The following is a 93,983-nucleotide window of genomic DNA, read 5'->3' as shown; positions in this document are numbered from 1 at the left end:
GCCGGAGCGAAAAAGCTCCGGCGGGCCCGGCAACAGCACTACCTGAGTGGAGTCCTGTCGGTCAGAGCCGGCCGCCACTGAGACGCGAGAGCGGTCCGCGCTGCCGCAGTCCGGCGCGGCGGCCGAGGGTGTAGGAGCAGAGGACCACGGTCGCGGTACCCGCGCCCGCGGCGGCCGCCACGACCTTCCTGGCCTTCAGGAGGGTCAGGGCCAGCCCGGCCTTGCCGACCGTCTGCTGAGCGGCCGACGTGACGGTGCCCTGCACCGTCTTGGCCGCCACCCGGGCCTTCTCCGAAGCCGCACCGCCGATGCCCGCCAGGACTTCCTTGCTGCCGCGGCCCGCGGCGCCGGCTGCCTCGCCGGCACTCTTCGCCGCTTCGGTGGCGGACTGCTGTGCCTCCTTCGCCGGTGCCGAGGCGTTGTCGGTCACGGCCTTCTTCGCCGCTCGCGCGTTCGCCGTCGGCGACTGTCCGTTCGTCGTCTTGTTGCTTGTTCCAGCCATACCGCTCGGTTATCCGGCCCTTCCCTCGGCAAACCGGTAACGCCCAACCCGCTGTCGGCGGCAGCCGCGTTGACCGCATCCGCCTTCCTCCCGCCGCACGTCGCAGCGACACCGGCAGGTGCCACCACGGGCCGAGAGCGGAGACGGCGGCGGACCCGCATCCTCCGTCGGCGGGCCTACATGCGGTGAGCATTTGCCTAAAGGTGTTAGGCAAATGCATAATCGTCTTCGACACGTAAGGGGACCGCATGGTGCGCGCAGGGGTGACGACCGAACGCCTGACCCGGGCCGGGGCCGAACTGGCCGACGAGGTCGGCTTCGACCAGGTGACCGTCTCCGAACTCGCCAGGCGGTTCGACGTGAAGGTCGCGAGTCTGTACTCGCATGTGAGGAACTCTCAGGACCTCAAGACCAGGATCGCCCTGCTGGCCCTGGAGGAACTCGCCGACAGGGGCGCCGCCGCGCTGGCCGGCCGTGCGGGCAGGGACGCCCTGAGCGCCTTCGCCAACGTCTACCGCGACTACGCCCGTGAGCACCCCGGCCGCTACGCGGCGGCGCAGCTGAGGCTCGACCCCGAGACGGCCGCCGCGAGCGCCGGAGTCAGGCACGCCCAGATGATGCGGGCGATCCTGCGCGGTTACGACCTCACGGAAGCCGACCAGACCCACGCCGTCCGGCTGCTCGGCAGTGTCTTCCACGGGTTCGTCACGCTGGAGGCGGGCGGCGGGTTCAGCCACAGCGCTCCGGACTCGCAGGAGTCGTGGTCGCGCATCCTCGACTCCCTCGACACCCTGCTACGGAACTGGACCGCCCCCTGACTCGCCCTTGCCGGCTCGCCCTTGCGCGCCGGCCGCACCCCAACGCGCCACCGCCCTGCCGGACCGGACCGGCGCACCGCCCTCAGCACCAGGTTGAAGCCATGAGCTCCGAGCACGACCGGACCACCACGACCGTCACCACAGCTGTCACCGAGGACCTGCTGCGCGGCGCCCTCGACCTGGAGCGCACCGAACACGGCGCCCTGCCGCACCGGTTGCCCGCCCGGGCCCGCGCCCAGTGCGCCGACGGGCAGTTGGCCCTCGCGGAGGCCCAGCCGTCCGGTGTGCGGCTGGTGTTCCGCACCCGCGCCACCGTCGTGGAACTGGACACCCTGCGCACCAAGATGGCCTACCGGGGTGCCCCGCCGCGCCCGGACGGCCTGTACGACCTGCTCGTGGACGGCCGGTTCGCGGGGCAGGCCAGTGTGACGGGCGGCAACGTCCGGCTGGTGGACATGGCCACCGGGACAGTCGAGACCCGGCCCGGTCCGGTGGGTACCGTCCGGTTCTCCGGTCTGCCCGACCGGATGAAGGACGTGGAGATCTGGCTGCCGTACAACGAGATCACTGAGCTGGTCGCCCTGCGCACCGACGCTCCGGTCGAGGCGGTGCCGGGGAACGGGCGCCCCGTGTGGCTGCACCACGGCAGCTCCATCAGCCACGGCTCCGACGCGGCCGGCCCGACCTCGACCTGGCCCGCGCTCGCCGCCTCACTCGGTGGCGTGGAGCTGATCAACCTCGGCCTCGGTGGCAGTGCCCTGCTCGATCCGTTCACGGCCCGTGCGCTGCGGGACACCCCGGCGGACGTCATCAGCGTCAAGATCGGCATCAACCTCGTGAACACCGATGTGATGCGGCTGCGGGCCTTCACCCCGGCCGTGCACGGATTCCTCGACACCGTCCGCGAGGGGCACCCCACCACTCCGCTGCTCGTCGTCTCGCCCGTCCTGTGCCCGATCCACGAGGACACCCCCGGACCCAGCGGCCCCGACTTCACCGACCTCGACCAGGGCCGACTGCGGTTCCGGGCCCTGGGCGACCCGGCGGAACGGGCGGCCGGGAAGCTGACCCTCACCGTCATCCGGGACGAACTGGCGCGCATCGTCGAGCAGCGGTCGGCCGAGGACCCGCACCTGCACTACCTGGACGGCCGCGAACTCTACGGAGCGGAGGACTTCGCCGAGCTGCCGCTGCCCGACGAGCTCCACCCCGACGCCGCCACCCATCGCCGCATGGGTGAGCGCTTCGCCGCCCTGGCCTTCGGTGCCGGGGGAGTTCTCGCGGCGGACGGTCACTGACCGCGCGGCCGATGAACTCCGGTCGACGCGTGAGCAGTTCGGAGTCCGACCTCGGGGCCGCCGCGCCTCGCGTGTCTAGGCGTGGAAGCCGTTGCACAGTACCGAGGTGTACTTCGTGGGCCCGCCTTCGACGTGGTACAGCACCACGGTCCAGTCGCCCCTGTCGTCCCCGACCGGGATGGCGTCCAGGGTGCGCTTGCCGAAGTGGGCCTGAAAGTCCCCGGGATAGTCGAGTTCGATGGTGCCGCCCGAGGACCAGCGCGAGTAGATGTCGACGGGCTTGCTGGTGAACCCGATGCCCTCGGCATCCGACCGCAGGGGCCGGCCGGTGACCCGGTCCGTCTCGTGCGGGGGCCGCACGCCCACCGACACGTAGTACGGCGCCGGCCGCTTTCCCTTTCCGGCGGACGTGGGGCGCAGTGACACCGAGGCGGTGTCGGAGCCCGTCGTATGGGACACGGAGGACCGCAGGTCCATCGGCGGCGAGGAGTCGGCGAGTCGGCCGAGGTCGCAGCTCCCGATGCCCTGAGCGGCCTGGGCAGGATCGTCCGAGAGAGCCCAACGGTCCCGCGAGACACGGTCGTTGAGGATGTGGTCCGGTGGTCGAGCCGCCGCCGGGCTGCCGGACGTCGTCGGCGTGGAGGCGGTGACGTCGCGCGCAGGTGTCGCCGAGGCCCCGTCGCGGTCGTCCCGGTCGCCCCGGTCGGGGAGCAGCAGCCACGTCGTCACCGGGACCGCCAGCGCCACCGCGCACACCGCCAGCCAGGGCGTACGCCTGGTACGGCGTGCCCTGCGCGCGTGATGACGTTCGGGACCGGGGTCGCCGTGGGGTTCCGTGCCGGACGGCTCCGAACGTCCGCTCGCCGACGTCGGTCCGGTGGCGTCCCGCACCGTGGGACCGGCTGCCGACGCGTCCGTCATGTCCGCAGGCGCTGGTGACGTCGGTCCGCCCGGCACCCGGTCGGCCTTCGCACGCGGTGCGTCATGGTGTCCGGAGACCATGCCGGCCGTCGTGCGCGGTGAGTCCGGTGCCGCGGATTCCGGCCGGGGCGCCGGCCGCCTCGGGGACGAGACGTGTCCGCCGGTCCGTGGCTCCGGCCGGGTGGACGGTGACGTCGTCCGCTCGCCGGACCGCTGCGGCGGTGGGAGCACGTGCCCGGGCAGGGAGGTGTCGTCGCGGGCCACCGCGCGGTAGTGGGCGTCCGCGGCCAGCGGGGAGTCCACGTCGCATGCGGCGATGACGGTGGGCAGGTCCGGCCGGTCCCTCGGGTCCTTGGCCACGCACCGCCGGATCAGAGCGGCCAGGCCGGGCCGGACCCCGGTCACATCGATGTCCTCGTGCACCGTCCGGTAGCTCACCGCCGCCGCGTCGCCCGCGCCGTACGGGGGCCGGCCGGTGGCCGTGAAGGCGATCGTCGCCCCGAGCGCGAACACGTCCGCCGCCGGCCCGACCTCGTTGCGGAGCAGGACCTCGGGCGCCGCGTAACCCGGTGTCCCCGGCGCCATCCCGTCGCGGGTGAGCACCGTCTGTTCGAACCCGCGGGCGATACCGAAGTCGATCAGCTGCGGACCCTGCGGCGCCAGGATGACGTTCTGCGGCTTCAGGTCCCGGTGGGTGACGCCGTGGACGTGGACCGCTGCCAGCCCCTCCGCGAGGGCGGCGAGCAGGCGCGAGGCGCTCTCCGCCGGGAACGGGCCGCCCGCGCGCACGGCGTCGCGCAGCGTGGGCCCCGGCACGTACTCGGTGGCCAGCCAGTACGGGGGCTCGTCGAGGGACGCCTCGATCAGCTGGGCCGTGTAAGCGCTGCGCACCGTCTCCACGGTCGCCGCCTCCCGGCGGAACCGGGCGAGTGTCTCGGGGTGATCGCTGATCTCGTCGCGAATCACCTTGACGGCCACCAGACGCCCGCCGGGCGACCGCCCCAGATACACCTGCCCCATGCCGCCCGCCCCGAGCCGGGCGAGTATCCGCCAGGCGCCTATGCGTGCGGGGTCCTGCGGTCGCAGCTCATCCACGCGCCCGACTCTGCCACACCTGATCACGGAAGAAGGGCTGTCCGGCCACGAAGCCCGCCCACCAAGGCGCACCCCCGCACCGACGGTGCGTCCACGGGCGCAGAGGCCCGCCTCGCACCCCGCCCACGCCCCGGCCTGCGGCGCGTCCGAACCCGCAGGTGGGCGATACTCGACGTATGAAGCCCAGCACGACGTCCAGGAACGGCGCGACCGCGATCCGGCGGGCCGTCGCCCGGGACGCCAAGCGGCTCACCAAACTCGTACGCGGGTCGCGCGCCTACCAGGGGCAGTACGCGGCGATGGTCGCGGACTACCGCGTCGGACCCGACTACATCGAGGCGCACCGCGTCTTCGTGGCCGTCGCCACCGACGACCCCGCCGGTCCCGTCCTCGGGTTCTACTCGCTCGTCCTCGTCCCGCCGGAGCTGGACCTGCTGTTCGTCGCGGACGGCACGCAGGGGCGCGGCATCGGCAGGTTGCTCGTCGAGCACATGAAGGCCGAGGCGCGCGCCGCCGGACTCGACCGCGTGCATGTGGTGTCACACCCCCCGGCCGAGGGGTTCTACCGCACCGTGGGCGCGCTGCACACCGGGACCGCGTCCGCGAACCCGCCCGCCGTCGCCTGGGACCGGCCCGAGCTGGAGTTCCGCATCACGTGACCGGAACCGGGGCGCCCACCCGTCCCGCGGAGAACACCCACCTCACAGGACGGGCGAACGGGCCCTCAACGCCCCCGCCGTGACGCGCGGTTGCACCGGACCGCCCCCGGCCCGCCGGTGAGGGACGATCCCGGGGGTAACCGCTCGGCATGACTGTTTACGGATTGCACGCCTCGCACGAACAGATACCGCCCGCGGATCTGCTCGACGCCGTGGTCCACGCGGAGCGCGCCGGCTTCACCGCCGCCATGTGCTCCGACCACTTCTCGCCGTGGAGCGTCCGCCAGGGGGAGTCCGGCTTCGCCTGGTCCTGGCTCGGAGCCGCCCTCCAGGCCACCGGCCAGATCCCCTTCGGCGTGGTCAACGCACCCGGCCAGCGCTACCACCCGGCGATCATCGCCCAGGCCGTCGGCAGTCTCGCGTCCATGTACCCGGGCCGGTTCTGGGTGGCGCTCGGCAGCGGTGAGGCGTCCAACGAGCACATCACCGGCGCGGGTTGGCCCCGCAAGGACGTCCGCAACGCCCGGCTGCGCGAGTGCGTCGACGTCATCCGGGCGATGCTGCACGGCGAGGAGGTGAGCCACGACGGACTGGTGACCGTGGACAGGGCCCGGCTGTGGACCCTGCCGCCCGCCGTGCCGCCGCTGATCGGGGCCGCGTGCAGCACGGCCACCGCCGCCTGGTGCGCCGAGTGGGCCGACGGCCTCATCACGGTCAACGCCCCGCCCGAGCGGCTGCGCGAGATCGCCGGCGCCTACCGGGACGCCGGAGGCCGCGGACCCCTGCATCTCCAGGTGCACCTGAGCTGGGCCCCCGACGAGGAGGAGGCCCTCGCGCTGGCACACGACCAGTGGCGCACCAACGTCCACGCGCCTCCGGCCAGTTGGGACCTCGACTCCCCGGAACTCTTCGACATCGTCAGCGAGCACGTCACGCCCGAGCAGGTCGCCGGCACCGTCAACGTGTCCTCGGACCTCGGCCGGCACACCGCCTGGCTCCAGGAGTACGCCGAACTCGGCTTCGACGCGGTGATGCTGCACCACGTGGGCCGCGAACAGGCCCGGTTCATCGACGCGTTCGCCGCCGAGGTGCTGCCGCGGCTCGACGTCACCCGTCCGCTGCCCGCCACCGCCAAGGAGTACCGATGCGTCTGACCCGCACCTCCGACCTGTGGTGGAAGAACGCGGTCGTGTACTGCCTGGACGTCGAGACCTACCAGGACGGCAACGGCGACGGGATCGGCGACTTCGCGGGACTCACCCAGCGCATCGACCACCTCGTGCGGCTCGGCGTGACGTGCGTCTGGCTGATGCCCTTCTACCCGACGCGGGAACGCGACGACGGGTACGACATCACCGACTTCTACGGCGTCGACCCCCGGCTCGGCACCCTCGGTGACTTCACGGAGTTCGTCCGCACCGCCAAGGACCGCGGCATCCGCGTGATCGCGGACCTCGTCGTCAACCACACCTCCGAGGACCACCCCTGGTTCAAGGACGCCCGCTCCAGCCGGGACGCGGCCCACCGCGACTGGTACGTGTGGCAGGACGAGCCCCCCGAGGACGGACCCGAGGGCGTGGTCTTCCCCGACGCGGAGGACAGCCTGTGGGAGTACGACGAGGGCAGCGGCCAGTACTACCTGCACCGCTTCTACAAGCAGCAGCCCGACCTCAACGTCGCCAACCCCGCGGTGCGCGACGAGATAGCCCGCGTCATGGGGTTCTGGACGGAGCTGGGGCTCTCCGGGTTCCGGGTCGACGCGGTGCCGTTCCTGCTGGAGACGGACGGGCAGGACGACGCCGGTGAGCTGCCCGACCCGCACGAGTACCTCGCCGACCTGCGTGCCTTCCTGGGGCGCCGCAACGGCGAGTCGGTGCTGCTCGGCGAGGTCAACCTGCCCTACGACGGTCTCGCCCGCTTCTTCGGCGACCCCGCCTCCGACCGCGGCGACGAGCTCACCATGTGCTTCGACTTCGTCGGCATGCAGCAGATGTACCTGTCGATGGCCCGCCAGGACGCCGGTCCGCTGGCCGCCGCGCTGCGGGACCGGCCGGCCGCCCCGCGCGACGCCCACTGGGCCACGTTCGTGCGCAACCACGACGAACTCACCCTCGACAAGCTGAGCGACGACGAGCGCGCCGAGGTCTTCGCGTGCTTCGGCCCGGACAAGGACATGCAGCTGTACGACCGGGGCCTGCGCCGCAGGCTGCCGCCGATGGTCGACGGCGACCGGCGCCGCGTCGAACTCGCCTACAGCCTGCTGTTCACCCTGCCGGGCACCCCGGTGCTCTTCTACGGCGAGGAGATCGGCATGGGGGAGAACCTGGCCGTCGAGGGCCGCCAGGCCGTACGGACACCCATGCAGTGGACGCCGGAGGCCGGCGCCGGCTTCTCCACCGCCGAACCGGAGCACTTCCCCAACCCGCTGGCCGAGGGCGAGTTCGGACCGCGGAAGGTCAACGTCTACGAGCAGAGCCGCGACCCCGGCTCCCTGCTGAGCCGCATCCGGCTGTTCACCGAACGCTACCGGGAGGCCCCCGAGCTGGCCTGGGGCGACTACCACCTCGTGGAGACCGGGGAGCCCGCCGTCCTGGCCCACGTCGGCTGCACCACCGACGGCAGGGTCCTGGCCCTGCACAACTTCGCGGGCCGCCCGGTCACCGTACGGTTCGAGCTGCCCGAGGCCGGACCCGGAGGACGGCTGACGGACCTCCTCGACGGGGAACACGCCGGCCTCACCGTGCCCGACGACGGGCTCCTCCGTGTCGAGCTGCCCGCCTACGGGTACCGGTGGCTGCGCGTCGGTACTCCGGCCGACGACCCCGAAAGGGTCGCTTCCGACTGACACCGCGCCCGCCGGGAAAGTCTCCTCAAGTGATCGGGGACCCCGGCGGCCGGCAGGCCGGCGCGCGGTCGGTCCGAGAGCACGGCACGACCCGGCCCATACGCTCAGCTCATCGCAAGGAGAACCCGGTGGACTCAGCCCGTACCCGCACCTCCTGGTGGCGTGACGCCGTCATCTACCAGGTGTACCTGCGCAGCTTCGCCGACGGGAACGGCGACGGGACAGGTGACATCGCCGGGCTGCGCCGGCGCCTGCCCCACCTCGCCGGGCTGGGCGTCGACGCGCTGTGGATCACCCCCTGGTACCCGTCGCCGATGGCCGACGGCGGGTACGACGTGGCCGACTACCGGGACATCGACCCGGTGTTCGGCACGCTCGACGAGGCGCAGGCCCTGCTGGACGAGGTCCACGGGCACGGCCTGCGCCTGATCATCGACATCGTGCCCAACCACACCTCGACCGCCCACGCCTGGTTCCGCCGGGCACTGGCCGAGGGGCCGGGGTCCGCCGCCCGGGAGCGCTACATCTTCCGTCCGGGACGCGGCCCCCGGGGCGCGGAGCCGCCGAACGACTGGCGCAGTGTGTTCGGCGGCTCCGCCTGGACGCGGATCACGGAACCCGACGGCTCGCCCGGCCCCTGGTACCTGCATCTGTTCGCCCCCGAGCAGCCCGACCTGAACTGGGACGACCCGGAGGTGCGCGCCGAGTTCGAGTCGGTCCTGCGCTTCTGGTTCGACCGCGGTGTGGACGGGGTCCGCATCGACGTCGCGCACGGGCTGGTCAAGGCGCCCGGGCTGCCCGACCTCGGCTCGCTGGACGGCAAGCTGCTGGAGGGCGCCCACCGCGAGGACCACCCGCACTGGGACCGCGAGGAGGTCCACGAGATCTTCCAGGGCTGGCGGGCCGTGGCCGACACCTACGACGAGCCCCGGGTCTTCGTCGCCGAGGCGTGGACGGGCGCCCCGGAGCGGCTGGCGCGCTACGTCCGCCCCGACGAACTCCACACCGCCTTCAACTTCGACTCCCTCATGACACCGTGGCGCCCCGACCGGCTGCGGCGGGTGATCGACTCGTCCCTGGGCGCCCTGGGCCAGGTCGCCGCCCCCGCCACCTGGGTGCTCTCCAACCACGACGTGGCCCGGCACGTCTCCCGTTACGCGCGCCCCCAGCCGGACGGCCCGCTGCGCTCCCTGTCCGACCTCAGGGGTCCGGCGGACCTTGACCTGGGCACCAGGCGGGCCCGTGCCGCCGCGCTGCTCACCCTCGCCCTGCCCGGCAGCGCGTACCTGTACCAGGGTGAGGAACTGGGCCTGTGGGAGGTGGAGGACCTGCCCGAGGACCTGCTCCAGGACCCGACGTGGCTCCGCTCCGGGCGCACCGACCGCGGGCGCGACGGCTGCCGGGTCCCGCTGCCGTGGCAGGGGGACACCCCGCCTTTCGGCTTCGGCCCCGAAGGGAGCAGGGCGCGGACGTGGCTGCCGCAGCCGGAGGCGTGGAAGTCGCTGACGGTGGCGGCCGAGGAGGGGGACCCGTCCTCGATGCTGGAGCTCTACCGCGAGGCGCTGCGCGTCCGCCGCGCCGAGCCGGCCCTCGGCGACGGCACGCTGTCCTGGGAGAGCGCGCCCGACAGCACGCTGCTGGACTTCCGCCGCGCCCCCGGCTTCCGCTGCGTCGTCAACTTCTCCGAGGAGCCGGCCGCGCTCCCGGACCACGGCACCGTCCTGCTGGCCAGCGGGCCTCTCCACGACGGGCGCCTTCCGTCCGACACGGCGGTGTGGCTGAAGGACTGACACAAGGTGGCCCTCGGGGCGGGCATGGCCCGCCCCGAGGGCCAGAGCGCGATGTGGGCGTGGCGCCCGAGGATCAGGGCGCACACGAGACGCCGTCGGACGCGCCGCCCGGCGGACGTCCAGGCCCGTTCCCCAGCGCGCTCAGGCCGACCGAGGGGCCCGGCAGTGCCCCAGGGCCGGACATCAAGTCCCCCCAGTGACGCGGGCGTTCGGTCAGGCCGCCGCCGCGTACGCCGCCGCGACGGCCGTGTCCACGCGCGCGTGGACGACCAGCCGGGCGCCCTCGGGGTCGGCTCCGGCCTCCAGGCGGCGGCGGGCGGGCGCGTTGTCGGCGGTGACGGACACCAGGACGCCGAGGTGGGCACAAGCCTGGTGCGCCTCCACGACGGCGTCGACGGTGGCACCGGCGGCCGCCGGCCCCTCCAGCACTATCACCACGGGGAACGGCTGGTAGGTGTGCACGAGGTCGCTGATGTGCGCGGCGAGCGCCGCCTTCTCCTCGGTGTCCGTCGCGGCGCCCGGCGTGATCAAGAGAACGCCGCGCTCGATGGTGTGGGAAAGCAACACGACCTCCCGGTTCAGCCCGTCCACTGGTCCGTCCTCGGCGTTGCGGGTGCCCGTTCCGGGACTCGCCATGCCCACCGGCTTCCGCGGGAGATCCGTCAAGAACCGATTGGCCGTCGTCGGGGAGGCGTCAAGGGCGGTTACGAGAAGCAGCACGAGCCCCCGGCTCGCCTGCGTGCTTCAACACAAGGCGCCCTGTCCGTCGCCCGGGTCCGGCGGCTCACCGACGAGCACACCGAGGGCCGCACCCTCGGCTGCATGGGTGAGCCGCCGCACGCCGGCGTCCTCGAACTCCCGGCGTTTGAAGGGGCGTTGACGGCTGACGACCAGTCAGCTCGCCGCCGCGGTCTCGGCGAGCTTCTGGAACTCCCCGAGGTCGTAGTTCGCCAGCGCCGAGTCCAGGTTCGTCAGCGCGCCGACGTGCTCCACGAAACCCTTCGGGTCGAACTCGATCTGCAGCGTCACCCTGCTCGACGTCTCGCTGAGCCGGTGGAAGGTGACGACACCGGCGTGGTGGACGCCCTCGGTGGTCCGCCAGGCGATCCGCTCCTCGGGGATCACCTCGGTCAGTTCCGCGACGAAGTTCTTGTCGGCGCCCGGAAGGGACAGCTGCCAGGCGAAACGCCGTTCGTCGAGCGGTTCCACGATGCGGACGTGGCTGAGGAACGACGGCCACCTGGTCACATCGCTCCACAGCGCCCAGGTGACGGCCACCGGGGCTTCGATGTCGACGGCTTCCACCAGGGAGGCGGACATGCGGCACCTCTTTCTCGACCGGCCCGCCTGCGGTCCGACGGGACCCGTAAGCCCCCGGCTACCCGTAGCCGGGGTGCTCACACGGCCCCGCCGCGTCATCCGGCGGGCGCCGCGGTCGCCTCCGGCGGAGGGTCGCTGAGGAGCTGCGTGAGCCAGTACGCGCTCTCCTCCGAGCCGTCGGTGTCGGCGGCGCCCTCGGCCACGCCGGCCGGGGTGGGGAACAGGCGGATCCAGGACGCGGCCCGGCCGAGGGCGCTCAGCCGCCATGCCGGCTCCACGGCGCGCCGGAGGTCGGCCGTGGTCCGGCCCGGCCCCGTCCACGGTTCGAGGTAGGCGTCCCGGAGCCGCGGCAGCACCTGCGGCCCGTACCGTTCGGCGGCGCTGCGGGCGGCGACCGGCAGGCTGCAGAAGGGGTGCGAGACGGCCGCGTCACCCCAGTCGAAGAAGACGAACCGCCCGGGCTGCGGACGGAACAACTGGCCGTCGTGCAGGTCCGAGTGGTCGAGGGAGTCGGCGATCCCGAGGGCCGCGAGCTCCGCGCACCACTCCTCCAGACGCGGGCGGAGCCTCTCGAGCCTCGCCCGCTCGTCCGGCGCCGCCGGGGAGGCGGCGGCGAGGAGCCGGTCGAAGACGTCGGGCAGGGCGGAGGTGCGGGCGCTCGGGACACCCAGCGCCTCCATCTCCCGGGTGTGCCCGGTCAGGGTGCGCTGCATGGCCGCGTACTGACCGAGGAACTCCTCCCACGCCCGCGGGCCGGCCGCCTCCCGGTCGAGTACGTCCCTGAACGGTTCGCCCCCGTCGGGCAGCAGCGACCAGCCCCGCTCGGCGTCGACCGCCAGCGGCTCCAGCACCTGCCCCGGCACCCAGCGGGCCAGCGACACCGTCAGAGCGCCCTCGAAGGCACCGGCCGGAGGACTCGCCTTGAACCACACGGCGCCGTCCCCGCCGACGGGGAGGCGGACCAGAACGGACCACGGCCGCAGCCGAACCGTCAACTGCCCGTCCACCGGCAGGCCATGGGCGTCCAGGCGGTCCCGCACCCAGTCCAGGGCCCCCTGCCGCCAGGCTTCCCGCTCCCAGGGAGTCACCGCGTCCTGGTACCGCCCCCGGTCCACGACCGCCACCTCGTACGCCATCGCGCCATCACAGCAGCGCGCCGGACGAGGTGCCACCGCATTTCCGGTGGCCGCCCCGGCCGGCCGGTCCCTCAGGTCAGCCGGCCGCCGACGACCGCCACGCGGACTCGCGCAGCAGCCGCAGCCCGTTGAGCCCCACGAGCACGGTGGAACCCTCGTGACCGGCGACACCCAGGGGCAGGGGGAGATGCCAGGCCAGGTCCCACACCACCAGGGCGCCGATGCACACGGAGGCGATGGCGAGGTTCTGCACGACCAGCCGCCGGGCCCGGCGCGAGAGGGCGACGACGGCGGGCACGGTGGCGAGTTCGTCCCGCACGACGACGGCGTCCGCGCTCTCCAGTGCCAGGTCCGACCCCGCCCGGCCCATGGCGACACCGCTGTGCGCGGCGGCCAGCGCGGGAGCGTCGTTCACCCCGTCGCCGACGACCAGGACCCGCTCGCCGGCCCGCTCCCATTCCCGTACGGCGGCCACCTTGTCCTGGGGCAGCAGCGCGGACCGTACGTCGGTGATCCCGGTGTCCCGCGCCAGACGGCTCGCGGCCCGGGCGTTGTCCCCGGTGAGCAGCGCCGGAGCCGAGCCGGTGAGACGGCCGAGCGCGGCGACGGCGTCGGCGGCGCCCGGGCGCAGCCGGTCGCTCACGCCGAGGACCGCGGCCGGGGTGCCGTCGACGAGGACGACGACGGCCGTACGCCCCTCGGACTCGGCCTCGGCCACGGCCGCCCGGGCCGTGGCGTCGTCGCCGAGCAGGTGGGCCGGGCTGCCGACCCGCACCTGGTGTCCCGCGACCACGGCCCGGACGCCCCGGCCGGGCAGGGCCGAGAAGTCCTCGGCGGGCGCCGGGCGCACACCGCGCTCGTGGGCTGCGGCCACCACCGCGCGGGCGAGCGGGTGCTCGCTGGGGTGTTCGGCGCCGGCGGCGAGGGCGAGTGCCCGCCGCTCGTCGATGCCCGCGCCGGGCAGTGTCCGCACTTCGATGACCTCGGGGGCGCCCTCGGTGAGCGTGCCCGTCTTGTCCAGCGCGACCCGGGTCACCGTCCCCAGCCGCTCCATCACCACGGCCGACTTGACGAGGACGCCGTGCCGTCCGGCGTTGGCGATCGCGGACAGCAGCGGGGGCATGGTGGCCAGCACCACCGCGCAGGGCGAGGCCACGATCATGAACGTCATCGCCCGCAGCAGGGTGTCCGTGACGGCGGCGCCGAAGGCGGTCGGGACGGCGAACAGGGCGAGCGTGGCCACCACGACGCCGACCGAGTACCGCTGCTCGATCCTCTCGATGAACAGCTGGGTCGGCGCCTTGGTGGCGCTCGCCTCCTCGACCATGGCGACGATCCGCGCGATGACCGACCGGGAGGGGTCCTCGTCGACGCGCACGCGCAGTGCCCCGGTGCCGTTGAGCGTCCCGGCGAACACCTGGTCCCCTACCGTCCTGGACACCGGGAGGGGCTCACCCGTGATGGTGGCCTGGTCCACGTCACCGGTCCCCTCCAGCACGCTGCCGTCCGCGGGCAGCCGCTCACCGGGCCGTACGAGCACGGTGTCGCCGATCCGCAGGGCGGCCGCCTCGACGCTCTCCTCGCCGCCCGCGGTCAGCCGCACCGCCGTGGCGGGGGCCAGATCGAGCAGGCCGCGTACGGAGTCCTCGGTGCGCCGGGTCGCCAGGGCCTCGAGGGCGCCGGACACCGCGAAGATCACGATCAGCAGTCCGCCGTCGAGGAACTGCCCGATGGCCGCGGCGCCCGCAGCGGCCACCACCATCAGCAGGTCCACGTCGAGACTGCGCTCGCGCAACGCCCGGACGCCGGCCAGGCCGGGTTCCCAGCCGCCCGCCGCGTAACAGAGCGCGTAGAGAGGGCCCCAGGTCCAGGCCGGCGCACCGGCGAGGTCCAGCGGGAACGCGGACAGGAAGGCCGCCAGGGACACCGCCGCCCAGCGGACCTCGGGCAGCGCCGACAGGCGGGTGCGGCGGGGCCGAGGGGGTGCCGGACGGCCGGGCACCGGGGACGGCCGGTCGTCGACCAGCGCAGAAGCCATGGGAAGGACACCTCGTGCGTGCGAACGTGCGGGGACAGGAGAGGAAGCCTCCACCATAACGGAACACATGAAGACGTCTTCAAGTGTTCCCCTGAGGCGGCCCTTCTCGACCCCGGTCCCCGCGCCGAGTCCCCGAGCCCCGTTCCCGCGTCCCGTCCACGTGTCCGGGCGCGCCCCGTCCCCGTCCTCCGGGTGACCTCCGTGGCGGCGGGCCGGCGCTCCGGTATCCGTTGTGGGCCCGCCGCCGCGGGTGCGAGGATGCACGACGCCGGCACGCATGACGATCGGGGGGCGAAGGGTGAGCGACGCGCAGCGGGAACCGGAGGCGGCCGCGGTGTTCGACGCGCTGGGGGCCGACTACGAGAAGGCGTTCGCCGGATCGGAGCCGCACGGGAGGTCGTTGGAGGGGCTGCTGGCCCGGCTGCGCCCCGGCAGCAGAGTGCTCGACGTGGGGAGCGGCACCGGCCGGCCCGCCGCCTGGACGCTGGCCGCGGCCGGCCACGACGTGCTCGGTGTCGACGTCTCGCCGGTCATGGTCGAACTCGCCGCCCGCCAGGTGCCCCGGGCCGCCTTCCGCTGCGCGGACATCCGCGAAGTCCCGCTGGAGGAAGCCTCGTTCGACGCGGTCTGCGTGTACTTCTCGTTGCTCCAGCTGTCCCGCCGGGAGCAGTCGGCGCTCGTGGCGCGGCTGGCGCGGGCGGTGAGGCCCGGCGGGGACGTCGTGCTCGCCACCGTGCCCGTGGACGTGGAGGGCGTCGATGCCGTCTTCATGGGCCAACCCGTGCGGGTGACCAGCTACGCGGCGGCGGACTTCACCGCGATGGTGAAGGCGGCCGGCCTGGAGGTGCTGACGGAGGAGAGCGTGCTGTTCACCCCCGCTCACCCGGACGCCGGCCCCGAACCGCATCTCTTCGTGCACTGCCTGCGCCCGGCCGCCTGACCTGACACGCCGGACGGCCGGGCCGATGAGTGTCCGTCGGGGGAGTGCTCCGGAGCGGGCCGCGGATCCGAGGCCGTCGCCCGCGGAGCCGTCGACCGCTGCCCGCCGGACCGGGTCCTACGACGGGACCGTGACGCCGTCGCGCGAGTCGTCCGGCTCCGGGTCCTGCGGCGCGTCGCTGAGCTGTTCGCGTACGTAGTTCCAGACGACGGCGATCAGCGCGGCGGCCGGGACCGCCAGCAGGCTGCCCACGACGCCGGCCAGGCTGCCGCCCAGCGTGACCGCGAGCAGGACCACCGCCGCGTGCAGGCCGAGTCCGCGGCTCTGGATGATCGGCTGGAACACGTTCCCTTCGAGCTGCTGCACCACGACGATGATCACCAGCACGATCAGGGCGTCCGTCAGGCCGTTGGACACCAGGGCGATGAGCACGGCCACGAAGCCCGCGAACAGCGCGCCGACGATCGGCACGAACGCGGACACGAAGGTCAGCACGGCCAGCGGCAGCACCAGCGGTACTCCCAGCACCCACAGGCCGATGCCGATGAAGACGGCGTCGAGCAGGCCGACGAGTGCCTGGGAGCGCACGAACGCGCCGAGCGTGTCCCAGCCGCGCTCGGCCACGGTGGGGATGTCGGTGGCGAGGCGGCCGGGCAGCTGGCGGGTCAGCCAGGGCAGGAACCGCGGGCCGTCCTTGAGGAAGAAGAACATGAGGAAGACGGCCAGCACGGCGGTCACGACACCGTTGATCACCGTGTTCACTCCGGTGAAGACGGCGGTGACCCAGCTGCCCGCACTGTTCCTGATCTTCTCCACGGCGGCGTCGGATGCCCCGGTGATCTGGTCGTCGCCGATGTTCAGCGGCGGCCCGGCCGCCCACTCGCGCAGCTTCTGGATGCCGTCCACGACGCCGTCGGTGAGTTCACCGGACTGGGACGCCACCGGCACCGCGATGAGTGCCACGATCCCGGCGGTGACGAGCAGGAACAGTACGGTCACGACCGACGCCGCCAGGGCGGGGTGCCAGCCGCGCCCGCGCAGGAAGCGGGCCAATGGCCAGGTGAGGGTCGTGATGAAGAGGCCCACTATGAGGGGCCAGACGACCGGCCACATGCGGCCCAGGAGCCAGAGGGCCACCGCGGCCAGCACGAGGACCAGCAGCAGATCGACGGAGACCCGTGCCGATGTGCGCAGCGCGGCGCGCGATTTCGTGGAACTCAGCGTGGCAGACATGGGGGTCACCTTATGGGTACCGCCGGGACGCCCTCCGCGGTGCCGCCGGGCAGGAGGGACGCCGTGAGCTGACTGATCGTCAACTATGGTGCGGCCGTGGCCCGGACAGCCCGCGGACACCCGTGACGCAGCGCGCCCCCTGCCGGTCGCGACGACGGGCAGGGGGCGGCTTGCGCGGACTGCGCGAGCTCCTGGAGGAGCCCGGTCGGTCCCCTCTGGGAAGAAGGGGACCGGAGGAAGACTCAGACGGTCCCGGACTTGACGATCTTGATCGTCGTGTCGGGGGTGCCGCTGGAGGAGCCGTGGCTCTCGATCTTTTTGACGAGGTCGAGGCCCTCGACGACCTCGCCGAACACGACGTGCTTGCCGTCGAGCCAGTCGGTGACGATGGTGGTGATGAAGAACTGCGAGCCGTTGGTGTTGCGGCCCGCGTTGGCCATGCTGAGCAGGCCGGGCTTGGTGTGCTTGAGCTGGAAGTTCTCGTCGGCGAACTTCTCGCCGTAGATGCTCTTGCCGCCGGTGCCGTCACCCCGGGTGAAGTCGCCGCCCTGGAGCATGAACTGCGGGATGACGCGGTGGAAGCCCGAGCCCTCGTAGCCGAAGCCGTGCTCGCCGGTGGCGAGCTCACGGAAGTTGCGCGCGGTCTTGGGCACGACGTCGTCGTACAGCTTGAAGACGATGCGGCCGGCCGGCTCGTTGCCGATCTCGATGTCGAAGAACACGTTGTCAGTGGTCATACCCACCATGATCACACCATCGCGGAGTGGAACCGACCGATTCCCGGCAGCTGTCACTCTCCTCTCACCGATTACGGCATGATGTGCGCCCCCCATGTGTGGCGGACAGTGACGACGGCGGCACGTGAGGTCGCCGCGGCCTCCGCGGCGGTGGCGGGCCACCGGGAGAGGTGCGAGAGTCGAATCGACCGTCCGCCAACCTCGTGAGCACAGGCAGGTGCCCCATGCCGCGACCACAGGCGCCGCTGTTCGTCATGGACGGGCACGCGAAGGTGCTGGGCTGGAGCGAGTGGGCCCGCAATCTCCTCGGTCGGCCGGCCGAGGACGTGGTGGGCGCGCCCGCCCTGGAAGTGCTGTCCGCCGAGCCCGGGGACGCTGCGCCGTCCTCCGGAGCCGACGGGGGCGCCGCGCCGTCCTCCGGAGCGCCGGGCGACGCCTGGTACCTCCGCCGCGTACCCGGAGACTCCACGGGTCCGGAATGGGGGGTGTGGCCCGCCGGAACGGCCGAACCGAGCGGCCTGGACGAAGCCGTGCTCGACGCGGTCTTCACGCAGTCGGAGGTGGGCCTGCACGTGCTCGACACCGACCTGCGGGTCGTCCGGGTCAACACGGTGGCCGTCGGCATGCGGGGAGTGCCGGAGGACAGCATCGTGGGACTGCCGGCGGCCGAGGCGTACGCGGGACTGAGCGACGGCGTCGTGGAGAGCATCGTGCGGGACGTGCTGGAGACGGGGCGCCCGAGCCGCGACGTGCTGGTCCGCTTGTACCCGCGCGCGGACCCGGGGCGTGAGCACGTCTTATCGACCTCGGCCTTCCGCCTCCAGGACCGGACGGGCCGTCCGCTCGGCGTGGTGGCCACCGCCGTGGACGTCACCGAGCGCGAGCGCGCCCAGGCACGCCTGCGCCTGCTGCACACCGCCCACGAGACGATCGGCCGCAGTCTGGACGTGCTGCACACCGCCCAGGAACTGGTCGACGTGACCGTGCCCGCGTTCGCCGACGGCATCCTGGTGGCACTCACCGACTCCGTACTGCGGGGCAAGGCGCCGGACACGCTGCCGAGGGAGGTTCCCCCGCTGCTGCGCTGCGCGGCCGTCGCGGGCGGGGGCGCCCACTGGCAGGCGCCCGAGCCCGGCGCGATCCTGCTTCCCGGCCTGTTCGGCGGCGAGCTGTCCGCCGAGCCGGCCCTGGTGACGTCGCCGTCACCGGACGGGGGCGGCGACGACTTGTCCGGACAGGCGTCGCTGGTCGTACCGCTCACGGCGCGCGGCCAGATCTTCGGTGTCGTGGCCTTCCGCCGGGCAGCCGCCAGGGAGCCGTTCGAGCCGGACGACCTGGCACTCGCCGACGGCATCGCCGCCCGCACGGCGACCTGCCTGGAGAACGCGCTGCGCTTCACCCGCGAGCACATCGTCATGACGGCGTTGCAGGGACGGCCGCAGCGAGAGGAGGCGGCGACCCACCGCGCCGTCGAGATCGCCCAGGGACACCGCGCCGACGGCGGCGGAGCGGGGGCCTGGTGCGACGTGATCCCGCTGTCCGGCGCGCGGGTCGCCCTGGTCGTCGGACAGGTCCTCCAGCCCGGCATCAGCGGTGTGGCGACGATGAGCCAGCTCCGGACCGCCGTGCACAGCCTCGCCGACCTCGACCTCGAACCCCACGAGCTGCTCGCCCGCCTGCACGCCACGACCCTCCGGCTGGCCGAGGAGCAGGGCGGGCTCACAGGTGCCGACGCGCCGACCGCGAGCTGCACCTTCGTCGTCCACGACCCGGTGACCGGGCGGCTCGACATGGCACGCGCGGGGATGTCGCTGCTGTGCGTCGTCCGTCCGGACGGTTCGGTGGATCCCGAACCGGTGCCGGCCGGACCGCTCCTCGGTGCCGAGGGACCGCCTTTCCCCTGCGCGGCGGAGGTCCTCCCCGGGGGCAGCACCCTGTGCGTGGCCTCCCAGCCGCTTCCGCCGGGCGGGATCGTGTCCACCGAGCGGCTGGTCGAGGCTCTCGCGCACCCCGGTCAGAGCCCCCGGTCGATGGCGGACGAGATGCAGAAGATCGTCGCGGACGACGCGGTGGTCCTGGTCGCGCGGACACGTCGGCTGCCCGAGGACGAACTCGCGGAATGGCACGTGCCGGCGGAGCCGTCGGCGGTGCGGCAGACGCGCCGGGACGTCGAAGCCCGGCTGGCCGAGTGGGGTGTGGACGTCGACCCGTTCTCCGTGCAGCTGGTCGTCAGCGAACTCGTCACCAACGCCGTCCGCTACGGCGCGGCGCCGATCACCCTGCGCCTGCTCAAGGGCGAGGACAGTCTGATCTGCGAGGTGAGCGACGCCGCGCTGACCGCCCCGTACCTGCGTCACGCCAAGGCGAACGAGGAGGGCGGGCGGGGACTGCACATCTGCGCGACCGTCACGGAGAGCTGGGGCGTGCGGTACACGGACACGGACAAGACGGTCTGGACGGAGCTCCCCGTGGGCGGGACCGGCCCGACGCCATGACTGCGCGTTCCACCCGCCGCGTCCGCCCGCACCCTCCCGCGCCCGGCCCGGCCGTCCCGGCGGGGCAGCTCGCGGGCGAAGGGGCGGCGGGTGGCCGGCAGAGGTCCGCACGCCGAGTCGCCGGAGACCGTCGCCGCCCCGCGCCCGCTCATGTCGCCCCGTCCTGACGCCGTCGCCGGCCGACGACTCGCCCGCCGTCCCTCGCCGCCCCGCTACGGCCGACCGCCCCCGCCGGGCGTCACGGGACCGTCCGGGTGAGCGCCGGGCGAGCGGGAAGACGGAGTGCGGCCGGCACGCCGGGCGCGGGCCGCCCCGGTGCGGGCGACGACATCGGCAGGTCGCATACTCGATGATCGTCTGCCCGTGCCGGCCACCGCGACGGTGCGCCGGACGGCAGCAATCGGAAGGATCGATCGGGGACATGAAGGCAGCGAACGAGCCGGCCATGCCGGAAGAGGTGGAGAGCCCCGCCCTGCGGGAGCAGCCCACCGGCGGACTGGCGAGGTGGCTGCTCCGCCACCGCGTGCAGCCCGTGGGGCCCGCGGCGGGGGAGGGACACACCGAGCCGCAGTCCTGGTGGAAGGTGATGTGCCTGACCGGCGTCGACTACTTCTCCAGCCTGGCCTACGTCCCGGCGATCGCCGCGCTCGCGGCGGGAGCGGTGTCCCCGCTGGCGACCCTGCTCATCGTCGCCCTGACTCTGGTCGGCATGCTGCCGATGTACCGGCGCGTGGCCAAGGAGAGCCCGCACGGAGCCGGCTCGGTGGCGATGCTGGAGGACCTGCTGCCGTTCTGGTGGGGCAAGCTCTTCGTGCTCGTCCTGCTCGGGTTCGTCGCCACCTCGTGGATCATCACGATCACCCTGTCCACGGCGGACGCCTCCGTGCACGTCGTGGAGAACCCGTTCTTCCCCCACGCCCTGCACGGCCACGAGGTCGGCCTCACCGTCGCCCTGCTGCTGCTCCTGGGCGGGGTGTTCCTCCTCGGGTTCAGCGAGGCGGTCAAGGTGGCCATCCCGCTGGTCGCCGTCTTCCTGGCGCTCAACGCGGTCGTGGTCGGCGTCGGCCTGCTGGACATCTTCACCACGCCCGGCGCCTTCTCGGCCTGGACGGACGCCCTCAGCGAGACGGGAGGCGGCTTCGGCGACCTGGCCGAGCCCGCCCTGCTCGCGTTCCCGCTGCTGGTACTGGGCCTGTCGGGATTCGAGACCGGCGTCAGCATGATGCCCCTGGTCGCCGCGAAGGGCGACGACCCCGAGCAGCGGCTGCGGTCCCGCATCCGCAACACGCGCCGCCTGCTGACCACGGCCGCGCTCATCATGAGCGTGTACCTGCTGGCCGCGAGCTTCGTGACCACCGTCCTCATCCCCCACAAGGAGTTCGAGTCCGGCGGCGAGGCCAACGGCCGGGCCCTGGCCTGGCTCGCGCACGAGAAGGTGGGCGAGGCCTTCGGCACCGTCTACGACATCAGTACCATCCTGATCCTGTGGTTCGCCGGGGCCTCCGCGATGGCCGGACTCATCAACATCGTGCCCCGCTACCTCCCGGACTACGGGATGGCCCCGGAGTGGGGACGCGCGGTACGCCCGGTCGTCATCGTCTACACGGTCCTGTGCGTCGCCATCACCATCGCCTTCGACGCCGACGTCGACGCGCAGGCCGGGGCCTACGCCACCGGCATCCTGGCCATGATGGTCTCCGGCGCGTTCGCCGTCACGGTCTCGGTCGTCCGCGGCGGCCGGCGCGGGCCGGGCATCGGCTTCGGCCTGCTCACCGCGGTCCTGCTCTACGCCCTGGTCGCCAACATCATCGACAAGCCCGACGGCATCGCCATCTCGGGCGTGTTCATCGCCGGCATCATCATCGTGTCCCTCGTGTCCCGGGTCTCGCGAACCACCGAACTGCGGGCCGACCGGATCGTGTTCGACGCCGAGGCGCGCCGCTTCATCGACGAGACGCTCGCCCACGACGAGTCGATCAACATCATCGCCAACCGGCGTGAGACCGGCGACAGCGCCGAGTACGCCTACAAGGAACGCGAGCAGCGGGGCAACAACCCGGTGCCCGGCCCGGCCGACGTGCTGTTCCTGGAGATCGACGTGGTGGACCCGTCCGACTTCAGCGACACCCTGTCCGTACGCGGTGTGGAGGTCGACGGCTACCGGGTGCTGCGCGCCGAGGCCCCCGCGGCACCCAACGCCATCGCGGCGATCCTGCTGGCGCTGCGCAACGCCACCGGCGTCCTGCCGCACTGCTACTTCGCGTGGGCGGAGGGAAGCCCGCTGATGCACATGTTCCGGTACTTCCTGCTCGGCCGCGGCGACACCGCTCCCGTCACTCGCGAGATCATCCGCAGCAATGAACGGGAACCCGACCGCCGCCCCGGAATCCACGTCGGCGGCTGACGACCCCGCAGTTGGTGGGGGCGGGACCGACTCCCGCCCCCACCATCAAGTCCCCTCATCACCTGGGAAACGACACCGCCGCCCGGCCCCCTTCGGACGGGACGGCACGGGCGGCGGCGACGGGGGAACGGGAGCCCGGTCAGACGTTGACGCCGAAGTCGGAGGCGATGCCGGACAGACCGGAGGCGTAACCCTGCCCGACCGCGCGGAACTTCCAGTCGGAGCCGTGCCGGTACAGCTCCCCGAAGACCATCGCGGTCTCGGTGGAGGCGTCCTCGGACAGGTCGTAGCGCGCGAGTTCCTGACCGCCCGCCTGGTTCACGACGCGTATGAACGCGTTGCGGATCTGGCCGAAGCTCTGGCCGCGGCTGTCCGCGTCGTGGATCGAGACGGGGAACACGATCTTGTCGACCTCGGCGGGTACGGCGGCGAGGTTCACCTTGACGGACTCGTCGTCGCCCTCGCCCTCACCGGTGAGGTTGTCGCCGGTGTGCTCGACCGAACCGTCCGGGCTCTTCAGGTTGTTGTAGAAGACGAAGTGCTGGTCGGAGAGGACCTTGCCCGAGGCGTCCACCAGCAGCGCGGAGGCGTCGAGGTCAAAGTCTGCTCCCGTGGTGGTCCGCACGTCCCAGCCCAGGCCCACGAGGACCGCGGTCAGACCGGGCGCCTCCTTGCTGAGCGAGACATTGCCACCTTTGGACAGGGAAACTCCCACGCTGTTCTCCTCCGCGCTACGGCCGTCTCGGGCACCCGCACCGGATGGGCGGACCCGCACGAAACCTACAACACCGCGGAAAAACCGGCACGGTTCGGGCCCGGTCACCTCAAGGGACGGAGCCGGTCGATCAGATGCGCGCCGGCAGCCCGAACCGCCGTACGTGCGCGGGGTCGTGGAAGGCGGTGACGGCGGCGACCGCGGGGCCACGCAGAGTCAGCACCTGGACGGAGAAGGCGTCGCCGGCGTGGTAGACGGCGAATGCGGGCTGCCCGTTGGCCCGCACCGGCACCAACCGGGCGTCCTTGCCGCGCAGTTTGGCGGTGAGCAGCGCGGCCACGCTGTCACGGCCCGAGAACCAGGACGGGTTCGGCGGCATCTGCCAGACCGCGTCCTCGGTCAGCAGCCGGGTCAGCGCCGCGACGTCGGCCCGCTCGAAGGCGTCGACCCAGCGGTCGAGGAGTTCGCGCCGGTCCCGCTCGGCGGGCTCGGTGATCTCGTCGATGACCGGCTCCAGCCGGTCGAGGCGGCTCCGGGCACGCTGGAGGGCGCTGTGCACCGCGGCCGGGGTGAGCGCGAGCACCTCGGCGGTCTCCTCCGCGGACCAGGAGAGCACGTCCCGCAGGATCAGCACCGTCCGCTGCCGTACGGGCAGGTGCTGGAGGGCGGCGATCAGGGCCAGCCGCAGTCCGGTGCGCCCGGCCACGACGGCCGCCGGATCGGCCTGCTCGTCGGGAAGGGGCTCCAGCCACGGGATCTCCGGTCTGCGCGGGTCCAGCGCCGTCGGGTCGGTGGCCGGGCCGCCGAGGCCGGCGGGCAGCACCCGGCGGCTGCCGTGCCGCAGCGCGTTGAGGCAGGCGTTGGTGGCGATCCGGTAGAGCCAGGTACGCAGCGAGGCGCGCCCCTGGAAGTCCTCGTACGACTTCCAGGCGCGCAGATATGTCTCCTGCACGAGGTCCTCCGCGTCCTGCGCCGAGCCGAGCATGCGGTAGCAGTGGGTCAGCAGCTCCCGCCGGAACGGCTCGGTCAGACGGACGAACTCCTCGTGCGGCTGGTCTGTCGGCGTCACCCTGCACTCCTCCCTTTCTTGTACAGACACCCGGGGCCGACCGAATTCATCGGCTGGGGCCCGGCCGATCCCGGCGGCGCCGCGGGTCGGTACGGGCATGAACAGACAATGGGTTCTGGGGCTCACTTCCGCGGCCTCGGTGATGGTGGCGCTCGACGCCACCGTGGTGACCACGGCACTGAGCCGGATCCGGCTGGATCTCGGCACGTCGATCGAACAACTCGAATGGACGGTGAACGCCTACAGCCTGAGCTTCGCGGTCCTGCTGATGACCGGCGCCGTGCTCGGCGACCGCTTCGGGCGGCGGCTGGTCTTCACGACCGGACTGGCACTCTTCACGGTGGCCTCGGTCGCCTGCGCGCTCGCACCGGGCGTGGGCTGGCTCATCGCGGCACGCGCGGTGCAGGGGGCGGGCGCCGCCCTGGTCATGCCGCTGGCGATGGCGCTGCTCAGCGCCGTCTACCCGCCGCCGGAGCGGCCGAGGGCACTGGGCCTCTTCGCCGGGCTGACCGGGCTCGCCGTGGTCGCGGGCCCGGTCGTGGGCGGTGCGGTGACCCAGGGACTCGCCTGGCAGTGGATCTTCTGGCTCAACCTGCCCATCGGCCTGGCCGTCGTCCCGCTCGTGCTGCGGCGGGTCCCGGAGAGCCGCGGCGGGGCGGCGTCGGTGGACACGGGCGGTCTGGTGCTGGTCACCGGTGCCGCGCTCGGGCTGGTGTGGGGACTCGTCCGCTCGCACGGCGCCGGCTGGGGGAGCGCCGAGGTGACGGGCGCGCTGGCCGTGGGTGGGCTCTGCACGGTCGCCTTCGTGGCCTGGCAGCGGGCCGCCCGGCACCCGATGGTGCCCCTCGCGCTGTTCCGGCTCCCCGGCTTCGCCGCGGGCAACGCCGCCGGGGTGTTCCTCTACGCCTCGCTGTACGGGTCCCTGTTCTTCACGGCGCAGTACTTCCAGACCGGCCGCGGGGACACGCCGTTGGGCGCCGGACTGCATCTGCTGGCGTGGACCGGGGCGGTCACGGTCGTGGCGCCGCTGGCCGGCAGGCTGACGCAGCGGATCGGCGCGCGCCCGCCGGCCGCGCTCGGGCTGGCCCTCCAGGCGGCCGGGATGGGGTGGTTCGCGCTCGTCTGCACCCCGTCCGTGCCGTACGGGCAGTTGATCGCTCCGATGCTCGTCGCCGGGACGGGCGTGAGCATGGCGATGCCGGCCGCGCAGACCGCCGTGCTGAACGCCGTCCCGCCCGAGCAGCTCGGCAAGGCCTCCGGGGTGTTCAACACGGGCCGTCAACTGGGCGGGGTCTTCGGAGTGGCCGTCCTGGCACTGGTGTTCAGCAGGACCGGCGGCTATGCGGACACGGACGCCTTCACCGACGGGTTCACGGCGGCGATCGCCGTCAGCGGCGCGTTGTCCCTCGCCGGGGCGCTGGCCGCGCTGGCCGTTCCGGGCCGCCGCCCCGCACCGGCACCCGCCGACACCCCGCGGGCGGTGGTCACGCAGCGGCGCTGACCGTGTTCCGGCCCGGTCGGCGGCCCTTGCTCCGCCGGCCGGCCGCGTCGAGTGGTTGCGGCGGGCGCGGGCCGCGTGGAAGCGTTGATCATTGCTGGGTGCGGGCGGCGCGGAGCGAGGGTATCCGGGGAGGATGAGGGCGGTGAGTTTCTCGGAGGGTGGCCCTGGGCGGGCCGGCGCTGGGAGCGCGGCGGGGCCGGACGGCGCCCGGATCGCGCAGGGTTGGCGGGAACAGAGGAGTGCCGGTGAGTGAACAGCGTCAGGACCGCGACTGGACGGCTATGACGCCGGGAGACTTCGACCGGGACGCCCCGCTGCGTCTGTGTGTCGGTACGGGGCCCACCGCCGTCCCGGCCGAGCCCGACGAGTACGGCACCGAACCGCTGTTCGGCAACGAGACCCCGGCCCGGCGCTCCGGCCCCCGTACGCGGCGCCGGCCAGCGACCGCCGAGCAGGAACACCTTTTCTGACCGGAGCGCACCGGGCCCGTAGTTGCCGTGCTGCGCCGTCACTCGTCGACAGCGAGGCGGAGCGCGGGATAGCAGGGGATGACGGAGTCGAGGCCGACGATGCGTATGACGCGCAGCACCGGTTCCTGCGGGGCGGCCAGCCGGATCCAGCCCCCGGCCTCCACGGCCCCGCGATGGGCGGCGATCAGTACGTTCACGCCGCTCGAGTCCATGAACGTCACCCCGCTGAGGTCGACCACGATGCGCGGGGGCGCGACGGAGTCGTGGGTGAGCAGGGCCCGGCGGAGGTGGTCACGGATGCTGTGGTCGATCTCGCCGCGCAGGGCGACGACCCGGACGTCGTCGAAGGCGGTCATGCCGATCGACAACCGGCCGGGCCGCGCTCCTTCGTGAGCGTCTGTCACCGGTCCCTCGATTGCGCTTGCTGGTGGGCCCCTTGAGTGACGACGGGTGGAAAGAGGCTGCCCCGCCGTTGCCCGGAAATGCCTCCCGGCACGAGCGACCGGAAGCTCGGGACGCATGGGTGGGCGAGCGCGGGGTAGGCGCGCGCGTGAACGGGGGAACAAAGGTGGAATTGGTGCAGTCAGTTTCCGGCGGTGAGGAAGGCGGCGACGGGGTGCCGGCTTCCGATCCGATGAAGACCGTCGTCGCGCTGGAGGGCGGCGGTGCCTGCATCGCCGAGGCCCGGCATCTGGCGGCGGGTTTCCTGACCAGGGTCCAGGCCGAGCACGGCCTGCTGGTGTCGGCACGGGCGATGGACCTGACGCAGCTGGTGGTCAGCGAGCTGGTCACCAACGCCCGCAAGTACGCGCCGGGACCCGTGCTGCTCGAACTGCGCGTCAGCGGGGACGCGGTGGAGGTGACCGTGTGGGACAGCGACCCGCTTCTGCCCGTCGCCAAGGACACCGACCCGGCGCGGATCGGACAGCACGGCCTGGAGATCGTCATGGCCGTCGCCCTGCACTTCGAGGTCGAGCAGGAACCGGTGGGCAAGCGCGTCACGGCCCGGCTGGCTCTGTCCGACGAGGGGCGCGCCTGACGCCGGCTCTCGGCGGAGACGGGCGAGGCGACGCCTGACCGGTGAGCACTGCGCCTGTCCCGCGTGGGGAGGGGTGTCGCGGCCGTGGCGCGGACATGCGTCGGCCCTCCCGTGGGGAGGGCGCGGGAGGGACGGCGCTGCCTGTCCGTACGACTGCGCACGGACAGGACCGGGCGGTTTCCGCCTCGGAGTGCGAGGATCACCGCCGGCCCAGCATCGCACCGGATCCGGCCACACAACAGAGTCGTGACCGAAACCCGTCGTGCCAAAACTTGGGCCCTCCACCGCTCTCGGTACGAGGTCCGGGCCCGCCGCTCGTGCGGGCCCGCCCCCGTGTCAGGAAGACAGTTTCCTCGCGGCGCCGGGCGCCCTCACCCCCGGCTCCACCTGCCGATGAGCCGCGTGCGCGCCCTCTGCAGCGGCGGCATGAGGCCGTAGATGACGATGGGGACGGCGATGGTGGCCAGCACCAGCGTGCGCAGGATCATCGGCGCCCCGTCGAGGACGCCGCGCAGCAGCAGTTGGAGCACGGTGAGCGTGGGGAAGACCGCCAGCCAGATCATCAGGGCCATGTGGTGTCTGGGCGGAGGCCCGACGCGGGCGGGACGGGTGGCGGAGTACTCGGTCATGTCGGGTCGGTCCTCACTGGGTGCGGGAGAGGTGCGGGAAAGGGGACGGGGTAAGGGGGTTCACAGGCCGTGCCGGCGGTCGCCGAGGACTGCTTCGGCAGCCTGCCGCTCCATCTCCGGTGAGAAGGCGCGGTGTTCCGCCCGGTGCCCGGCGGGGCTCCGCCGAACGTCGTCCGTGGCGGGGTCGTTGGCGGCGGGGGCCGTCCCACCGGGTTCGGTCCGCCCGCCCGGGATCGGGTCCGGCGCCCGCCGGACTCGGCGGAGGAGTGAGCCGGGTACGGCACGGGCGCGGGGCTGCCCTGCCGCCGCCGGAAGCGCCGTTCCGAGTGCGGCGCACGCAGTGAGGACGGCGTATGCGGTGACGACGGCGTATGCGGTTGCTGTCATGGCACCAGGCTGCGATCCGGGCGGGGCCGCCGACCACATTTGTTGCCGTTTCCGGGAAGAGCTTGCCGTTCCGGCGAACCGCGCGGTGCAATCCGTACGTGGAACACCCGCCCGCCGACGCCCTCCTGGCCGCGCTCGGACCCCGGCTCAGAAGCCTGCGTGTCCGGCGGGCCATGACGCTGGCCGGGCTGGCCGAGGACACCGGCGTCTCCCGGAGCACCCTGTCGCGCCTGGAGACCGGCCGACGCCGCCCCGACCTGCGACTGCTGCTCCCCATCGCCCGGGCCCACGGGGTGCCGCTCGGCGAACTGGTCGGCATCCGTGAGCCCGCCGAGCCGCTGATCGCGGTCGACCCGCGCCGGGTCGACCGCCGCACCGCACTCCCGCTGACCCGGCGGCCCGGCGCCCCCGAGGCGTGGAAGGTGATCATCCCCCACGCCCTGAACGAGCCGGACGTGCGCGTCCACGCGGGGTATGTCTGGCTGTACGTCCTCTCCGGGCGGCTGCGTCTCGTCCTGGGCTCCGACGACCTCGTGCTCGGCGCGGGGGAGACGGCGCACTTCGACACCCGGATGCCGCACTGGTTCGGCAGCACCGGCCGGCGGCCCGTCGAGATCCTCAGCCTGTCCGGGCACCGGGAGGAGCGCGTACGCGCACGAGCCGGGCGCCGCTGACGTGGTCGGGGAGAGAGTGCGCGGGGCGGCGCCGCGCGGATCTGGTCAGCGCGGAGTCAGCGGTCCGGCGACGGCCTCGGCCTCCGAGCGGAGCATGGGCCGCGGCCTGTCGTAGGCGTCGACGCTGGTCGTGGTCGCTCTCCCCCGATCGGGACCAGGAACGACGTCATGGTGGCATGGCAACATCAACTTGAGCCCGCGTTTTTTGCTCAACTCCCGCCCCTCGCAGGCCCCGAGAGGTGGTCCGCGCCGGCCGCCGGGCTGGGAGGACGGGGAGACGGAGCGGCGGAGGCGTCTATCTCTTCTGCGCCCTGTACCGCTTCAGCAGCGCGGTGATCCGCGCATTGTCCGCCCGCCCGTTGAGCTCCGTCAGGAGGTCGTCCGGGCACAGTTCGTAGTGATCGCCCCACCACCGGCGTCCGTGGTTGTCCCAGATCCGGTAACCGCCCGGCACACCCCGCGCGACATAGCGCCGTCTGCTCACCGGCTTCCGCCCTCCCGCACCAGCCCAGCCCTCGCCCTCCCGCCGCACCCGGCGCGGAACGACCCTACGTGCGGGCGCGGCATCCCGGCGAGGCGTTAAACCGCGGGTGGGGGCGTGGAGGAGAAGGGCCGCCCGCGAGCCGCACCGTTCGACAGCGAAGATCGTCGGCGCCGTTACCGCACACTCCACCTCGTCGTTCTTGTAGCGCGCTACCGGCCTACGGAGCGTCTTCCGCACGGAACAGAGGGGCGTCCAGGTGAGCGGGTGGGTCACTGTGGGTCTCGGAGTCGCCGCCTTGTGCCCGCTGCCGGGCGTCACCGGCACGGCCGCCGTCGTCGACGTCGACCACACCGCCGGGCACGGCCACATCGTCGTCTGCGCACCGGACACCTGGGTGGAGATCGGAGGCGGGCCACCGGCCGACCCCGTGACAGCGCCTCCACAGCCCGCCCCGCCTCCGCCGCCGACGCGCACCGCGCCGCCCCAGGAGCAGCCTCCGCGAGCCACCGCGCCGGATCCACCGGTACGCCACCGTGCGCCGCTGCCGACCGTCGCGCCCCGCGCCGCGGCACCGCAGGCACCCGAACCCACCCCCGCCCCGCCGCCGGTCCAGCGCGTCCGGCCGGCCAGGCAGGCCCCACCGGGAGCGGCCCCGTTCCGCTGGGTGCCGCGTCGCCACTACACCGGCGGACCACGGCGTCCTGTCCCCGTCGGCATGTCGACGGTCATGACGACGACCGCCGTCACCACCCCGGCCGTCCTGGCCGCCGCCGCACTGCGCCCCGGTTCCCGGCGCCGCAGCCGTGGCTGACCGCACCCACCCCTCACCCGTAGTCCTGGAGTTCTCCCGTGCCGGAATGGTTGATCTACACCCTGGCGTCCGTCGTGGTCTGCGCCCTGGTCGTCACGGTCACCGTGATGCGCCACCGCCGCCTCGCCGACGAGGACACGACGCAGACACCCGACGTCCTGGAATACATGGTGATGATGGTGGGCGTCGTCTACGCCATCGTCCTGGGCCTGGCCATCGCCGGCGTCTGGGAGGCCCGCAGCGCCGCCGAGGACACCGTCCAGCGCGAGGCGCAGGCCCTCTACGAGATCGACCAGCGCCTGGACGTCTACCCCGCCGCCTTCCGCAGCCGGGTGGGCGACCACATCGACACCTACGCCCGCCATGCCGTCACCGCGGAATGGCCGGCCATCCAGAACGACGAGGAGCCCGGAGCCGAGGGCGCCCGGCTGATGAGCCGCATCCGGGCCGACATCGCCCGCCACACCCCCGCCGACGAACTCCAGGCGCAGGCGTACCAGCCCCTGCTGGACCAGGTGGCCGCCGCCGACGACGCCCGGCACCAGCGCCTCGACAGCGCCGGCACCACCCTGCCCGGCGTGGTCTGGTTCGGCCTCCTCGCCGGGGGAGCCGTCACCCTCGGCCTGCTCTACACCCTCCAGATCCGCCACTCACCGCGGGAACTGCTCCTGGCGACCACCTTCAGCGCCCTGGTCGTCCTGCTGCTGTTCATGGTGTGGAGCTTCGACGCCCCCTTCGGCCACTCCGGAGCGGACTCCGCCCAGCCCCTGCGGGAGTTGTACGCCACGAGGGCCTGACGTCCCTCGCCCGCGTCAGGCGTGCACCGGCCTCCCCAGGTCGGTGAACCTGTAGCCGCGGGCCCGCACGGCGTCGATGATCCGGGGGAGTGCCTGTACGTCCAGGGGTGCCGTGCGGCCGTCGGGCGTGCCGACGTGCAGCTGCACGATCTCCCCCGGTGACAGCGCGTCCAGGACCCGGTCGACGACCTTCTGGACCGTCATCCCGCGCGCCGCGCCCAGGTAGCCGTTGGTGTCGACGGTGAACTCGATGTCGGCGTAACCCAGCGCGTTGACGTCGGAGATGCCCCGGGATGTGGTGGCACCGTACGGGAACCGGAAGAAGGGCAGCGGCACCGCACCGCTCGCCCGCCGGATCGCCCGGTCGGCCCGCAGGACCTCCTCCGTCACCCGACGACTCGTCAAGCCGTCGAACCGGGGGTGACTGTACGAGTGGTTGCCGACGCCGTGTTCGGCCGCGATCGCCCGTGCGGCGCCGGGGTGCCGTTCGGCGAACCGCCCGGTCAGGAAGAAGGTGGCGGGAACCCCGCGCCGGCGCAGCTCGGCCAGGGCCGTGTCGACACCGGTGTCGTCCCATCCCGCGTTGAAGGTGAGGGCGACCACCCGGCGGGTGGTGGGAATCCGCCGGACCTCCGCGCCGAGGAACTCCTTCGGCAGCGGTGGTCGCGCGGACGGCCCGGGCGGAGGCGCGGGTTGAGAGGCGGGGGCCGGCAGCCCCGGTGAGCGGGAGTCGGTTGCCGGGCCCGTCCACGCGGCGACATGTGCTTTGGCCGGCGCGGGCCCGTTCACCCGTGCCGGACTCACGGCCGCGGCTGCCGCCGTGTCCGGGCGGGGGAGGATCAGCGCCGGGGACAGGACCGCGGCTGTCGCGAGGATCAGCGGCACGGCACGACGCGCGACGGTGCGTGCAGGTCGAGGAGTCATGATCAGTCAACGGCGGCCTGGAGGAGCGGTCACGCCGGTCACCGGGGGTGATGTGCGGGGTGGTGTGCGAGGCGGGGGCGGCCGGGACGGCACGGTGGTGATGCACGGGGTGCACGGGGTGCTCGGTGGAGTGGGCTGCCTGGCCGCCCAGTTGGCGCGCTGGGGCGGAGCGACCGTGATCGGCACGGTGCGGGCGGCCGGGGACCTCGACCGTGTCGACGCCGGTGTCGTCGCCCATGCGGTCGCCCTCGACCAGGAGAACCCCGCCGCGGCGATCCGCGCGTACGCACCCGGAGGTGTCCACCGCGTCGTCGAGGTCGCGCTGTCCACAACGCCGACCTGGACACCGCCGTGGTGGCGACGGACGCGGTCATCGCCGCCTACGCCACCCGCGACGACCGGCCCCCGCATCCCCTTCTGGCCGCTGCTGTTCGGCGACGTGACCCTGCTCGTTGGTCGACATCCCCAGCTGAGCCGACGGCCGCGGAAGGCGCGCGAAGGGTCGTCCCGGCGCCGGCGCTCAGGCGGTGATCGAGCGGGCCGGCTCGCGCGCCCGCGCGTCCAGCGCCTCGGCGACGGGCGGCACGGGCGGAGGACCGCCGACGGCTGGGCCGCACCGGTCACTCCCGTCGCCCGTGACGGTCACCGCCGCGGGCACCTCCACCTCGATGCCCGCGCGCCGTGCGAGCGCCAGCGCGATCGCCACGAACCCCTCGGAGAGGGCGCGGATCACGGAGTTGCCCGTGCGGCAGTGCCAGTCCACGAGGGCGCGTGTGAAGTCCCCGTACGCGACGGGGTCGACCTTCAGGGTGTCCGGGTCGCCCCAGTGCCGGCCGTGGCCGATCCCCGAGGGAAGCCCCAACTCCGCCTCGAACACCTGGAGCTGCCGCAGGAACAGGCGGCCGGAACCGCTCGACGGGTTCCACAACGTCTCGTCATCGGTGTCGAAGTACATGCTCATGTTCCGATCCCCCCGCTCCGCGGCCTCGATCAAGGGTAGAGACCGGATGGTCGGGCCACGCACGGACAACACGGCGCCCTCGGCCGGGACTTCGGCCGCGGCGGCGGGCTCCCGCACGCACCGACCACCCCCTCGTCGCCCCCGGACGGCCACATCCTGGCGCGTCCCCCGTCCGGTCGGCGCGCGGGTGCCGCGATACAGGCGACGAATCTTTGCGCGTGCACGAGCCTTGACGCTCTCGGAGCAACGGATCTAGCTTCGAGACGATTCACGATTTAAACGATTCAAATACGTGGCCCCCTTGGGCCTCTTCGTGCTGCCCTCCGGGAAGTGAACCAGAACATGAACGACCACTCCGCCACTCACCCGAACCCAGGGTTCCGCCGCCGTACGCTGCTCGGCGCAGCCGTGGCGACGGCTGCCGCAGGGGCCTTGGACTGGGGGACGCCCGCCGTCGCGTCGGCCGCCCCGTCCGCCGGTGCGGTCATTGAACGTTTCAATGGCGACGTCTTCGCCCGGCCCGGGCGGGCCGTGGCGCCGAAGTTCCGCTGGTGGTGGCCCGACGGTCTGGTCCAGCCGGACGAGATCCGCCGGGAGATCGACCAGATAGCCGACGCCGGGTTCGGCGGGGCGGAGATCGCCGCCGTGCACCACAGCGTCGGCGACACCTCGGTGCTGGACACCGAGCGGCACGGCTGGGGCGGCGCGGCCTGGGTCGCCGGTGTGGAGGCCGCCCTGAGCCAGGCCGCCAGGCGCGGCATCACCGTGGACCTCACGATCGGACCGAGCTGGCCCGCCGCGGTACCGGGCATCACCCCGGACAGCGACGCGGCGGTCAAGGAACTCGCCTACGGCACGGTCACGCTGGCCCCCGGCGCCGGCCACTCGGGTCCGGTGCCGGCCCCCGTGTACGCGGCCGAGGCGGGCGTCACCAAGCAGGAACTGCTGCTGGTGCAGGCCGCTCGCGTCGACCCCGCCAACTCCACCCGCAAGGAGACCGGTCTCGCCCTGGACTCGGTGCGGGACCTCACCTCCGCCGTCGAGGACGGCACCCTCCACTGGACCGCCCCGGACGACGGCACCTACGTCCTCATCTCCTACTGGGTACGCGGTTCGGGCCAGACCCCCGAGGCCGGCCCGCACACGGTCCCCGCGGCCCACGTCGTCGACCACTTCAGCGCGGCGGGCACACGCGCGGTGACCGACTTCTGGGAAGCCCACATCCTCACGCCCGCCGTCCGGCGGCTCCTGAAGGTCTCCGGCGGGGCCCTGTTCGAGGACTCCATCGAGTTGGAGACCGACGGTCTCCAGTGGACGCCGGGGCTGCCGGAGGCCTTCGAGAAGCACACCGGACGCTCCCTGCTGCCGCTCCTGCCGGCCGTCGTCCTCGGCAACAGCAACCAGGTCTTCGCCTTCGAGGCCGCCGTGACCCGGCAGATCCGGCACGACTTCTGGGAGACCGTCAGCACCCTCTACAACGAGCACCACGTCACGGCGCTGCGCGCCTGGGCCCACGGCCTCGGCCTGGAGCTGCGCGCACAGCCGTACGGCCTGCAGACCGACTCCATCGCCTCCGCCGCGATCCTGGACATCCCCGAGGGCGAGTCCCTGGGCTTCAAGAACCTCGACGACTACCGGTGCCTGGCCGGCGGCCGTGACATGGCCGGAAACACCGTGCTCTCGTGTGAAGCGGGCGCCTACGCGGGCGGGGCCTACAGCACCACCTGGCAGAAGTTCCTGCGCACCATGGGCGGCGCCTACGCCGCCGGAGTCAACCAGACGGTCGTCCACGGCTTCTCCTACGCCGAGCTGCCGGGCGTCGACTGGCCGGGCTACGCGGCCTTCACCCCGTACAAGGGGACCGCGGGTTACGGCGAGTCCTGGGGCCCCCGGCACGCGACGTGGAAGCACGTCCCGGACATCGCGGGCTGCCTCAGCCGGGTCCACCAGGTGCTGCGGACCGGCCGGCCCCGGGCGGACGTGGCGGTCTTCCGGCAGACCGGCTACTCGGCGACGGGCATCGGCGCCTCCTGGTTCACCGCGAGCGGCATCACCTCCGGCTGGACCCACCAGTTCCTCAGCGGCCCGCTGCTCGACCTGCCCTCCGCCACCGTGCGCCGCGGCCGGCTCGCCCCCGACGGCCCCGCGTACAAGGCGCTGTTCGTCGAGGGCGACTTCTTCTACGGCTCCGGCATCACGCTGGCGCTGTCCGACGCGCGCACCCTGCTCCGGCTCACCCGGGCCGGCCTGCCCGTCGTGCTCCTCGGAGCCTGGGACACCGCCGTGCCGCCCGGCGTGCCGGACAGCGGGGAGACCGACGAACTGCGGTCCGTCGTCGCGCGCCTGCTCGCCGAGCCGCTCGTCAGGCGGGTCGGCGACAAGACGGCGGTGCCGGCCGCGCTCGCGGAGCTGGGGGTGCGGCCCGACGTGCGGTACGCGACCTCCTCCACGCTGCTGAACTTCCACCGGGTGGCCGACGGGGTGGACTACTACTACCTCTGCAACGGCAAGCACGCCGAGACCGTCAAGCCGGCCGTGGCCGCCGTCGACCACGAGGTGACCCTGTCGCGCACGGACGGCGACGGGGTGCCGTACCTCCTCGACCCGTGGTCCGGACGGATCGAGCGGCTCGCCCGGTACACCGAGGACGGGGACACGGTCACCGTGCGCGTCACCCTCCAGCCGGCGCAGATGCTGATCGTGGCCATCGGCAGGCCCGGCCTGTTCGGGGACCGCCACGGCAACCGCCCGCACGCCGTCGACAGCGAGGCGGAGCAGGTGCGCTTCACCGAGGACGGCCTCACCGTCCGTTCCTCGCAGCCGGGCACCTACCGCACCGTCCTGTCCCAGGGACGCACCGTCCGCACGACCCTGAGGGACGTCCCGGCGGCCACCGAACTGACGGCGTGGCGGCTGCACGTCGAGGACTGGCGGCCCGGCTCCACGGCCACGCGCACCACCGTCGTCGAACACGACCTGGACCTGGAGGCCCTGCTCCCCTGGTCGCAGATCACCGAACTCGCCGACGTGTCGGGCGTCGGCCGCTACCGCACCACTGTCACCCTCGGCGAGGGCTGGAGCGGCGGCCACGGCGCGTACCTCCACCTCGGCACGGTCACCGACACGTGCCGGGTGACCGTCAACGGCCGGCGCCTGGATCCGGTGGACCAGATCCACCCCGTGGTGGACCTCGGCGGACTGCTGAAGCAGGGCCGCAACGTCATCGAGGTGGAGGTCGCCACACCACTCGCCAACCGGCTGCGGGTCAGTGACCCGGCGGTCTACGGAGGTCTGGCGCGCGCGGCGTACGGGCTGATGGGGCCGGTGCGGCTGGTGCCCTACGGGGAGGCCCGGATCGGCTGAACCGGACGGGCGGTGCGGCGTGCGGTACGACGTCCGGTACGGCGTACGGTCCTGGGCGGACGTACGCCGTACCGAACGGCACGTCCTAGCTGTTGATCATGTCCCGGGTCTGGGCGTACACCGTCGCGTCGTTGAGCAGGCCGGTGTGGCTCAGGCAGGCGGTCCTGGTGTTGACGGCGCCGGACACCGCGACGGAACTGTCCGGGTTGATCACCGTGTCGCAGGGTGACCACCAGGTCGCGTAGCGGGGTGAACCGGGGCTCTCGTCGCCGGAGTTGAGCGCACCGAGGAAGGCGGAGCCGACGCGCATCTCCGTGCAGGACGTGTCCAGGCAGGAGTTGGCGCTGTCGGTGCCGTGATTGGGGCCGCCCAGCGACACCCAGGCGTCCACCCGCGACGTCCCGCCGAGGTTCTTCAGGAAGTAGCGCGAGGAGAGGCCGCCCATCGAGTGGCTGACGATGTCCACCTTGGTGGCACCGGTGGCGGCGAGCAACCGGTCGACCTCCGCCGCCAGTTGCTGTGCGGTGGTGGCGTTCGACTGGCGCCAGTCGTACGACCACTGGTCCAGGTGCGTCGACGGCCAGCCGTCGTTGGCGAACCGGGCCGCCATGGTGTTCCAGTTGGCGCCGTCGCCGGTGTAGCCGTGCACGAACAGGACGGGGTTGCTGGAGGAGCGGAAGGCGGAGGCGCTCGACGCTTCGGCGGGGACCGACGCCTGCGCGGCGAACAGAGCGGTGGCCGTGGCGACGGCCGAGATCACGAGGGATCTCTTCATCGGGGAATCTCCCAGGGTGGGGTCGAACAGCGCGCGACGGCGCTTCGGACGGAGCAGGGGGCGCCGCGCGGTCGCCCGGCCGGGGGAGCGGGACATCCCGGGTCGCGGGGGGACGGTTCCCGGGTCACGGGAGAGCCGAGGGCCCGGGGCACGTGGGGGCGTGCCGCGGGCGCGTCGGTGGGGCGCGGCGGGGGAGAACACCGGTGTTCGTCGAGGGGTGGCGTGAGCGTACTGACCAGTAGGTACGGGCCGTCAAGACCTGTGCCGGGGAAACTTCAACTGTTTCCCACTCAAGGACAGGCAGGACAGGCAGGACAGGCACAGGACGGCGAGCCGCGACCGGCGGCTCGCCGTCCTGTGCCTGTCGGGTCTTCCGGCTCGTGGGTTCCGGCCGGCCGCCGAGCGGACGCTCAGACGGGGTGGTCCGGCTGCTGGTCGGGCGGCGTGCCGCCGCCCTCGCCGCCGCCCTTGTCGCCGCGGTCCGTGCCCTTGGCGCGGCCGCCTCCCTTGGAGGGCTGCGACGCCTTCAGGGACTGGCTGTCCTCCGGCGTCGCCCCTCCCTTGTCGCTGCGCCGCAGCTCGGGCTGCTGGGGATCGGGCATGATCGTCGCACCTCCCGGTCGTGCAGGGCTGTTCTCATGCGGGCGGGTTTCCGGGCGGGCGTACGGCAAACGTGCCCGGTCGACGCCACCGGGAGCGTCGGCCGCCCCGGCCGCCGTACTCCGCGCCGGTCCGGCGCCACCAGGTCTGCCGGGTGATCCGGCCGTGCGTGTTTGGACCGCCCGGATCCGGGTGCTCGTCACAGTGGCCGCAGAGCGCTGAAAGCGATGACATGCCCGCCTTCACGCCCGACTCGTTCAGGAGTGAACCATGACGACCGGACTGGAACCACGTACGCGATCCGAGAGCCCGCCCGGCGGGACACCAGGCGCCTCGGGCCGACAGCGGAGCTCGCCCCTGCGGCACGACCCGCTCGTCCGCGGCCTCGGCTGGGCCAGCGCGCTTCTCGGGGTACCGCAGGTGGTCAAGCCCGGGCAGGTCGCGCTCGGCCTGGGGGTGGCGGACGAGCCGCGCCACCGGCTGGCCACCGTGGCGGTGGGGGCGCGCGAGCTGACGGCGGCGGCCGGCCTCCTCGCGAAGCCGCACCCCGCCTGGCTGTGGGCCCGCGTGGGGGGAGACGCCCTCGACCTGGCGCTCCTGACCAGGGCACTGAGGAACCACGACGGCCGCGGCATCCGCCGCACGGCACTCGTCACGGCGGCGGTGGCGGCGATCGCGGTCGCCGACGTCTACGCGGCCGTGACCCGTTCGAGCAGGAGTACGCCCATGGAACTCACCGGCACCACCACCGTGATGCGATCCCCCGAAGAGGTGTACGCCCACTGGCAGCAGCTCGACAGGCTGCCGACCTTCATGGCCCACCTCGACGAGGTGCGGTCCACCGGTGGACGCACCAGCCACTGGAAGGCGTCCGCGCCGTTCGGCAAGAAGGTGGAGTGGGACGCCGAGACCGTCGAGGACGTACCCGGGCGGATCCTGGCCTGGCGGTCCCTCGGCGGCGCCGACATCGCCAACTCCGGCGAAGTGCGGTTCGCGCCCGCCCCGGGGGACCGGGGTACCGAGGTGCACGTCACCCTCCGCTACGACCTCCCCGCCGGCTCGCTCGGCAAGGCGGTCGCCCGCTACTTCGGCGAGGAACCGTCCCAGCAGCTCGACGACGACCTGCGCCGCTTCAAGCAGGTCGTGGAGACCGGGGAGGTCGTCCGGTCCGAGGGGGCGCCCGGCGGCAAGCGGGCCCGCGCGGAGTTCCCCCAGCACCCCGCCCGGCCACTGACCAAGAGCGAGCTCAAGGAGGTGCTGTCGTGAAGGCCAACTGCTGGATGGGCAGGAACAAGGTCAAGGTCAAGAAGGTCCCCGACCCGTCGATCCTCAACCGGCGTGACGCCATCATCAAGGTCACCTCGACGGCGATCTGCGGCTCCGACCTCCACCTCCTCGACGGCTACGTCCCCACCATGGAGAAGGGGGACATCATGGGCCACGAGTTCATGGGCGAGGTCGTCGAGGTGGGCCCCGGCGTCGACGCGGACAAGCTCCGTGTCGGGGACCGGGTCGTGGTGCCCTTCCCGATCGCCTGCGGTGCGTGCGCCGCCTGTCAGGCGGAGCTGTACTCCTGCTGCGAGAACACCAACCCCAACGCCGGCATGGCGGAGAAGCTCTTCGGTCATCCGACGGCCGGGATCTTCGGCTACTCCCACCTCACCGGCGGCTACGCCGGCGGCCAGGCGGAGTACGCGCGCGTACCGTTCGCCGACTTCAACCCCCTGAAGATCGAGTCCGACCTCACCGACGAGCAGGTCCTGTTCCTCTCCGACATCCTCCCCACCGGATACATGGGGGCCGAGATGTGCGACATCCAGGACGGGGACGTCGTCGCCGTCTGGGGCGCGGGCCCCGTGGGTCAGTTCGCCATGGACAGTGCCCGGGTGCTCGGCGCGGCGCAGGTCATCGCGATCGACAAGGAGGGCTACCGGCTCGACATGGCCGCCGCCGAGGGCTACACCACCATCAACTTCGAAGAGGTCGACGTCCGTTCGGCCCTGCTGGACCTGACCGGCGGACGCGGCCCGGACAAGTGCATCGACGCGGTCGGCCTGGAGGCGACCCACGGTGCCGGGCACGTGCACCTCTACGACAAGGCCAAGCAGGCCGTACGCTCCGAGACGGACCGCCCGCACGCCCTGCGCCAGGCGATCACCTCGTGCCGCAGCGGCGGCGTGGTCTCGGTGATCGGCGTCTACGGCGGCTTCATCGACAAGTTCCCGGCGGGCGCCTGGATGAACAGGTCGCTGACCCTGCGCACCGGTCAGTGCCACGCCCAGCGGTACATGAAGCCGCTGCTCGAACGCATCGAGCGCGGCGAGATCGACCCGACCCGGGTCATCACGCACACCATGCCGCTGAGCGACGCGCCGCACGGCTACGACATCTTCAAGAACAAGCAGGAGAACTGCGAGAAGGTCGTCCTCAAGGCCTGACCCGCCCCGGGCGCCCCGGGCTTCCCGACAGCACGACACGGCAGAGACGGCACGAGCCGGTCTCTGCCGTTCGTCGTGAGGGGCAATTGCTCAGTGCGATGCTCGGGGCGGGAGACCGCGGCGTGGCCCTCAGCCACCGAGACCACCCGTGTTCGCGCCACCGCGTCACATGTCCCGCCGCCAGCGCAGCTCGCCGTCGTGCAGGGTGTCGGTCGGGGCCAGGCCGGCGGCCCCGGCGACGGCGCCGGACGCGTGGTGGTCGGGGTGCACGTGCGCGATGACACGCCGTACGGACTGCCGGCCGAGCCAGTCCACGAGTCCCCGGGCCGCTTCCGAGGCGATGCCCCGTCCCTGCCACGCCGACCCCACGACCCAAGCCAGCTCGGCGACCGGACCCTGCTCGGCGGGGCTGACCGTCGCCTGGACCGTGCCGGTCAGGCACCCCTCGTCGCGGAGCCGGACGACCCAGTTCAGCCAGGAGACGGCCGGATCGGGAGAACCCGCGGTCATCCGTGCGTAGCGCGCGCGGAGGCCCCGCGCGGTGTCGGGTGTGCCGCCGATGAAGGTGTGCAGGGCCGGGTCGGACAGCACGGTCGCCATCTCGTCCGCGTGCTCGACGAGCAGCGGCAGCAGGTCCAGCCGCGCGGTCCTGATGGTCCCGGGCACCAGGACGGTCATGCCGCCACCGCCTCTCGGGAGGCGTCGAAGTGGCAGTGGACGAGAGGGACTCCGGCTTGTGGGTGCCCGCACGGCCGGGGTGCCTCGACGGACCGTGAAGCCTCCCCCGTGACCAACTCGGCTGTGTACCAACGGAGTTCGGGGACATAGTCTCGTCCAGCGGCGTCATGCGCGGTCCCCTCGGCGGCGCATGCACGGCCGGTGCCGGATCGAGAGCCGTCCGGTGTGGGAACTCCCTCGCCGACTGGGCCGAGTACGGACATGACTTCCCGGCCCACACGGCGCGTACCGCTCCGTTCCTCGGTCATCGATCCACCTCCCCGGGAAAGGTACGCCCTCCGCCGGGCCCGCCGTCGCGGGCGGGGGCCTCGGGAAAGATGCTGCTCGGCACCCCCGTGGAGCGGGCCGGACGGTTACGGTGACCCTGCGCGCCCAGGGCCGGCCCCGGCGCTGCCCAGCACCGCCCGTCCACCGGAGGAACGCCCATGACCCGGATGCCCGGTACCGCTCGATGGGCGCGCGCCCTCCTCGTCGCCGTGGGCGCGTGCGGTGTCGTGCCCGCGGTGTGGCTGACGGTGCGCGCGGTGACGTTCGAGACCGGAGCCATGGGCGCGCCGGCACTGGGCCTGCTGTTCGCCGCCGCCCTCGCCTGCGCGTCGCCGGCCGGGTCCTGTTTCGTCATCGCGGCGAGATTCGCGGACGGCGCCGGCAAGGTGCGCACCGGCGCGCTCACCGTGGGCTGGCTGGTCGCCGCGGGGAGCGCCGCCGCCCTGCTGACCGGCCGCCCGGGTGTCTGGGGTGCCGGCGTGGCGGCGGGCGTCCTGCTGGCCGTCCTCACGACGGTAAGGGACACCAGGGACTGGTTCGACCGTCCCCGCCTCGCGTGGTCGCCGGGTGAGGAGACGCCGGGCCCGCTCGCGTCCGGCCGTCCGACCGCCGTATCAGGCGGAAGCGGAGCCGGAGGCGAGGCCTGACTCGCCTGGGCTCATCACACCCGGCCATGAGAGGGCCTCGGCTCAGGTGGTGCGCCGGTAGGCCTCCGCGGGCATGGAGAAAGGCCGACGTGCGCCACGAAGGAGCCCATCGGCCTTCCGCTCGGTGCGTCGCCGGTCAGTCGACGTGGAACGCGCCGGCCTCGAACGTCTCGATCTCGATGCCGTCCACGCGGACGTGACTGCCCTCCACGTAACCGCCTTCGATGTCGGAGCCGTGGGCGGCGGCGGGGGACGCGGCCAGGAAGCCGACAGCGGTCAGACCGACCAGCACCAGGGAAATGCGCCGAAGCATGGGATTCTCCTTCGAGAGGGGGACTGTGACGACTGTTAACCAGCCGACGGCCCGTCGCACGTCGAGTCGACCGGGCGGGTGGTACGCGCCGCCCCTACGGCCCGGTCTTCACTCGCACGGTCCTACGGCCGAGCCGCCACCACGTCGGCGACCACGCAGCTGACGTTGTCGGGGCCGCCCGCGTCGATGGCCAGGGCGACGAGTTCGCGTACCGCCCGCTCCGGGCTGTCGGCCGCCACGACGACCTGTCGTACCTCGTCGGCCGGTACGACGGTGGACAGGCCGTCGGAGCAGAGCAGATACCGGTCCCCGGCCTCTGCGTCGTGCAGGCGCAGGTCCGGGGCGACGGCTTCCGTGCCCAGCGCCCGCACGAGCAGGGAGCGCTGGGGGTGGGAGACGGCCTCGTCCGGGGTGAGGCGCCCCTCGTCCACCATGGACTGCACCACGGTGTGGTCGTGCGTGATCTGGAACAGCTCCCCGCCGCGCAGGAGACAGGCACGGGAGTCGCCGATGTGGACGAGGGCGAGCTGCGAGCCGGTCCACAGCATCGCGGTGAGTGTGGTGCCGGCGTCCTCCGGCGCGGGCTCGGTCCCGGCGACGGCGAGTACCGCCTCTTTCGCCCGGTCGACGGAGTCCTCCAGGACGTTCAGGAGGTCGCCTGCCGGGATGCCGCCGGTGTCGAGGTGCTTGAGCGCCTGGACGGCGGCGGCGCTCGCGGGCGCCCCGCCGCTGCCGAAGCCGTCGGCGACGGCGAGCAGACGGGAACCGGCGTAGGCCGTGTCCTGGTTGCTCGCGCGGACCAGGCCGGTGTCGGACAGGGCGGCGTAGCGGATCTCCAAGGGCAGGGTGTGCGGGGACATGGTGACGTCCTTCCAGGACAGCTGGTCGACGAGGAAGGCGGCCAGGTCACGGCGTGCGGCGGTGTCCGCCTCGACCTGGGCCCAGAACGCCCGGACCTCCTGGGCCGCCGCGGCCGCGTCCAGGGTGCGGACGTGCCGGATGCGGGCCAGCGGCATGCCCAGTCGGCGCAGCCAGGCCACGAGCCGTGCCTGGCCCAGCTGTTCCGGGTCGTACAGGCGGTAGCCGGTGACCGGGTCGACGCGAGCGGGGGGCAGCAGGCCGAGTTCGTCGTAGAGGCGCAACGCCTTCGGCGACAGACGGGACGCCCTGGCGAACGCCCCGATGGTCAGCAGACCCATGATCACTCCTCCTCGGGCCGGGCGGGCCGCCCGGCTTCCCCGATGGTGCGACCTCCCCCGAGGTGAAGGTCAACAGGCCGTCGGAGGCGGTGCACCCGGTCCGCGCGGACGCCCGGAAGCGGGCAGGACGAGGGCACCGCCGTGTCGTGCGCAGCCCGCGCGAAATACCCGTGCGGCCTGCCTCGCCGCACGCCACCATGAGCCATGACCTGGCAACTGAGCGACGACGTCGACGAGTTCCGAGCGGCCACGGGCGAGCTGCTGGCGGCCGACCCCGCCCGCGCGTCCGTAATCCTCACCGTGTCCGAGGGTGCCCGTGCCGGGGTGTGGCCGGACGCCCGCTTCGGCTGGTGGGCCGAGGGCGACACGGTCACCGGGGCCTACCTCCGCACACCACCGCACCCGGCGGTACTCGGCCCCATGCCCGAGGAGGCGGCCCGTGCGCTCGCGGACGTGCTGCGGGGCAGTGGACTGGTCCACGTGCGGGGAGCCGACACCGTCGTGTCGGCGTTCGGCCGGGCCTGGGGACCGTACGAAGTGGAGCGCGCGGAACGGCTGTTCGCGCTGACCGACCTGGTCGCGCCGGAGTCGGTGCCGGGCCGGGCGAGGCTCGCCGAAGCGGCTGATCTGCCGCTGCTGACGTCCTGGCTGGAGGCCTTCCTCACGGAGGTGGGGCTTCCCGAGGACCCGTACATCGAGGCGCTCACGAGACGTCGTGCCGCCGCCGGTCAGCTGGTCGTGTGGGAGGTCTCCGGGCAGGGCCCGGTGTCGCTGGCCGCCACCTCCGACGTGCTCGCCCGTCACGCCCGGATCGGCCCCGTCTACACCCCGCCCACACTGCGCGGCCGGGGATACGCCGCCGGTGCCACGGCAGCGGCCACCCGGCTGGCCCAGGAGCGCGGGGCCGCCCAGGTGCTCCTCTTCGCCGACCACGCCAACCCGACCAGCAACGCCCTCTACCGGCGGCTGGGCTATCGCGAGCTGGAGGACCACCTGTCGCTGCGGCTCACCGGCTGAGCCACGCCCCGCATGTCCCGACAGAGGTGCCGGCGGACTCGTAGTACGACGGAACTGTGCGAGAGCCGCGGGCACCCGACGTGATCGGGCACAGGATGTCGGGTCCGGCACGGGGTGCGCTGCCTAGCGTGGTGAACGACAGACAGGAAGGAGGCCGGGCGTGCTGGAGCGGCTCAACCAGGCCATGGAGCACATCGAGGGCCACTTGGACCGGTCCCTCGACGTGGCGGAACTGGCGCGCGTCGCGGCCACTTCGGAGTACCACCTGCGCCGGATGTTCTCCGCGCTCGCGGGCATGCCGCTGTCGGAGTACGTGCGGCGTCGGCGTCTCACCGTCGCGGGGGCCGAGGTGCTCGGGGGAGGTGAGCCGCTGCTGGGGATCGCGGTGCGCTACGGCTACGGATCGGGCGAGGCGTTCGCCCGGGCGTTCCGGGCCATGCACGGTGTCGGCCCCGGCGAGGCGCGGCGCAGTGGCGCATCGCTGATGTCCCAGCCCCGGCTGTCCTTCCGCCTCACCGTCGAAGGGAACAGCAGCATGCGCTACCGCGTCGTGGACAGGTCCGACTTCAGCGTCGTCGGCCTCAAGGCCCGCGTGCCACTGGTGCACAGCGGTCCGAACCAGGCGATCATCGACTTCGTGCGCGGCATCGAGCCGGGGACCCTGGAGCGGTTGAAGGAGTTGTCGGACCAGGAGCCGCGGGGCGTCGTCGCGGTCTGCGACGACCTGGACCCGAGCCGTGCCGAGGGCACCGAACTCGACTACTACCAGGCGGTGATCACCTCCCGGGACGCTCCCGAGGGCACGGTCACGCTCCCGGTCGCGGCGGGCAGCTGGGCGGTCTTCGGCGCCTCGGGGCCCGTGCCGGAGGCGATCCAGCATCTGTGGCGGGACGTGTTCACCGAGTGGTTCCCCTCCAATCCGTACCGGAGCAGGCCCGGCCCGGAGATCCTGCGGACGATCCTGTCCCCGGACGGGACGGAGGCCGACGCGGAACTGTGGCTCCCCGTGGAGCGCGAACGGCGCTGATCCCGGGCCGAGTTGCGCTGCGGGGCCCGTGCCCCGGGTGACGCGAGGGCCGGCCGGTCCGCCAAGTCGCCGTTCAGAATGACGGATTGGCCTCGCTCCCGGTGGGGGAGGGACACCAGGAATGTCATGTGCACGACTGCCTGCCCCCACAAGGAGGTCGACCATGCACGTCCGGACCACGACCGGCGGTCTCGCCGCCGCACTGCTGCTGTCCCTGCCCCTGATGGGCGGCCACGCCACGGCCGCCCCCACCCCCAGCGCCGGAACCGTCGCGGCCGCCCGTGTCGTCACCTACGACGCGAGCGGCTCCGCCGAGTTCAGGAGCGCGGTGGACCGGGGCGCCGCCATCTGGAACGAGAGCGTCGACGGCGTCGAACTGCGTCCCGTCAGCTCAGGACAGCGCGCCAACATCCGGGTCCTCGCGGACAACGGATGGCCCCGCGCGCTGACCACCTCGCTCGGCAACGGAACCGTCTACATCGGGCGGGAGGCCGTCAACCAGGGGTACAACACCGTCCGCATCTCGTCCCACGAGCTCGGGCACATCCTGGGCCTGCCCGACCGCAAGCCCGGCCCCTGCTCCAGCCTGATGTCAGGGTCGAGCGCTGGCGTCTCGTGCACGAACCCCTATCCGAACACCGCTGAAAAGGCAGAGGTGGAGGGGAACTTCGGCGCCGCGCCGACCACCGTGGTGCCGCGGGAGACGCTCACCATCGGCTGACACGCCTCCGCCCGAAGCGACGGAGCCAGCGGTGCCCCGGGGACGAACGCGCCCCGGGGCACCGCGACGTCTCGGGCGGCCGGAGAGGGCGTACGGCCGTTCGGTGACCCTGGGTCCGGAGCGCGGCCGAAGGCCGTCGTCCGCGAAATCCGGCCACCGAAGTGAACGTCGCGTCAACTAGTGGGTCCGGCCTGAGGATTCTCGTTGCCATCACTACGATCGGAGCCCAAGACAACCGATCGGCCGGCGCCAGTGGAGGGTACCGGCCGGGGTCGCCGATGCCAGGGTCCGCTCCCCGGGCTGTGGTGATCTTCCTGCGTAGGAGGACCTTCCGCATGTTCCGAAGTATCGGGAACGCCGTCGTCCGACATCCCGTCTGGACGATCGTGGCATGGCTGATCGCGGCGGTGGCGATCGTCGCCACCGCCCCGAGTCTGCCCTCGAGCAGTGACGAGAGCAGCTTTCTGCCCAGCAGCTATGAATCGATCAGGGCGGCCGATCTCCAGGCGGAGGCGTTCCCCGGCGCCTTCACCCCGTCCGCCATCGCCCTCTACCAGCGCGGCGACGGCGCCAAGCTGACCGCCGACGACAAGAAGGAAGTCGCCCGCATCACCCGCGAGCTGGGCGAGAAGCACATCGACCAGGTGCAGAAGGTCGTCCCCGGCTTGCCGTCCAAGGACGGCCGCTACACCATGACCCTGGTCCAGATGGACAGCAAGAACGCCGGTCAGCCCAAACAGGCCGACGCGGCCGAGACTTTGCGCGCGGACGTCAAGGAGCTGGCCAAGGGCACCGGGCTCGACGTCAAGCTGGGCGGATCCGCCGCGCAGGCGCTCGACCAGGAGGAGTCGTCCAGCCGCGGCCAGGCACTGATCGGCATCGGCACCTTCGTGATCATCCTGGTCACCCTGCTGATCATCTTCCGGGCGCCGATCCTCGCCGTCCTGCCACTGATCCTGATCGGACTCGTGTCGGCCATCGCCAACGGGCTGATCGCGTACGCCACCAAGCTGTTCGACCTCCAGGCGAACAGCTCGATCTCGTCGATCCTCATCGTCGTGCTGTTCGGCGTGGGCACGGACTACTTCCTCTTCCTGATGTTCCGTTACCGCGAACGTCTGCGCGCTGGTGACGAACCGAAGGAGGCCATGGTCAACGCGGTCGGCCGGGTCGGCGAGGCCATCGCCTCCGCCGCCGGGGCAGTCATCATCGCCTTCCTCGCGCTGGTGCTGTCCACGCTCGGCTTCCTGAAGCAGATGGGCCCGGCGCTCGCCATCGCGGTCGCCGCCACGCTGGTCGCCGGACTGACCCTGATCCCGGCGGTCGTCTCGCTCATCGGCCCGAAGGTCTTCTGGCCGTCCAAGTCCTGGCGGCAGGAGCCGGAGAACGCACGCTTCGCCGCCCTCGGCCGCGGTGTGCAGCGCCGCCCGGCCCTCACCGCCGCGCTGTCCGGTCTCGTCCTGGTGGCGCTCTCGCTCGGTATGTTCGGCTACAAGGCGACGTTCGACCTCGCGTCGGGGTCCATGCCCGACACCAAGGAGTCCATGGTCGTCCAGGACGAGATGCAGAAGGCGTACTCGGCCGGCGCCGCCGCGCCCACCGACGTCTACCTCTCCAGCACCGAGGGCAAGCCGCTGGACAAGGCAGCCTTCGACGGCTACGCGGACAAGCTCGGTGCCGTGGACGGTGTGGCGAGCGCCCGCCTGACGCAGCTGAACAAGGACGGCACCACCGCCGACTTCACCGTGACCCTGGAGTACGAGGCATCGACGGACCGGGCGATCGACGCCGTGGGCGAGGTACGCGACGTCGCGCACTCCGCCGCCCCCGACGGAACCGAAGCGCTCGTCGGCGGCATGTCCTCGATCTACAAGGACATCGGTACCGCGGTCAACCACGACTACCGCACGGTCTTCCCGGTCGCCGCCGTCCTGATCATGGTGATCCTCGGGCTGCTGCTGCGCAGCGTGGTCGCCCCGCTGTACCTGATGGCCTCGGTCGGTCTCGGGTTCGGCGCCACTCTCGGTGCCACTGTCTGGATCTTCCAGGACGGTCAGGGGCACTCGGGGCTGATGTTCATGCTCCCGGTGATCATGTACCTCTTCGTGGTCGCCATCGGCACCGACTACAACATCCTCATGATCGCCCGGCTCCGCGAGGAGGCCCGCGAGGGCCGCGACCCGCGCGAGGCGGCGGGCATGGCGCTCCGGTACGCGGGTCCGACCGTGGCGGCGGCCGGGTTCATCCTGGCGGCGACCTTCGCCACGATGATGCTGGCGGGCAACGCGCTCCTCACCGAGATGGGCTTCGCGGTGTCGTTCGGCATCGCGGTCGCGGCCTTCGTGATGTCCATGTTCTTCACGCCGAGCCTCACCGCGCTGATCGGCCACGCGGCCTGGTGGCCGGGACACGGGGACCGTGCGGCGGGCGCGGCGACCGGACCCGGCGCGGGTGTCACCGAAGCCCCTCCGGCGCCCGTGGGCCAGGAGCACGACTCGGCGGAGGAGGAACCGTCCGGACGCAGCCGGTGAAGCGTCGGTCCTCGTTGCCTTGTTCGTGACTTCGCGACAGGGCTTCCGGCCTTCGGGTCCCGCCGACATCGCGCCCCACGACCGGGGAGTGGTGTCACCGGGCCCGAAGGCTGATCCGGAGATTCTCCGGCCGGAGCTACGGCACCGGTGCCCGGTCACTCACGGGCTTGATCGGAGGCGGGGCGCCGCCGTCGAACGACCACGCCGACCGCATCCGGTCAGAACGGCCTGGCGCCCTACGCCTTTCCCCGATTGCGGCGCATCGCCTCGTGCGACGCGAAGTTCGTCTGATGCCCGATCGTGATCCACCAGTGGGCAACCCGGTGTTGATCCGGGATGTCTGAAGAACGCGCCGGAGGATATGTCTCCGGTTGCCTGTCGGCACAGAGATCGGGGATCAAGTGGGGAAAGAGCTCTGGAGAGCTGTCGTGGCCGTCGGCGCGGCCGCGGTGTTCACGGGCGTGGCCGCAGTCCCGGCCGGCGCGGCCGAGGGCGGGGCCTCGTTCACCCGCGTCCAGGTGAACCACGGCAAGTCGATCGTGATCGGGGTGTCGAACGAGGTCGCGGTGCCCGCCTCCTTCAGGATGGCGACCACCCACACGTGGAAGTGGCCGGCGGTGTTCCTGTACCGCGGCAATACGGGTGACCGACTGTGGCACGCCGTCGAGACAAGCGACTGCATCGAGGTGAGCTCGGGCGTCTGCGACATCAACGAGACGATGTACTTCGACCCGAGCGTGTGGGACATGCACAACAGCGAGGCCGGCGCCTGGAAGGTCGCGGCCGAGGTCTATTTCCAGGGCGGCGGCGGAGACACCGACGACGAGGGCCTCACGGTCCACGTCAAGCGCAACTCCCGCTTGACCGCGAACGCCTCACCCGAGCCGGTGACCGAGGGCGGCACCATCACGGTGACCGGAGAAATCACGCGGGCCGACTGGGAGACCAGGAGGTACGCCTCCTACGGAGGCCGTCTGGTGAGCCTGCAGTTCAAGCCCACGGGAGCCACGTCGTACACCACGGTGAAGAAGGTGTACGCGAACGGCTCGGGTGATCTCAGGACGACTGTGAAGGCGTCGAAGACGGGCACGTGGCGCTGGGTGTACTACGGCAACACCACGACCGGACCGTCGACCTCGGCCGAAGACAAGGTCGTCGTGCAGTGATGTCCCTGGACCGCCCGTGAACGCCGGTGGCCTTCAGCCGCCGGTCCGCCGGCGCTGACGGACCGGCTCCTGTCGGCTGAGTGACGGCCAGGGCGGTCGGGGACACGTCGGGCAGGAGCCGGGCGAGGGACCCCGGGGCCCGGCCCGGGGGGTGAGGGCCTCCGGCGCGTGGCGGTTGCGACCGCGGCGCGCTGGAGGCCCTTCCTCTGTCGGCCTCCGGCAGTGTCACCGCGCGTCAGACGTCGGCACCGCCGCGGAGTTCGCGGAATCCGGCCGGCTGCATGAGCGGCCGGCCGCCGCCCCGCCGACGCTCGACGGGGTGGCGGCCCGCGTGGCGTCCAGGGCCGTGGACCCGTCAGACGCCCGCGGCGAGTGCCCGTTCCCTCGCCTGCACGACGGCGTCGTGGAGAGCGGTGATGTCGTAGGCGCCGTGGTACCGGCGTCCGTTGACGAAGAACGTCGGGGTGCCCGAGACACCGCTCAGGTCCGCCGAATCGACGTCCTCGGCGATCCGCCGCGCCCCCGAACGCCGCTCCAGATCCTTGCGGAACACCGCGACATCCAGGCCTAGTTCGGCCGCGTACCGCAGCAAGTCGCTCTTGGTGAGCGCATGCTGGCGGTCCATCAGCAGATCGTGCATCGCCCAGAACTCGCCCTGGGCGGCCGCTGCCTCCGACGCCTCCGCGGCCAGTTGTGCGCGGGGGTGGACGTCGTTGAGGGGCAGGTGGCGCCACACGTACCGCACGTCCGTCTCCGTGCCGAGGAGTTCCCGTACCGCCCCTTCCGCCTGGCCGCAGTACGGGCACTCGAAGTCGCCGTACTCCACCAGGGTGACCAGCGCGTGTTCGGGCCCCCGCACGCGGTCGTGCCGCGGGTCGACGGCCACCGCCAGATCGGTCAGCGGTTCGTTCGTGCCGAGCAGGGCGCGGGCCCGGCGTGCCGGCGGAAGCAGCGAGATCACGCCGGTCACCGCCCAGCTGAGCAGGAAGGCCACGACCAGGGTGGACAGGATGCCGATCCGGGCCTGCTCCAGTGCCCGCCCCTCGAACGCCAGTGACGCGATCAGGAGCGACACGGTGAACGCGGCACCGGCGATGGCACCGCCGGCCGTGACCGAGCCCCACCCGACACCGGGTCGCAGCCTGCCGCGGCTCAGCCAGCGCGCGGCGGCCAGTGAGCCCACCACACCGAGCACCTTTCCCGCGGCGTACCCGCACAGGATGCCCAGGGTGATCCGGGAGGTGAACGCGTCGGCGAGGGTGTCCATGCCGAGCGGGATGCCCGCGTTGGCGAGGGCGAACAGCGGCACGATCACCAGGCTCACCCAGGGCAGGAACAGCCGCTCCAGCCGGTCGTTCGGGGAGAGCGCCGCGGCGAGCCCCTGGACCGCCGAGCGCTGCAGTTCCGGCGTCGGCTGCTCCCGGAACAGCCGGAACAGCCCGCTGGCCCGCTCCAGGTCGACCCGGTCCGCGGGATAGGCGATCACGAGCGCGCCCACGGCCAGTCCCGTGACGACGGGATCGACCCCCGCCTCGTACAGGGCCACCCACGCCACGATCGACAGCAGCGCGCAGTACACGCCGCGGCGTACGCCGAGCACCCGCAGGCCGACGATCAGCAGCAGCGCCACGATCGCCACCAGCAGCGCCGGGAGCCGGACGTCCTCGCTGTAGAAGAAGGCGATCACGAGCAGGGCGACCAGGTCGTCGACCACGGAGATCGACAGCATGAACGCCCGCAAGGAAGCCGGGAGCCGGGAGCCGAAGAGCGCGAGGATGCCGAGCGCGAACGCGGTGTCCGTCGACATGGCGACACCCCAGCCGTGCACGGAGGTGTGCCCGGCGTTCAGGGCCACGTAGACGACGGCCGGCACGAGCATGCCGGTGAGGCCGGCGACGGCGCTCAGCACCATCCAGCGCCGGTCGCGCAGCTCGCCCATGTCGAACTCCCGGCGGGCCTCCAGGCCCACGAGGAAGAAGAACAGGCTCATCAGTCCCGCGTTGATCCATTCGTGCAGGTCGAGAGAGAGCCCGTGCGAGCCGAGGCCGATGGACAGCTCCGTGCTCCAGACCGCCTCGTACGCGCCGGGTGCCATGTTGGCCCAGAGCAGGGCCGCGACCACGGCGGCGAGCAGCAGTGCGGCACTGCCGGTCTCCGTCCGCACGAAACTCCGCCGGCGCTCGGCACTGCTGGTGGAGGTGCGCGGCGCGTCTCCCAAGCCTGTCTCCGTCACCGCTCGATTATCACCGGCCCGGCCGGTCGGCCGGTTCCGCGGAAGGCGCGTGACCCTTCGCGTGTGCCCGGTCCGCAGGGGAGGCCCGCCGAACCCGTCGGGGCCCAGCGCTTGCCCTAACCTATCGAAATTCGATAGATTTCCATCGCTGGTCGATCGAGGGAGAGTTATGGGAGTGATGACTGTGCGCGCCCTGCGCGCCGTGCTGGTGGTGCTGATGGCGGGCTCGGTGTTCGTCCAGGCGGTGATGGTGCCCCTGCTCGCGGCCGACCTGCGCGGGGTCGACGAGGACCTCGACTTCCCCCGCGTGCCGTTCCTCGTGATCACGGTCCTCGGCATCGTTGCGGTCCAGGTCGTCCTGGTCTGCGTATGGCGGCTGGTGACGATGGTGCGCCGCGGGACCGTGTTCTCGGACGGCGCCTTCCGCCACGTGGACGTCGTGCTCGGAGCGGTCGTCGCGGCGGCGCTCCTGGTGTTCCTGCTCGGGGTCGTCCTGGCACCCGGCGAGGCCGTCGCCCCCGGAGTGGTCCTGCTGCTGGGCGGCGTGGGCGTGGCGGTCCTCGGCGTCGCCCTCATCGTGCTCGTCCTGCGGACGCTGCTCGCCCAGGCCGTCGCGCGCGACATGGAGGCGGCGCGGATGCGGGCCGAGCTGGACGAGGTGATCTGATGCCGATCACCGTCGACATCGACGTGATGATGGCCAGGCGGAAGATGTCCGTGGGCGAACTCGCCGAACGGGTGGGGATCACTCCCGCCAATCTCGCGGTGCTCAAGAACGGCCGGGCCAAGGCGGTGCGCTTCGCGACGCTCGCCGCGCTCTGCGAGGCGCTGGAGTGCCAGCCGGGGGACCTGCTGCGCTACGAGGCCGATCCCGGGAGCGAGGGGGAGGCTGTACCGGTCGCGGAGGCCGCGGAGGGGTGACCTCCCCCGTGGCGGGCGGGGAGGTCGCCGGGTGGGGCCGCCGGACACCGGCCGCCCCACCGGGGGGTCACGACTGGTACGGCTGCTGCTGCGGCTGTCCGTAGGGCTGGCCGGTGGCCGCGCCGGAGGCCTGCGCCTCCAGCTGCGCCGCCTGCTCCTTCGTCACCTTCTGCTCCGCGCCGCAGAAGGTGCACTGCGTCTGGTACTTCGTCGAGAAGGGGAACAGCGGCACGAAGAACAGGGTGAACTTCGTGACGCGCTTGCGGAGCGTGTGCGCGGAGGGGTTCCCGCACCGGCCGCACACGAGGGTGAGTATCGCCAGCTGGTAGAGATATCCCTTGGTGCCAAAAATGATCATGATGTGACCCTTCCCCGGTCCGGCGGTGGCCGGCTCTCCTGAGCACGTGACGAAGCGTGCGTTCACACAGGACGGTCTCATGCCGCTCGGCCCCGGTCGAAGCGAGGTGGCGATGCGCAGCGGGCGCACACCGACCGGACCCGCTCACGGGCCGAATTCGCACGGCCGCGGGACCCGGACGACCGCGGGACCCGGACGGCGTCCGCATCCGTACGACCGCCGGACGTCCACTGGCAGGCGGCACCTGAATCCGGGCGGACCAGCGGCCCACCGAAACTGCGGTCGCCAAGCGCCGCCCGCCGCCCGCCGCCCGCCGCCCGCCGGGTGCCCGTCGCCCGTCACGCCCGCGGGCCGGCGCGAATGACCGGAGATGTCCCCACGGGCGAGGCGGACTCTCCGAAGAGATCAGTATTCGAGAAGCGCCGACCGGGGGGTGGCGCCTACCGTGACTGCCATGCGACGGGGACCGTGCGGGCGGTCCCACCGGGAGATGGAGAAACGATGAGCAGGGCCACGAGGACGGACACGCAGTCGCCTGCGCCGCACGCCGCGGACAGCCACGACATGATCCGCGTGCACGGCGCGCGCGTGAACAACCTCAAGGACGTCAGCATCGAGATCCCGAAGCGCCGACTGACGGTGTTCACGGGCGTCTCCGGCTCCGGCAAGAGCTCACTCGTCTTCGGCACCATCGCCGCCGAGTCGCAGCGGATGATCAACGAGACCTACAGCGCCTTCGTGCAGGGCTTCATGCCCACGCTCGCCCGGCCCGACGTCGACGTCCTCGAAGGTCTGACGACCGCGATCATCGTCGACCAGCAGCGGATGGGGACCGACTCCCGCTCCACGGTCGGCACCGCCACCGACGCCAACGCGATGCTGAGGATCCTGTTCAGCCGGCTCGGGAAGCCGCACATCGGCTCGTCGCAGGCGTTCTCCTTCAACGTCGCCTCCATCAGCGGAGCCGGCGCGGTCACACTGGAGCGCGCCGGGAAGACGGTCAAGGAGCGGCGGAGCTTCAGCGTCACCGGCGGCATGTGCCCGAACTGCGAAGGGCGCGGCACCGTCACCGACTTCGACCTGACGCAGTTGTACGACGACAGCAAGTCGCTGAGCGAGGGCGCGCTCACGGTCCCCGGCTACAGCGTCGACGGCTGGTACGGACGCATCTTCAAGGGGTGCGGCTTCTTCGACCCGGACAAGCCGATCCGCAAGTTCACCAAGAGGGAGCTGCACGACCTCCTGTACAAGGAACCGACCAAGATCAAGGTCGACAACATCAACCTCACGTACGAGGGACTGATCCCGAAGATCCAGAAGTCGTTCCTGTCCAAGGACAAGGAAGCCCTGCAGCCGCACATCCGGGCGTTCGTCGAGCGGGCCATGACGTTCACCACCTGCCCCGAGTGCGAGGGCACCCGGCTCAACGAGGCGGCGCGCTCGTCGCGGATCGGGAAGACCAACATCGCGGACGCCTGCGCGATGCAGATCAGCGACCTGGCCGACTGGGTCCGCGGCCTCGACGAGCCGTCCGTGGCCCCGCTGCTCGCCACGCTGCGGCAGACACTCGACTCGTTCGTCGAGATCGGGCTCGGCTACCTCTCGCTCGACCGGCCGGCGGGCACGCTGTCGGGCGGTGAGGCGCAGCGCGTGAAGATGGTCCGCCACCTCGGTTCCGCGCTGACCGACGTCACGTACGTCTTCGACGAACCCACCATCGGCCTGCACCCGCACGACATCCGGCGGATGAACGACCTGCTGCTGCGGCTGCGCGACAAGGGCAACACGGTCCTGGTCGTGGAGCACAAGCCGGAGACGATCGCGATCGCCGACCACGTGGTCGACCTGGGACCCGGCGCGGGTACGGGAGGCGGCACCGTCTGTTTCGAGGGCACCGTCGAGGGGCTGCGGGCCGGCGACACGGTGACCGGCCGCCACTTCGACGACCGCGCGGTCCTCAAGAGCGCGTTGCGCGAACCGACCGGCGCGCTCCAGGTACGCGGCGCCACCGAGCACAACCTGCGCGACGTCGACGTGGACATCCCGCTCGGCGTGCTCACCGTCATCACCGGGGTCGCCGGCTCGGGCAAGAGCTCGCTGATCCACGGCTCGGTCGCCCGCCGGGACGGCGTGGTGACCGTCGACCAGAGCGCCATCAAGGGTTCCCGGCGCAGCAACCCGGCCACGTACACCGGACTCCTCGACCCGATCCGCAAGGCCTTCGCCAAGGCCAACGGCGTGAAGCCGGCGCTGTTCAGCGCCAACTCCGAGGGTGCCTGCCCCACCTGCAACGGCGCCGGGGTCATCTACACGGACCTGGCCATGATGGCCGGCATCGCCACCACCTGCGAGGAGTGCGAGGGAAAGCGGTTCCAGGCGTCGGTCCTGGAATACCGGCTGGGCGGGCGCAATATCGCGGAGGTGCTGGCGATGCCGGTCGCCGAGGCGGAGGCGTTCTTCTCCGAGGGCGAGGCCCGCACCCCCGCCGCCCAGAAGATCCTGACCCACCTGGCCGACGTCGGGCTCGGCTACCTCAGCCTCGGCCAGCCGCTCACCACGCTGTCCGGCGGCGAACGCCAGCGCCTCAAGCTCGCCACGCACATGTCGGAGAAGGGCGGCGTCTACGTCCTCGACGAGCCGACCACCGGCCTGCACCTCGCCGACGTCGAACAACTCCTCGGCCTGCTCGACCGACTGGTCGACTCCGGCAAGTCGGTCATCGTCATCGAGCACCACCAGGCCGTGATGGCCCACGCCGACTGGATCATCGACCTCGGCCCGGGCGCCGGCCACGACGGCGGCCGCGTCGTCTTCGAGGGCACCCCCGCCGACCTCGTCGCCGCCCGCTCGACCCTCACGGGCGAACACCTCGCGGAGTACGTCGGCGGCTGAGAGCACGCGCACGCGAGCCTTAGGGGGCGGCGGTTCGAACCGCCGCCTCCTGCCGCGGACCTGCGGCAGGGGGCCGTATCCGGCCGGTTCGGGGGTACCTCCACGGGGATGCAATCTCGCAGCGAGCGCGACGGACGCCTGCCGGCGTTCCCTTTGCGGACGGTGCAGCGGGTACGGCGGTCCTGACCGTGGGAAGGCGAGCGCGGCGAGGGGACCGGGAGCGAGGAGTCGGATGCGGTGGTCGCCCGGGGGCCAGGGACCGGCGGACGGCGACGCCACGCGCGTCGCGGGCCTGTACACGCGCCGCTTCGGGCCGTGGCCGTCGAGGGAACCCGTCGTCGTGCTCCTGCACGGCCTCGGGCTCTCCGGACGCTACTTCTACCCGCTGGCCCGGGAACTGGCCGCGGCCGGACGCCGGGTGCTGGTGCCCGACCTGCCGGGCAACGCCCGCTCCCGCACCGCGTCCCGGCGCGCCCCGGACACGGCGACGACCGTACGCGCGCTGCGGCGCTGGCACGCCGCCGCCGGCATCGGGCCCTGCGTCGTGGTGGCCAACTCGGTGGGCTGCCAGGTGGCGGTGGCGCTCGCCGCCGCGCCCGGCGCCCGGGTGGAGCGCCTGGTCCTGGTGGGGCCCGCCCTGGACACCGCACACCCCTCACCGTGGCGGCAGTTCCTGCGTCTGGTGGCCGACGCGCCCAGGGAGCCGCTCGCGCTGCTCCTGCTGGTCGCCGCGGACTATCTCGTCAACGGGATCACGCGTTTCGTCGCGGGGTTCCAGCAGGCCCGGCGCGAGGCACTGGGACCGTTCAGGGCCAGGCTGCACGCGGTGCGGGTGCCCGTCCTGGTCGTGCGGGGCGCCGGTGACCGCGTGGCTCCGCACCCCTGGGCCGAGCGAGTGGCCGCCGCACCGGCCGACGGCCGTCTCGTCGTCGTGCCTGCCGCGGCCCACGCGGTGCACTTCAGCCGGCCCGCCGTCCTGGCGCGGCTGATCACCGGTTTCCGGAGTTGAACGGGCGGTTCACCGGGCCCTCGCGCCGACCGAAGAGGCGGTACGGACGTCCGCGTCGGCACAGTCGGCCACGGGTGCCGCTCATCCATGCTGCCGGTCTCCCGGTGGTGCCCCGCACGCATATTCGGCGCTCATGGGGGCACTCCGAGTTGCACAAGCGACCGCCTCGTGCAGTCGGCGGCGCTCGGATTTGCGGAGCGGGCCGCTCGACGGCGCCCCTCACCCCTAGGAGTGGCCGTGACCGTGCGCATGGGAGTGGAAGAGGAGTTCCACGTAGTCGAGGTGGAGACCGGCCTCCTGGTGCCCCGAGCGGGCTCCCTGCTCGAACGGCTCCCCAAGCGGACCTTCACCACGGAGCTGAAGCAGTCCGTGGTGGAGACGAACAGTGGCGTGCACGGCTCGCTGGACGACCTGCACGCCGACCTGCTCGGCAGCCGGCGCCAGCTGGACACGGCCGCCTCCGCCCAGGGACTCGCCGTGGTGGCCGCCGGAACGGTGCCGTTGGTCCGCCGTACGTCGGCCGTCCCGGCCACCCCTGGTGTGCGGTATCGGCACATGGTGGACGAGTACCGGGCCGTCGCGGACGAGCAGCTGATCTGCGGAGCGCAGGTCCATGTGGACGTGCCGGACCGCGACACGGCGGTGCGGGTCATGTGCGAGGTCTCGCCGTGGCTGCCGCCGCTGCTGGCACTGTCGGCCAGTTCCCCGTTCTGGCAGGGCGCCGACACCGGCTACGCGAGCTGGCGCACCATGCTGTGGCAGCGCTGGCCCACCGCCGGACCCGTCGGCTGCTTCGCGGACGCCGCCGCCTACGACTCGGCCGTGAACGACCTCATCAACACCGGCGTCATCAGCGACGCCGGCATGATCTATTACGACGTCCGGCCCTCCGCCCACCAGCAGACCCTCGAACTGCGGATCTGCGACGCCTGCCCCCGCGCCCAGACCGTGGTCCTGATCGCCGGTCTCTTCCGCGCCCTGGTCACCCAGGCCCGAGAGCGACTCGAGAGCCGTGGCACCGCCTGCGACGGACGCCACGAATGGCTGCGCGCCGCGACCTGGCGGGCCGCCCGCTCCGGCCTCGAAGACGGCCTCATCGACCCCGCCACCCGCCGCGAGGCCCCCGCCGCCCACGTCATCCACACCCTCCTCCAGCGCGTGCGGCCACACCTGGAGGCCCACGGCGACTGGGACACCGTCCACACCCTCACCCAGGAAGCCCTCGCCGAAGGCACCGCCGCCCACCGCATGCGCCAGACCGCCGACCAGGAAGACCTGCTCGCCTGCGTCGACCTCGCCATCGCCGAAACCCGAGGCGACCGCAAAGCAGCCCGACCCGCGGACGGCGAACGCGCCCGCATCAGCCCGCCGCCACGTCTGGACTCGGAAGGCCCGTACGGCCCCGACGCGGCCCGCATCCAGGGCGCCTGACGAGACAAGGGGCGGAGTCGGAGTCAGCCGGGGGACCGGAGGGAGGGACCGGCGTGGCCACGGGCGAAGCGTGTGCGGACACCGGCCGCGCCCTGATCCCCTCACGGGCCGTGCGACAGGTTCCCCGCCATGGCTGAACTCGGGCCCGTCAGCTGGCCGCCCGCCCCGATACGCACCGAACGGCTCGTCCTGCGCGAGTCCGAGGCCCGGGACCGTACGTCGTTCATCGAGCTGTTCGCCTCACCGGAGGTGAGCACCTACCTCGGCGGCGCCCGACCGCGCGAGGAGCTGGAACGCGCGGTGCCCGAGGTGCCCGGGCGGCGCCCCGGTGTCTTCGTCGTCGAACTCGACGGAACGATGATCGGCACGGTCACGTTGGACCGGCGCGACGCGGAGCGTCCGGGGCATGTCCGTCCTGACGGGGGAGAGGCCGAACTCGGCTACCTGCTCCTGCCCGAGGCGTGGGGACGCGGCTACGCCGCCGAGGCGTGCACGGCGGCCCTGGCCTGGTTCGCCGCCGTGGTCCCCGGCGAGCCGGTGGTCCTCTGCACCCAGACCGCCAACACCCCGTCGATGCGCCTCGCGGCCGAGCTGGGGTTCACGGAAGCGGACCGGTTCGAGGAGTTCGGTGCCGAGCAGTGGTTCGGCGTGCGGTCCCCGGACGCGTAGCGCCGGCCCCCGCATCAGCGCCGGAATCGCGCTGATCCGAGGGCCGGAGAGGCCGTTCGGCGCTTGCCTGGACGGCTCGTACGACGATGGGTTCGTACGCCGCCCGGCGTCGCTGCCGGGTCCTGGGTGCACGGACCTGGAGCCCGCGCGGTGTCGTCAGTCGCGGGCCACCACGCGCAGCGTCTTGACCGAGGAGTCCGCGGCGTCCGGGATCAGGACGCCGTGCTCGACGCCGCTGCGCAGGTAGTCGAGGACCTCGTCGGTGATCACCTCGCCGGGTGCCACGGCCGGCACGCCCGGGGGATAGGGGCTGATCGTCTCGGCCGAGATCCGGCCCGCCGCCCGCTCCACGGGCACGTGCTCGGCGGGCGCGAAGAACGCGTCGCGCGGCAGCATCGCCTGCTCCAGCTCCAGCGCCGAGGGCGCCGGCAGCCGTACGGGCGGCTGACGCTCGATCGAGTCGGCGTTGTCGACGAGCGTGCGCAGCGCGTCGGTGAGGATCTTCTCGGTCTCGTCGTCGTCGGCGTGGGTGATCGACACGCTGATGCGGCAGGTGTCCGAGCCGCCGACGTCCACGTGGCAGTGCGGGCGCAGCCACTCGGCCGCCTGCATGCCGCTGATGCCCAGTTCCCGGACGTCGATCACGATCTTGAGCGGGTCGAAGGCGGCGGTGAACCCCTCGTCGACGATCTCCCGGCCCATCGGGCGCAGCCCGTCGAGATCCTCCGCCACGGCCCGGATGCGGTGGGCGCGCCGGATCGCGGCGTCCAGGAGTTCGTGTCCGTGCTCGACCATCTGGCGCCGCCAGCCGTCGAGCGTGGCGTACACCAGCGACGAGGCGCTCGTCGTCCCCAGCAGGTCCTCGCGCTGCTTGAGGACCTCGGGAGAGATCCGGTCGTACTGGAGGTGGAAGACGGAGCTCTGTTCGATGGCGCCGCCCATCTTGTGCACGCTGGTCACCACGAGGTCGGCCTCGGCGTCCATGCCGTAGGCGGGCAGGTCGGGGTGGAACGGCAGATGGGCACCCCACGCCTCGTCCACGATGAGCGGGACGTCGTACTCGTGGCACACCCGCGCCACACCCCGGATGTCCGCGCAGCTGCCCCAGTCGGTGGGCGTGATCAGCAGCATGCCCTTGGCGTCGGGGTGCTCCTGGAGCCTGCGGCGTACGTCGTCGGGCTCCGGCGGATGTGCCAGGTGACGTTCGGAGTCGAACTTGGGGTGCACCCAGATGGGCTGCACCCCGTTCACGATGACGCCCGCGATCACGGATTTGTGCGCGTTGCGCGACAGGAGCAGCTTTTCGCCCGGCCCGGCGACCGACAGCATGGCGGTCTTGACCGACAGGGAACTGCCGCAGGTGGAGAAGAACGCCTGGTCGGCGCCGACGGCGTCCGCCATCAGGTCCTGCGCCTGGCTGAGCACGCCCTGCGACTGGCGGCGGTCGTCCAGGCCGTTGAGGGACAGCACGTCCGACCTGAAGACGTCCATCCCGACGATCTCGGCCACCCTGGGGTCCGCCCCACGGCCCTGCTTGTGTCCCGGCGGCCCGTAGGCCACGTCTCCCCGGCGGCGGAACTCCTCCAGTGCTTCCAGGACGGGCGCGCGCGAGTGGTCCATCTCTTCTCCCTCGTCGTCTCCGGCGTGCCCCGGTCTCGGCCGGGCGTCCTCGCACCGCCGGCCGACGGCCTGAAGCACACCTCACGAGTTGCACCCGCGCCGTGATCGAAACCTCGCGGGTGTCGAGCACCCCCACGGTGGAACCCGCTTTCCGACAGGCGTACGACCGCACCCCGGCCCCGAGGAGTCCCCATGGACCGCACGCTCGACGACGTACACCAGCGGATCCGCAAGGAGGTGGCCGGCCGGGCCGAGGCGCTGTGGGACGTGGCGCTGCGTCTGCACGCGGACCCGGAGTACGCCTTCGACGAGCACCGGGCGGCGGCGCTGCTGACGGGTGCGCTGGAACGCGAGGGCTTCGCCGTGGAGCGCGGGGTGGCGGACCTGCCGACGGCGTTCACCGCGCGCTCGGGTCGGGGCCGTCCCACCGTCGCGCTGCTGCTGGAGTACGACGCGCTGCCGGGCCTGGGGCACGCGTGCGGCCACAACCTCATCGCCGCCGCCGGACTGGGGGCGGCCCTGGCCGCGGGTGCCGTGCTCGACGCCGGCGACGGGACGGTGCTCGCCGTGGGGACGCCCGCCGAGGAGGGCGGCGGCGGCAAGGCCGTCGAGGTGGAGGCCGGTGTCTTCGACGACGTGGACGCGGCTCTCATGTTCCACCCGGGGGTGTACAGCTGGACGCGGGCGCCGCTGACGGCCCAGGTGCAGTACCGGGTGGGGTTCCACGGGCGCGCGGCGCACCCCACGGGCAATCCGACGGAGGGCATCGACGCGCTCGCGGCACTCGTCGAGCTGTTCAACGTGCTGCACGCCCTGGGCCGCCGGCTGCCCGAGGCGTCCCACATCCAGGGGATCATCACCCACGGCGGCACCGCCACGAACATCGTCCCGGAGTACGCCGAGGGCCGCTTCGGCCTGCGCGCCGCCACCACCGACGCCCTGGCGGACCTGGTCGCCCAACTGGACACCTGTGCCGAGGGAGTCGCCCGGGCCACCGGCACCCGCGCCGAGGTGGAGCGCGTCACCGTCCGCTACGACCACTTCCGCGACAGCGGCACCCTCTCGGAGCGGTTCGCCGCGCATCTGGACCGGGCCGGGATCACGCTCGCAGCGCCCACCCCCGGCGTCTACCTGGGCTCGTCGGACATCGGCAACGTCAGCACGCGCGTGCCCGCCATCCATCCGTTCGTCGCGATCATGGGGGAGGACGCCTCCGACCACACTCCGGAGTTCGCTGCGGCCGCCGCCTCCGAGCGTGCGCGCGAGGTGCTGCTCGCGTCGACGGAGGCCCTGGCGTGCACGGCGGCGGACGTCCTGCTCAGCGCGGATCTTCGTGAACGGGCCTGGTCGGGACATCGCGCGCCGGCCGCGGGCGGGCACTGAGCCCGTGCACGGCCGACGGGGAGGCACCGGCCGACGGTCGGGGCGCACCCGCCCGGCGGCCGGGCGCCCAGGGCACGCGAGGTGCCGTGCCCGCCCTGGGCGGTGTGGCGGCGGTCAGCCGCCCTCGCTTCCGTCCTCGGCGTCCGTCCCCCGCTCCCGGTCGTGCCGCTCCACCCCCTCGAGCGGATCGCCCGCCGAGATGCCGCGGTCCGGGCCGTAGCCCTCCCGCGCGCTCGCGGTGCCCGGGACCGTCCGCTCCTGTGCCTGACGCTCCGCGCCCGAGTGGGAGCCCGGCTCGTCCTGGTCGCGCGCTCGCGCGTAACGGTCGTCCTGCCTGTCCTCGTTGCCGGTCATGTCCGTCCCTTCGTCGGCTCGGGCTCCGTCAAGTTCCCCACGCAGGGGTCCGGAAACGGCGCACGCTCACAGGGCCGCCTGTTCCTCTCCGGGTCTGCGCACCACCGTGAGCAGGTCGTCACGGCCGGCCACCGCTTCCAGGGACAGCGTGTGGTAGCCGGCCTGGTCGAACAGGACGGTGATGCGGTCCCCGTCCTCGCTGAGGACGGTCCCGTCCCCCCAGTGGCCGTGCCGCACCTCGGCGCCGACGGGGAAGTCCTCGACCGCCGGGTGGGCGGACCGCCGCTCGTCCCCGGACACGTCGTCGCCGTCCCGCTCCTCGCACACGTCGCAGTTGTCGCACGGCGTCTCGTACGCCTCGCCGAAGTAGCCGAGCAGGAAGTGCCGCCGGCAGCCGGTCGTCTCGGCGTACGAGCGGGCCATGTCGACCCGGGACTTGTCGGTCCTGCGGTGCGCGTCGGCGGTGAGCGCGGCCTGTTCCGCCGCGTCGTCCGGGTCGGTGGCGGGCGCGGGGTGCACCTCGCCCTCCGCGCCGGTGGTCACGGCGCCGGCCTCCTCCAGGAGGTTCACGGCCGCGGTGACACGGTTGCGCGAGAGTCCCGTCGCCCTGCGCAGTTCCTCCACGCCGGCCGGGTCCGACCGGTGTTCGTGGACGGCGTCGGCCACCTCGGCGAGGACGTCACGGCTGGGGGAGCGGGCGGCGAAGTACGTCTGCATGCCGGTGTCCTCGGACCGGTAGTGCAGCACGGCCAGAGCGGGTTCACCGTCCCTGCCGCCGCGGCCGATCTCCTGGTAGTACGCGTCGAGCGAGCCCGGCAGCGAGGCGTGCAGCACGAACCGTACGTCCTCCTTGTCGATGCCCATGCCGAACGCGGAGGTCGCCACCACCACGTCGGCGTCGCCGGACAGGAACGCGTCGTGGATGCGGGAGCGTTCGGTGGCGCGCAGTCCGGCGTGGTAGGCCTCGGCGGCCAGTCCGAGGGCGGCCAGCTCGCCCGCGAAGAACTCGGTGTCCTTGCGGGTCGCCGCGTAGACGATGCCCGGCTTCGGCTCGGCGGCGGCCCGTTCGACGACCGCCCGGCGCCGGTCGTCCTCGTCCAGGAAGCGGCGCACCTCCAGCCGGATGTTCGGGCGGTCGAAACCGGCCACCATCAGGCGCGGCCGGTCCATGCCGAGCTGCTCGACGATCTCCCTGCGCACCGGGGGCGCCGCCGTCGCGGTCAGCGCGAGCAGCGGCGGCCGGCCCACCCGCCGCGCCGCCTGCTCCAGGCGCAGGTAGTCGGGCCGGAAGTCGTGACCCCACGAGGACACGCACTGCGCCTCGTCCACCACGAACAGGGCGGGACGCAGCGCGGCCAGCCGTTCGATCACGTCGTCGCGGGCCAGCTGCTCGGGAGACAGGTACAGCAGGCGGGCCTCGCCGCGGGCCACGGACTCCCAGGCGGCCTCCGTCGCGGCGGCCCCGAGGTCGGAGTTCACGGCGACCGCGCCGGGCGAGCCGTCGCCGTCCGGCAGCCCGGCGATCTGGTCGCGCTGGAGTGCGAGCAGCGGTGACACGACCACGACCGGGCCGTCGAGCAGCGCCGCCGGCAACTGGTAGACGGCGGACTTGCCCGCGCCGGTCGGCATGACGACGAGGGTGTCGTGGCCGTCGAGGACCCACTCCATGGCGGTGAGCTGCTCGGGCAGCAGGGTGTCCCAGCCGAACACCTCAGCGGCGGTCTCCCGCAACCGGGCCGCCTGTCCGCCGCCCGTGGTCGCTGCCTCTCGGCCCATGCCCCGCTCCTTCACCCGTCCACCGTCGACTGCCGCCGCGCGAGGCACCTCGCGCGACGGAAGCCTCCAGGTACCCCCTGAACACATGTCCAAGTGCGCCGGCCCGGACCGTACGCGTCACCACCGAGCGCGACCATCAGGCGGCGGGACCGCGGCGGGTCCCGGCGCCGGCGTGTGTTCCATGACCACCACCGCCCGTACCGCCGCAAGCGGCTTTGCATGACCATGCGAGAGGGTGCATACTCTTCCTATGTCTAAGGTCCTCACCTCCCTTCCCGCCGGCGAGCGCGTCGGAATCGCCTTCTCGGGCGGCCTCGACACCTCGGTCGCGGTCGCGTGGATGCGCGACAAGGGCGCCGTCCCGTGCACCTACACCGCCGACATCGGTCAGTACGACGAGCCCGACATCGCCTCGGTGCCCGGCCGCGCGCAGACCTACGGCGCCGAGATCGCGCGCCTGGTGGACTGCCGTGCGGCGCTGGTCGAGGAGGGCCTGGCCGCTCTCACCTGCGGCGCGTTCCACATCCGCTCGGGCGGGCGCGCCTACTTCAACACGACACCGCTCGGCCGCGCCGTCACCGGCACCCTGCTGGTCCGGGCGATGCTCGAGGACGACGTGCAGATCTGGGGCGACGGCTCGACCTTCAAGGGCAACGACATCGAGCGGTTCTACCGCTACGGCCTGCTCGCCAACCCGCACCTGCGGATCTACAAGCCCTGGCTGGACGCGGACTTCGTGACCGAGCTGGGCGGCCGCAAGGAGATGTCGGAGTGGCTGGTCGCCCACGACCTGCCCTACCGCGACAGTGCGGAGAAGGCGTACTCCACCGACGCCAACATCTGGGGCGCCACGCACGAGGCCAAGACCCTTGAGCACCTCGACACCGGTGTGGAGACCGTCGAACCCATCATGGGCGTGCGGTTCTGGGACCCGTCCGTCGAGATCGCCGCCGAGGACGTCACGATCGGCTTCGACCAGGGCCGCCCGGTCACCGTCAACGGCAAGGAGTTCGCCTCCCCCGTCGACCTGGTGATGGAGGCCAACGCCATCGGCGGCCGGCACGGCCTCGGCATGTCCGACCAGATCGAGAACCGCATCATCGAGGCCAAGAGCCGCGGCATCTACGAGGCCCCCGGCATGGCGCTGCTGCACGCCGCCTACGAGCGCCTCGTCAACGCCATCCACAACGAGGACACCCTCGCCCAGTACCACAACGAGGGACGGCGCCTGGGCCGCCTCATGTACGAGGGCCGCTGGCTGGACCCGCAGGCCCTGATGATCCGGGAGTCCCTCCAGCGCTGGGTCGGCTCGGCCGTCACCGGCGAGGTCACCCTGCGCCTGCGCCGCGGCGAGGACTACTCGATCCTCGACACCACCGGCCCCGCGTTCAGTTACCACCCCGACAAGCTGTCGATGGAGCGCACCGAGGACTCCGCGTTCGGCCCGGTGGACCGCATCGGCCAGCTCACCATGCGCAACCTCGACATCGCCGACTCCCGCGCCAAGCTGGAGCAGTACGCCGGGCTCGGCCTGATCGGCAGCGCCAACCCCGCCATCGGCGCCGCCCAGGCCGCCGCGACCGGACTGATCGGTGCCATGCCCGAGGGCGGCGCCGAGGCCATCGCCTCCCGGGGCGAGGTGTCCGCCGAGGACGAGCTGCTGGACCGCGCCGCGATGGAGTCGGGCACGGACTGACCGGGTACGCCGCGGACTTGGGGTCGGAACACCGAGCCGCCACACGAAGAACGACGGGCCGGTGCCGCGGCGCCGGCCCGGCCCGGCCGCGCAGCGGTTCGAGCAGCGGTTCACGTGGATCTCGTCGACTGAAGAGGCCACGGCGGGGCACTGGAGTGGAAGACTGTCACCGCCGGTGCGCGTCGAGGTCCCTCATCGCGACCGGCCCCGCGTCCTCCTGGTCGAGGCGGATCCGGGGCGGTCGGACGACGGGAGACCCCATACGTGAGCGCACATCCGGCGGACGCCGCCCCGAGCGAACGGTTCCGGGCCGCCCCGGCCGACGACGCACCCGACGGGACCATCGGCCTCGCCGGAGTGCTCGCCGCCGCGGAGTCCGCGGCACCGGTGGAGTCACTCGACGTCGTCGCCCGCATGCTCGCACAGCGCCTCGACGCGACGGCGGTGTCCTTCCTCCTCACGGATTTCACCGGCGCCTCGGTGGTGCGCCTCGGCGCCGCCGGAACCGTCGAGACGGACGAGCCCGCGCGGCGGATCGACCTGCCCGGCACCCTCTACGACGAGGTGATCCGGACCCAGCAGAGCGCCACGGAGAACCTCGACGACGGCCGCACGGTGCGTGTCATCGCCCCCGTCACCAATCGCGGCGACGCCATAGGGCTTCTCGAACTCTTCCTCGCCTCGCCACCCGACGCCGCCGCGATGCGGGAGATCGGCGAAACGGCACACGCCCTGGCCTACATCGTCATCGCGAACCGCAGCTTCACCGACGTGTACCAGTGGGGCCGTCGCACCAGCCCGCTGAGCCTGGCCGCGGAGATCCAGCACCGCCTGCTGCCCGCCTCCCTCGCCTGCGAGGCCGCGCAGTTCACGGTCGCCGGGGCGCTGGAACCCGCCGACCACGTCGGAGGCGACACCTTCGACTACGTCATCGACCGGGACACCGTGCAGCTGTCCGTCACCGACGCCATGGGCCACGACGTCGACGCCGCGCTGCTCGCCACGCTGGCCGTGGGCGCGCTGCGGCGGGCCAGACGGGCCGGCGCGGACCTCGTCGAACAGGCCGGGCAGGCCCATCAGGCGATGCTGGAGCACGGCCGGCAGAGCTACGTCACCGGCCAGCTGCTGCGCATCAGCCTGCTGGACGGCACCAACGAGTTCGTCAACGCGGGCCACCCATGGCCCCTGCGGCTGCGTGACGGGAAGGTCGATCAACTGCGGGTCGACATCGACATGCCGTTCGGCTTCCAGTTCCCGCACGGCTACCACGTGCAGCGGCTGGACCTCCGGCCCGGTGACCGGCTCGTGATGGTCACCGACGGCATGCTGGAGCGCAGCGCGACCGGCGTGGACCTGAGCTGCCTGATCGAGCAGACCTGCGACCTGCACCCGCGGGAGGCCGCCCGCACGATGATCGCGAAGGTCGTCGCCGCCAACGCGGGCCACCTGGAGGACGACGCGACGATCATGTGCCTGGACTGGCACGGCGTCGCGCAGTCCCGCAGGTACGCCGACACCGGGGCCGACCTCGCCGACGCCTCGCCCTCCCCGACGCCGCCGTTCTGACGGGAGTCCCGGGCGCGCCGAGGGCTCAAGCGGGCGCGTGGAGCGGGAAGTTGCCGTCGTAAGCTCCGCAAACCCCGGCCCCGGGTCTCCTCCGCACCGCGTGACGGACCGCCCAGCCGTCCGCCACCGCGTCCACGTGCCCGGGCCGGTCGGGGTCGCTCACCGAACGCCTCGTCCGGGCGGCCGGCGCCGGACCGTGAATCACCGTGCGCGGCGGGGGTAACCGGCGTCCTGCACCGTTCACCACGTAGGGAGTCACCGTGACGAAGGCAAACGAGGACGAGCAGCTCAACCGGTTCTGCAAGGCGTGCGGTACGCCCGCCGAGGACGGAAGGCTCTGCCGCCACTGTGGCGCCGTACTGGAACTGCCCGACGAGGCCGGGCTGGTCGAGGACCAAGGCGCCGCGGTACGGCGGGACTTCGAAGGGCGCGGGGACCACGCGGGCTGATGCGGGGCTCGCGTGCTCCGGGGCGCGGCGGGCCTCGGTCCCCGTGCCGTCACGCCCGCGCCTCATGAGGCGGGCACCTGTCCGCCGCTTTCCCCACGATGCGTCGCCCTCGGTCCGATGGGCGGCGCATTTGTGGGTACACGGGCCGCATGGCATCGAGGAACGATCACTCCATTCCCCTGCGGGCGGTGCGTCAGCTGCGCCGGATCCGCATGTTCTACGCGGCGAGTGTCCTTGTGTGGGCGGCCTCGGCGATCTGGCTGGGACGGGAGCATCCCGGAAGCCGGCAGATGTGGGTGTCCGTGCTCTTCGTGGTGGTGTTCACCGCCCTGCTGTCCGTCACGTCCCTGTGGCTGTGGCGCCGGCGGCCCGTGGGCGCGGGCGGCGGCCGTCACGCGGGCGCGCGGGGAGTGGCCGCGGGGCGTCACGCGAGCGCTTGAGGGATTCCGACGGCCGGTCGCCGCGTGCTGGAGCACGCCGGCTGCCGGCCGTCAGGCATGTAAGGGACCACGAGCGCTCCCGGCGTGGAGTCCGGACCGATCCCGACTCGTTGCCGAGGGAACGGCAACCTGCGGCCGACCGGGCGCTCGCGCGACGAACGCCGACCGGGCGCTCCCGCACGAACGCCGACCGGGCGCTCCCGCACGAACGCCGTCGTAGCGGTGTCTGAGCCCGTGAGCCCATAGGCCCGTGAGCGCCCGTCGTCGGCCGAGGTCGCTCAGCCCGGCGCGTGTGTCGGCTCCAAGTGGTGGTGGTGCGGTCGGGAGCGGCTGCCGGCCCTCGTGCGCCGCTCGGGCCGCCAGGTGGCCACCAGCGCGGCGGCCAGCAGGAGTTCGGCGATGTCCCCGCCGTAGTACATGATCTCGGCGCCCTGCCGGACCTGGCCGACCGGGGCGTGGATGTCGACGAAGAAGCCGCCGTACATGGCCTGTGCGACCAGGGCGTGCACGGCGACCGCGGCGCCCAGGTACGCGAGCCGGGCGGGCACGCCGGGCCTGCTCGGCGCGGGGTCGGGTCCGGCGATGACGTAGGCGAACAGGCACCCGGACGCGAGGAAGTGCGCGTGCAGCAGCCAGTGCCCCGCGGGATGGCCCATGGCGGTGTTGTACAGCGGAGTGAAGTACAGGGCCGCCAGCGTGCCGGTGCTCAGTGCCAGTGCCACCGCGGGGTGCGCCGCCGCCCTCGCGGGCGGGCTGTGCAGTACCGCGGTCACCTTGCGGGCCCGTGCGGGGGACAGGGCGCGCAGCAGCAGCGTGACGGGCGCCGCCAGGACCAGCGCCAGCGGCGCGTACATGCCGATGAGCATGTGCTGCGCCATGTGTCCGCGGAAGTCGGTGTGCGCCGCCGGGCCCAGCGGCGGCAGCAGCGCCACGGCGAGGACGGCCAGTCCGGTGAGGAAGGACGCCGACCGCCAGTGGTTCCAGCCGAGGGCCGGGTTGCGCCGGCGGGCCCGGTGGACGGCGTGGAGGTAACCCGCGGCGGCGGCGAGCAGGACCAGGACGGTCGGCAGTGTTCCCGGCAGGTTCTGCCCGGTGCTGTGGTGGTGCTCCATGTGCTGCATGCCGTCCATCAGGCGTGGCCTCCGGCCGGCCCGTCGCCGCGGGGGACACCCGTCCCGGCGGAGGCGCCGCCGGGACCGGCGGGGTCGAAGAACCGGCCGCCGCGCTGGAGCAGGAAGCCCCCGAGGACCAGCAGCCCGCCCAGGACGAGGAACGCGGCGTCCCACCAGGCCTGGTGCGGGCCGCCGTGCACGTGATGGATGCCGAGGATCTGGTGGTCCAGGAGCCCCTCGACCAGGTTGAACAGCCCCCAGCCGACCAGGATCCACCCCCACAGCACCCGCGAGGCCCACACCGCCCGCCGGTTGTGCGTGACCCGCGCGTACAGGATGCCCAGGCCCGCGATGACCGCGATCCAGCAGACGGTGTGGAAGACGCCGTCCCAGACCGTGTTCATCTCCAGCCCGGTCACGGTGTCCGGGTCGTAGTACTTCACCCCGATGCGGTCGTGGTTCGTGCTGGTGAGCATGTGGTGCCACTGAAGAAGCTGGTGCAGCAGGATGCCGTCGACGAACCCGCCGAGTCCCACTCCGAGGACGATCCCCGGCAGCCGCAGACTGCTCGGCTCCGTCTCGGCGGCTCGGCCTCGGCCTGGCTCTGTCGTGGTGGCCATCACCCGTTCTCCGTTCCGTCGGCGTACGCGTTTCCCGGACACGGTTGCCCTACCGGACCGACTCAATCACTCATTTCGCGTACGGCCCGCGTCCTTTCGCGCCAGATACGGCCCTCGCGTTCACCCCCGTTCCGCGACGGGTGCCGGGGTGGACGTCAGGCGCTGTGCAAGGTGGAGTCGCAGCGCGCGCACTTGGCTTCGTACTGGTCCGGCGGGCACCAGGAGTCGGGGCCGGCGGGCTGGTAGGCGAGCCGCTTCATGGCGGAAGTGGGCGTGCCGCAGAGCGTGGTGGCGCCCGGCTGCCCCGAACCCGGCGGGTCGGCGGTCACGGCGTGGACGGTCGGCGTGGGCGGAAGGGCGTCGCCGGGCCCGGCGTCGTCGGCGGGCTGGGTGTCGGCTTCCTGGACAGCGATGATCTCCATGGGTTCAGCCTCCGTCGGGTGGCGGCGCTCTGCACGTCGGGTGGGCGAGTTCAGGTGACGGAGGCCGTCGGCGGTGTGAGCGGGGCGCGGCCGGCGTCGCTGGTGCGGTCGGCGCACAGGCCGGTCGACGTGTGACCACCACGTCGGTCTCCTTAGAAGGGCCGGCACGTCCGCCGCGCCGGAGGTCGGCCGACGCGGTGACGGTGTGCCGGTCTCCGGGCGTCCGACTCGCCACCCGGTGGCGTCGCGGGCCGGTGTGCCCAAGAGTGGGCAAAACCCGGTGGGAGGTGCTCGGATCGTTCGATCTCCGGGGCACACGCATGAGGTGACGGACATACCAGAGGGCGTGCCGTGGCCACCGGGATCCGACGGACGGACCCCGGCACACGGCCGGTTCGGCAGGGCGAGGCCGGGAGGACCCATGGATCAGGGACTGGTGCTCCTGGCGGCCTGGGCGCAGTTGGCGGCACTGGTCGCCGTCGGCCTGTACTTCGTCGGCCGGGGCCGGTGAGCACCGGCCGGGTGACGGCGGCCGCGGCGAGCGTCCTGGCCGTCGTGGTGCTGCTGGGCGGATGCGCGGGATCCTCACGTTCGGACGAGGACTACCGCAGCAAGGCCGCCAACACCGCGGAGGCGGCGGCCTCCGCCGTGAACACCGCGTTGATCGGTGTCCGGGCGGCCGGCCGGGGCGACGTCAGCGGTCCGTACGTCTCCACGCTCCTCGGCGAGGCGGAGTCCGACCTCCTGGCCGCCCAGGACACCTTCGAGTCCCGGCAGCCGCCGAGTGAGCAGGCCGACGCCGTCCGGGAGCGGCTCGGCGAGGTCCTCCAGGACGCGGACGACGCCCTGGCCGGGCTGCGCATCGCCGCCCGCCGGGGCGAGGTCAGGGATTTGCCGGAGAAGGCGCGGGAACTGCCCGCTCTCGCCGACCGGCTGGACCGGCTGGAGAGGGAGCTGACGCCGTGAAGCGTTTCTTCGCCGTCACCCTCGGCATCCTCACCGCCATCGGGGGCTTCGTCGACATCGGGGACCTGGTCGCCTCGTCGCTGGTCGGCGCCCGCTTCGGCTTCTCCCTCGTGTGGGTGCTGGTGCTGGGAGTGATCGGCATCTGCGTCTACGCGGAGATGGCCGGCCGGGTGGCCGCGGTGGCCGGACGGCCCACCTTCGACCTCGTGCGGGAACGCCTCGGCCCCCGGGTCGCGCTGGCCAACCTGACCGGCTCGGTGCTCGTGACCGGGCTGACGCTGGCGGCGGAACTGGCCGGTGTGGCGCTCGCCGTCGAACTGATGAGCTCGGTCGCCTATCTGCTGTGGGTGCCCGGCGCCGGACTCGCCGTGTGGCTGGTCATCTGGCGGACCCGCTTCGAGACCATGGAGCGGGTGTTCGGCTTCGCCGGCCTGGCGCTGATCGTCTTCGTGGTCGCCGTGTTCCGGCTGGACCCGTCCTGGGGCAGTGTGCTGCACCGGATGACCCACCCCGAACTCCCCGGCGGTGAAGGGCTGCCCACGTACTTCTATTACGGCATCGCCCTCTTCGCCAGCGCCATGACACCGTACGAGGTCTTCTTCTTCTCCTCCGGCGGCATCGAGGAACGGTGGAGCCGCAAGGACCTGACGACCGCCCGGATGAACGCCTTCGTCGGGTTTCCGCTGGGCGGACTGCTGGCCCTCGCCATCATGAGCGCGGCCGCGCTGCTGCTGCACCCGGCCGGGATCGCCGTCGAGCACCTGTCGCAGGTCGTGCTGCCGGTGGCGTACGCGCTGGGGAAGATCGGTCTCGCGCTGGTGCTCCTCGGAGTCTTCGCCGCGACGTTCGGGGCGGCGCTGGAGACGGCTCTGTCGTCGGGGTACACCGTGGCCCAGTACTTCGGGTGGACCTGGGGGAAGACGGCGGCTCCGCGTACCGCGTCCCGGTTCCACGCGGTGGTGATCGTGGCGCTGATCGCCGGGATGATGCTGATCCTGACGGGGGTGGACCCGGTCATGGTGACGGAGTACTCGCTGGTGTTCGCCGCCGTGGCGCTGCCGCTGACCTACCTCCCCATCCTGGTCGTGGCCAACGACCCCGAATACATGGGCGACGCGGTCAACGGCCGCTTCGCCAATGTCATGGGCGGTCTCTACCTCGTCATCGTAATGATCGCCGCGGTGGCCGCCATCCCCTTGATGATCGCCACGAAAGCAGGTCTGTGATGACGCACCGGGAAGACGGGAAGGCGGACGGGCGGCGCCCCGGCCGCGCCTACAGCGCCCACTTCCACCTGCTCGACCGGCAGGTCGTGGACCATGACGGCCGGCCGGTGTGCAAGGTCGACGATCTCGAACTGGCCCACGACGAGCACGGCCGCCCCTACGTGACCGCCATCCTGGTGGGGCCGCAGGCTCTCGCCCCCAGGCTGGGCGGCGAGCCCGCGCGGCTCCTCGCCGCCGTCCAGCGGCGGCTGAAGGTCAGCAGGGACGAGGGCGCCGCGCGTCTGGACTTCGCCGCCGTCACCGGCATCGGCGCGGTCGTCACCGTCGCCCCGCTCGAAGAGGGGCGAGGCGTCCACGCCCTGGAGGACTGGACGCGCGACAACGTCATCGGACGGCTGCCCGGAGCCGGTCGTGCGGCTGGCTGACCTGATCGGCGCCCTCGTCACCGACTCCGCGGGCCGGGAGGTCGGACATGTCAGCGACGTCCGACTCGTCGAGGTCGAGGCCCCCGGCCATGACACGGGAACGCGCCTGCGTGTCGAGGGCCTGGTCGTGGCCCTGCGGTGGCACGGCCGCCTGCTGGCCTACGACCACCGGCCCGTCCACGGCCCCCGGCCCCTGGCCTGGCTGACCCGCAGGTCCGTCCGCCGGGCTCGCTGGGTGCCCTGGGACCGCGTCGCCCACCATCGGCCGGCGGCCGCCGTGGGGGAACGCGGGGCCCTGCGACTGACCACGACGGCCGACGAGCTCCTGCCCCTGGAGCGGGCTCACCACGAGTGGAACGACTGAGTTCCCGCCGTCGCACCCGACATCGACTCTCGCTTGCCGAGCTGCGGAAAGACCTCGTTACGACTCCGGATGAGGGGGAACCCAGGCGGCATCCACCGTGACCACGGCGCCCGTGTCCCTCCCTCGCGGAGACCGGTACGGGCCGCACAACCGGAGAGGAACGCGATGACCAAGGCGCGAGACATCATGACGGGCGGGGCTCAGTGCGTCGGAGCCGAGGAGACCGTGCTCGACGCCGCCCGCAAGATGAAGGACCTCGGTGTCGGCGCGCTGCCGATCTGCGGCACCGACAACAAGCTCAAGGGTGTGCTCACCGACCGGGACATCGTCGTGAAGGTCCTCGGTGCCGGCAAGGACCCCGCCACCTGTCAGGCCGGCGAACTCGCCCAGGGCGAGGCGGTGACCATCGGCGCCGACGACGACGTGGAGGAGCTCCTGCGCACCATGGCCGAGCACAAGGTACGGCGGCTGCCGGTCATCGACGGGCACGACCTGGTCGGCATGGTGGCCCAGGCCGACGTCGCCCGCTCGCTGTCCGACCCGAAGGTCGGCGACCTCGTGCAGGCCCTGTCCACCGACTGACGCATGGCCGCACCCGGCCCCGGCCGACCGACGGCGGCGCGCCGTCACGGAGGCGTGGGGCCCGGGTGCCCGTGCGGAGGACCGAGCTCCTGCCCTCGGCGCCCGAGGGTGCCGTCGGCGGCGCTCGGTGCGGGCAACGAGTCGCCGAGCACACCGATCACCGCCTGAACGAGAGAAACCCGCGAGCTGCATCATGAGCACCACTGGCGAGCTGCGCGTGCTGGAGAGCCTTGAGGACGTGACCCGGCTGGTCACGCGTCGCCGCGATCTGTACGTGCGCTGGTCGCGCGGTCCCGAACGCGACCTGCCGGACGTGACGAGCACGGACGAGCTGACCGGCGTGAAACTGCCGGGGCTCTCGGCCACGCCGCTGGACGTCGAGGACTGGTGGGGCCGGCGGCCGGTGCACGTGTGGGTCGCGCGGCGGCTCTACGACTACTGCCATCTTCCGCGGGTGAAGGACCCCCGCACCCGGCCGTGGGTGCTGCGGGGCACCGAGACGGCCCGTGGACCGGACAACGAACCGCTGGTGACCGACGTCGAGCCGCTCGGCTGGATCGCCGACCACGTCATCGACGAGGCGCACGACATCGTCACCCGCCAGCCCGGCGACTGGGGCCCTCTGGACCGCCGGGAGGACCTGAGCGACGCCATTCCCCACCGGGACGGAACGGCTCAGGAATCTGCGGAGGCATCGGGGACTCCGTCCGGCTGAACGGGGCACCTGCGGCCGTCGTGGTCGACCGGGTGAAGACGTGTCCGTACGATTTGACGCCGTCGCCGGCCGGACGGTCCCGCTCACCCGGTGAGGTGCCGCTGGAGCCAGTCCGCCGCGGCACGGCGGAACAGGCGGCGGTTGTCCGCCCGCAGGAAGTCGTGCCCCTCGTCGCGCAGGGTGAGCAGTTGCGCGGGCAGGCCGCGTTCCCGTGCCGCCCGCACGAACTGCTCCGACTCCGTCGGCGGCACATTGGTGTCGTGCTCGCCGTGCACCGCGAGCAGCGGCACGCGCAGCGCGTCGATGCGGGTCATCGGGGAGAGGGAGCGCAGAAGGTGCCGGTCACGCTCCGGGTGGCCGTACTTGTGCGCCGCGGACTGCGCGATCCAGGGCTCGGTGCCCTCGAAGAAGGTCGCGAAGTCCGACATGCCGCACACCGCGACGCCGGTACGGAACAGATCCGGATGCCAGACGAGGGAGGCGAAGGTCAGATAGCCCCCGTAGGAGCGGCCCATGACCGCCAGCCGGGCCGGATCGGCCAGCCCCGTCACGATCGTATGGGCCGCGCAGTCCGCGACGTCGTCGAGCGCGGCGAACCGTCCCTCTCCCAGATCCGCGTCGACGAACGAGCGTCCGTGCCCGGAGGATCCGCGCACGTCCGGCGCGAAGACGTCCAGGCCGCGGGAGAGCAGTTCGTGGTACAGCGGGTTGAAGACCGGGCGTTCCTGTTCCTCGGGGCCGCCGTGCAGATGGATCACGCACGGCGCGAGTTCGCCCGCGGCGCGTCCCGGGGCGCGGTAGTACCAGCCGCTCAGGGGCAGTCCGTCCCGCGCGGTCGGACTCAGCGGCACCGGCCGTACGGGGGGAAGGCCGGGCGGTACGGCGTCCTCGTCGCGGGACGACCACGGGGTGCGTGCCGGAGCCCCGCCGTCGGTCAGCCACCACACGCCGGGCCGGCGCTGGGACCCGGACATGGCCAGGACCGGCAGGCCCTCGTCCGCCACCGCGACGCGGGTGACCACTTCGTGGGGCAGCGGTACGGGCCTCGCGGGTCCCGTCCGGGGAGTCCCCTCGGCCGGGCCGGGGGAGGCCGTGCCCGCGCTTCCGGCTCCGCCCGCCGGTGGAGCCGCGTCGACGCTGGAGGTCACGGTTCCCGCCTCGGCGGGAAACACCTCGGCGATCTCCAGTTCGCCGGCTCCCCGGACGTTCCACGCCAGCACGGCCAGCCGTCCGTGATCGGCGAAGGCCAGCAGTTCCAGGTCGCAGTCCTCCCGGGCGGCCACCGCCGTCACACGGTCCGGCCGGCCTCCGGGTCCGAGGTCGACCGCGAACAGCGCGGCGAACTCCCGGCCGGCGTCGCTGCGCAGCCACAGCGTCCGCCCGTCGGGCGAGAAGCGCCCGATCCAGGGGTCGCCGTCGGCGACGCGCATGGCCCAGGCCGCGCCCGGGGCGACGGTGGGGAGGACGACGGCCTCGCGGTGGCCGCGGGGCCCCCGCCGCAGCAGCGCCAGGGTGCCGTCGCGGCTGAGGTCGCACACGCGCAGGGTGGCGGCGCCCGGTTCCGTGAGGAGGAGCGTCGGCGCGGTGAGGCCGTCCGGGTCGATCAGATAGGCGGACAGCGCGTCCCCGGTCTCCGCGTCGTGCGCGCTGAACGAGGTGGCGGAGCCGCCGTCGGCACGGGCGGCACCCGTGTATCCCGGGGCGGACCCGTCCGGCGAACCCAGGCCGGAGCCGATGTCACGCCAGGTGGGGGAGGGGTTCGGGTCGGTGCGAGGGTGTGCGGCACCGTCGAGCAGGACGGCGTGGCCGTCGCGTTCGGTCCATCCGGCCGGCAGCCCGCCGGTCACCGTCCCCGGGTGGGCCGCGGCCGGCGCGGGGGAGCCGCCCGCAGAGGTGGTCGGCGTCGCGACGGTCACGGCGAGCGCCGAACCGTCGGGGCGCCAGCAGCCCAGGTGGGCGGAGCTGCCCGCCTCGGCACCGGCCAGGATGTGGCGGCCGGTGCCGTCGGGTCGTACGCAGAGCACGCGTGTGTGTTCACCGCCGCCCGGAGCGGTGGTGTAGGCGATCCACCGGCCGTCGGGGGACCAGGACACCTCCTGGACCGGGTCCGGGTCGGAGTCCAGCAGGCGCGGCTCGTCGCCGTCGACCGGTCCCGCCCACAGCTGGGGGATGCCGCTCCGGTCGCAGATGAACGCCGCTTCGGCGCCGCCGGGGCCGACGGACGGATACCAGCAGCCGTGCGCGACCAGGCGGGTCGTGGCCTCCCGGGGGCCGGAGGCGTCTGGCAGCGGTACCTGGGCCGGGGCCGTCAGGGCGCGGGCCCGCGCGACCTCCGGCAGGGCCGACCGGGTGTAGGCGTGCGGCTGTGTCTCCGACCGCGGCCCGTCACGAGGGGGCGTCCCGGGTGCCGTGGACGGATACGCGAGGAGTGAGGGCTCCGAGGCGGTGTACAGGCCGTGGGGGCCGTTCCGGTCGGTCAGATTCCGTGCGTTTGCAGCCATATCTCCAGCAAAGCTACCTGCCACAGCGCGTTCGCTCCGCGATTCGTGCGGTGTTCGTCGGGTGCCGCGAGGAGTTCCCGCACGTACGACTCCCGGAAGATCCCGCGCTGCCGTGCCGCGGGAGCGTTCAGGGCGTCCTGCACCCGGGTCAGGACGGGGCCGGCCATGTGCTTGATCGCCGGCACGGGGAAGTAGCCCTTGGGGCGGTCCACGACGTCGCGGGGGAGCAGCTTGCGGCCCGCCTCCTTCAGGACTCCCTTGCCGCCGTCGGCCAGCTTCAGCTCCGGCGGGCAGGCGGCGGCCAGTTCCACCAGCTCGTGGTCGAGGAACGGCACCCGGGCCTCCAGGCCCCAGTCCATGGTCATGTTGTCGACCCGCTTGACCGGGTCGTCCACCAGCATGACGTGGGTGTCCAGGCGCAGGGCGGCGTCCAGGGCGGTCTCGGCGCCGTCGACGGACATGTGCTCGCTGACGAAGCGGCCCGACACGTCGTCGGACGGCAGCATGTGCGGTTGCAGCATCCGGGCGAGGTCGGCGTGCGGCCGGTCGAAGTAGACCTCGGCGTACCGCCGCGGCTCGTGCTCCCGGTCGACGGCGGCCAGCCGCGGATACCAGTGGTAGCCGGCGAACACCTCGTCGGCGCCCTGTCCGCTCTGGACGACCTTCACCTCCTTGGCCACCTGCTCGGACAGCAGGTGGAAGGCGACGACGTCATGGCTGACCATCGGTTCGCTCATCGCCGCGACGGCCCCGTCCAGCGCCTCCGACACCCGGCCGGAGGGCACCAGCAGCTGGTGGTGGTCGGTGGCGAACTCCTTGGCGACGAGGCCGGAGTAGCGGAACTCGTCGCCCTCCTCCCCGCCCTCGGACTCGAAGCCGACGCTGAACGTCGCGAGGTCCCGCTGTCCCTCGTCGGCCAGCAGCGCCACGATGAGGCTGGAATCCAGGCCGCCGGAGAGCAGGACGCCGACAGGGACATCGGCCACCATCCGGCGGCGCACGGCGGTGCGCAGCGCGTCGAGCACCGCGTCCCGCCACTCGGTCGCGGTCATGTCCGCGAACTCCGGTCGGCGGGTGTACGACGGCTGCCAGTACAGGTGGTCCTCGTGGCGGCCGTCCGGCTCGACGACCCGCACGGTGGCGGGCGGCAGCTTGCGTACCCCGGCCAGGACGGTGCGGGGGGCGGCGACGGTGGCGTGCCAGGTGAGGTACTGGTGGACGGCGACCGGGTCGAGCGAGGTGTCCACGTCGCCGGCGGCGAGCAGAGCGGGCAGCGAGGAGGCGAAACGCAGCCGGTCCGGCGTCTGCGAGACGTACAGCGGCTTGATGCCGAGCCGGTCGCGGCCCAGCACCAGCCGTCCGCTGCCGTGCTCGAAGATCGCGAAGGCGAACATGCCGTGGAAGTGGTCGACGCATGCCGTGCCCCACTGCCGGTAGGCCTTGAGAACCACCTCGGTGTCGGAGGTGGACGCGAAGCGGTGGCCGAGACCGGTCAGTTCCTCGCGCAGCTCGCGGTAGTTGTAGACGCAGCCGTTGAAGACCCCGGTGATGTCCTGCTCGGTGTCCGTCATCGGCTGCGCGCCGAGATCCGACAGGTCGATGATCTTCAGTCGCCGGTGGCCCAGTGCCACCGGTCCGTGCGTCCACACTCCCTGGCCGTCGGGACCTCGGGCGGCGAGGCGGTCGTTCATGCGCTCCACGGCCGCCACGTCGGCTCGCCCGCCGTCGAAACGGATTTCCCCGCTCAGTCCGCACATCAGGCCTCGCCTCCCCGGCGGGCCGGACGGTGACCGCCCGTCGGTGGTCGGCCGGATCGGTGGGCAGGAGTCCGAGCGGCACGAGTGCTGGACATGACCTTGATCCTCCTCAAGGGTGATGGGATGCGGAGCGTCGCCGGGACGGGACCGCCAGGAGTGCCGGGGCAGGGCCGGCGCCGGGTGCCCGACGACGCGCTGTCAGGGGCCGGCGAGGCGGCTCGGAGCGGAACCGAGGATGCCGCCGGCCCGGAGGCGCGTGGGTGTGGCGAGCCGCCGGTGCATGCCGTCCGCGGGTCGGGCTGCTTTGCGGTCGCCGCGGGTTTCGGCGATGGCGAGGTCGACGCAGGCGAGCAGGTCTTCCTGGTCGGCGGTCTGGCGCATGCGGTGGGCGGCGGTGCCTTCGGCGAGGGCTTCCTGGGTGAGGGTGTGGACGGTGTCCCAGTCGCCGTGGGCCTCCAGGTGTGGCCGCACGCGTTGCAGGAGGGTGTGGATGACGTGGGCGGCGGGGGCCTCGCGGCGGGTGGCGGGGTCGATGAGGCCGTCTTCGAGGCCGGAGCGGGCGGCCCGCCAGGTCGCGGCGCGCAGCCATTCGTGGCGTCCGTCGCAGGTGGTGCCACGGCTCTCGAGTCGCTCTCGGGCCTGGGTGACCAGGGCGCGGAAGAGGCCGGCGATCAACACCACGGTCTGGGCGCGGGGGCAGGCGTCGCAGATCCGCAGTTCGAGGGTCTGCTGGTGGGCGGAGGGCCGGACGTCGTAATAGATCATGCCGGCGTCGCTGATGACGCCGGTGTTGATGAGGTCGTTCACGGCCGAGTCGTAGGCGGCGGCGTCCGCGAAGCAGCCGACGGGTCCGGCGGTGGGCCAGCGCTGCCACAGCATGGTGCGCCAGCTCGCGTAGCCGGTGTCGGCGCCCTGCCAGAACGGGGAACTGGCCGACAGTGCCAGCAGCGGCGGCAGCCACGGCGAGACCTCGCACATGACCCGCACCGCCGTGTCGCGGTCCGGCACGTCCACATGGACCTGCGCTCCGCAGATCAGCTGCTCGTCCGCGACGGCCCGGTACTCGTCCACCATGTGCCGATACCGCACACCGTCAGTGGTGAGCGTGTCCGCAGGACGGGCCAGGGGCACCGTCCCGGCGGCCACCACGGCGAGTCCCTGGGCGGACGCGGCCCTGTCGAGCCGGCGCCGGCTGCCGAGCAGGTCGGCGTGCAGGTCGTCCAGCGAGCCGTGCACGCCACTGTTCGTCTCCACCACGGACTGCTTCAGCTCCGTGGTGAACGTGTCCTCCGAGAGCCCGTCCAGCACGGCGTCGGCACGCGGGACCAGCAGACCCGTCTCCACCTCGACCAGGTGGAACTCCTCTTCCACTCCGATGCGCACAGTCACGGCCACTCCTCGAGGGCGGGGCGACGCTCGGCCGCCCCTCCCGAAACTCCGCTCCTCCGCCGCCGTCCGCATGACGGCGGCCATGCACATCGGAGTGCCCCGATGACGATCAAATACGCGCGCGGTGCTCCCCCGCGAGTCCGAAAGCACACGTGAGCGGGCCTTTCCGAGCTACGAAGCGTCGGCCTCCGCCGGGGAGGCGGCGACGTCCACGACCCAGGTCACGCCGTACCGGTCCCGCAGCATGCCGTACAGGGGCGCCCACTGCGCCCGCTCCAGCGGTTGCAGCACCGTCCCACCCTCGATGAGCTTCTTCCAGCAGGCGGTGGCCTCCGCCGCCGTCCCGGCGCGCACCGACACGAAGAACGCGTTCTCGCCCTGGTTCCACGGCATGCGAGCGGGCACGTCGTACGCCATCACGTGGAAGCCGCTGGCGGCGGTGACCTGGCCCCACATCACCTGGTCGGCCTCGGACGGGTCCTGGACGTTGCCGGCGTCCTCGTACGTCACCAGTGCGGTGTCCCCGCCGAACACGGACTGGTAGAACGTGAGCGCCTCGCGGGCGTCACCTCGGAAGTTCAGATGGGTCACGGCGGCGACGGACATGTGGTGCTCCTGTCTCACGGGAAGGGCCGGGAGGGTTGCGCGTCCCGGCGTCGTGCGATGACAGTCGCAGGGGTGGCGGCCAGGGAGTGTCCGCTACCCGGGGGCGAGCCGAACCCGCCGCGGCAGCAGTCCACGGGACTCCCGGCGGAGGCTCGTCAGGGCCGGGCTCACGGCAGCAGTCGCTGCTCCTTGGCCACGGCCACCGCGCCCGCCCGGGTGTCGACGCCGAGCTTGCCGTAGATGCGTCCCAGGTGGGTCTTCACCGTCGCCTCGCTGATGAACAGGGCCTTCGCGATCTCGCGGTTGCCGAGCCCCTGCGCGAGCTGCGTGAGGATGTCCCGCTCCCGGTCGGTCAGCGTGGGCCGCGGGCTGCGCAGGCTCGCCATCACCCGGCCGGCGACGGGGGCGGAGAGCGTGGTGCGGCCGCGGGCGGCGGCGTGGACGGCGGCGAACAGTTCCTCCGGCCGCTCCGCCTTGAGCAGGTAGCCCGTCGCACCCGCCCCGATGGCCCGGGTGATGTCCGCGTCCGTGTCGTACGTCGTCAGGACGAGCACGCGCGGGCCGTCACCGCCGGCGGTGGTGAGGCGGCGGGTGGTCTCCACTCCGTCGATGCCGTCCCCGAGCTGGAGGTCCATGAGGACGACGTCCGGTCGCAGCTTCGCGCTCAGCGCGAGCGCCTCCTCTCCCGTGCCGGCCTCGCCCGCGACCTCGATGCCGGGCGCGTTGTCCAGCAGCGCGAGCAGCCCGGCCCGCACCACGGCGTGGTCGTCGCACAGCAGGACGCGGACGGGCCCCGAGGTCTCTCGCGCGTCGTTCATGAGGAGGGCTCCAAGGGGATCGCGGCGGACAGGACGGCGCCTTCGCCCGGCGCGGACTCGACGGTCAGGGTGCCGCCGAGGCGACGCAGGCGCGCACGCATCGCCGGCACCCCGTGGCCCCGCGCCCCGGAGCCGGAGGCGGGCGGCTCCCCGGGGACGAAACCCCGGCCGTCGTCGGCCACGTCGAGGACGACCCGGTCGTCCAGCAGGGTGAGGGTGAGGGTGGCCGTACGGGCTCCGGAGTGCTCCCTGACGTTGGCCAGGGCGCCCTGGGCGATCCGCAGCAGGGCGGAGCGGACCCGCTCGGGGAGCCGGGGCCCGTCGCCCGCGTCGTCGACGCGGACCTGGACGGTGAGGCGCTCGTGCGATTCGCGTGCGGCCAGGGCGCGCAACGCCTGGGCGAGGTCGCCGCCGCCGGCCAGGTCGGACGGGGCCAGGTCGTGGACGAAGCGGCGGGCCTCGTCGAGGTTGTGCTCGGTGACGGATTCGGCGGTGCGCACGTGCGCCCGGGCCTTCACCGGGTCGGACTCCCAGACCAGATCGGCCGCCTGCAGGAGCATCCGCTGGCTCGAAAGGCCCTGGGCGAGCGTGTCGTGGATCTCCATGGACAGACGCTGCCGTTCGGCGAGGGTGCCTTCCCGGCGTTCCGAGGCGGCCAGCTCACGGCGGGTGCGGACCAGATCCTCGATGAGGAGCCGCTGCCGTACGTTCTGCCGTTCCCTCTGGAGGAAGACGGCCGTGGCGATCGCGGCGACGGCGGGCGGGGCCAGCAGCAGATTGGGGTCGAAGGACCCGGCGAGACGCAATTGCGCGGCCACGACGAAACCCGTCAGCACGGCGACCAGCGCGAGCGCCGCCCGCTCGGGCAGGACGCGCAGCCCCGTGTAGAAGAGCGGCACCGCGCACCAGGCGAAGCTGGGCGCGAGGACCACGAGGACCATCCACACCGCCACGACCGCGGCGGGCCGCCCGAGCGCCCACGCGCCCAGCCGGCCGCCGTCCCGGCCCCGCGCCGCCGCCTCCCCCCGCGCGGCCGGCGCCCACGGGCCGTGCACCCCCGCGAACGCCGACCCCCGGGGCCCGCGCGACGGGAGGGCGTAGAGGACCGCCAGCAGAGCGGAGAGCGCGATGATCCACGGCGTCCGGGCCTCGCCGGGGTGGCGCAGCAGGAACCGCGCCAGCGCGCCGCCGAGCAGGAGGAAGAACGCCACGTGCATCACGGCACCGAGCCGTCGGGCGTCCGCCGCACCCGGGTCCCGCCGGTCCGTGCCGGGGTCCGTGCCTTCCTCGCGGTCGTCGCCCGCGCCGTAGGCCCGGTAGGCATCGGCGTCGCGGCCGTGGGCCCCGTACGCATCCGCGTCGCGGCCGTGGGCCCGGTCGGCCTCCGTGTCCACGCGTCCACCTCCTCCACCGCTCCGGCCTGCCCGAACACTCCCATTGTCGCCAGCCCGGGCCATACCGGGGTCATCCGATCGGCTGACCCCGGCATCGTCCGTGCGGCGCCCCACGGCGAGCCGTACCGCCGACCGGACCGGGCCTCGCGCGGCACCAGGCTTGAGGGCGGAAGCAGCGAACCACCCTCCCGAACCAGGAGTCGAACCCATGCAGAAGCTCTCCCGCCGTGCCCGCATAGCCACCGGTGGCGCCGTGATCGCGGCCGTCGCCGCCGGCACGTTCGGCACGGTGTCCGCGAACGCCTCCTCGCCCGCTGCCACCGCCGTGGCGTCCGTGGCCGAGGCGAAGAGCGGCAGCACCCTCACCTCCAGCCACCTCACGGTCGATGCCGCCACACAGGCCGCCCAGGCCGCGCTCGACGCCGCCGAGAAGGAGAACCAGAGGGTCACCGTCGCCGTCGTCGACCGCAACGGCAACACCGTCGTCACCCTCCGGGGCGACGGCGCCGGCCCTCAGTCCTACGACTCCGCGCAGCGCAAGGCGTACACGGCCGTCTCCTGGAACGCGCCCACCTCGGCGCTCGCCGAACGGCTGAAGCAGACCCCGAACCTCAAGGACATCCCCGGCACGCTGTTCCTGGCCGGTGGCGTACCCGTCGCCGTCAAGGGCGCCCCGGTGGCCGGGATCGGCGTCGCGGGCGCGCCGTCCGGGGACCTGGACGAGAAGTTCGCCGCGGCGGGCGTGGCGGCGCTGGGCCGCTGAACCGGCGAAGGGTCCGGCGCGGACGCCGCCGGACCCGGCCCCGCGGTCCCCGAGACCGGCACCCGGCTGCCAATCCGGCTGCCGGCCAGGCACGTTGGGACACGGGCGGGACGACCCGGTGCCGGAAGCCACGGATTGCTGTCGTAAATTCGGATCTTCCTCGTCACCGAGTCACCAAGGAGAAACGATGTCCTCATCGACCCCGTCCCACAGCCCCGCGCTCCTGAGCCGCCGCAACCTGCTGCGGGCCGGCGGCGGTCTGGGCCTGGCCGCCGCGGGCCTGGGTCTGGGAACGGGCGCGGCCTCCGCCGCGGTGCCCGCGTCCTCGCGATTCGACCTCACGGAACCGTCGTACGACCTGTTCCGCAGCAGGACCCTGCACGACAGCACCGTGCAGCAGGGCTTCGTCTTCGACAACGTCAACCGCCGCCTGTTCGTGGTGCAGCGCCGCGACGGTTCGGCGGAGACGGCCGGCGACCTGTGCGTCACCCAGCTCGACTTCGAGGGCAACCAGGTCGGTTACATGCACCTCACCGGCTTCGGCCACGGGGTGTCCATAGGCGCCCAGGCCGTCGGGACCTCCACCTACCTGTGGACGGAGACCGACACGAGCGGCAGCGGCTACGGAACGCGCCTCGCCCGCTTCAAGTTCACCAGCGGCACCACGCTGACGAACACCTCCTCCGCGCTGACCAAGTACACGCCCGTGGCGGGCGCGACGTCCTACACGTGTGCGACCGACCCGGTGAACAACCGGCTGATCGTGCGCTACCTCCTGGACGGCGACCGGTACATCTCCGTGCACTCCCTCTCCGCGGCGGCCGGCGGTGACTTCAGCAGTCCGCTGGCCCGCTTCGTCATGCCGACCCTCGCCACTGCGTCGTCGGTCTTCCAGGGCTACACGGCGTACGGCCAGTACCTCTACGTGCTGACGGGCACCAGCTACGAGGCGAACGGGAACATCGTCGACTCGGAGGTCACCGCCATCGACCTCAACACCGGGAAGGTCGCCCAGGGCCCGGTCCTCACCAAGGCGGGCTCGACCCTGACCTTCCGCGAGCCCGAGGGCATGGCGATCTACCAGACGGTGGCCGGCGAGGTGCGCCTGTTCCTCGGCTTCGCCTCGGGCGAGGCCGGTGACCGCCGCTCCAACCTGTTCTACAAGAACGCGCTCGTCTGACGGGTACGGCAGCCGGGGCGGAGGAGGGCGCCTCCGCCCCGCGCGAACGGCCGGAGCGAGACCGATCCGCCTCACTCCGGGCGTCGTTGATGGCCCCCGTCGCCCCGTCGCCCGTTCAACTCGGCCCCACGGCCGATGGCTGCGACGGTGTGGTCATCACACGCTCACGAGGTGCGAGGTGCCGTGCACGCCGTCTTGGGCGCCGTGCAGAACACGGTCAGCGCCTACTGCCGCTGCCGTAGGGGGCGTAGAGATCCAGCAGACGGGTGCGGGCGGAGCGCAGGCGGTGGGCGACGATCCCGCCCACCCACTGCGAGACCGCCGAGCCCAGCGCGGGGTCGTCCCGGCACAGCGACCTGACCGCCGTGGCGTCGAACTCGTACGCCCGTACCGGTGTCGTGGCCTCGGCACCCAGATGCCACGAATGCGGAGCGAACAGCCAGGACCAGCCGAGGAGTTGGTTGTGTCCGAGGGTCTCGATGACGGCCGCCCTGCGGCCGGGCACGTGCATGTCGAGGGTCACCTGACCGGTGCGGATGATCCAGAACCGGTCGGCGTGCGCGCCCTCCTCGAAGAGGCGGGTCCCCTGCGGGAAGGACACCTCGCGGGCAAGGCGCATCAGCCGCTGCCGATGCTCGGCCGGCAGCGCCTTCAGCATGCCGGACGTGGGGGAAGTGATCACGACGGGCCTCCAGGACGTGTGATGGACCTGCCGCTTCCAGCGTGTCCCCCTGGGCGCCGACAGGCCATGGGCCACCCGGCCCACCGGCCGGGCCGTCCGGCAGCCGCCGAGAGCCCTTCGGCACACCGCGCCGGCGTCCGCTTCGCTGTGTGAGGCAGCTGAGGAGCGCGGCTCTCCTCTTCGCCCGGCCGCAGCGTCCTCCCCGGCGTCACATCGTCTCAACGGGCCCTGCCAATAGGGCCGTTCAGCCCTCCGGACGCGGACCTTCGGCATCCTCCTCCCACCGCCGCGCACGGCCAGAGTGAGGGGTGTCGGGCACCGCTCGACGTTCTCCGTCCTCCACATCCCGAACGACTGCCGAAGGGACCACCACCATGGCCGTGCACGAGCACCCTCACCGGAGCCCGAGGTTCCACCTGCCGTTCTCCGGCGCGGACCGGACCGCGTCCACCTCTGAGCCCGCCGTGTCGGCAGACACCGGCACGCACACCGCGCGGGCCTACACCTTCGCCACCCTGCGCCTGTTCACCGGGTTCGTCTTCCTGTGGGCGTTCCTCGACAAGACCTTCGGCCTCGGCTACGCCACCCCGTCCGGCAAGGGCTGGACCGACGGCGGCTCGCCGACCAAAGGTTTCCTCGGCGGTGTCGCCGCGGGCCCCATGGAGTCCACGTTCCACGACTGGGCGGGCGCAGGCTGGGCCGACTGGCTCTTCATGCTGGGCCTGCTCGGCATCGGTGTCGCCCTGATCAGCGGGATCGCGCTGAAGCTCGCCGCGGCGGCCGGCACCGTGATGATGGCGCTGATGTGGATCGCCGAATGGCCGCCCGCCAAGCACCTGTCCGACGGCTCGCCGAGCATGTCGACCAACCCGTTCACCGACTACCACGTCATCTACGCCGTCGTCCTGATCGCCCTCGCGGCGGCGGGCGCCGGTGCGACCTGGGGGCTGGGCCGGCTCTGGGCCCGCCTGCCGATCGTCCGCGACAACGGCTGGCTGCGCTGACCGCCAAGGGCACGGCGGGGCCCGGAGGAGGGCCCGCCGTGCCGACGGCCGTAGGGCCGACCGGCCCCCGCCAGGGACCTGCGGCCCCTGCACCTCGGGAGCCGCGGCGACGACGCTGGAAGCAGAAACACTTCAGGAGGTGGAGAGCATGCCCCGCACCACCGTCACCGTCGGCCTCGACGGATCTCCCGAGAGCCGCGCGGCCGCCGACTGGGCCGCCCGGGAAGCCGCACTGCGCGGCCTGCCGTTGAAGCTGGTCCACGTCTGGGAGCCGGTTCCCGAGCCGTTCGCGCAGGCCCCGCTGCTCGGCGTCGAGACGCAGCAGCACTGGACCGAGCGCATCCCGCGGGAGGCCGCGGAAGCACTGCGGAGAAGCCACCCGGGGGTCGAAATCGTCGTCGAGCAGATCAACGGCCGCCCGGCCGAGGCCCTGTCGGCCGCGGCGCAGGACTCCGCTCTCCTGGTCCTGGGCTCCCGGGGGCTGAGCGGCGTCGGCGGATTCATGGTCGGCTCGGTCGGCCAGGCCGTCGTGGCCCGTACGCTGGTCCCGGTGGTCCTGGTCCGTGCGGGAGAGCAGCCAGGTGGGCGCACCGGGGACATCCCGGGAGGCCAGGCGTCTCCGGACCGCCCCGTCGTCCTGGGCCTCACGGTCGACAGCCCCGACGACACGCTCATCGAGTTCGCGTTCCAGGCCGCCGAACTGCGGGGGACGTCCCTGCGTGTGGTCCACGGCTGGAACCCCCCGCCCTACTACGCCTACGGACTCGCCGCCGACCTCGAACTGCACCAGGAGCTGTGTCGTCAACAGGCGTCCGCTCTCGCCGACGTCCTGCTCCCGTGGCAGCGGAAGTTCCCGGAGGTCGAGGTCACCGCGGAGTCCCGCTTCGGATCGGCCGCCGAGTTCCTCACCGACGCGTCCCGTGAGGCATCCCTGGTGGTCGTCGGCCGACGGGTCCGCCGCCACCCGGTGGGCACGCACATCGGCTCCGTCGCACACGCCGTGACGCACCACGCCACCGCCCCCGTCGCGGTCGTCGCACACCGCTGACGCACGTGCCACCGCACACCAGAAGGATGTGAAGCGCCATGACCGAACGGACTCGGACCGACGCGGCCCAGCGCCCGCCGTCGAGCGACCTGGGCCGCCGGGTCGCCGCGCGCCGCGGCCAACTCGGGCTGACGCGTGAGGAGACGGCCGCGCGAGCCGGAATGGCCACCCCCTACCTCGCACACCTGGAGCAGCACGCCGGTGCCGCCCCGGGAGCGGGCACACTCGTCGCGCTCGCGGCAGCTCTGGAGACCACCGTGCCGGCCCTCACCGGAGGTGACACCGATCGGCCGCCCGGTGCCGGACAGGCGGGCCGGACGCCGCGGTTCACGGAACTGAGCAGGACCGAGTGCGGGGATCTGATGTCGACCCACGGCGTCGGAAGGCTCGCGTTCCAGACAGCGCGGGGGCCGACGATCGTCCCGGTCAACTACACGGTCGTCGACGGCACGATCGCCTTCCGCACCGCGTACGAAGCGACGCCCGCCCTGGCGTCCGGCAGCCCTGTCGCCTTCGAGGTCGACCACATCGACGAAGCCTTCAGCGAGGGCTGGAGCGTGCTCGTCCGCGGCCACGCGCGCGGCGTGACGGACCCCTACGAGGCGGGCAGGCTCGCCCGGCGGGCCCACAGCACGCCCTGGGCCGGCGGACGCCGCGATCTGTGGCTGCGCATCGAACCGTTTGCCGTCACCGGACGCCGGATCGAGACCTGAGCAGGTCCTCCCGCGGGACACCAGGGACCGATGGCCCCTGGCGTGGGAGCAGTTCACGCATCGACCATGAGATGCGCCGCAGCCCGCGCCGGGTGAGAGACGAGAGAGCAGATGGACGCCAACGACGGATTCCGCGAACTGGAGACGCACGAGTGCCTGCGGCTCCTGGCCACCGTGCCCGTGGGGCGCATCGTGTACACCCGGCACGCGCTGCCCGCCGTCCTCCCCGTCAACTTCCGCCTCGACCGCGACGGCGCGGTGCTGGTCCGCACGGCGGCTTCCTCCGCCCTGGTCAGTGCGATCGACCGGGCGGTGGTCGCCTTCGAGGCCGACGCGTTCGACGGGGTCGCACACGCCGGCTGGAGTGTCGTGGTCACGGGAGCGGCGGCGGTGGTGGCCGACCCGGCCGAGCACGCCCGGCTCCTCGCCACCGGGCCGCCTTCCTGGGTGCCCGCGCCCCAGGAGGTGTTCGTCCGCATCGACCCCGAGCTGGTCACCGGACGCGAGGTCCTCGGCGGACACCCGCTGAACGGGGTGCGCTTCCCGTCCTGAACGACCTGTGGCGGCGTCCCGCGGTGTGACGGTGCCGCTCCGGACGGAGACGATCACGGCATCCGACCCCGTGCGCTACCGCGTCCCGCGGCAGATCACGGCATCCGACCCCGTGCGCTACCGCGTCCCGCGGCCGGGTACTACCGTGGCACATGATCGGTGTGGAGGTCCGTGCAACCCGAGGAGCACACGTGGGAAGCCCCGAGGACGTCCGCGTACGTCTGCCCCATCTGCGGCTGGACGAGCTGCTGGAGGAGCTTCAGGCACGGCTGGACGCGGCTCGCGGCACCCGTGACCGGGTGCACAGTCTGCTGGAGGCGGTGCTGTCGGTCGGCCGCGAACTGGACCTCGAACAGGCCCTGCACAGCATCGTGGAGGCGGCGGCGGTGCTCGTCGACGCGGAGTACGCGGCACTCGGCGTGATCGGCCCGGACGGCAAGGGCCTGTCCGCGTTCCACACCATCGGGGTGAGCGAGGAGCAGATCGCCGAGATCGGCCCGTACCCCGAGGGCCACGGCATCCTGGGCGAGCTGATCCACCACCCCGAGCCGCTGCGCCTCGCGAAGATCAGCGACCACCCCTCCTCGTACGGCTTCCCGCCGCACCACCCGCCGATGAACACGTTCCTCGGTGTCCCGATCCGGGTGCGCGACCAGGTCTTCGGCAACCTGTACCTGACAGAGAAGCACGGCGGCGCCCAGTTCGACGAGGAGGACGTCTCGGTCACGCTCACGCTGGCCGTGGCCGCCGGAGTCGCCATCGACAACGCCCGCCTGTACGCCGAGTCCCGGCTCCGCGAGCGCTGGTTGCGGGCGAACGCGGAGATCGCCCACAGCCTGATGTCGGGGGGAGCCCCCGCCGAGGTCCTTGGCCTGATCGCGGAACGGGCGGGCGAGATCACGCAGTCGGCCCTGGCGGCGGTCGCGCTGCCCATGGCGGACACCGGTTCGCTCGCGGTGGAGATCGCGGTGGGGATGGACGCCGACGCGCACCGCGGACTCGTCCTGCCCATGGACCGGAGCCTGATGGGTCTGGCGTTCTCCGCCGCGGCACCGGTCTCCACCGCGGACGTCACCCGGGACGACCGCGTCTGCATGGACCCCCCGCGCTTCGGCGGACTGGGACCCGCCGTCGCCGTGCCCATCGGCACGGGCGACGCGGGCGCGCGCGGCGTGGTGCTGCTGGCGCGTGCGGAGGGCGGACCGGCGTTCACGCAGACGGAGACGGAGACCCTGCAAGGCTTCGCCGCCCAGGCGGCCGTCGCGATGGAGCTCGCGGAACGCCGTCAGGCCGCCGAGCAGGTCGCGGTCCTCGAAGACCGTGACCGCATCGCCCGCGACCTGCACGATCTCGCAATCCAGCGCCTGTTCGCCACCGGCATGACCCTGCAGAGCGCGGGCCGGTTCATCGAGCACCCGGAGGCCTCCGAACGCGTGACGCGCGCGGTGGACGACCTCGACGAGACCATCAAGATCATCAGGTCGACGATCTTCGGCCTGCGGAGCCGCGACGGTTCCCGGGAAGCCGGCCTGCGGGCGCGCGCCGTGCGCGTCGTCGGCGAGGCGGCGCCGGTCCTGGGCTTCGCCCCCAGCGTGCGGATGGAGGGCCTGCTGGACACCGACGTGCCGAGGGAGACCGCGGAGCACGTGGTGGCCGTCCTCTCCGAGGCCCTGACCAACATCGCCCGCCACGCCCGCGCCAGCCGGACCGAGGTGGTCCTGGCCACGGACGGGCGGGAGGTACGCCTGACGGTCACCGACAACGGCGTGGGCGTCCCGGCCGGGGGCCGCCGGAGCGGGCTGCGCAACATGGCCGAGCGCGCCGAGCAGTCGGGCGGCCGCATGGAACTGGACGCCCCGGAGGGCGGCGGCACCACGATCACCTGGTCGGTCCCGCTGCGCAGGTCCTAGACCTCGGCATCAGCGAAGGCGCACTGGGGGCCGTCACCTCGCGGCGGCTCGAGGGCGGCTTCCTCGGGTACGCCGCCCTGCCGCCCCCTCATCGCGGCACACCCGGGTCGCCGCCCCGCGGCTGCTCAGCGGCGGCACACTCGGGTCTGCCACCCCGCAGCCGCTCAGCAGCGGCACACCCGGGTCCGTCACCCTTCAGCCCCTCAGCGCCACCCGGCTGCCGTACCGCCCCCGTGGGTTCCGCGCAACCGGCCGTGCGGGCTGCCCGATGGCCCCGCACGCCGCACACTGGTGGAGTGACCGGCATGAGCGACCGCCCGATCGCCGACTACGCGCTGCTCTCCGACTGCCAGACCGCCGCGCTGGTCAGTCGTGACGGTTCCGTCGACTGGCTGTGTCTCCCGCACTTCGACTCCCGGTCCGTGCTGGGGCGGCTGCTCGGCCCGGAGGCGGGGCACTGGTCGATCCGCCCGGCCGGCCCGTACACCTCACGGCGCGAGTACCTGGACCGCACGCTGGTGCTGCGCACGGAGTTCCGCACCGACGGCGGACTGGTCACGCTCACCGACGCCCTCGCCTCCGGTCTCGACCAGCGCGGCCACGACCTCGGCCGGGACGCCCCGCACGCCCTCCTGCGCCTGGTGGAGTGCGTCGAGGGCGAGGTGGACATCGACATCGAGTTCGCTCCCAGACCGGAATACGGAGTCGTCCGCCCGCTGCTCATCGCGCAGGAGGGCGGACTGCACTGCCGCGGCGGCCCGGACACTCTGGGGCTGTGCTCCCCGGTGCCCCTGCGCATCACCGACATGGCCCGCGGCCGGCACAGGATGCGCGCGGGGGAGAGCGTGGCTTTCGCGCTGCACCAGGTGCGGGCGGGCGGCGGCCCCGAGCTGTGGACCCAGACGGACATCCACACGCACCTGCGCGACACCGTCCGCGGCTGGTGTTCCTGGTCGGAACTCCACCAGACGTACCAGGGCCCCTGGGCGCGGCTCGTCCAGCTGAGCGGCCTCGTCCTCCAGGGACTCACCTTCCAGCCGACCGGGGCGATCATCGCCGCGCCCACCACCTCACTGCCGGAATCAGTCGGCGGCGTACGCAACTGGGACTACCGCTTCGCCTGGGTCCGGGACGCCTCCTTCACCCTGGACGCCCTGTGGGTCGCGGCCTGCCCGGACGAAGCCGAGGCGTTCTTCCGGTGGATGGCGCACGCCGCCGCGAGTGACCCCAGCAGACCCGCGCCGATGCAGATCATGTTCGGCATCCGGGGTGAACGCGACCTCAGCGAACGCCAGTTGCCGCATCTGCCCGGCTGGCGCGGCAGTCGTCCGGTCCGCGTCGGCAACGACGCCTGGCAGCAGAGCCAGCTCGACGTCTACGGCGAACTCCTCTCCGCCGCCCACCGATTGCGCCGGTACCTCGGTGATCTCGACGCTCCCACAAAGGCGTTCCTCGCGGGCTGCGCCGACGCCGCCGTCACGCACTGGCGGTCACCCGACCAGGGCATCTGGGAGATTCGCGGCGAGGCACGGCACTTCGTGTACTCCAAGCTCATGTGCTGGGTCGCCGTCGACCGCGCGATCCGGCTGGCCGACGAACTCGACGCCGGTGATCGGGTCGCCGACTGGGCGCGGGCCCGGGACGACATCCGCGCGGAGATCGAGCAGCGCGGCTGGAGCGACACGGCAGGCGCCTACACGCAGAGCTTCGGTTCCGACGTCCTGGACGCCTCAGTGCTGACGATGCCCATCGTCGGGTTCGTCGCCGCCGACGCACCCCGGATGCGCGCCACCATCGACGCCGTCCGGGAACGGCTCACCGGCCCCGACGGGCTCGTCCACCGCTATCTGCCCCAGCACGACGGTCTGCCCGGAGGCGAAGGCGCGTTCCTGCTCTGCACGTTCTGGCTGGCCCAGGCCCTCGCCCTGGCCGGGGACCTCGAAGCGGCGCGCGACCTCTTCGAGCGCGCGGCAGGCTGCGCCAACGATCTGGGGCTGATGTCCGAGGAGGTCGACCCGGTCGGCGGGGAACTGCTCGGCAACTTCCCGCAGGCCTTCAGCCACATCGGCCTCGTCAACGCCGCCTGGGCCATCCACCAGGCCACCCCGCTCGACGGCTGACACCGAGCCCTCGGAAAGACGTGGCCCCTACGGGCCCCCGGGTGTGATCATGTCCGGATGCTCTTCCGCGCTGCCACGGCAGACCCCATAGACCTCGACCGTGCCACCGCTTACGCGGCCGACGGACCCATACCCGCCCTGAGCGCGGAGAGAATCCGTGAGGAACTCGCGAGCAACCAGTTCCGTCCCGAGTGGATCTGGTTCGCCGAGGACGAGAGCGGGGAGATCCTGGCGCGCGCCCTCTGGTGGGGCCGCGCCGACAGCACACGGCCCATCGCACTCGACTGCCTCCAGGTGCGTGCCGGTGTCACCGACCCGGTCGGTGCAGCCGTCGGACTGCTCACCGCCGGCCACGCCGCCTTCGGAGCGGTGCCCGTCTACAACATCTCCCTGCCCGCCGACTGGCGGAACAGCCCCGCCCTGGTCGAGGCGGTCACCTGGCGCAGGAAGGCGGCGGCCGACTCCGGCCTCAGCAACGAGATCGAGCGACTGCGCTACGAGTGGACCCCGGCAGCCGGCGTCCCCGAGTCCGCGGGGAGGCTCGTCTTCCGGGAGGGCACGGACGAGGAGTTCCTCGACGCGTTCGTCCGGCTCTCGGCGGGGAGCCTGGATCTGCACACGCGCAACGAACTCCGGTCGACGGACGCCGAGCAACTGGCCCGCGAAGACATCGAGTTCTACCGCGACTGCCCCGGCGAGCGCTCCTGGTGGCGCCTCGCCGAGCTGCCGGACGGCACCCCGGCGGGCCTGGCCATCCCCTCGGCGACCCCCTACCACCGCAACGTCGGATACCTGGGCGTGGTCCCCGAGCTGCGCGGACAGG

Annotated in this window: 85 protein-coding genes (1 of these 85 running past the window's edge); 50 read left to right on the top strand and 35 right to left on the bottom strand. The window is 72.7% G+C overall.

Going from position 1 to position 93,983, the window contains the following annotated elements:
• Positions 1–61: 61 nt before the first annotated feature.
• The gene (locus tag ACWGIS_RS17570) at positions 62–502 is read right to left on the bottom strand and encodes a hypothetical protein (protein WP_355796098.1); all 441 of its coding nucleotides are present in this window, start codon (positions 500–502) and stop codon (positions 62–64) included.
• Between the two features lie 248 nt (positions 503–750).
• Between ACWGIS_RS17570 and ACWGIS_RS17565 the strand changes: the two genes are divergently transcribed.
• Both ACWGIS_RS17565 and ACWGIS_RS17560 read left to right on the top strand, forming a co-directional pair.
• The gene (locus ACWGIS_RS17565) at positions 751–1,320 is read left to right on the top strand and encodes a TetR/AcrR family transcriptional regulator (protein WP_453363311.1); all 570 of its coding nucleotides are present in this window, start codon (positions 751–753) and stop codon (positions 1,318–1,320) included.
• A 101-nt stretch (positions 1,321–1,421) separates the two neighbouring features.
• Positions 1,422–2,618 (top strand): GDSL-type esterase/lipase family protein, encoded by a 1,197-nt coding sequence (locus ACWGIS_RS17560; protein WP_453363310.1) that lies wholly within the window; start codon positions 1,422–1,424, stop codon positions 2,616–2,618.
• 75 nt (positions 2,619–2,693) lie between these two features.
• Here ACWGIS_RS17560 and ACWGIS_RS17555 read toward each other — a convergent pair whose 3' ends face one another.
• Entirely contained in the window at positions 2,694–4,634 is a 1,941-nt protein-coding gene (locus ACWGIS_RS17555) for a protein kinase domain-containing protein (RefSeq protein ID WP_453363309.1), read from the bottom strand.
• A gap of 176 nt (positions 4,635–4,810) precedes the next feature.
• On the opposite strand from ACWGIS_RS17555, the gene ACWGIS_RS17550 reads away from it, so the two are divergent.
• The 4 genes from ACWGIS_RS17550 to ACWGIS_RS17535 all read left to right on the top strand — a co-directional run bounded on the left by ACWGIS_RS17550 (position 4,811) and on the right by ACWGIS_RS17535 (position 9,928).
• The gene (locus tag ACWGIS_RS17550) at positions 4,811–5,293 is read left to right on the top strand and encodes a GNAT family N-acetyltransferase (protein ID WP_453363308.1); all 483 of its coding nucleotides are present in this window, start codon (positions 4,811–4,813) and stop codon (positions 5,291–5,293) included.
• Positions 5,294–5,442: 149 nt separating this feature from the next.
• Positions 5,443–6,447 carry a TIGR03885 family FMN-dependent LLM class oxidoreductase gene (locus ACWGIS_RS17545; protein WP_453363307.1) on the top strand — a complete coding sequence of 335 codons (1,005 nt, stop codon included), beginning with the start codon at positions 5,443–5,445 and terminating at the stop codon, positions 6,445–6,447.
• Entirely contained in the window at positions 6,438–8,138 is a 1,701-nt protein-coding gene (locus ACWGIS_RS17540) for an alpha-amylase family protein (RefSeq protein WP_453363306.1), read from the top strand. Before ACWGIS_RS17545 ends, ACWGIS_RS17540 begins: the two co-directional genes overlap by 10 nt.
• Positions 8,139–8,266: 128 nt before the next feature.
• Positions 8,267–9,928 carry a glycoside hydrolase family 13 protein gene (locus ACWGIS_RS17535; protein ID WP_453363305.1) on the top strand — a complete coding sequence of 554 codons (1,662 nt, stop codon included), beginning with the start codon at positions 8,267–8,269 and terminating at the stop codon, positions 9,926–9,928.
• A gap of 213 nt (positions 9,929–10,141) precedes the next feature.
• On the opposite strand, the gene ACWGIS_RS17530 is transcribed toward ACWGIS_RS17535, so the two are convergent.
• The 4 genes from ACWGIS_RS17530 to ACWGIS_RS17515 all read right to left on the bottom strand — a co-directional run bounded on the left by ACWGIS_RS17530 (position 10,142) and on the right by ACWGIS_RS17515 (position 14,422).
• Positions 10,142–10,564, bottom strand: a complete 423-nt coding sequence (locus ACWGIS_RS17530; protein WP_453363304.1) for a hypothetical protein — start codon at positions 10,562–10,564, stop codon at positions 10,142–10,144.
• 258 nt (positions 10,565–10,822) lie between these two features.
• Positions 10,823–11,248 carry an SRPBCC family protein gene (locus tag ACWGIS_RS17525; RefSeq protein WP_453363303.1) on the bottom strand — a complete coding sequence of 142 codons (426 nt, stop codon included), beginning with the start codon at positions 11,246–11,248 and terminating at the stop codon, positions 10,823–10,825.
• Positions 11,249–11,343: 95 nt separating this feature from the next.
• Positions 11,344–12,384, bottom strand: coding sequence for a phosphotransferase (locus ACWGIS_RS17520; protein ID WP_453363302.1), 1,041 nt, complete (start codon positions 12,382–12,384; stop codon positions 11,344–11,346).
• A 76-nt stretch (positions 12,385–12,460) separates the two neighbouring features.
• The gene (locus ACWGIS_RS17515; RefSeq protein WP_453363301.1) at positions 12,461–14,422 is read right to left on the bottom strand and encodes a heavy metal translocating P-type ATPase; all 1,962 of its coding nucleotides are present in this window, start codon (positions 14,420–14,422) and stop codon (positions 12,461–12,463) included.
• A gap of 298 nt (positions 14,423–14,720) precedes the next feature.
• On the opposite strand from ACWGIS_RS17515, the gene ACWGIS_RS17510 reads away from it, so the two are divergent.
• Positions 14,721–15,362 carry a class I SAM-dependent methyltransferase gene (locus tag ACWGIS_RS17510; protein ID WP_453363300.1) on the top strand — a complete coding sequence of 214 codons (642 nt, stop codon included), beginning with the start codon at positions 14,721–14,723 and terminating at the stop codon, positions 15,360–15,362.
• A 117-nt stretch (positions 15,363–15,479) separates the two neighbouring features.
• Here ACWGIS_RS17510 and ACWGIS_RS17505 read toward each other — a convergent pair whose 3' ends face one another.
• Entirely contained in the window at positions 15,480–16,595 is a 1,116-nt protein-coding gene (locus tag ACWGIS_RS17505; RefSeq protein ID WP_453363299.1) for an AI-2E family transporter, read from the bottom strand.
• A gap of 242 nt (positions 16,596–16,837) precedes the next feature.
• Positions 16,838–17,332 (bottom strand): peptidylprolyl isomerase, encoded by a 495-nt coding sequence (locus tag ACWGIS_RS17500; protein WP_453363298.1) that lies wholly within the window; start codon positions 17,330–17,332, stop codon positions 16,838–16,840.
• A gap of 224 nt (positions 17,333–17,556) precedes the next feature.
• Here ACWGIS_RS17500 and ACWGIS_RS17495 point away from each other — a divergent pair, with 224 nt between their 5' ends.
• A complete protein-coding gene (locus ACWGIS_RS17495; protein WP_453363297.1) occupies positions 17,557–19,827 on the top strand; it encodes a SpoIIE family protein phosphatase in 2,271 nt (756 codons plus the stop codon).
• A gap of 421 nt (positions 19,828–20,248) precedes the next feature.
• The gene (locus ACWGIS_RS17490; RefSeq protein WP_453363296.1) at positions 20,249–22,231 is read left to right on the top strand and encodes an amino acid transporter; all 1,983 of its coding nucleotides are present in this window, start codon (positions 20,249–20,251) and stop codon (positions 22,229–22,231) included.
• A 139-nt stretch (positions 22,232–22,370) separates the two neighbouring features.
• Here ACWGIS_RS17490 and ACWGIS_RS17485 read toward each other — a convergent pair whose 3' ends face one another.
• A complete protein-coding gene (locus ACWGIS_RS17485; protein WP_453363295.1) occupies positions 22,371–22,946 on the bottom strand; it encodes a TerD family protein in 576 nt (191 codons plus the stop codon).
• Between the two features lie 130 nt (positions 22,947–23,076).
• Positions 23,077–24,114, bottom strand: a complete 1,038-nt coding sequence (locus tag ACWGIS_RS17480; RefSeq protein WP_453363294.1) for a sigma-70 family RNA polymerase sigma factor — start codon at positions 24,112–24,114, stop codon at positions 23,077–23,079.
• Between ACWGIS_RS17480 and ACWGIS_RS17475 the strand changes: the two genes are divergently transcribed.
• Both ACWGIS_RS17475 and ACWGIS_RS17470 read left to right on the top strand, forming a co-directional pair.
• Complete coding sequence (locus ACWGIS_RS17475; protein WP_453363293.1) at positions 24,113–25,516, top strand: DHA2 family efflux MFS transporter permease subunit; 1,404 nt, start codon at positions 24,113–24,115, stop codon at positions 25,514–25,516. The two genes, ACWGIS_RS17480 and ACWGIS_RS17475, sit on opposite strands and share 2 nt — an antisense overlap.
• Before the next feature lie 281 nt (positions 25,517–25,797).
• On the top strand, positions 25,798–25,986 hold the full coding sequence (locus ACWGIS_RS17470) for a hypothetical protein (protein WP_453363320.1): 189 nt from the start codon (positions 25,798–25,800) through the stop codon (positions 25,984–25,986).
• Positions 25,987–26,024: 38 nt separating this feature from the next.
• Here ACWGIS_RS17470 and ACWGIS_RS17465 read toward each other — a convergent pair whose 3' ends face one another.
• Positions 26,025–26,390 carry an STAS domain-containing protein gene (locus ACWGIS_RS17465; RefSeq protein WP_453363292.1) on the bottom strand — a complete coding sequence of 122 codons (366 nt, stop codon included), beginning with the start codon at positions 26,388–26,390 and terminating at the stop codon, positions 26,025–26,027.
• Between the two features lie 230 nt (positions 26,391–26,620).
• On the opposite strand from ACWGIS_RS17465, the gene ACWGIS_RS17460 reads away from it, so the two are divergent.
• Positions 26,621–27,025, top strand: coding sequence for an ATP-binding protein (locus ACWGIS_RS17460; protein ID WP_453363319.1), 405 nt, complete (start codon positions 26,621–26,623; stop codon positions 27,023–27,025).
• A gap of 371 nt (positions 27,026–27,396) precedes the next feature.
• Here ACWGIS_RS17460 and ACWGIS_RS17455 read toward each other — a convergent pair whose 3' ends face one another.
• Entirely contained in the window at positions 27,397–27,654 is a 258-nt protein-coding gene (locus ACWGIS_RS17455) for a hypothetical protein (RefSeq protein ID WP_453363291.1), read from the bottom strand.
• 485 nt (positions 27,655–28,139) lie between these two features.
• On the opposite strand from ACWGIS_RS17455, the gene ACWGIS_RS17450 reads away from it, so the two are divergent.
• Positions 28,140–28,715 carry a helix-turn-helix domain-containing protein gene (locus ACWGIS_RS17450; protein WP_453363290.1) on the top strand — a complete coding sequence of 192 codons (576 nt, stop codon included), beginning with the start codon at positions 28,140–28,142 and terminating at the stop codon, positions 28,713–28,715.
• Between the two features lie 295 nt (positions 28,716–29,010).
• Here the strand turns inward: ACWGIS_RS17450 and ACWGIS_RS17445 are convergent, their stop codons facing one another.
• Entirely contained in the window at positions 29,011–29,199 is a 189-nt protein-coding gene (locus ACWGIS_RS17445) for a hypothetical protein (protein WP_453363289.1), read from the bottom strand.
• Between the two features lie 274 nt (positions 29,200–29,473).
• Here ACWGIS_RS17445 and ACWGIS_RS17440 point away from each other — a divergent pair, with 274 nt between their 5' ends.
• Together ACWGIS_RS17440 and ACWGIS_RS17435 are read left to right on the top strand one after the other, a co-directional pair.
• Entirely contained in the window at positions 29,474–30,010 is a 537-nt protein-coding gene (locus tag ACWGIS_RS17440; protein ID WP_453363288.1) for a hypothetical protein, read from the top strand.
• A gap of 38 nt (positions 30,011–30,048) precedes the next feature.
• Positions 30,049–30,807, top strand: a complete 759-nt coding sequence (locus ACWGIS_RS17435) for a bestrophin-like domain (protein WP_453363287.1) — start codon at positions 30,049–30,051, stop codon at positions 30,805–30,807.
• A 15-nt stretch (positions 30,808–30,822) separates the two neighbouring features.
• Here ACWGIS_RS17435 and ACWGIS_RS17430 read toward each other — a convergent pair whose 3' ends face one another.
• On the bottom strand, positions 30,823–31,731 hold the full coding sequence (locus ACWGIS_RS17430; RefSeq protein WP_453363286.1) for a polysaccharide deacetylase family protein: 909 nt from the start codon (positions 31,729–31,731) through the stop codon (positions 30,823–30,825).
• A 520-nt stretch (positions 31,732–32,251) separates the two neighbouring features.
• Positions 32,252–32,692, bottom strand: a complete 441-nt coding sequence (locus tag ACWGIS_RS17425) for a DUF6086 family protein (protein ID WP_453363285.1) — start codon at positions 32,690–32,692, stop codon at positions 32,252–32,254.
• Positions 32,693–33,034: 342 nt separating this feature from the next.
• Here ACWGIS_RS17425 and ACWGIS_RS17420 point away from each other — a divergent pair, with 342 nt between their 5' ends.
• Complete coding sequence (locus ACWGIS_RS17420) at positions 33,035–36,055, top strand: glycosyl hydrolase (RefSeq protein WP_453363318.1); 3,021 nt, start codon at positions 33,035–33,037, stop codon at positions 36,053–36,055.
• 85 nt (positions 36,056–36,140) lie between these two features.
• Here ACWGIS_RS17420 and ACWGIS_RS17415 read toward each other — a convergent pair whose 3' ends face one another.
• Entirely contained in the window at positions 36,141–36,830 is a 690-nt protein-coding gene (locus ACWGIS_RS17415) for an esterase/lipase family protein (RefSeq protein WP_453363284.1), read from the bottom strand.
• Between the two features lie 410 nt (positions 36,831–37,240).
• Complete coding sequence (locus ACWGIS_RS17410) at positions 37,241–37,432, bottom strand: hypothetical protein (RefSeq protein ID WP_453363283.1); 192 nt, start codon at positions 37,430–37,432, stop codon at positions 37,241–37,243.
• A 268-nt stretch (positions 37,433–37,700) separates the two neighbouring features.
• On the opposite strand from ACWGIS_RS17410, the gene ACWGIS_RS17405 reads away from it, so the two are divergent.
• On the top strand, positions 37,701–38,696 hold the full coding sequence (locus ACWGIS_RS17405; protein ID WP_453363282.1) for an SRPBCC family protein: 996 nt from the start codon (positions 37,701–37,703) through the stop codon (positions 38,694–38,696).
• A complete protein-coding gene (locus tag ACWGIS_RS17400; protein WP_453363281.1) occupies positions 38,693–39,868 on the top strand; it encodes a zinc-dependent alcohol dehydrogenase in 1,176 nt (391 codons plus the stop codon). The genes ACWGIS_RS17405 and ACWGIS_RS17400 overlap by 4 nt, the downstream gene beginning before the upstream one ends.
• A 165-nt stretch (positions 39,869–40,033) precedes the next feature.
• Here ACWGIS_RS17400 and ACWGIS_RS17395 read toward each other — a convergent pair whose 3' ends face one another.
• Entirely contained in the window at positions 40,034–40,546 is a 513-nt protein-coding gene (locus ACWGIS_RS17395) for a GNAT family N-acetyltransferase (protein WP_453363280.1), read from the bottom strand.
• Between the two features lie 485 nt (positions 40,547–41,031).
• Between ACWGIS_RS17395 and ACWGIS_RS17390 the strand changes: the two genes are divergently transcribed.
• A complete protein-coding gene (locus tag ACWGIS_RS17390) occupies positions 41,032–41,520 on the top strand; it encodes a hypothetical protein (RefSeq protein WP_453363279.1) in 489 nt (162 codons plus the stop codon).
• Between the two features lie 136 nt (positions 41,521–41,656).
• Here ACWGIS_RS17390 and ACWGIS_RS17385 read toward each other — a convergent pair whose 3' ends face one another.
• Both ACWGIS_RS17385 and ACWGIS_RS17380 read right to left on the bottom strand, forming a co-directional pair.
• Positions 41,657–41,833 (bottom strand): hypothetical protein, encoded by a 177-nt coding sequence (locus ACWGIS_RS17385; protein ID WP_453363278.1) that lies wholly within the window; start codon positions 41,831–41,833, stop codon positions 41,657–41,659.
• 122 nt (positions 41,834–41,955) lie between these two features.
• Positions 41,956–43,032, bottom strand: coding sequence for a MerR family transcriptional regulator (locus ACWGIS_RS17380; RefSeq protein ID WP_453363277.1), 1,077 nt, complete (start codon positions 43,030–43,032; stop codon positions 41,956–41,958).
• Between the two features lie 204 nt (positions 43,033–43,236).
• On the opposite strand from ACWGIS_RS17380, the gene ACWGIS_RS17375 reads away from it, so the two are divergent.
• From ACWGIS_RS17375 to ACWGIS_RS17355, 5 genes are all read left to right on the top strand, one after another.
• Positions 43,237–44,049 carry a GNAT family N-acetyltransferase gene (locus ACWGIS_RS17375; RefSeq protein ID WP_453363276.1) on the top strand — a complete coding sequence of 271 codons (813 nt, stop codon included), beginning with the start codon at positions 43,237–43,239 and terminating at the stop codon, positions 44,047–44,049.
• A 160-nt stretch (positions 44,050–44,209) separates the two neighbouring features.
• Positions 44,210–45,076, top strand: a complete 867-nt coding sequence (locus ACWGIS_RS17370) for an AraC family transcriptional regulator (RefSeq protein ID WP_453363275.1) — start codon at positions 44,210–44,212, stop codon at positions 45,074–45,076.
• Positions 45,077–45,239: 163 nt separating this feature from the next.
• Positions 45,240–45,797: a snapalysin family zinc-dependent metalloprotease gene (locus ACWGIS_RS17365; protein WP_453363274.1), complete on the top strand. Its 558-nt coding sequence runs from the start codon at positions 45,240–45,242 to the stop codon at positions 45,795–45,797.
• A gap of 335 nt (positions 45,798–46,132) precedes the next feature.
• The gene (locus ACWGIS_RS17360; RefSeq protein ID WP_453363273.1) at positions 46,133–48,328 is read left to right on the top strand and encodes an MMPL family transporter; all 2,196 of its coding nucleotides are present in this window, start codon (positions 46,133–46,135) and stop codon (positions 48,326–48,328) included.
• A gap of 401 nt (positions 48,329–48,729) precedes the next feature.
• Positions 48,730–49,494, top strand: a complete 765-nt coding sequence (locus ACWGIS_RS17355) for a hypothetical protein (RefSeq protein ID WP_453363272.1) — start codon at positions 48,730–48,732, stop codon at positions 49,492–49,494.
• Positions 49,495–49,849: 355 nt separating this feature from the next.
• On the opposite strand, the gene nhaA is transcribed toward ACWGIS_RS17355, so the two are convergent.
• Positions 49,850–51,727 (bottom strand): Na+/H+ antiporter NhaA, encoded by a 1,878-nt coding sequence (nhaA, locus tag ACWGIS_RS17350; protein WP_453363271.1) that lies wholly within the window; start codon positions 51,725–51,727, stop codon positions 49,850–49,852.
• A 169-nt stretch (positions 51,728–51,896) separates the two neighbouring features.
• Here nhaA and ACWGIS_RS17345 point away from each other — a divergent pair, with 169 nt between their 5' ends.
• Positions 51,897–52,394 carry a DUF2975 domain-containing protein gene (locus tag ACWGIS_RS17345; protein ID WP_453363270.1) on the top strand — a complete coding sequence of 166 codons (498 nt, stop codon included), beginning with the start codon at positions 51,897–51,899 and terminating at the stop codon, positions 52,392–52,394.
• On the top strand, positions 52,394–52,648 hold the full coding sequence (locus ACWGIS_RS17340; RefSeq protein WP_453363269.1) for a helix-turn-helix domain-containing protein: 255 nt from the start codon (positions 52,394–52,396) through the stop codon (positions 52,646–52,648). The genes ACWGIS_RS17345 and ACWGIS_RS17340 overlap by 1 nt, the downstream gene beginning before the upstream one ends.
• 67 nt (positions 52,649–52,715) lie before the next feature.
• Here the strand turns inward: ACWGIS_RS17340 and ACWGIS_RS17335 are convergent, their stop codons facing one another.
• Entirely contained in the window at positions 52,716–53,006 is a 291-nt protein-coding gene (locus ACWGIS_RS17335; RefSeq protein WP_453363268.1) for a zinc-ribbon domain-containing protein, read from the bottom strand.
• Positions 53,007–53,507: 501 nt separating this feature from the next.
• On the opposite strand from ACWGIS_RS17335, the gene ACWGIS_RS17330 reads away from it, so the two are divergent.
• The 4 genes from ACWGIS_RS17330 (at position 53,508) to ACWGIS_RS17315 (ending at position 59,007) form a co-directional block, all read left to right on the top strand.
• Complete coding sequence (locus tag ACWGIS_RS17330; RefSeq protein ID WP_453363267.1) at positions 53,508–55,898, top strand: ATP-binding cassette domain-containing protein; 2,391 nt, start codon at positions 53,508–53,510, stop codon at positions 55,896–55,898.
• A gap of 232 nt (positions 55,899–56,130) precedes the next feature.
• Positions 56,131–56,907, top strand: a complete 777-nt coding sequence (locus ACWGIS_RS17325) for an alpha/beta fold hydrolase (protein ID WP_453363266.1) — start codon at positions 56,131–56,133, stop codon at positions 56,905–56,907.
• Positions 56,908–57,144: 237 nt separating this feature from the next.
• On the top strand, positions 57,145–58,338 hold the full coding sequence (locus ACWGIS_RS17320) for a carboxylate-amine ligase (protein ID WP_453363265.1): 1,194 nt from the start codon (positions 57,145–57,147) through the stop codon (positions 58,336–58,338).
• 129 nt (positions 58,339–58,467) lie between these two features.
• Complete coding sequence (locus tag ACWGIS_RS17315; protein WP_453363264.1) at positions 58,468–59,007, top strand: GNAT family N-acetyltransferase; 540 nt, start codon at positions 58,468–58,470, stop codon at positions 59,005–59,007.
• Positions 59,008–59,163: 156 nt separating this feature from the next.
• Here the strand turns inward: ACWGIS_RS17315 and ACWGIS_RS17310 are convergent, their stop codons facing one another.
• On the bottom strand, positions 59,164–60,627 hold the full coding sequence (locus tag ACWGIS_RS17310; protein ID WP_453363263.1) for an aminotransferase class I/II-fold pyridoxal phosphate-dependent enzyme: 1,464 nt from the start codon (positions 60,625–60,627) through the stop codon (positions 59,164–59,166).
• A gap of 192 nt (positions 60,628–60,819) precedes the next feature.
• Here ACWGIS_RS17310 and ACWGIS_RS17305 point away from each other — a divergent pair, with 192 nt between their 5' ends.
• A complete protein-coding gene (locus ACWGIS_RS17305) occupies positions 60,820–62,010 on the top strand; it encodes an amidohydrolase (protein WP_453363262.1) in 1,191 nt (396 codons plus the stop codon).
• Between the two features lie 114 nt (positions 62,011–62,124).
• On the opposite strand, the gene ACWGIS_RS17300 is transcribed toward ACWGIS_RS17305, so the two are convergent.
• Both ACWGIS_RS17300 and ACWGIS_RS17295 read right to left on the bottom strand, forming a co-directional pair.
• The gene (locus ACWGIS_RS17300) at positions 62,125–62,364 is read right to left on the bottom strand and encodes a hypothetical protein (protein ID WP_453363261.1); all 240 of its coding nucleotides are present in this window, start codon (positions 62,362–62,364) and stop codon (positions 62,125–62,127) included.
• A gap of 66 nt (positions 62,365–62,430) precedes the next feature.
• On the bottom strand, positions 62,431–64,140 hold the full coding sequence (locus ACWGIS_RS17295; RefSeq protein ID WP_453363260.1) for a RecQ family ATP-dependent DNA helicase: 1,710 nt from the start codon (positions 64,138–64,140) through the stop codon (positions 62,431–62,433).
• Between the two features lie 250 nt (positions 64,141–64,390).
• Between ACWGIS_RS17295 and argG the strand changes: the two genes are divergently transcribed.
• From argG to ACWGIS_RS17275, 4 genes are all read left to right on the top strand, one after another.
• Entirely contained in the window at positions 64,391–65,836 is a 1,446-nt protein-coding gene (gene argG, locus ACWGIS_RS17290) for an argininosuccinate synthase (protein ID WP_453363259.1), read from the top strand.
• A gap of 264 nt (positions 65,837–66,100) precedes the next feature.
• Positions 66,101–67,402 (top strand): PP2C family protein-serine/threonine phosphatase, encoded by a 1,302-nt coding sequence (locus ACWGIS_RS17285; RefSeq protein WP_453363258.1) that lies wholly within the window; start codon positions 66,101–66,103, stop codon positions 67,400–67,402.
• Positions 67,403–67,662: 260 nt separating this feature from the next.
• Positions 67,663–67,851 carry a hypothetical protein gene (locus ACWGIS_RS17280; protein ID WP_453363257.1) on the top strand — a complete coding sequence of 63 codons (189 nt, stop codon included), beginning with the start codon at positions 67,663–67,665 and terminating at the stop codon, positions 67,849–67,851.
• Positions 67,852–68,000: 149 nt separating this feature from the next.
• Positions 68,001–68,291: a hypothetical protein gene (locus tag ACWGIS_RS17275; RefSeq protein ID WP_453363256.1), complete on the top strand. Its 291-nt coding sequence runs from the start codon at positions 68,001–68,003 to the stop codon at positions 68,289–68,291.
• Positions 68,292–68,569: 278 nt separating this feature from the next.
• Here the strand turns inward: ACWGIS_RS17275 and ACWGIS_RS17270 are convergent, their stop codons facing one another.
• The 3 genes from ACWGIS_RS17270 to ACWGIS_RS17260 form a co-directional block, all read right to left on the bottom strand.
• Entirely contained in the window at positions 68,570–69,421 is an 852-nt protein-coding gene (locus tag ACWGIS_RS17270; RefSeq protein ID WP_453363255.1) for a cytochrome c oxidase assembly protein, read from the bottom strand.
• Entirely contained in the window at positions 69,421–70,023 is a 603-nt protein-coding gene (locus ACWGIS_RS17265; protein ID WP_453363254.1) for a DUF2243 domain-containing protein, read from the bottom strand. The genes ACWGIS_RS17270 and ACWGIS_RS17265 overlap by 1 nt, the downstream gene beginning before the upstream one ends.
• A 155-nt stretch (positions 70,024–70,178) precedes the next feature.
• Positions 70,179–70,445 carry a hypothetical protein gene (locus tag ACWGIS_RS17260; protein WP_453363253.1) on the bottom strand — a complete coding sequence of 89 codons (267 nt, stop codon included), beginning with the start codon at positions 70,443–70,445 and terminating at the stop codon, positions 70,179–70,181.
• A 507-nt stretch (positions 70,446–70,952) separates the two neighbouring features.
• Between ACWGIS_RS17260 and ACWGIS_RS17255 the strand changes: the two genes are divergently transcribed.
• The 6 genes from ACWGIS_RS17255 to ACWGIS_RS17230 all read left to right on the top strand — a co-directional run bounded on the left by ACWGIS_RS17255 (position 70,953) and on the right by ACWGIS_RS17230 (position 74,723).
• Entirely contained in the window at positions 70,953–71,411 is a 459-nt protein-coding gene (locus tag ACWGIS_RS17255; RefSeq protein ID WP_453363252.1) for a hypothetical protein, read from the top strand.
• The gene (locus ACWGIS_RS17250) at positions 71,408–72,637 is read left to right on the top strand and encodes an NRAMP family divalent metal transporter (protein ID WP_453363251.1); all 1,230 of its coding nucleotides are present in this window, start codon (positions 71,408–71,410) and stop codon (positions 72,635–72,637) included. The genes ACWGIS_RS17255 and ACWGIS_RS17250 overlap by 4 nt, the downstream gene beginning before the upstream one ends.
• Entirely contained in the window at positions 72,637–73,062 is a 426-nt protein-coding gene (locus ACWGIS_RS17245; RefSeq protein WP_453363250.1) for a hypothetical protein, read from the top strand. The genes ACWGIS_RS17250 and ACWGIS_RS17245 overlap by 1 nt, the downstream gene beginning before the upstream one ends.
• Positions 73,049–73,426, top strand: coding sequence for a PRC-barrel domain-containing protein (locus ACWGIS_RS17240; RefSeq protein WP_453363249.1), 378 nt, complete (start codon positions 73,049–73,051; stop codon positions 73,424–73,426). Before ACWGIS_RS17245 ends, ACWGIS_RS17240 begins: the two co-directional genes overlap by 14 nt.
• A gap of 165 nt (positions 73,427–73,591) precedes the next feature.
• Positions 73,592–74,008 carry a CBS domain-containing protein gene (locus tag ACWGIS_RS17235; protein WP_453363248.1) on the top strand — a complete coding sequence of 139 codons (417 nt, stop codon included), beginning with the start codon at positions 73,592–73,594 and terminating at the stop codon, positions 74,006–74,008.
• A gap of 193 nt (positions 74,009–74,201) precedes the next feature.
• Positions 74,202–74,723 (top strand): DUF6098 family protein, encoded by a 522-nt coding sequence (locus tag ACWGIS_RS17230; RefSeq protein WP_453363247.1) that lies wholly within the window; start codon positions 74,202–74,204, stop codon positions 74,721–74,723.
• Positions 74,724–74,806: 83 nt separating this feature from the next.
• On the opposite strand, the gene ACWGIS_RS17225 is transcribed toward ACWGIS_RS17230, so the two are convergent.
• From ACWGIS_RS17225 to ACWGIS_RS17200, 6 genes are all read right to left on the bottom strand, one after another.
• Positions 74,807–77,224: a S9 family peptidase gene (locus ACWGIS_RS17225; RefSeq protein ID WP_453363246.1), complete on the bottom strand. Its 2,418-nt coding sequence runs from the start codon at positions 77,222–77,224 to the stop codon at positions 74,807–74,809.
• Positions 77,200–78,981 carry an N-acetylglutaminylglutamine amidotransferase gene (locus ACWGIS_RS17220; RefSeq protein ID WP_453363245.1) on the bottom strand — a complete coding sequence of 594 codons (1,782 nt, stop codon included), beginning with the start codon at positions 78,979–78,981 and terminating at the stop codon, positions 77,200–77,202. Before ACWGIS_RS17220 ends, ACWGIS_RS17225 begins: the two co-directional genes overlap by 25 nt.
• Positions 78,982–79,179: 198 nt before the next feature.
• A complete protein-coding gene (locus tag ACWGIS_RS17215; protein WP_453363244.1) occupies positions 79,180–80,370 on the bottom strand; it encodes a carboxylate-amine ligase in 1,191 nt (396 codons plus the stop codon).
• A gap of 171 nt (positions 80,371–80,541) precedes the next feature.
• Positions 80,542–80,976 (bottom strand): VOC family protein, encoded by a 435-nt coding sequence (locus tag ACWGIS_RS17210; RefSeq protein WP_453363243.1) that lies wholly within the window; start codon positions 80,974–80,976, stop codon positions 80,542–80,544.
• Between the two features lie 167 nt (positions 80,977–81,143).
• A complete protein-coding gene (locus ACWGIS_RS17205) occupies positions 81,144–81,794 on the bottom strand; it encodes a response regulator (RefSeq protein ID WP_453363242.1) in 651 nt (216 codons plus the stop codon).
• Positions 81,791–83,011 (bottom strand): sensor histidine kinase, encoded by a 1,221-nt coding sequence (locus ACWGIS_RS17200; RefSeq protein ID WP_453363317.1) that lies wholly within the window; start codon positions 83,009–83,011, stop codon positions 81,791–81,793. Before ACWGIS_RS17200 ends, ACWGIS_RS17205 begins: the two co-directional genes overlap by 4 nt.
• A gap of 385 nt (positions 83,012–83,396) precedes the next feature.
• On the opposite strand from ACWGIS_RS17200, the gene ACWGIS_RS17195 reads away from it, so the two are divergent.
• Both ACWGIS_RS17195 and ACWGIS_RS17190 read left to right on the top strand, forming a co-directional pair.
• Entirely contained in the window at positions 83,397–83,951 is a 555-nt protein-coding gene (locus ACWGIS_RS17195; RefSeq protein ID WP_453363241.1) for a GlcG/HbpS family heme-binding protein, read from the top strand.
• Between the two features lie 187 nt (positions 83,952–84,138).
• Positions 84,139–85,131, top strand: coding sequence for a phage baseplate protein (locus ACWGIS_RS17190; RefSeq protein ID WP_453363240.1), 993 nt, complete (start codon positions 84,139–84,141; stop codon positions 85,129–85,131).
• Positions 85,132–85,348: 217 nt separating this feature from the next.
• On the opposite strand, the gene ACWGIS_RS17185 is transcribed toward ACWGIS_RS17190, so the two are convergent.
• Positions 85,349–85,789, bottom strand: a complete 441-nt coding sequence (locus ACWGIS_RS17185) for a cyclic nucleotide-binding domain-containing protein (protein ID WP_453363316.1) — start codon at positions 85,787–85,789, stop codon at positions 85,349–85,351.
• A gap of 398 nt (positions 85,790–86,187) precedes the next feature.
• Between ACWGIS_RS17185 and ACWGIS_RS17180 the strand changes: the two genes are divergently transcribed.
• From ACWGIS_RS17180 to ACWGIS_RS17150, 7 genes are all read left to right on the top strand, one after another.
• On the top strand, positions 86,188–86,817 hold the full coding sequence (locus tag ACWGIS_RS17180; protein WP_453363239.1) for a hypothetical protein: 630 nt from the start codon (positions 86,188–86,190) through the stop codon (positions 86,815–86,817).
• Positions 86,818–86,965: 148 nt separating this feature from the next.
• A complete protein-coding gene (locus tag ACWGIS_RS17175; RefSeq protein ID WP_453363238.1) occupies positions 86,966–87,865 on the top strand; it encodes a universal stress protein in 900 nt (299 codons plus the stop codon).
• 38 nt (positions 87,866–87,903) lie between these two features.
• Positions 87,904–88,578, top strand: coding sequence for a helix-turn-helix domain-containing protein (locus tag ACWGIS_RS17170; protein WP_453363237.1), 675 nt, complete (start codon positions 87,904–87,906; stop codon positions 88,576–88,578).
• 111 nt (positions 88,579–88,689) lie between these two features.
• Positions 88,690–89,130, top strand: coding sequence for a pyridoxamine 5'-phosphate oxidase family protein (locus ACWGIS_RS17165; protein WP_453363236.1), 441 nt, complete (start codon positions 88,690–88,692; stop codon positions 89,128–89,130).
• A 191-nt stretch (positions 89,131–89,321) separates the two neighbouring features.
• The gene (locus ACWGIS_RS17160) at positions 89,322–91,040 is read left to right on the top strand and encodes a GAF domain-containing protein (protein ID WP_453363235.1); all 1,719 of its coding nucleotides are present in this window, start codon (positions 89,322–89,324) and stop codon (positions 91,038–91,040) included.
• A 305-nt stretch (positions 91,041–91,345) separates the two neighbouring features.
• Positions 91,346–93,160: a glycoside hydrolase family 15 protein gene (locus tag ACWGIS_RS17155; protein WP_453363234.1), complete on the top strand. Its 1,815-nt coding sequence runs from the start codon at positions 91,346–91,348 to the stop codon at positions 93,158–93,160.
• Between the two features lie 57 nt (positions 93,161–93,217).
• A protein-coding gene (locus tag ACWGIS_RS17150; protein ID WP_453363233.1) for a GNAT family N-acetyltransferase crosses the window boundary here: on the top strand, positions 93,218–93,983 show its 5' portion. Its footprint extends 170 nt past the window's final position; 766 of the gene's 936 nt are visible here — the first part of the coding sequence; the start codon lies at positions 93,218–93,220; its stop codon lies off the right edge, out of view.

It is taken from the genome of Streptomyces sp. NPDC054842 (genome assembly GCF_053611025.1).
The sequence above is the reverse complement of the archived record's forward strand: the minus strand, read 5'-3'. Positions and strand labels throughout refer to the sequence as shown.

What these genes read in the sequence shown, in the direction of transcription:
- ACWGIS_RS17570 (WP_355796098.1), bottom strand. Translation starts at nt 502, where the DNA reads ATGGCTGGAACAAGCAACAAGACGACGAACGGACAGTCGCCGACGGCG.
- ACWGIS_RS17565 (WP_453363311.1), top strand. Translation starts at nt 751, where the DNA reads ATGGTGCGCGCAGGGGTGACGACCGAACGCCTGACCCGGGCCGGGGCC.
- ACWGIS_RS17560 (WP_453363310.1), top strand. Translation starts at nt 1,422, where the DNA reads ATGAGCTCCGAGCACGACCGGACCACCACGACCGTCACCACAGCTGTC.
- ACWGIS_RS17550 (WP_453363308.1), top strand. Translation starts at nt 4,811, where the DNA reads ATGAAGCCCAGCACGACGTCCAGGAACGGCGCGACCGCGATCCGGCGG.
- ACWGIS_RS17545 (WP_453363307.1), top strand. Translation starts at nt 5,443, where the DNA reads ATGACTGTTTACGGATTGCACGCCTCGCACGAACAGATACCGCCCGCG.
- ACWGIS_RS17540 (WP_453363306.1), top strand. Translation starts at nt 6,438, where the DNA reads ATGCGTCTGACCCGCACCTCCGACCTGTGGTGGAAGAACGCGGTCGTG.
- ACWGIS_RS17530 (WP_453363304.1), bottom strand. Translation starts at nt 10,564, where the DNA reads ATGGCGAGTCCCGGAACGGGCACCCGCAACGCCGAGGACGGACCAGTG.
- ACWGIS_RS17525 (WP_453363303.1), bottom strand. Translation starts at nt 11,248, where the DNA reads ATGTCCGCCTCCCTGGTGGAAGCCGTCGACATCGAAGCCCCGGTGGCC.
- ACWGIS_RS17520 (WP_453363302.1), bottom strand. Translation starts at nt 12,384, where the DNA reads ATGGCGTACGAGGTGGCGGTCGTGGACCGGGGGCGGTACCAGGACGCG.
- ACWGIS_RS17515 (WP_453363301.1), bottom strand. Translation starts at nt 14,422, where the DNA reads ATGGCTTCTGCGCTGGTCGACGACCGGCCGTCCCCGGTGCCCGGCCGT.
- ACWGIS_RS17505 (WP_453363299.1), bottom strand. Translation starts at nt 16,595, where the DNA reads ATGTCTGCCACGCTGAGTTCCACGAAATCGCGCGCCGCGCTGCGCACA.
- ACWGIS_RS17500 (WP_453363298.1), bottom strand. Translation starts at nt 17,332, where the DNA reads ATGACCACTGACAACGTGTTCTTCGACATCGAGATCGGCAACGAGCCG.
- ACWGIS_RS17495 (WP_453363297.1), top strand. Translation starts at nt 17,557, where the DNA reads ATGCCGCGACCACAGGCGCCGCTGTTCGTCATGGACGGGCACGCGAAG.
- ACWGIS_RS17490 (WP_453363296.1), top strand. Translation starts at nt 20,249, where the DNA reads ATGAAGGCAGCGAACGAGCCGGCCATGCCGGAAGAGGTGGAGAGCCCC.
- ACWGIS_RS17475 (WP_453363293.1), top strand. Translation starts at nt 24,113, where the DNA reads ATGAACAGACAATGGGTTCTGGGGCTCACTTCCGCGGCCTCGGTGATG.
- ACWGIS_RS17480 (WP_453363294.1), bottom strand. Translation starts at nt 24,114, where the DNA reads ATGCCCGTACCGACCCGCGGCGCCGCCGGGATCGGCCGGGCCCCAGCC.
- ACWGIS_RS17470 (WP_453363320.1), top strand. Translation starts at nt 25,798, where the DNA reads ATGACGCCGGGAGACTTCGACCGGGACGCCCCGCTGCGTCTGTGTGTC.
- ACWGIS_RS17460 (WP_453363319.1), top strand. Translation starts at nt 26,621, where the DNA reads ATGAAGACCGTCGTCGCGCTGGAGGGCGGCGGTGCCTGCATCGCCGAG.
- ACWGIS_RS17455 (WP_453363291.1), bottom strand. Translation starts at nt 27,654, where the DNA reads ATGACCGAGTACTCCGCCACCCGTCCCGCCCGCGTCGGGCCTCCGCCC.
- ACWGIS_RS17430 (WP_453363286.1), bottom strand. Translation starts at nt 31,731, where the DNA reads ATGACTCCTCGACCTGCACGCACCGTCGCGCGTCGTGCCGTGCCGCTG.
- ACWGIS_RS17425 (WP_453363285.1), bottom strand. Translation starts at nt 32,692, where the DNA reads ATGAGCATGTACTTCGACACCGATGACGAGACGTTGTGGAACCCGTCG.
- ACWGIS_RS17420 (WP_453363318.1), top strand. Translation starts at nt 33,035, where the DNA reads ATGAACGACCACTCCGCCACTCACCCGAACCCAGGGTTCCGCCGCCGT.
- ACWGIS_RS17415 (WP_453363284.1), bottom strand. Translation starts at nt 36,830, where the DNA reads ATGAAGAGATCCCTCGTGATCTCGGCCGTCGCCACGGCCACCGCTCTG.
- ACWGIS_RS17410 (WP_453363283.1), bottom strand. Translation starts at nt 37,432, where the DNA reads ATGCCCGATCCCCAGCAGCCCGAGCTGCGGCGCAGCGACAAGGGAGGG.
- ACWGIS_RS17405 (WP_453363282.1), top strand. Translation starts at nt 37,701, where the DNA reads ATGACGACCGGACTGGAACCACGTACGCGATCCGAGAGCCCGCCCGGC.
- ACWGIS_RS17395 (WP_453363280.1), bottom strand. Translation starts at nt 40,546, where the DNA reads ATGACCGTCCTGGTGCCCGGGACCATCAGGACCGCGCGGCTGGACCTG.
- ACWGIS_RS17390 (WP_453363279.1), top strand. Translation starts at nt 41,032, where the DNA reads ATGACCCGGATGCCCGGTACCGCTCGATGGGCGCGCGCCCTCCTCGTC.
- ACWGIS_RS17385 (WP_453363278.1), bottom strand. Translation starts at nt 41,833, where the DNA reads ATGCTTCGGCGCATTTCCCTGGTGCTGGTCGGTCTGACCGCTGTCGGC.
- ACWGIS_RS17380 (WP_453363277.1), bottom strand. Translation starts at nt 43,032, where the DNA reads ATGGGTCTGCTGACCATCGGGGCGTTCGCCAGGGCGTCCCGTCTGTCG.
- ACWGIS_RS17375 (WP_453363276.1), top strand. Translation starts at nt 43,237, where the DNA reads ATGACCTGGCAACTGAGCGACGACGTCGACGAGTTCCGAGCGGCCACG.
- ACWGIS_RS17365 (WP_453363274.1), top strand. Translation starts at nt 45,240, where the DNA reads ATGCACGTCCGGACCACGACCGGCGGTCTCGCCGCCGCACTGCTGCTG.
- ACWGIS_RS17360 (WP_453363273.1), top strand. Translation starts at nt 46,133, where the DNA reads ATGTTCCGAAGTATCGGGAACGCCGTCGTCCGACATCCCGTCTGGACG.
- ACWGIS_RS17345 (WP_453363270.1), top strand. Translation starts at nt 51,897, where the DNA reads ATGGGAGTGATGACTGTGCGCGCCCTGCGCGCCGTGCTGGTGGTGCTG.
- ACWGIS_RS17340 (WP_453363269.1), top strand. Translation starts at nt 52,394, where the DNA reads ATGCCGATCACCGTCGACATCGACGTGATGATGGCCAGGCGGAAGATG.
- ACWGIS_RS17335 (WP_453363268.1), bottom strand. Translation starts at nt 53,006, where the DNA reads ATGATCATTTTTGGCACCAAGGGATATCTCTACCAGCTGGCGATACTC.
- ACWGIS_RS17330 (WP_453363267.1), top strand. Translation starts at nt 53,508, where the DNA reads ATGAGCAGGGCCACGAGGACGGACACGCAGTCGCCTGCGCCGCACGCC.
- ACWGIS_RS17325 (WP_453363266.1), top strand. Translation starts at nt 56,131, where the DNA reads ATGCGGTGGTCGCCCGGGGGCCAGGGACCGGCGGACGGCGACGCCACG.
- ACWGIS_RS17315 (WP_453363264.1), top strand. Translation starts at nt 58,468, where the DNA reads ATGGCTGAACTCGGGCCCGTCAGCTGGCCGCCCGCCCCGATACGCACC.
- ACWGIS_RS17310 (WP_453363263.1), bottom strand. Translation starts at nt 60,627, where the DNA reads ATGGACCACTCGCGCGCGCCCGTCCTGGAAGCACTGGAGGAGTTCCGC.
- ACWGIS_RS17305 (WP_453363262.1), top strand. Translation starts at nt 60,820, where the DNA reads ATGGACCGCACGCTCGACGACGTACACCAGCGGATCCGCAAGGAGGTG.
- ACWGIS_RS17300 (WP_453363261.1), bottom strand. Translation starts at nt 62,364, where the DNA reads ATGACCGGCAACGAGGACAGGCAGGACGACCGTTACGCGCGAGCGCGC.
- ACWGIS_RS17295 (WP_453363260.1), bottom strand. Translation starts at nt 64,140, where the DNA reads ATGGGCCGAGAGGCAGCGACCACGGGCGGCGGACAGGCGGCCCGGTTG.
- argG (WP_453363259.1), top strand. Translation starts at nt 64,391, where the DNA reads ATGTCTAAGGTCCTCACCTCCCTTCCCGCCGGCGAGCGCGTCGGAATC.
- ACWGIS_RS17275 (WP_453363256.1), top strand. Translation starts at nt 68,001, where the DNA reads ATGGCATCGAGGAACGATCACTCCATTCCCCTGCGGGCGGTGCGTCAG.
- ACWGIS_RS17270 (WP_453363255.1), bottom strand. Translation starts at nt 69,421, where the DNA reads ATGGACGGCATGCAGCACATGGAGCACCACCACAGCACCGGGCAGAAC.
- ACWGIS_RS17265 (WP_453363254.1), bottom strand. Translation starts at nt 70,023, where the DNA reads ATGGCCACCACGACAGAGCCAGGCCGAGGCCGAGCCGCCGAGACGGAG.
- ACWGIS_RS17260 (WP_453363253.1), bottom strand. Translation starts at nt 70,445, where the DNA reads ATGGAGATCATCGCTGTCCAGGAAGCCGACACCCAGCCCGCCGACGAC.
- ACWGIS_RS17245 (WP_453363250.1), top strand. Translation starts at nt 72,637, where the DNA reads ATGACGCACCGGGAAGACGGGAAGGCGGACGGGCGGCGCCCCGGCCGC.
- ACWGIS_RS17235 (WP_453363248.1), top strand. Translation starts at nt 73,592, where the DNA reads ATGACCAAGGCGCGAGACATCATGACGGGCGGGGCTCAGTGCGTCGGA.
- ACWGIS_RS17230 (WP_453363247.1), top strand. Translation starts at nt 74,202, where the DNA reads ATGAGCACCACTGGCGAGCTGCGCGTGCTGGAGAGCCTTGAGGACGTG.
- ACWGIS_RS17225 (WP_453363246.1), bottom strand. Translation starts at nt 77,224, where the DNA reads ATGGCTGCAAACGCACGGAATCTGACCGACCGGAACGGCCCCCACGGC.
- ACWGIS_RS17220 (WP_453363245.1), bottom strand. Translation starts at nt 78,981, where the DNA reads ATGTGCGGACTGAGCGGGGAAATCCGTTTCGACGGCGGGCGAGCCGAC.
- ACWGIS_RS17210 (WP_453363243.1), bottom strand. Translation starts at nt 80,976, where the DNA reads ATGTCCGTCGCCGCCGTGACCCATCTGAACTTCCGAGGTGACGCCCGC.
- ACWGIS_RS17205 (WP_453363242.1), bottom strand. Translation starts at nt 81,794, where the DNA reads ATGAACGACGCGCGAGAGACCTCGGGGCCCGTCCGCGTCCTGCTGTGC.
- ACWGIS_RS17200 (WP_453363317.1), bottom strand. Translation starts at nt 83,011, where the DNA reads ATGCACGTGGCGTTCTTCCTCCTGCTCGGCGGCGCGCTGGCGCGGTTC.
- ACWGIS_RS17195 (WP_453363241.1), top strand. Translation starts at nt 83,397, where the DNA reads ATGCAGAAGCTCTCCCGCCGTGCCCGCATAGCCACCGGTGGCGCCGTG.
- ACWGIS_RS17190 (WP_453363240.1), top strand. Translation starts at nt 84,139, where the DNA reads ATGTCCTCATCGACCCCGTCCCACAGCCCCGCGCTCCTGAGCCGCCGC.
- ACWGIS_RS17185 (WP_453363316.1), bottom strand. Translation starts at nt 85,789, where the DNA reads ATGCTGAAGGCGCTGCCGGCCGAGCATCGGCAGCGGCTGATGCGCCTT.
- ACWGIS_RS17180 (WP_453363239.1), top strand. Translation starts at nt 86,188, where the DNA reads ATGGCCGTGCACGAGCACCCTCACCGGAGCCCGAGGTTCCACCTGCCG.
- ACWGIS_RS17175 (WP_453363238.1), top strand. Translation starts at nt 86,966, where the DNA reads ATGCCCCGCACCACCGTCACCGTCGGCCTCGACGGATCTCCCGAGAGC.
- ACWGIS_RS17170 (WP_453363237.1), top strand. Translation starts at nt 87,904, where the DNA reads ATGACCGAACGGACTCGGACCGACGCGGCCCAGCGCCCGCCGTCGAGC.
- ACWGIS_RS17165 (WP_453363236.1), top strand. Translation starts at nt 88,690, where the DNA reads ATGGACGCCAACGACGGATTCCGCGAACTGGAGACGCACGAGTGCCTG.
- ACWGIS_RS17155 (WP_453363234.1), top strand. Translation starts at nt 91,346, where the DNA reads ATGAGCGACCGCCCGATCGCCGACTACGCGCTGCTCTCCGACTGCCAG.